This is a genomic window from Undibacterium paludis (genome assembly GCF_022568815.1).
GTDB lineage: Bacteria > Pseudomonadota > Gammaproteobacteria > Burkholderiales > Burkholderiaceae_D > Undibacterium.
In genome coordinates this window covers 114,005-229,347 of record NZ_JAKZHX010000002.1, presented here as the reverse complement: position 1 = coordinate 229,347, position 115,343 = coordinate 114,005, and the positions used below count along the sequence as shown (strand labels likewise).

Annotated in this window: 92 protein-coding genes, 1 tRNA gene and 2 pseudogenes (2 of these 95 running past the window's edge); 42 read left to right on the top strand and 53 right to left on the bottom strand. The window is 49.6% G+C overall.

All coding sequences use genetic code 11. The annotated features are described in order from the left end of the window. Positions 1 to 1,425: the 3' portion of an ABC-F family ATPase gene (locus LZ463_RS05605; protein ID WP_241454627.1), read on the top strand. Its footprint begins 177 nt before the window's first position; the window shows 1,425 of its 1,602 coding nt (coding positions 178-1,602); its start codon lies beyond the left edge, outside the window; its stop codon occupies positions 1,423 to 1,425. Between the two features lie 88 nt (positions 1,426 to 1,513). Here the strand turns inward: LZ463_RS05605 and LZ463_RS05600 are convergent, their stop codons facing one another. Next, positions 1,514 to 2,050 carry a hypothetical protein gene (locus LZ463_RS05600; RefSeq protein ID WP_241454626.1) on the bottom strand — a complete coding sequence of 179 codons (537 nt, stop codon included), beginning with the start codon at positions 2,048 to 2,050 and terminating at the stop codon, positions 1,514 to 1,516. Between the two features lie 57 nt (positions 2,051 to 2,107). On the opposite strand from LZ463_RS05600, the gene LZ463_RS05595 reads away from it, so the two are divergent. Next, the gene (locus tag LZ463_RS05595; protein ID WP_241454625.1) at positions 2,108 to 2,350 is read left to right on the top strand and encodes a hypothetical protein; all 243 of its coding nucleotides are present in this window, start codon (positions 2,108 to 2,110) and stop codon (positions 2,348 to 2,350) included. Positions 2,351 to 2,435: 85 nt separating this feature from the next. Here LZ463_RS05595 and feoB read toward each other — a convergent pair whose 3' ends face one another. Both feoB and LZ463_RS05585 read right to left on the bottom strand, forming a co-directional pair. Beyond that, positions 2,436 to 4,325, bottom strand: coding sequence for a ferrous iron transporter B (feoB, locus tag LZ463_RS05590; protein WP_241454623.1), 1,890 nt, complete (start codon positions 4,323 to 4,325; stop codon positions 2,436 to 2,438). After that, the gene (locus LZ463_RS05585; protein WP_241454621.1) at positions 4,325 to 4,624 is read right to left on the bottom strand and encodes a FeoA family protein; all 300 of its coding nucleotides are present in this window, start codon (positions 4,622 to 4,624) and stop codon (positions 4,325 to 4,327) included. The genes feoB and LZ463_RS05585 overlap by 1 nt, the downstream gene beginning before the upstream one ends. Positions 4,625 to 4,947: 323 nt before the next feature. On the opposite strand from LZ463_RS05585, the gene LZ463_RS05580 reads away from it, so the two are divergent. After that, complete coding sequence (locus tag LZ463_RS05580; RefSeq protein ID WP_241454619.1) at positions 4,948 to 5,553, top strand: hypothetical protein; 606 nt, start codon at positions 4,948 to 4,950, stop codon at positions 5,551 to 5,553. 60 nt (positions 5,554 to 5,613) lie between these two features. Here the strand turns inward: LZ463_RS05580 and LZ463_RS05575 are convergent, their stop codons facing one another. Beyond that, positions 5,614 to 6,228 carry a glutathione S-transferase family protein gene (locus LZ463_RS05575; protein WP_241454617.1) on the bottom strand — a complete coding sequence of 205 codons (615 nt, stop codon included), beginning with the start codon at positions 6,226 to 6,228 and terminating at the stop codon, positions 5,614 to 5,616. A gap of 26 nt (positions 6,229 to 6,254) precedes the next feature. Beyond that, positions 6,255 to 6,743, bottom strand: coding sequence for a DUF1579 domain-containing protein (locus LZ463_RS05570; RefSeq protein ID WP_241454615.1), 489 nt, complete (start codon positions 6,741 to 6,743; stop codon positions 6,255 to 6,257). A gap of 105 nt (positions 6,744 to 6,848) precedes the next feature. Between LZ463_RS05570 and LZ463_RS05565 the strand changes: the two genes are divergently transcribed. Next, a complete protein-coding gene (locus LZ463_RS05565) occupies positions 6,849 to 7,808 on the top strand; it encodes a helix-turn-helix transcriptional regulator (protein WP_241454613.1) in 960 nt (319 codons plus the stop codon). Positions 7,809 to 7,854: 46 nt separating this feature from the next. Here LZ463_RS05565 and LZ463_RS05560 read toward each other — a convergent pair whose 3' ends face one another. The 7 genes from LZ463_RS05560 to dapC all read right to left on the bottom strand — a co-directional run bounded on the left by LZ463_RS05560 (position 7,855) and on the right by dapC (position 15,746). Beyond that, a complete protein-coding gene (locus LZ463_RS05560; protein WP_241454611.1) occupies positions 7,855 to 9,840 on the bottom strand; it encodes an ATP-binding cassette domain-containing protein in 1,986 nt (661 codons plus the stop codon). 127 nt (positions 9,841 to 9,967) lie between these two features. Continuing rightward, on the bottom strand, positions 9,968 to 10,870 hold the full coding sequence (prmB, locus tag LZ463_RS05555; protein ID WP_241454609.1) for a 50S ribosomal protein L3 N(5)-glutamine methyltransferase: 903 nt from the start codon (positions 10,868 to 10,870) through the stop codon (positions 9,968 to 9,970). A 34-nt stretch (positions 10,871 to 10,904) separates the two neighbouring features. Further along, positions 10,905 to 12,032: a succinyl-diaminopimelate desuccinylase gene (gene dapE, locus LZ463_RS05550; protein WP_241454607.1), complete on the bottom strand. Its 1,128-nt coding sequence runs from the start codon at positions 12,030 to 12,032 to the stop codon at positions 10,905 to 10,907. A gap of 2 nt (positions 12,033 to 12,034) precedes the next feature. Next, positions 12,035 to 12,406: an ArsC family reductase gene (locus LZ463_RS05545; RefSeq protein ID WP_241454605.1), complete on the bottom strand. Its 372-nt coding sequence runs from the start codon at positions 12,404 to 12,406 to the stop codon at positions 12,035 to 12,037. 13 nt (positions 12,407 to 12,419) lie between these two features. Then, on the bottom strand, positions 12,420 to 13,562 hold the full coding sequence (locus tag LZ463_RS05540; protein ID WP_241454603.1) for a PilT/PilU family type 4a pilus ATPase: 1,143 nt from the start codon (positions 13,560 to 13,562) through the stop codon (positions 12,420 to 12,422). A gap of 51 nt (positions 13,563 to 13,613) precedes the next feature. Beyond that, the gene (gene dapD, locus LZ463_RS05535; RefSeq protein WP_241454601.1) at positions 13,614 to 14,441 is read right to left on the bottom strand and encodes a 2,3,4,5-tetrahydropyridine-2,6-dicarboxylate N-succinyltransferase; all 828 of its coding nucleotides are present in this window, start codon (positions 14,439 to 14,441) and stop codon (positions 13,614 to 13,616) included. Between the two features lie 78 nt (positions 14,442 to 14,519). After that, complete coding sequence (gene dapC / locus LZ463_RS05530; protein WP_241454600.1) at positions 14,520 to 15,746, bottom strand: succinyldiaminopimelate transaminase; 1,227 nt, start codon at positions 15,744 to 15,746, stop codon at positions 14,520 to 14,522. 334 nt (positions 15,747 to 16,080) lie between these two features. On the opposite strand from dapC, the gene smc reads away from it, so the two are divergent. From smc to def, 5 genes are all read left to right on the top strand, one after another. Beyond that, positions 16,081 to 19,605, top strand: a complete 3,525-nt coding sequence (gene smc / locus LZ463_RS05525; RefSeq protein WP_241454599.1) for a chromosome segregation protein SMC — start codon at positions 16,081 to 16,083, stop codon at positions 19,603 to 19,605. After that, positions 19,602 to 20,678: a cell division protein ZipA C-terminal FtsZ-binding domain-containing protein gene (locus LZ463_RS05520; protein ID WP_241454598.1), complete on the top strand. Its 1,077-nt coding sequence runs from the start codon at positions 19,602 to 19,604 to the stop codon at positions 20,676 to 20,678. The genes smc and LZ463_RS05520 overlap by 4 nt, the downstream gene beginning before the upstream one ends. An 18-nt stretch (positions 20,679 to 20,696) precedes the next feature. Next, complete coding sequence (ligA, locus tag LZ463_RS05515; protein WP_241454597.1) at positions 20,697 to 22,757, top strand: NAD-dependent DNA ligase LigA; 2,061 nt, start codon at positions 20,697 to 20,699, stop codon at positions 22,755 to 22,757. A 1-nt stretch (position 22,758) separates the two neighbouring features. Beyond that, on the top strand, positions 22,759 to 23,634 hold the full coding sequence (gene galU, locus LZ463_RS05510; RefSeq protein ID WP_241454596.1) for a UTP--glucose-1-phosphate uridylyltransferase GalU: 876 nt from the start codon (positions 22,759 to 22,761) through the stop codon (positions 23,632 to 23,634). A gap of 125 nt (positions 23,635 to 23,759) precedes the next feature. After that, positions 23,760 to 24,293 (top strand): peptide deformylase, encoded by a 534-nt coding sequence (gene def, locus LZ463_RS05505; RefSeq protein WP_277623947.1) that lies wholly within the window; start codon positions 23,760 to 23,762, stop codon positions 24,291 to 24,293. A 21-nt stretch (positions 24,294 to 24,314) separates the two neighbouring features. On the opposite strand, the gene LZ463_RS05500 is transcribed toward def, so the two are convergent. From LZ463_RS05500 to map (LZ463_RS05490), 3 genes are all read right to left on the bottom strand, one after another. Next, the gene (locus LZ463_RS05500) at positions 24,315 to 25,061 is read right to left on the bottom strand and encodes a pseudouridine synthase (protein WP_241454595.1); all 747 of its coding nucleotides are present in this window, start codon (positions 25,059 to 25,061) and stop codon (positions 24,315 to 24,317) included. A 91-nt stretch (positions 25,062 to 25,152) separates the two neighbouring features. Then, positions 25,153 to 27,705, bottom strand: a complete 2,553-nt coding sequence (locus LZ463_RS05495; RefSeq protein ID WP_241454593.1) for a [protein-PII] uridylyltransferase — start codon at positions 27,703 to 27,705, stop codon at positions 25,153 to 25,155. Between the two features lie 11 nt (positions 27,706 to 27,716). Beyond that, positions 27,717 to 28,529 (bottom strand): type I methionyl aminopeptidase, encoded by an 813-nt coding sequence (gene map / locus LZ463_RS05490; protein WP_241454591.1) that lies wholly within the window; start codon positions 28,527 to 28,529, stop codon positions 27,717 to 27,719. 397 nt (positions 28,530 to 28,926) lie between these two features. On the opposite strand from map (LZ463_RS05490), the gene rpsB reads away from it, so the two are divergent. The 18 genes from rpsB (at position 28,927) to LZ463_RS05400 (ending at position 47,961) form a co-directional block, all read left to right on the top strand. Beyond that, the gene (gene rpsB, locus LZ463_RS05485; protein WP_241454590.1) at positions 28,927 to 29,673 is read left to right on the top strand and encodes a 30S ribosomal protein S2; all 747 of its coding nucleotides are present in this window, start codon (positions 28,927 to 28,929) and stop codon (positions 29,671 to 29,673) included. A gap of 138 nt (positions 29,674 to 29,811) precedes the next feature. Further along, complete coding sequence (gene tsf / locus LZ463_RS05480) at positions 29,812 to 30,693, top strand: translation elongation factor Ts (RefSeq protein ID WP_241454589.1); 882 nt, start codon at positions 29,812 to 29,814, stop codon at positions 30,691 to 30,693. Positions 30,694 to 30,939: 246 nt separating this feature from the next. Further along, a complete protein-coding gene (gene pyrH / locus LZ463_RS05475; RefSeq protein ID WP_241454588.1) occupies positions 30,940 to 31,656 on the top strand; it encodes a UMP kinase in 717 nt (238 codons plus the stop codon). An 87-nt stretch (positions 31,657 to 31,743) separates the two neighbouring features. Then, complete coding sequence (frr, locus tag LZ463_RS05470) at positions 31,744 to 32,304, top strand: ribosome recycling factor (RefSeq protein ID WP_241454587.1); 561 nt, start codon at positions 31,744 to 31,746, stop codon at positions 32,302 to 32,304. 35 nt (positions 32,305 to 32,339) lie between these two features. Continuing rightward, positions 32,340 to 33,119, top strand: a complete 780-nt coding sequence (gene uppS / locus LZ463_RS05465; RefSeq protein WP_241454586.1) for an undecaprenyl pyrophosphate synthase — start codon at positions 32,340 to 32,342, stop codon at positions 33,117 to 33,119. Then, positions 33,119 to 33,937 carry a phosphatidate cytidylyltransferase gene (locus LZ463_RS05460; protein ID WP_241454585.1) on the top strand — a complete coding sequence of 273 codons (819 nt, stop codon included), beginning with the start codon at positions 33,119 to 33,121 and terminating at the stop codon, positions 33,935 to 33,937. Before uppS ends, LZ463_RS05460 begins: the two co-directional genes overlap by 1 nt. A 5-nt stretch (positions 33,938 to 33,942) precedes the next feature. Further along, complete coding sequence (gene ispC / locus LZ463_RS05455; protein ID WP_241454584.1) at positions 33,943 to 35,127, top strand: 1-deoxy-D-xylulose-5-phosphate reductoisomerase; 1,185 nt, start codon at positions 33,943 to 33,945, stop codon at positions 35,125 to 35,127. Beyond that, positions 35,124 to 36,497 carry an RIP metalloprotease RseP gene (gene rseP / locus LZ463_RS05450; protein WP_241454583.1) on the top strand — a complete coding sequence of 458 codons (1,374 nt, stop codon included), beginning with the start codon at positions 35,124 to 35,126 and terminating at the stop codon, positions 36,495 to 36,497. Before ispC ends, rseP begins: the two co-directional genes overlap by 4 nt. Before the next feature lie 69 nt (positions 36,498 to 36,566). Next, entirely contained in the window at positions 36,567 to 38,915 is a 2,349-nt protein-coding gene (bamA, locus tag LZ463_RS05445) for an outer membrane protein assembly factor BamA (RefSeq protein ID WP_241454582.1), read from the top strand. 91 nt (positions 38,916 to 39,006) lie between these two features. Continuing rightward, positions 39,007 to 39,483: an OmpH/Skp family outer membrane protein gene (locus tag LZ463_RS05440; protein ID WP_241454820.1), complete on the top strand. Its 477-nt coding sequence runs from the start codon at positions 39,007 to 39,009 to the stop codon at positions 39,481 to 39,483. 5 nt (positions 39,484 to 39,488) lie between these two features. After that, the gene (lpxD, locus tag LZ463_RS05435; RefSeq protein ID WP_241454581.1) at positions 39,489 to 40,550 is read left to right on the top strand and encodes a UDP-3-O-(3-hydroxymyristoyl)glucosamine N-acyltransferase; all 1,062 of its coding nucleotides are present in this window, start codon (positions 39,489 to 39,491) and stop codon (positions 40,548 to 40,550) included. Beyond that, complete coding sequence (fabZ, locus tag LZ463_RS05430; protein ID WP_241454580.1) at positions 40,543 to 40,995, top strand: 3-hydroxyacyl-ACP dehydratase FabZ; 453 nt, start codon at positions 40,543 to 40,545, stop codon at positions 40,993 to 40,995. The genes lpxD and fabZ overlap by 8 nt, the downstream gene beginning before the upstream one ends. Before the next feature lie 8 nt (positions 40,996 to 41,003). Next, complete coding sequence (gene lpxA / locus LZ463_RS05425) at positions 41,004 to 41,792, top strand: acyl-ACP--UDP-N-acetylglucosamine O-acyltransferase (RefSeq protein WP_241454579.1); 789 nt, start codon at positions 41,004 to 41,006, stop codon at positions 41,790 to 41,792. A gap of 9 nt (positions 41,793 to 41,801) precedes the next feature. Beyond that, positions 41,802 to 42,956 carry a lipid-A-disaccharide synthase gene (lpxB, locus tag LZ463_RS05420; RefSeq protein WP_347176242.1) on the top strand — a complete coding sequence of 385 codons (1,155 nt, stop codon included), beginning with the start codon at positions 41,802 to 41,804 and terminating at the stop codon, positions 42,954 to 42,956. A gap of 75 nt (positions 42,957 to 43,031) precedes the next feature. Continuing rightward, complete coding sequence (locus LZ463_RS05415) at positions 43,032 to 43,811, top strand: TatD family hydrolase (RefSeq protein ID WP_241454578.1); 780 nt, start codon at positions 43,032 to 43,034, stop codon at positions 43,809 to 43,811. 8 nt (positions 43,812 to 43,819) lie between these two features. Beyond that, entirely contained in the window at positions 43,820 to 44,488 is a 669-nt protein-coding gene (locus tag LZ463_RS05410; protein WP_241454576.1) for an ankyrin repeat domain-containing protein, read from the top strand. 373 nt (positions 44,489 to 44,861) lie between these two features. Continuing rightward, entirely contained in the window at positions 44,862 to 46,595 is a 1,734-nt protein-coding gene (locus LZ463_RS05405; protein ID WP_241454574.1) for an ABC transporter permease, read from the top strand. Positions 46,596 to 46,659: 64 nt separating this feature from the next. Beyond that, a complete protein-coding gene (locus tag LZ463_RS05400) occupies positions 46,660 to 47,961 on the top strand; it encodes an ABC transporter ATP-binding protein (RefSeq protein WP_241454572.1) in 1,302 nt (433 codons plus the stop codon). Positions 47,962 to 47,988: 27 nt separating this feature from the next. On the opposite strand, the gene LZ463_RS05395 is transcribed toward LZ463_RS05400, so the two are convergent. Genes LZ463_RS05395 through imuA form a run of 3 tightly spaced genes read right to left on the bottom strand, consistent with a single transcriptional unit; the run spans position 47,989 to position 53,364 of the window. Continuing rightward, positions 47,989 to 51,147: an error-prone DNA polymerase gene (locus LZ463_RS05395; protein ID WP_241454570.1), complete on the bottom strand. Its 3,159-nt coding sequence runs from the start codon at positions 51,145 to 51,147 to the stop codon at positions 47,989 to 47,991. Positions 51,148 to 51,158: 11 nt separating this feature from the next. After that, a complete protein-coding gene (locus LZ463_RS05390; protein WP_241454569.1) occupies positions 51,159 to 52,727 on the bottom strand; it encodes a Y-family DNA polymerase in 1,569 nt (522 codons plus the stop codon). Beyond that, complete coding sequence (imuA, locus tag LZ463_RS05385) at positions 52,627 to 53,364, bottom strand: translesion DNA synthesis-associated protein ImuA (protein ID WP_241454568.1); 738 nt, start codon at positions 53,362 to 53,364, stop codon at positions 52,627 to 52,629. The genes LZ463_RS05390 and imuA overlap by 101 nt, the downstream gene beginning before the upstream one ends. A gap of 205 nt (positions 53,365 to 53,569) precedes the next feature. On the opposite strand from imuA, the gene LZ463_RS05380 reads away from it, so the two are divergent. Continuing rightward, a complete protein-coding gene (locus LZ463_RS05380) occupies positions 53,570 to 53,797 on the top strand; it encodes a hypothetical protein (protein ID WP_241454567.1) in 228 nt (75 codons plus the stop codon). A 100-nt stretch (positions 53,798 to 53,897) separates the two neighbouring features. Here LZ463_RS05380 and LZ463_RS05375 read toward each other — a convergent pair whose 3' ends face one another. Continuing rightward, positions 53,898 to 54,386, bottom strand: coding sequence for a nuclear transport factor 2 family protein (locus LZ463_RS05375; RefSeq protein ID WP_241454566.1), 489 nt, complete (start codon positions 54,384 to 54,386; stop codon positions 53,898 to 53,900). A 65-nt stretch (positions 54,387 to 54,451) separates the two neighbouring features. On the opposite strand from LZ463_RS05375, the gene LZ463_RS05370 reads away from it, so the two are divergent. Then, the gene (locus tag LZ463_RS05370) at positions 54,452 to 54,970 is read left to right on the top strand and encodes a winged helix-turn-helix transcriptional regulator (protein WP_241454565.1); all 519 of its coding nucleotides are present in this window, start codon (positions 54,452 to 54,454) and stop codon (positions 54,968 to 54,970) included. Positions 54,971 to 55,073: 103 nt separating this feature from the next. Here LZ463_RS05370 and LZ463_RS05365 read toward each other — a convergent pair whose 3' ends face one another. Beyond that, complete coding sequence (locus tag LZ463_RS05365) at positions 55,074 to 59,117, bottom strand: Pls/PosA family non-ribosomal peptide synthetase (RefSeq protein WP_241454564.1); 4,044 nt, start codon at positions 59,115 to 59,117, stop codon at positions 55,074 to 55,076. A gap of 398 nt (positions 59,118 to 59,515) precedes the next feature. Here LZ463_RS05365 and LZ463_RS05360 point away from each other — a divergent pair. Then, a pseudogene (locus tag LZ463_RS05360) lies at positions 59,516 to 60,217 on the top strand (GNAT family N-acetyltransferase); the annotation flags it as partial. 144 nt (positions 60,218 to 60,361) lie between these two features. Here LZ463_RS05360 and LZ463_RS05355 read toward each other — a convergent pair. The 4 genes from LZ463_RS05355 to LZ463_RS05340 all read right to left on the bottom strand — a co-directional run bounded on the left by LZ463_RS05355 (position 60,362) and on the right by LZ463_RS05340 (position 63,466). Next, positions 60,362 to 61,129: a SprT-like domain-containing protein gene (locus tag LZ463_RS05355; protein WP_241454563.1), complete on the bottom strand. Its 768-nt coding sequence runs from the start codon at positions 61,127 to 61,129 to the stop codon at positions 60,362 to 60,364. Positions 61,130 to 61,308: 179 nt separating this feature from the next. Next, entirely contained in the window at positions 61,309 to 62,109 is an 801-nt protein-coding gene (map, locus tag LZ463_RS05350) for a type I methionyl aminopeptidase (RefSeq protein ID WP_241454562.1), read from the bottom strand. Positions 62,110 to 62,113: 4 nt separating this feature from the next. Continuing rightward, complete coding sequence (locus LZ463_RS05345) at positions 62,114 to 62,704, bottom strand: TetR/AcrR family transcriptional regulator (protein WP_241454561.1); 591 nt, start codon at positions 62,702 to 62,704, stop codon at positions 62,114 to 62,116. A 600-nt stretch (positions 62,705 to 63,304) separates the two neighbouring features. Beyond that, on the bottom strand, positions 63,305 to 63,466 hold the full coding sequence (locus LZ463_RS05340; RefSeq protein ID WP_241454560.1) for a hypothetical protein: 162 nt from the start codon (positions 63,464 to 63,466) through the stop codon (positions 63,305 to 63,307). A gap of 6 nt (positions 63,467 to 63,472) precedes the next feature. Here LZ463_RS05340 and LZ463_RS05335 point away from each other — a divergent pair. Further along, a pseudogene (locus LZ463_RS05335) lies at positions 63,473 to 63,691 on the top strand (IS3 family transposase); the annotation flags it as partial. Between the two features lie 229 nt (positions 63,692 to 63,920). Beyond that, the gene (locus LZ463_RS05330) at positions 63,921 to 64,106 is read left to right on the top strand and encodes a CopG family transcriptional regulator (protein WP_241454559.1); all 186 of its coding nucleotides are present in this window, start codon (positions 63,921 to 63,923) and stop codon (positions 64,104 to 64,106) included. Between the two features lie 127 nt (positions 64,107 to 64,233). On the opposite strand, the gene LZ463_RS05325 is transcribed toward LZ463_RS05330, so the two are convergent. The 3 genes from LZ463_RS05325 to LZ463_RS05315 all read right to left on the bottom strand — a co-directional run bounded on the left by LZ463_RS05325 (position 64,234) and on the right by LZ463_RS05315 (position 70,193). Then, a complete protein-coding gene (locus LZ463_RS05325; RefSeq protein WP_241454558.1) occupies positions 64,234 to 64,578 on the bottom strand; it encodes a zinc ribbon domain-containing protein YjdM in 345 nt (114 codons plus the stop codon). 888 nt (positions 64,579 to 65,466) lie between these two features. Then, positions 65,467 to 66,978: a tryptophan halogenase family protein gene (locus LZ463_RS05320; protein ID WP_241454557.1), complete on the bottom strand. Its 1,512-nt coding sequence runs from the start codon at positions 66,976 to 66,978 to the stop codon at positions 65,467 to 65,469. A gap of 92 nt (positions 66,979 to 67,070) precedes the next feature. Continuing rightward, a complete protein-coding gene (locus tag LZ463_RS05315) occupies positions 67,071 to 70,193 on the bottom strand; it encodes a TonB-dependent receptor (protein WP_241454555.1) in 3,123 nt (1,040 codons plus the stop codon). Between the two features lie 1,187 nt (positions 70,194 to 71,380). Here LZ463_RS05315 and LZ463_RS05310 point away from each other — a divergent pair. The 4 genes from LZ463_RS05310 to LZ463_RS05295 all read left to right on the top strand — a co-directional run bounded on the left by LZ463_RS05310 (position 71,381) and on the right by LZ463_RS05295 (position 78,734). Next, positions 71,381 to 73,264, top strand: a complete 1,884-nt coding sequence (locus LZ463_RS05310) for a beta-N-acetylhexosaminidase (protein WP_277623946.1) — start codon at positions 71,381 to 71,383, stop codon at positions 73,262 to 73,264. Positions 73,265 to 73,357: 93 nt separating this feature from the next. Next, a complete protein-coding gene (locus LZ463_RS05305; protein WP_241454552.1) occupies positions 73,358 to 76,039 on the top strand; it encodes a beta-mannosidase in 2,682 nt (893 codons plus the stop codon). Between the two features lie 12 nt (positions 76,040 to 76,051). Continuing rightward, complete coding sequence (locus LZ463_RS05300; protein WP_241454551.1) at positions 76,052 to 78,505, top strand: glycoside hydrolase family 31 protein; 2,454 nt, start codon at positions 76,052 to 76,054, stop codon at positions 78,503 to 78,505. A 64-nt stretch (positions 78,506 to 78,569) separates the two neighbouring features. Continuing rightward, positions 78,570 to 78,734, top strand: a complete 165-nt coding sequence (locus LZ463_RS05295) for a hypothetical protein (RefSeq protein ID WP_241454550.1) — start codon at positions 78,570 to 78,572, stop codon at positions 78,732 to 78,734. A gap of 108 nt (positions 78,735 to 78,842) precedes the next feature. On the opposite strand, the gene LZ463_RS05290 is transcribed toward LZ463_RS05295, so the two are convergent. From LZ463_RS05290 to LZ463_RS05265, 6 genes are all read right to left on the bottom strand, one after another. Further along, on the bottom strand, positions 78,843 to 81,284 hold the full coding sequence (locus LZ463_RS05290; RefSeq protein ID WP_241454549.1) for a GH92 family glycosyl hydrolase: 2,442 nt from the start codon (positions 81,282 to 81,284) through the stop codon (positions 78,843 to 78,845). A gap of 45 nt (positions 81,285 to 81,329) precedes the next feature. Then, positions 81,330 to 82,709: a glycoside hydrolase family 47 protein gene (locus LZ463_RS05285; RefSeq protein ID WP_241454548.1), complete on the bottom strand. Its 1,380-nt coding sequence runs from the start codon at positions 82,707 to 82,709 to the stop codon at positions 81,330 to 81,332. A 28-nt stretch (positions 82,710 to 82,737) separates the two neighbouring features. After that, positions 82,738 to 83,658 (bottom strand): carbohydrate kinase family protein, encoded by a 921-nt coding sequence (locus LZ463_RS05280; RefSeq protein ID WP_241454547.1) that lies wholly within the window; start codon positions 83,656 to 83,658, stop codon positions 82,738 to 82,740. Beyond that, positions 83,648 to 84,877 carry an AGE family epimerase/isomerase gene (locus LZ463_RS05275; RefSeq protein ID WP_241454545.1) on the bottom strand — a complete coding sequence of 410 codons (1,230 nt, stop codon included), beginning with the start codon at positions 84,875 to 84,877 and terminating at the stop codon, positions 83,648 to 83,650. The genes LZ463_RS05280 and LZ463_RS05275 overlap by 11 nt, the downstream gene beginning before the upstream one ends. A 53-nt stretch (positions 84,878 to 84,930) precedes the next feature. Next, positions 84,931 to 85,914 (bottom strand): LacI family DNA-binding transcriptional regulator, encoded by a 984-nt coding sequence (locus tag LZ463_RS05270; RefSeq protein WP_241454543.1) that lies wholly within the window; start codon positions 85,912 to 85,914, stop codon positions 84,931 to 84,933. 407 nt (positions 85,915 to 86,321) lie between these two features. Then, on the bottom strand, positions 86,322 to 87,758 hold the full coding sequence (locus LZ463_RS05265; protein WP_241454541.1) for an MFS transporter: 1,437 nt from the start codon (positions 87,756 to 87,758) through the stop codon (positions 86,322 to 86,324). A gap of 548 nt (positions 87,759 to 88,306) precedes the next feature. On the opposite strand from LZ463_RS05265, the gene LZ463_RS05260 reads away from it, so the two are divergent. Both LZ463_RS05260 and LZ463_RS05255 read left to right on the top strand, forming a co-directional pair. Beyond that, a complete protein-coding gene (locus tag LZ463_RS05260) occupies positions 88,307 to 88,618 on the top strand; it encodes a hypothetical protein (RefSeq protein WP_241454839.1) in 312 nt (103 codons plus the stop codon). Beyond that, positions 88,510 to 88,815: a PAS domain-containing protein gene (locus tag LZ463_RS05255; protein ID WP_241454539.1), complete on the top strand. Its 306-nt coding sequence runs from the start codon at positions 88,510 to 88,512 to the stop codon at positions 88,813 to 88,815. The genes LZ463_RS05260 and LZ463_RS05255 overlap by 109 nt, the downstream gene beginning before the upstream one ends. A 191-nt stretch (positions 88,816 to 89,006) precedes the next feature. Here the strand turns inward: LZ463_RS05255 and LZ463_RS05250 are convergent, their stop codons facing one another. The 13 genes from LZ463_RS05250 to LZ463_RS05190 form a co-directional block, all read right to left on the bottom strand. Next, the gene (locus tag LZ463_RS05250) at positions 89,007 to 89,627 is read right to left on the bottom strand and encodes a DUF2306 domain-containing protein (protein WP_241454538.1); all 621 of its coding nucleotides are present in this window, start codon (positions 89,625 to 89,627) and stop codon (positions 89,007 to 89,009) included. A 506-nt stretch (positions 89,628 to 90,133) separates the two neighbouring features. Beyond that, positions 90,134 to 90,328, bottom strand: a complete 195-nt coding sequence (locus tag LZ463_RS05245) for a hypothetical protein (RefSeq protein WP_241454537.1) — start codon at positions 90,326 to 90,328, stop codon at positions 90,134 to 90,136. Beyond that, positions 90,325 to 90,555 carry an SDR family NAD(P)-dependent oxidoreductase gene (locus tag LZ463_RS05240; protein WP_241454536.1) on the bottom strand — a complete coding sequence of 77 codons (231 nt, stop codon included), beginning with the start codon at positions 90,553 to 90,555 and terminating at the stop codon, positions 90,325 to 90,327. The genes LZ463_RS05245 and LZ463_RS05240 overlap by 4 nt, the downstream gene beginning before the upstream one ends. Positions 90,556 to 90,966: 411 nt before the next feature. Next, entirely contained in the window at positions 90,967 to 93,489 is a 2,523-nt protein-coding gene (locus tag LZ463_RS05235) for a response regulator (protein ID WP_241454535.1), read from the bottom strand. A gap of 8 nt (positions 93,490 to 93,497) precedes the next feature. Beyond that, positions 93,498 to 94,544 (bottom strand): ABC transporter substrate-binding protein, encoded by a 1,047-nt coding sequence (locus LZ463_RS05230; RefSeq protein WP_241454534.1) that lies wholly within the window; start codon positions 94,542 to 94,544, stop codon positions 93,498 to 93,500. A gap of 192 nt (positions 94,545 to 94,736) precedes the next feature. Continuing rightward, positions 94,737 to 95,552 (bottom strand): arginase family protein, encoded by an 816-nt coding sequence (locus LZ463_RS05225; RefSeq protein ID WP_241454533.1) that lies wholly within the window; start codon positions 95,550 to 95,552, stop codon positions 94,737 to 94,739. Further along, positions 95,549 to 96,784, bottom strand: a complete 1,236-nt coding sequence (locus LZ463_RS05220; protein ID WP_241454532.1) for a sulfotransferase — start codon at positions 96,782 to 96,784, stop codon at positions 95,549 to 95,551. Before LZ463_RS05220 ends, LZ463_RS05225 begins: the two co-directional genes overlap by 4 nt. An 11-nt stretch (positions 96,785 to 96,795) precedes the next feature. Continuing rightward, entirely contained in the window at positions 96,796 to 97,482 is a 687-nt protein-coding gene (locus LZ463_RS05215) for a methyltransferase (RefSeq protein ID WP_241454529.1), read from the bottom strand. 90 nt (positions 97,483 to 97,572) lie between these two features. Next, entirely contained in the window at positions 97,573 to 99,207 is a 1,635-nt protein-coding gene (locus LZ463_RS05210) for an ATP-binding response regulator (protein ID WP_241454528.1), read from the bottom strand. A 296-nt stretch (positions 99,208 to 99,503) separates the two neighbouring features. Further along, a complete protein-coding gene (locus tag LZ463_RS05205) occupies positions 99,504 to 100,064 on the bottom strand; it encodes an HNH endonuclease (RefSeq protein WP_241454527.1) in 561 nt (186 codons plus the stop codon). A 287-nt stretch (positions 100,065 to 100,351) separates the two neighbouring features. After that, positions 100,352 to 100,425 (bottom strand) — tRNA-Cys (locus LZ463_RS05200). 5 nt (positions 100,426 to 100,430) lie between these two features. After that, on the bottom strand, positions 100,431 to 100,583 hold the full coding sequence (locus tag LZ463_RS05195; protein ID WP_241454526.1) for a hypothetical protein: 153 nt from the start codon (positions 100,581 to 100,583) through the stop codon (positions 100,431 to 100,433). Between the two features lie 981 nt (positions 100,584 to 101,564). Beyond that, positions 101,565 to 102,311, bottom strand: coding sequence for a M90 family metallopeptidase (locus tag LZ463_RS05190; RefSeq protein WP_241454525.1), 747 nt, complete (start codon positions 102,309 to 102,311; stop codon positions 101,565 to 101,567). Positions 102,312 to 102,586: 275 nt separating this feature from the next. On the opposite strand from LZ463_RS05190, the gene LZ463_RS05185 reads away from it, so the two are divergent. The 3 genes from LZ463_RS05185 to LZ463_RS05175 all read left to right on the top strand — a co-directional run bounded on the left by LZ463_RS05185 (position 102,587) and on the right by LZ463_RS05175 (position 104,594). Continuing rightward, a complete protein-coding gene (locus LZ463_RS05185; protein WP_241454524.1) occupies positions 102,587 to 103,132 on the top strand; it encodes an NUDIX hydrolase in 546 nt (181 codons plus the stop codon). A 34-nt stretch (positions 103,133 to 103,166) separates the two neighbouring features. After that, complete coding sequence (locus LZ463_RS05180; protein ID WP_241454523.1) at positions 103,167 to 103,385, top strand: DUF6500 family protein; 219 nt, start codon at positions 103,167 to 103,169, stop codon at positions 103,383 to 103,385. Between the two features lie 93 nt (positions 103,386 to 103,478). After that, positions 103,479 to 104,594, top strand: coding sequence for an NADH:flavin oxidoreductase/NADH oxidase (locus LZ463_RS05175; protein WP_241454522.1), 1,116 nt, complete (start codon positions 103,479 to 103,481; stop codon positions 104,592 to 104,594). Positions 104,595 to 104,646: 52 nt separating this feature from the next. Here the strand turns inward: LZ463_RS05175 and LZ463_RS05170 are convergent, their stop codons facing one another. The 7 genes from LZ463_RS05170 to ppsA form a co-directional block, all read right to left on the bottom strand. Further along, entirely contained in the window at positions 104,647 to 105,117 is a 471-nt protein-coding gene (locus LZ463_RS05170) for an Aca2/YdiL-like domain-containing protein (protein WP_241454520.1), read from the bottom strand. A gap of 60 nt (positions 105,118 to 105,177) precedes the next feature. Then, positions 105,178 to 107,850, bottom strand: coding sequence for a polysaccharide deacetylase family protein (locus tag LZ463_RS05165; protein WP_241454518.1), 2,673 nt, complete (start codon positions 107,848 to 107,850; stop codon positions 105,178 to 105,180). A gap of 106 nt (positions 107,851 to 107,956) precedes the next feature. Beyond that, entirely contained in the window at positions 107,957 to 108,649 is a 693-nt protein-coding gene (locus tag LZ463_RS05160) for a DNA alkylation repair protein (RefSeq protein WP_241454517.1), read from the bottom strand. Between the two features lie 153 nt (positions 108,650 to 108,802). Next, positions 108,803 to 110,743: an SPFH domain-containing protein gene (locus tag LZ463_RS05155; RefSeq protein ID WP_241454516.1), complete on the bottom strand. Its 1,941-nt coding sequence runs from the start codon at positions 110,741 to 110,743 to the stop codon at positions 108,803 to 108,805. Positions 110,744 to 110,878: 135 nt separating this feature from the next. Further along, a complete protein-coding gene (locus tag LZ463_RS05150; RefSeq protein ID WP_241454515.1) occupies positions 110,879 to 111,829 on the bottom strand; it encodes an SPFH domain-containing protein in 951 nt (316 codons plus the stop codon). Positions 111,830 to 111,896: 67 nt separating this feature from the next. Further along, on the bottom strand, positions 111,897 to 112,331 hold the full coding sequence (locus tag LZ463_RS05145; protein WP_241454514.1) for an NfeD family protein: 435 nt from the start codon (positions 112,329 to 112,331) through the stop codon (positions 111,897 to 111,899). A 319-nt stretch (positions 112,332 to 112,650) separates the two neighbouring features. Continuing rightward, the gene (ppsA, locus tag LZ463_RS05140) at positions 112,651 to 115,068 is read right to left on the bottom strand and encodes a phosphoenolpyruvate synthase (protein ID WP_241454513.1); all 2,418 of its coding nucleotides are present in this window, start codon (positions 115,066 to 115,068) and stop codon (positions 112,651 to 112,653) included. A gap of 240 nt (positions 115,069 to 115,308) precedes the next feature. On the opposite strand from ppsA, the gene ppsR reads away from it, so the two are divergent. Continuing rightward, positions 115,309 to 115,343 carry the beginning of a posphoenolpyruvate synthetase regulatory kinase/phosphorylase PpsR gene (gene ppsR / locus LZ463_RS05135; protein WP_241454511.1) on the top strand. 814 nt of this gene lie beyond the right edge of the window, so only the first 35 of its 849 coding nucleotides appear in the window; its start codon is at positions 115,309 to 115,311; its stop codon lies beyond the right edge, outside the window.

Genomic DNA, 115,343 nt, shown 5'->3' with positions numbered 1-115,343 from the left:
CTGGACCAAAACGAGCGTTTGGGTAAATTGCGCCAGGACCAGTTTGCGTTTGAAGACATGCGGGTGCTGGACGTGGTCATGATGGGCCATACAGAGATGTGGGCCGCCATGTCTGAGCGAGACGCAATCTATGCCAACCCGGAGGCGACCGATGACGATTACATGAAGGCAGCCGACCTTGAGGCGAAATTTGCAGAATATGACGGCTATACCGCAGAGGCTCGCGCCGGTGAGTTGCTGCTTGGCGTAGGCATTCCTATCGAACAGCACCAGGGCGTCATGAGTGCCGTTGCCCCAGGCTGGAAGCTGCGTGTCTTGCTGGCCCAGGCTTTGTTCTCCAATCCAGATATCCTGCTGCTTGATGAGCCAACAAACAACCTGGACATCAATACCATTCGCTGGCTCGAAGATATACTGAATGAACGCAATTCGACCATGATCATCATCTCCCATGATCGCCATTTCCTGAATCAGGTATGTACGCATATGGCGGATATGGACTATGGCACCTTGAAGATTTACCCTGGCAACTATGATGACTATATGCTTGCATCTTCGCAGGCGCGTGCCCAGCAAATGGCCAATAACGCCAAGGCCAAGGAAAAAGTCGCAGAATTGCAAGACTTCGTCCGTCGTTTCTCTGCCAATAAGTCCAAGGCACGCCAGGCAACTTCGCGCGCCAAGCAAATCGACAAGATCAAGATTGAAGAATTCAAACCTTCCAGTCGTCAGAATCCTTTTGTACGTTTTGATGGTGAAAAGAAACTGCATCGCCTGGCCGTAGAAGTGCAAAGCCTGAGCAAGGCTTATGATCGTCCGCTGTTCAAGAACGTTGATCTGATGGTCGAAGCAGGGGAGAGAATTGCCATCATCGGTGCCAATGGCATCGGCAAAACTACGCTGTTGCGTTGCATAGGCGGTCCGGACATCACGAACCTACAGGCTGACTACGGTACAGTGAAGTGGGCAGAAAATGCCAATGTTGGCTACATGCCGCAAGATCCTACGGAAGAATTTGCATCTGATAAGAATCTGACAGACTGGATAGGTCAGTGGACGCAAGAAGGAGATGATGACCAGGCTGTACGATCCATTTTGGGGCGTCTGTTATTTGGTGGCGATGATGTTAAGAAATCGGTCAAAGTATTGTCCGGTGGTGAAAAAGGCCGCATGATGTACGGCAAACTGATGCTGGGTCGACACAACGTCCTGCTGATGGATGAGCCGACCAATCATATGGATATGGAATCCATTGAATCATTGAATATCGCCCTGGAAAAATATGCGGGCACATTGATTTTTGTATCGCATGACCGCGAATTTGTCTCGTCGCTGGCAAACCGGATACTCGAAATCAAAGAAAACGAAATCATCGATTTCCGTGGCAGCTATGAAGAATACCTGAGCAGCCAGGGTATCGAATAAATTTCAAAAGTCAGATGCATCAACAACAAAAAGCCAGGGCTCACCTGGCTTTTTTATTCTTAATCACTAATTGAACTACCTGATTGAATTAATTCAACAATTGGTCAAGACGGTCTCGCAAGCTACGGGCCATTTCAGGCCCCTTGGCTTTTTGGACGGCCTCAACATAGGCCTGGCGCAACGCACGAAAATCATCAATATTTGCAGCGCGCTCAACCTTGAGTTGCAAACCGTAACCACGCAAACCTATGGCACTTTTGATGGTTTCATTATAGAAGCTGTACAATGCCTGAAAGCGTTCGGCATCTGTCATTGATGATTCGACTTTGTCACCTTGGACTTCTGCACCGGTGTCAGGTACTGCCTCAGTCAGCATGGGGAGTGGTGCTGTTTCAGGAGTTGCAGAAGCGGTCTGAGCGATCACGGCGATAAGTTCCAGATCGAGCAATTCCTGCAGATTTTGCTCATTCAATCCCAGGCCGGTTACTTTCTTCATGATTTCGGCAGCAGACTGCTTGCCATCTATCATTACCAGTAAGGTACGCAACCTGGGATTGAGTTGATACTTCCTGGTGGCAATTTCTTCCCGGCCTTTTTCGGTCTTGTCGTAGATACTTGCAGTCATCTTGAGCTGCTGCCTTTAATTGTCTCAATTATCAGAAGCTATATTGATTCTGTTCACTTGAGCATACATCAATTAAGTCAGGCTGCCAATGACATACGTGTGTATGCGTTTGATTATCTGCTCGCAGGCATATTCCGGATCATTTTGACCGGCTTTGTCTCGGGAGATGAGCAGCTGCCACTCGATGGCGAGGATGAGCAACTGCCACAACCAGAACCGCAACCGGCTGTCTTGTCGGATATCTTGATGAGCAAGGGAGTCAAAGCAGGGTGGCGCCTTGCCAGGATTTCCCTGAACTGACCCTTGACTTTTGTGGGCATCCATTTCAGCAGCAAATACATCGCGGCAACAAACAACAACAGGACGGCAATCAAGTTTTGCATACTTATCCCTTCAACAGGTAAGTGGAAATGTGATACGTCAGAAACGAGGCGCAATAAGCAAGACCAAACAAATACGCCGCCATCATCAGCGGGTACCTTACTGTATTTGTCTCACGCCTGACCACGCTGAGGGTAGCGATACACTGTGGTGCAAAGACATACCAGGCCAGCAGGGACAACGCTGTTGGCAGACTCCAGGAATGCGCGATCAGAGGTTCCAGGGAGCGATTGAGTTCTTCACCGGATTGCGACAGAGCATACACAGTGCCAAGCGCCGCTACAGCGACCTCGCGCGCGGCCAGGCCCGGTACCAGCGCGATACAGATTTGCCAGTTAAAGCCTATAGGGGCAAATACAACTTCCAGCAGTCGGCCCAACTGCCCGGCAATACTGTAATAAATGGCTGGTTGCGTGGCATTAAGCGGTGCGCCAGGGAAACTGCTGAGGAACCATAGCAAGATCATCAACGCCAGGATGATGGTCCCGACGCGGGTCGTGAATATCTTGATTCTTTCCCACAAGCCCAATACCAGATTGCGCAGATTGGGCCAGCGATAATCAGGCAGTTCCAGCATCAGGGCCTGTTGCAGGTTTTTGCTGCCCCATTTTTTCTTGAAAAAATACGCTACCAGCATGGCGGAGACTATGCCTGCCAGATAAAGCGCAAACAATACCAGCCCCTGCAAACTCAACATGCCGTAGACGGTTTTCTCAGGGATGAAAGCCGCAATGATCAAGGCATAGACGGGCAAGCGCGCCGAACAGGTCATTAACGGGGCAATCATGATTGTTACCAGGCGGTCGCGCGAGTTTTGTATGGTTCGGGTGGCCATAATGCCGGGAATGGCACAGGCAAAACTGGACAGCAGAGGGATAAATGCGCGACCGGATAAACCTACCTTGCCCATGATACGGTCCAGCAGGAAAGCCGCCCGTGGCAAGTAACCCGAGTCTTCCATGATCAATATGAAGAAAAACAGGATGACGATTTGCGGCAGAAATACCAGAACGCTACCGGCGCCGCCTATTACTCCTTTGACCAGCAAGCCCTGGAGTATGCCAGGCTCCAGTGCGGATTCGACTGCGCCACCGGCACTGTCTACGGCTGCCTTGATCAAATCCATGGGGACTTGTGCCCAGGCAAACACTGCCTGAAAGACCAGGAACATCAGGGTCGCAAAAATCAATGGGCCGAAAACTGGGTGCAAAATCCAGCTGTCGAGCCGATAACTGAGACTGGCTGCACGATCGCTGCTGGCATCGGCAGTTTCGCTGACACAGGCCTGCAGAACTTGTTTGACTCGCTCTTGCAGGCTTTCGGGACTTTGCTCGGACAAGGCGTGTGGCTTGTTGTTGGCGTTGGGAGTTAACGTCTGCGCCAGAGTCTCAAGCTCCGTGAGCAGTGCATCTACTCCCTTGGGATCGACAGCGACTGTCTCGACGACTGGAATATTCAGAGTGCTGCTCAAGGCCGCTATATCGATATGGATATGCCGCTTTTTGGCGATATCCATCATATTGACGGCAAGGATCAAGGGCTGCCCCAGTGCCAGCAACTCAAACACAACACGCAAACCGCGCCGCAAATTGGTCGCATCGACTACGCATACCACTGCATCTGGCATACTTTCATCACTGCGCTGTCCGGTGACGACTTCCTGGGTGATTTTTTCATCGGGAGTGATGGCATGCAGGCTGTAAGTCCCGGGCAAGTCAAGCACATTCCAGGATCTGCCAACCTCAGAACGGAACTTGCCTTCTTTCCGTTCTATCGTTACACCAGCATAATTGGCTACTTTTTGCCGCGCACCTGTCAAACGATTGAAAAGCGCAGTTTTTCCGCAGTTGGGGTTGCCTACCAGTGCGATACGCGGAGAAAACAATTCTTTCACTATGTTCCTACTTTTTCTGAGTGGATAACGCCAATGAGCGCAGCTTCAAAATTTCTCAAGGCAAAGGTCGACTGGCCTATTCTGACAGCCAAGGGTTCGCCACCAAAATAACCTTTGTGCAATACCTTGACGGACTCTCCCTTGATAAAGCCCAGCTCTTTCAAGCGACGGGTAATGTTGAATAAATTCTCATTGCTGGCGTCACCAGAATTTTCAATATCCGCAACTATTCCTGAATCGCCAACTTTCATTAGATTCAAGGTAGTGGATATCGCTTGCGTGTTTGGCAAACTGCTCATGAAAATATTCCCGAATTGCTATCTATGCTAACTCTAAATGATAATGAGAATATATATCAATACGAGTGAGGTTTCAATCGCCACCGACACTGCAAAGCTCGAATTTGCGCTTTCTCAAATTAAAATCGCTGGTGAACGCCAATTCACTTCGTTTGCGTCATCATTTTTGCCAAAATGGCTGCTGAAATCTTGGACATCTGTGTACATCCCAAGCTGAATGTGACCTGCAATTCAAGTGTGAATTTTTGAAAAATTGGCGAGGCATTGTCTTACAGACGTTTCAGTCCATCTCTGATAGCTGGGATGTCAGTGTATGACTATGCTTGAATACAGGCACTTCATCATTTCGGACTGCGAGCGCGATAGTTCATCAGTGGAGTATCGCGTTGATACCGGTTTTTGTAGCAATATTTCTATCTTGCCGATCAAGAATTCTATCTTTAAAAATAGAGCATTTGATTTCGGAGGCAGCCATGATTGACAAGAAAATCACACTATCCATGGTGCTATGGATGATTTTTCTTTTGGCTAAAGCGGAAGAGGCGGTAGTTTTAACGAAAAAGCCAGATGTGACTGCAGATGCCGAGACCAGGCTGGCGGTGATGTCTGGCGATAAAAATGATACGAGAACTGTCAATGAACCAGTCAAGCCTGAATCTGCCCCCGCAAATGAGGCCAGATCCGCAGACACTCTGGCAGTACAAAGCCATGATGGCGTACTGACACGCGTTAACAGGGAATACCAGCAAGGCTTATTGGGCTCTTCCAGAAATAAGAATCACCCTGATCCAGGCACATCCGGTTTTGGTTTTCGTTATAGTCCGGAAAACAATCAGGCATGGCTGGAATACAGGATGAGTGAGAGAAGCGCCTTACGCCTGCGGGGCGCCAGTAGGGGATTTAAAGTTGTTGCGGCATGGCAGTTCTAAGCCTGTGCTTTGCTCTACCCGTGAGGTCGACCAGATCATGAAACCCCATTTTCAAAGCAGTTATAGGCCAACGGTGTGTAATGCCACATCCGGATGAGTCCAGCACGGAAGGCTGCGTAAGCGTGCCAGCCAGCGTTGAAGATGTGGAAAATCGCCTTCGTCAACAGCAACCTGATCCAACCAGTACAGGTAAGCGGAGCAGCTCAGATCAGCAATGCTTGGTCCGGATGGAAGCAGAAACTCACTGCTACTCAACGCATTATCAAGCGTCTGCAGATCAAGCATCCCACGGTCACGCAAAAAACTCAAGACTTCGCCTGGTTGAGGTGCCCAGCGCAGGGCGTAACGCAGGTTGGGAACGCTGAATCCTATGCGATTGGTTTCCCAACTCAGCCACTCCAGTATGGTTTGCCATTCCTGGTTGCTGCTCCCGCAAAAGCGTTGATATTTTTGCGCCAGGTAAATCAATATTGCATTTGACTGACATAAGGCTTGTCCCTCATCAAGCAAAACCGGTACCTCGCCGAATCTGCTGACCGCGACAAATTCTGCAGGCCTGTCCTTTCTCGCCTGGGCAAGATCTATCCATTGATAGTCATGTGGTATTTTTGCCAGTAAGAGAAAAGACCGGACTTTGAAGCTATGCCCTGAATCACTACTTCCAAATAATCGCATAAGATAATCCTGTATTAAGTCTGATGTCAGACAGTCGCACGTTGAAAATCCATGATCCAGTTGGTTTCCCAGGTTTCTCCGCCATCGACAGAAAAAGCCTGTTCCCAACGTGGTCGATCATGTTGACCCGGTGTCCATAAAAACCGCACCCGTATTGGCCGGCCCGCAAAAACATCATCAGCAAAAAAATGGCCCACGCCGTCTTCAAAATGCCCGCGCATAGGTGTGTCGAGCTGTGTAGGGTAACGGCCATCCAGCCACCAGATAGACCAGATGCCTGATTGTGCATCAAAAGTACGAAAGGTGGCGGCGCGGTAAGTTGCTTCAGGCAATTCCAGGACATTGTCGTCCATATTGCCTTGTCCTCCCAATATTTTGATAACGGAAGAGCTGCCTGAAAATTCCTGCCACTCGTTGCAGTTATTAAGTCGCTCTTTCAGGCGGGTATGTCTGACTTTCCAAGTACCAATAAAAAAGTCAAAGTCGTTTGCTGATGATGTGGAAATTGTGCTCATATCTGTCCTTTTGGTAGGTTCGTACGTCTGGTTCTTGACAACAGATATAAGCTTAAAGTTAATATAGGACATAATTAATCCTAATAATAAGTAATACTTGGATTTATGTCACAAACTTATCATCCAACTACACGTGTACTGGCCTTGCTTGAGTTATTGCAGACGCATGGGCGACTTGGCGGTGCGGAGCTTACCAGCATGCTGGAAATAGACAGGCGCAGCCTGCGGCGTTATATCGTCAACCTGGAAGAGATGGGTATTCCCATCATGACAGAGCGAGGGCGGTATGGTGGCTATGCCTTGATTCCCGGCTTCAAACTGCCCCCTCTGATGTTCAATGAAGATGAGGCATTTGCGCTGACGATAGGTTTGCTGGCAGCCGGAAAACTGAAACTTGTGGATATTGCACCGGCAGTTGCCAGCGCCAATGCCAAGCTGCAGCGTATATTGCCTGACAAGCTGAAGCAAAGGCTTAGTGCTACCGGCAACGTATTGGAACTGGATTTGAAACAGGCAGCCCTGCCCGCCGATAAAGAGATGCTGGCAATCTTCAGCGAATGCCGGAACAGGCAGCAAAGGGTGCATCTTCACTATGCAAGGCCAGATGGGAAAAGCAGCGAGAGGGATTTTGATATCTATGGTCTGGCATTTCATGCTGGCTACTGGTACCTGGCAGGCATGTGTCATCTACGGCGGGATGTGCGGAGTTTTCGTCTAGACCGCGTCGTCAGGGTGGAAGTGCTGCCACAGACCTACACTTGTCCACCGGATTTTGATGTACTCCATTATCTACGCAAGGCAAACGCAGTCATTCCAAGAACCCACAGCGTAGAGGTGATGTTAAAAACGGATATGGCAAACGCATTGTCTTATGTTTCTGATGCGATTGCCGTACTTGAACAAACGGATGGCGGGGTTATGCTCTACAACCAGTCAGAAGACCTGGACTGGTTTGCCCGCATACTGGCTGGCTTGCCGTTTGAGTTTGAGATACGCAAACCAGTTCAATTACGCGATGAACTGGCCAAACTGGCCGGGCGACTCTTGCAAGCCACCAGCCATTGATGCATACAAAGGGAATGGAGTGGCGCCGTGTTCACTCCATTCCACATTAGCCCACTGCTTCCAGAAATTCCTGCTGCTCGAGCCAGTCAGCCTCAATTTGCTCCAGTTCCTTGACGATATAAGCCTGATCCAGCAATAGCGCTTTCAGCTTTTCTTTGTTGACATCACTATAGATGTCGCCACCCTCCAGTTGTGCATCAACCTCTTTTTTCTTCAGGTTGAGCTTTGCCATTTGCTCCTCCAGGCGCTTGATGCGGGTTTCTATGGGTTTGCGCTGATTGGCGATACGCTGGCGTTCTTCGGCGTCGCGCTTGCGTTGTTCCTTGTCATCGATTTTTGTTGTCGGCACCGGTTTGGCTTGCGGCAAGGCTGCTTCCTGTGCCTTGGTTTTTTCGGGCAGGGCAGGCGAGGCTTTTTCCAACTTGTTCTTGAACAGCCAATCTTTGTAGTCATCAAGATCGCCATCGAAAGGCATCAATTTCCCGTCTGCAACGATGATGAACTGGTCAGTGGTCGCGCGTAGTAAATGCCTGTCATGGGATACCACGACCAGGGTGCCTTCAAATTGAGCCAGTGCGTCGGTCAGTGCTTCGCGGGTTTCCAGGTCCAGATGGTTGGTAGGTTCATCCAGCAGCAAGAGGTTGGGGCGCTGCCAGACTATCATCGCCAGAGCCAGCCGGGCTTTTTCACCACCTGAGAACGGTTTGATCGGGCTGGTTACCATGGTGCCGGGGAAGTTGAAGCCACCGAGGAAATTGCGCAATTCCTGTTCGCGAACATCAGGCGCTATATGTGCCAGATGCCAGAGCGGTGATTCGTCATGACGCAACATTTCAACCTGGTGCTGAGCAAAGTAACCGATGGACAGGCCCTTGCCGGTCTGCATGGTGCCGGTCAGCGGACTTATGTCACCTACGATGGTCTTGATCAGTGTCGACTTACCTGCGCCATTGACACCGAGCAGACCGATACGCTGACCAATTTGCAGTGTGAATTTGACGTCGCCAACGATCTTTTTTTCGGTGAAACTATGATCTGTTTCAGACTCTGTACGATAGCCGCAATCTACATCTTCCATTACCAGCATGGGGTTGGGTGCGCTCAATGGTTCACGGAATTCAAATGAGAATTCGGCGGCAGCACGTAAGGGCGCCATTTCTTCCATACGGGCCAGGGCTTTGATACGGCTCTGTGCCTGCTTGGCTTTGGATGCCTTGGCCTTAAAGCGGTCAATAAATGATTGCAGATGGGCACGTTTGCGGTTCTGCTTCTCTATCATTCCCTGAGCTAATTCCAATTGCGCAGCACGCTGGCGCTCGAAACTGGAATAGTTGCCACCGTAACGCTTGAGCTTGCGCTCATCAATATGGACAATGACATTGACGACACCGTCAAGGAAGTCGCGATCATGTGAAATGATAATGAGAGTGCCTTCATAGCGCTTGAGCCAGTCCTCCAGCCAGATGATGGCATCCAGATCCAGATGGTTGGTCGGTTCATCAAGCAGTAGCAAATCAGATTTGCACATCAGTGCCTGGGCCAGGTTCAAGCGCATGCGCCAGCCGCCAGAGAAACTGGCCACCGGCTGCTCCAGTTCTTCCATCTTGAAACCGAGGCCCAGCAGTAGCTGTTCTGCGCGCGGGCGTACGGTATAAGCATCTGCATCAGCCAGGGCGCCATACATGTTGCCGATAGCAATACCGTTTTCATGGCTTTCTGGTTGTGCTTCGAGTTCGGCCAGTTCTGCTTCAAGTTTACGCAAGGCGACATCGCCGTCTATGGCATAGTCGATTGCACTGCGTTCCAGCGGTGGTGTTTCTTGTGCGACGTGGGCAAGCTGCCATTTGGCCGGAAATTCTATACTGCCCTGATCAGGGTGCAATTCACCGCGCAACATGGCAAACAGGCTGGATTTACCTGCACCGTTGGAGCCGATCAAGCCTATCTTGTCGCCGGGATTGAGCGTCACATCGACGCTGTCAAATAAAGGTTTGATGCCGCGCGCCAGGACGACTTGTTGAAGACGTATCATATAAACTTAAATAATTGGAGTATTGCTTATGGAAATGCTGCTTTTTTAGATGCCAATCTAATGCTGCAAAAAATAGAAAACGGGCAAAACTGCTTTGCCCGCTTCATATTGTCGAAGGTTGGTGGCTTCAGGCAGTGAAATCCGCCAATTGGCTGGCTTCGATCAAAAACACCATGTCGTCACCAGCACTGGTACTTAACCAGGTAAGGTTAAGTTCAGGGAAGGTAGCTTCGGCAAAGGCACGTTCATTGCCAATTTCCACCATCAATAAACCGTCTTCTGTCAGGCGCTGCGCTGCGCCGGCAACGATTTTTCGCACCAGGTCCATGCCGTCATCACCACCTGCAAGGGCGATTTGTGGCTCATGGGTGTACTCTTTGGGTAACTTGGCCATGGAACCAGAATTGACATAGGGTGGATTGGTGATGATCAGGTCGTATTTCTTGTCAGGCACATTGCTGTAGAGGTCGGACTCGATCAGCGTAATGCGGTCCTGTAACTCATAGGTTGCCACATTGCGTCTGGCCACTTCCAGTGCATCACTGGAAATATCAACGGCATCGACATGCGCCTCAGAGAACATGTCCGCCAGCATGATGGACAGGCAGCCGGATCCTGTGCACAATTCGAGGATATTGCTGATGGCATCCGGGTCTGTTACCCAGGGTGAAAAATGCTCAGGGATCAATTCTGCGATGAAAGATCGTGGCACGATGACGCGTTCATCTACATAGAAATTGTACGTGCCCAGCCAGGCCTCGTTGGTGATGTAGGAAGCTGGCACGCGGTCTACCGCACGGCGGTCAATCACACGCAAGACGGCATCTATTTCTGAAGGCAACAAATGTGCATCGAGAAATGGCTCTATCTTGTCCAGTGGCAGGTGCAGGGTATGCAGCAATAAATAAGCCGCTTCATCGAGTGCATTGGCGCTGCCATGACCAAAGAACAGTTTTTCTTTGTTGAAGCGGGTGACGGCATAGCGCAATAAGTCACGCAATGTCAAAAAGGTGGTGGCAGGTGTAGTCATATTGTTTCCATATCGGCTGGTGGTCCGCTGAGACTCAGGTCAGCAGGTTTTCCAGGGTACGTCGATAGATATTCTTGAGCGGGTCTATGTATTGCAGCTCTATGTGTTCGTCGATTTTATGGATACTGGCATTTGGAGGACCAAATTCGACGACTTGCGGACAGATTTTCGCAATGAAGCGGCCATCCGACGTACCGCCAGTGGTGGACAATTCAGTTTCTATACCGGTTTCAGTACGGATCGCATCACCCAGAGCATCGCTGAGGCTGCCTTTGGGGGTCAGGAAGGGGTGACCACCTACGGTCCATTTCAGTTCATATTCCAGGCCATGTTTGTCCAGGATTGCATGGACGCGCTGCTGCAAGCCTTCTGCGGTACTGGCGGTGGAAAAACGAAAGTTGAAATCAATGACAGCTTCGCCGGGTATGACATTGGATGCACCAGTACCAGCATGAATATTCGACATTTGCCATGAGGTCGGCAGGTAATATTCATTGCCCTCATCCCAGACTTCGGCAACCAGTTCTGCCATGGCCGGCGCTGCCAGATGAATGGGATTTCTTGCCAATTGCGGGTAGGCAATGTGGCCTTGCACGCCTTTGACTGTCAATTTGCCCGACATGGTGCCACGACGACCATTTTTGATAGTGTCCCCGAGTTTATCGACAGAAGTTGGTTCGCCGACTATGCAATAGTCAAGCTGCTCGCCACGTGCCTTGAGTTTTTCACAAACAACAACGGTGCCGTCAGTGGCCGGGCCTTCTTCATCGCTGGTGATCAAGAAACCGATCGAACCCTTGTGGTCAGGGTGTGCCTCCACGAATTCTTCGGTAGCAACGACAAAAGCCGCTATAGATGTCTTCATGTCCGCTGCGCCACGGCCATACAATTTACCGTTTCTGTGGGTCGGCGTGAACGGGGCAGACTGCCATTGCGCAACCGGGCCAGTCGGCACTACGTCAGTATGGCCGGCAAATACCAGCAAGGGCTGCGCAGTGCCACGCCGTGCCCAGAGGTTGGTGACATCACCTGACTGTATGGTTTCACATGTGAAACCCAAAGGCTCCAGCAAGGCGATCAAAGTACGTTGACAACCTTTATCTTCAGGAGTGACGGAATCCAGTGCGATTAACTGTTCGGTCAGTGCGAGGGTTTTACTCATGTTTATTTATTGAAAATGGACTGATATTGCGCCGACGAGAAGCCTACGTTAACCTGGGTGTTGCCATTATTGGTTTGCAACAAGACGGGCCGCTTGATGACTGAAGGCTTTTCCAGCATCAGGGCTATGGCTTGCTCCTGGTTTTCTGCAGAAGCTTTTTCTTCGTCACTGAGTGCGCGCCATGTCGTGCCTTTACGGTTGATCAGTACATCCAGTCCCTGGTGCTGCAACCAGGTTTCTACAGTGGCACGATTCAATCCCTGCTTCTTGAAGTCATGAAATTCGAAAGCTACTTCTTGTTCTTGTAGCCATACACGGGCTTTTTTAACCGTGTCACAGTTTGGGATGCCAAACAGGGTAATGCTCTTCGTCATACGCTGATGTGATTTATACGTTTAAGGTGAATTCTGTGAACGATGCTTCGTCCTTGGTTTCCGGTTCGGGCTCTGGCTGTGGCGCCAGGCTGCTGGAGGCTTCGTTATTCAGCAGCCACAACAGATTATTGGCTGAGTCGGCATTGGCCAGACCTTCTTCCTGGGTTATCAGACCTTCCTTGATCAAATGCATCAGTGCACGTTCAAAAGTTTGCGAACCTGGTGACAAGCTCTTTTCGATCGCCTCCTTGATCTGGAAGATGTCGCCTTGTTCTATCAATTCGGCTACATAACGGGTATTGAGCATGATCTCGACTGCAGGCGCGCGACCGCCATCTTTGGCGCGTATCAGGCGTTGTGAAATGATGGCACGTATGGATGAAGACAAATCGAGCAACAAGGCACTACGGGTCTCCATGGGGAAGAAGCTGATGATACGATTCAACGCCTGATAACTGTTATTCGCATGCAAAGTTGCCAGAACCAGGTGACCTGATTGCGCATAAGCAATTGCCGCCATCATGGTTTCCAGATCGCGAATTTCGCCAATCAAGATACAGTCTGGCGCCTGGCGCAGGGAGTTTTTCAGGGCTGTTTTCAGGCTTTCCGAGTCGCTGCCTATTTCACGCTGGTTGACGATCGACTTTTTACTGCGGAACAAAAATTCGATAGGATCTTCCAGTGTCAGGATATGGCCGGTCTTTACTTCATTCCTGTAATCAAGCATCGATGCGATGGTGGTCGACTTGCCGGAGCCTGTAGAGCCTACCAGCAGGATCAGGCCACGCTTTTCCATGATCAGCTCAGACAATACTGGTGGCAAATGCAGGGTATCAAGCTTGGGGATATCACCTGGTACATAACGGAATACGGCTGAAATTGAGCCGCGCTGACGGAATGCGGAAAGGCGGAAACGGCCGATACCGGCAGCGCCGATACCGATATTGAGCTCATTTTCCTCTTCCAATTGCTCCATGTGCTCCGGCTCTACAACCTCACTCAACAGCGACAGAATATTGGCCTGATCCATCTTTTGCTGATTGATGGGAAGCAAATTGCCATTGATCTTCAGATGTATGGGCGAGTTCATCGCAAAAAACATGTCGGATGCATGTTTTTCTTTCATCAATTGAAATAAGCGTTCCATCGCTGCCATGATGTCTCCCTAAGCTATATCTATGTATCTGATGTTTGAATAAAGGCGCGATCAGGCGCCGCGCAGCAATTCATTGATACTGGTTTTGGAACGTGTCTGTGCATCAACACGTTTCACGATGACCGCGCAATACAGGCTGTATTTACCATCAGCGGACGGCAAGTTGCCAGATACCACGACAGAACCTGCCGGTACGCGACCATAGCTGACTTCGCCCGTGGCGCGATCATAGATCTTGGTCGATTGGCCGATGTAGACGCCCATGGAAATCACGGAATTCTCTTCAACAATGACGCCTTCCACGATTTCAGAACGGGCGCCGATAAAGCAGTTGTCTTCAATGATGGTTGGATTGGCTTGCATGGGTTCCAGCACGCCACCTATGCCGACACCGCCAGACAAATGAACATTTTTACCAATTTGTGCGCAAGAACCGACTGTCGCCCAAGTATCAACCATCGCACCTTCATCAACATAAGCGCCGATATTGACATAAGAAGGCATCAAAACGACGTTTTTGGCGATGAAGCTGCCACGACGTGCGACCGCAGGCGGTACGACGCGGAAACCGCCTTTGACGAAATCTTCGGCCGTGTAATTGGCAAATTTGGTCGGCACCTTGTCAAAGAACTGCATATGCTCGCCTGATGGCATGCATATATTATCTTCCAGACGGAAAGACAGGAGGACTGCCTTTTTAACCCATTGATTGACTTGCCAGTTACCATCTACTTTTTGTGCGACGCGCAAGCTGCCAGCGTCAAGCTCACTCAAAACATGAGCAACTGCCTCACGAATTTCTGCAGGAGCGGATTTAGGTGAAAAGCTGGTGCGATCTTCCCAGGCCTGATCAATGATTTGCTGTAATTGTTGAGTCATGTTGAGCTTCTTTGCTTGAAAATTAAATAAACGACTTAATGCTAAATAATAGTAAATAGTGTTGACGGAAGGTACGTATCAGCCTGCCTTGAAATTTTTACAAAAACTGACTATTCTCTGTGCTGCTTCCAGGCACTCTTCCGGCTCGGCAACCAGGGCCATGCGTATGCGGTTCTGGCCGGGATTGATGCCATGTGCCTCGCGCGCCAGATAACTGCCAGGCAAAACTGTTACATTATATTCTGCGTACAGGCGACGGGCGAATTCTGTATCAGATAGTCCCATTGCGTCGGGAATTTTCGCCCACAGGTAGAACGCAGCATCCGGCAAGCTGACTTCGAGCACCTCTTGCAGGATAGGCGTGATCTGGGCAAATTTGCGCACATATTTGTCGCGATTCTCTTGCACGTGCACTTCATCATTCCAGGCGATGGCTGATGCCGCCTGTATGCTTGGACTCATTGCGCTGCCGTGATAAGTGCGATAGAGGAGGAACTTCTTGATGATTTCAGCATCTCCGGCAACAAAGCCGGAGCGCATGCCGGGTACATTGGAACGTTTGGACAGACTGGAGAGTGTAATCAGGCGCTGGTAGTCATTTCTGCCCAGGGCGCGAGCAGCCTGCAAGCTGCCCAGAGGAGCCTCTGCCTTGAAATAAATTTCTGAGTAGCATTCATCCGCAGCAATGACAAAACCGTAGCGGTCCGACAGGGCAAACAATTCTGTCCAGTCATCCATGTTCAGGACTGCACCGGTAGGGTTACCCGGTGAGCAGATATACAGCAATTGCACACGCTGCCAGACCGATTCCGGGATGCTCTTGTAATCCGGGGCAAAATTGCGGGCCGGATCAGCATTGGCGAAATAAGGCTCGGCTCCTGCCAAATAGGCTGCACCTTCGTAAATCTGATAAAACGGATTGGGGCACAATACCAGCGGCAAACCATCCTTGCAGGCGCTGGGATCTATAATGGTTTGCGCCAGGGCGAACAAGGCTTCTCGCGAACCATTCACTGGCAAAATCTGTTTTGCTGCATCCAGTGCGGGTATATTGTAACGTCGCCCCAACCATGCCGAAATCGCATTGCGCAGAGCATCTGATCCGGCAGTCGAGGGGTAACTGGCCAAGCCCGCCATATTGTCGGCAATGGCATCCTTGATCAGGGCCGGGGTCGGATGTTTGGGCTCGCCTATGCCAAGGCTGATGGCAGAAAAGTCAGCCTTGGGTGCAACATCGGCAAACAGGCGCTTGAGCTTTTCAAATGGATACGGCTGCAACTTACTGAGGTGGGGATTGAAGGTCATTTTTCGAATTCTGATCGATGCTAAACAGGCTTTTATCGCAATTTATCCGGTCTGTTTATCGTATTTCGGCATTTTATTTGGCGTATGTAACTTCAGTTCAATCCGTATTATAGCCTCCCCATCATTCTATGGAGAAAGGCTTTCATTATCTGCTTGCCCGAATACGCGAATAATTGAAGATTCGTAACTATTTGTGCAATGCGCTTGAAAACGAAAAATTTTGCGTTTCAGATGGTATGATGCAGCGATACTGGTGAGAGGCCTGAAACATTGGCTTTCGGAAACATATGATGCGCGGTAGATTTGACTGCAAAAGATAATAAAATTATATAAAGTGCGATTAACTTCTATTAAATTGTCGGGATTTAAATCCTTTGTAGATCCCACCCATTTTCAGGTTCCTGGCCAGCTGGTTGGTGTTGTCGGCCCTAATGGTTGCGGCAAATCCAATATTATTGATGCTGTCCGTTGGGTTTTGGGTGAATCCAAAGCATCTGAACTGCGCGGTGAATCCATGCAGGACGTCATTTTCAATGGTTCTACCCACCGCAAACCCGCAGGGCGCTCATCGGTGGAACTGGTATTTGATAACAGCATGGGCAAGGCCGCAGGTCAATGGAGTCAATATGGCGAGATCGCTGTAAAACGCACCTTGACCAGGGATGGTACATCCACTTATTACATCAATGGTCAACCAGTACGCCGTCGCGATATCCAGGATATTTTCCTGGGCACAGGCCTGGGTCCGCGTGCTTACGCGATTATCGGCCAGGGCATGATTTCGCGCATTATTGAGGCACGTCCGGAAGAGCTCAGGATTTTTCTTGAAGAAGCTGCGGGTGTATCACGCTATAAAGAGCGACGCCGTGAGACGGAGAACCGCATCCATGACACCCATGAAAATTTGGTGCGCGTTGAAGATATCCTGCGTGAACTGAATAACAACCTCGAAAGATTGGGTGCGCAAGCTGTTGTCGCAAACAAATTTAAGGAATTGCAGACCGACCAGGAAGAAAAACAGAAATTGCTGTGGTTGCTGCGCAAAAAAGAAGCTGAAAACGAGCAAAAGAAGCATTTTGCCGACATAGAAAAAACCACGCTGGACCTTGAAGAGCAAACCGCCAAACTTCGGCATGTAGAACTGGAACTTGACCAGATGCGGCAGGCTCACTATGCCGTGGGCGATCGCATGCATCAGGCGCAAGGTCATTTGTACCAGACCAATGCCGAGATCGGCAGCCTTGAGGCGCAAATCAAGTTTGTGATTGAGTCGCGCAGTCGTTTGCAATCGCAATTGCATTCCCTGACTGCCCAGCGTGATCAATGGCAAAATCAAAGCAGGCAGCTTCAGGACGATTTGTCTGATGCCGAAATCCATGTTGAAGAACTGGCCATGCGTGCCGAGCAGGCTCTGGAAGTCAGCCAGCAGCAGCAGGATAAATTGCCTGCCATGGAGCAGGTCTGGCGCGAATCGCAGTTAAAAACTACGGAATCACGCGCAAAAATCATGCAGATGCAGCAGCAGATCGAGCTTGAATCTGCCCATCAGCGCAATGCATCGAATATCCTGAACACTCTGGCCAGCAGGCGTGAACGCCTGATGCAGGAAAAACAAGGTCTGGTGTTGCCTGATACGACGCACATAGACAATCTCTCCATGCAACTGGAAGAGAAAAAACAGGTGCTCGAAGAACTGAGCATGCAACTGGAAGAGGCGCAAGAACGTCTGCCAGCGCTGGAGGATGAACGTAAACAAGCGCAACAGCAGGTCAATCAGGATGCTGCTGAATATGCACAGCTGGAAGCACGTTTACTGGCGCTGAAGCAATTGCAGGAGAAAGTACAAAGTCAGGGCAAGGTACAACCCTGGCTGGAAAAGCATGAATTGAGCAGCCTGCCAAAGATCTGGCAAAAGCTGCACATAGAAGCTGGCTGGGAAACGGCGCTGGAATCAATACTGCGTGAACGTACTGCAGCATTGGAAATGTCCAACCTTGATTGGGCCAAGGCTTTCTTTAGCGATGCACCACCGGCCAAACTGGCTGTTTGCGCTCCGAGTGTATCTGGCGATGCAGCAACGCCTTTGGCCGGATTCAAACCCTTTATCGATTTGTTGCAATTGAACGACGCCGCTGTGCGTGGTTTGATGCAGGATTGGTTGCATCAGGTCTATGTTGCCGACGATGTGACGTCAGCTTTCATGGACAGGGCAAAACTGCCGGCCGGTGCCTGCTTCATTACCAGGCAAGGGCATGTCATTGCCCGCTCCAGTGTGCGGTTTTACGCTTCCGACTCAGAGCAGGATGGTGTTCTGGCACGCCAGCAGGAAATCGAAAACATTACCAAGCAATGCCGTGCCAAGCATATGCTGGCTGATGAATCCAAGACCCGCGCCGTCCGAGCCGAGGCAGCTTATACCCAGGCTACTCAGCAATTGCAGGATTTGCGCCAGCGCGTCGCCAGTTTGACGCAGACCACCCATAGTCTGCAAATCGAATTCATGAAATTGTCTGAAGTGCAGGAGCGCTTTAACCAGCGTAGCACGCAGATAGGCAATGACCTGGCAGAGATTGCTGCGCAGGAGAGCGAGCAAACCCAGATTCGCGCCGAATCCGAACAAAAATTTGAGCAACTGGACATGGATCTCGCTGAATTGCAGGAGAGTCATGAAGAAGGGCAGACCGCTTACCTGGAAAAAGAACAGCAGTTAAATGACGCAAGGCAGCGTCTGCGTGACTTGGAACTGGCTGCCCAGGAAGCTGCTTTCGCAGAAAAATCCCATCGCAGCAAGATGGAAGAACTGCGCCGGAATATAGCGACAGCACTGGAGCAGGCAGCACAACTGTTCGCCAGCATGCAGCAAGGCCAGCTGGAACTGGAGTCCATGGATGACCAGACTGCCCAGGCTGGTCTGCAGGATTTGCTCGACAGACGTAGCGAGCAGGAGAGGGCGCTGGCTAATGCACGCCATGAACTTGACCAACTGACCCAGCAATTGCGTCAACATGAAGATTCCAAGATGCAGGTGGAGCGTAGTCTGCAGCCGCAACGTGACCGTATCGTCGAACTGCAATTGAAAGAACAAGCAGCAAGACTGAGTCAGGAACAATATGCCGAGCAGTTGCGCAATTTTGAAGTTGATGAAGAGGCTCTGTCACAAAAACTGCATGACGATCTCAAGCCATCTTATCTGCAAGGTGAGGTAACCCGTCTGACCAATGCGATTGCGGCCCTGGGGGCCGTCAATATGGCCGCACTGGATGAACTGGCACAGGCAACTGAGCGCAAAACCTTCCTGGATGCACAACATGCCGACCTGACGGAGGCAATTACGACTCTGCAGGACGCAATCCAGAAAATCGACATGGAAACCAGGGACTTGCTGCAAGACACTTTTGATAAGGTCAATCACCACTTTGCCGAGCTATTCCCGGTCTTGTTTGGTGGTGGTCAGGCCAAGCTGATCATGACGGGGGATGAAATCCTTGATTCTGGTGTGCAGGTCATGGCACAGCCGCCGGGCAAGAAAAATGCGACCATTCATTTGCTGTCCGGCGGTGAAAAAGCACTGACGGCAACGGCATTGGTATTCTCCATGTTCCAGTTGAATCCGGCGCCATTCTGCCTGCTTGATGAGGTGGATGCACCACTTGATGACTCCAATACCGAGCGCTTCTGCAATATGGTCAAGCGCATGTCATCAAATACACAATTTTTATTTATCTCCCACAACAAGATTGCAATGGAAATGGCCCAGCAACTGATTGGTGTCACCATGCAAGAACAGGGGGTTTCTCGAATCGTGGCGGTAGATATGGAATCTGCCGTCAATTTTGCTACTGAGGTTCAAGCAGCATGACAGATCTACAAATCAGTTTATTGGCAATAGGTGGAACGCTGGTAGCCGGTGTCCTCATTTTTAATAAATGGCAGGAATACAAAGCAAAGAAAACAGTTGAAAATGCTTTTGGCGAAGGACATGACGATGTGCTCATGAATCCGGATGCACCAGTCAATACCATTGCACGTCATGAACCCAGCCTTGATGGCGAAGTCAAACAGGATGCTCAACCTGTATCGCACCAGGAGCCGGTACACGGCGAGGATGTGACAGATGCCCAGGCGCCTGTGCAAGAAAAGGAATTACCTGTCGACGAACTGATCGATTGCATCATTCCCCTGGAGTTTGAAACGCCGGTACGTGGTGAAAAAATTCTGGCTGAAATCGCCGATCTTAAATATGTGGGCAAGAAACCGGTTCATTTTATCGGTCAAAGCCACAGCGGTGATAGGGACGTGATTGCGGTTGGCGGCGCTTATACCTGCCTGTTTGCCGGTGTGCAAATGGTCAGTCGTAACGGCCCCCTGAATGAACTGGAATATTCCGAATTCATCATGAAATTGCGCGCCATCGCCGACAACTTGAGCGCCCACCCGGACATTCCTGACATGAACAAGGTCATGGTCAATGCCCGCGAATTGCACCAGTTTGTTGCCGAGCATGATGCTCAGTTGAGTGTTAACGTCGCAGCCAATGGCGCGCCCTGGGCGCTCAACACCTTGCTGGCAGCACTGGAGAAAATGGGATTCGATCAACGTCCTGATGGCCGGCTGATGATGCCAGACGGCGAAGGTGGCAGCTTGTTTACCCTGTCGACCAATGTCAGTGTCAGTGAAACCATGACATCCAGACTGACCTTGCTACTGGACGTGCCTTGCGTGGCGCCGTCACGCGATGCCTTTGGCGCTATGGCTGCCTGTGCACGCTCATTGGCCACCCGACTTGGCGGTACGGTTGTTGATGATGGCAATCAACCAATTTCCAAGCTTGCCCTTGATGAAATATCCGGCCAGGTCAATGAGTTTTATGCTGCGATGGCCGAGGCGCAGATACCGGCTGGCTCCATGCGTGCACAAAGACTGTTTAGCTGAATAAAATAATTTCCAAACATGCAGAATGATTTTTTGAGCGGCATAGCACCAGCAGGTGTCAATGCCGTGGACTCCGTTAAGCGCGCAGAAGCACTGCGCGCAGAGCTAAACAGGCATGCGCATGCCTATTATGTGCTTGATACGCCCACCATACCTGATGCTGAATATGACAGATTGTTTTCTGAATTGCAGCAGCTGGAAGAAACACATCCAGAACTGAAAACGCCAGATTCACCGACCAATCGTGTTGGTGGTGAGCCATTGCCAGAATTTGGCCAGGTTCAGCACGCTGTTCCCATGCTTTCTCTGAACAATGGTTTTGAAGATGAAGATATCATCAATTTTGACCGTCGTGCACGCGAAGGTCTTGATGCAAAAAATGAGATTGAATATGCAATAGACCTGAAATTTGATGGACTGGCAATCAATCTGCGCTATGTCGACGGCCTGTTCACACAGGCTGCGACACGTGGCGACGGTTTTACCGGGGAAGACGTGACGGAAAATATTCGTACCATACGCAGCATACCGCTGCGTTTGCGCGTAGATAATCCCCCCAAAGTGCTGGATGTACGCGGCGAAGTGTTGATGTTCAAACGTGATTTTGAAAAACTCAACCAGCGTCAGCGCGATGCCGGCGGCAAAGAGTTTGCCAATCCACGCAATGCAGCAGCAGGCAGCTTGCGGCAACTCGATTCGAAAATAACTGCCCAGCGCAGCCTGCGCTTTTTTGCCTATGGCATAGGCCTGGTTGAAGGGATGGAAATACCAGGATCGCATCGCGCCTTGCTCGACTGGTACCGGCAGGCGGGCATCCCTGTCTGCGAAGAGAATGCTGTTGTGCTTGGCGCAGCAGGCCTGCTGGAATTTTACCAGGCCATCCAGAAAAAGCGCGAAGCACTGGACTATGAAATAGATGGTGTGGTCTACAAAGTCAATGATTTTGCCGCTCAGCAGTCATTGGGTTTTGTGTCACGTGCACCGCGCTTTGCCATTGCACATAAATTCCCGGCGCAAGAAGCATTAACAACCGTGCTTGATATTGAAGTACAGGTTGGTCGGACTGGTGCGATAACCCCGGTCGCCAGGTTGGCCCCGGTGTTTGTTGGTGGCGTCACGGTAACCAATGCCACCTTGCACAATGAAGAAGAAATTCAACGCAAGGATATACGCATAGGCGATACAGTTTCTGTACGTCGCGCCGGTGACGTGATACCCGAAGTAGTCGCCAGCATCCTGGAAAAACGACCTGCAGAAACGCAGCAATTCATCATGCCGACGGTATGCCCGATTTGTGGTTCTGCCATACAAAAACCGGAAGACGAAGCAATTGCGCGCTGCTCCGGTGGCGCCATCAAATGCTCGGCACAGCGCAAAGGTGCACTGTCCCACTTTGCTTCACGCAAGGCGATGAATATTGATGGCGTAGGTGAGCAACTGATAGATCAATTGGTGGACAAGAATGTCGTCACTACGGCAGCCGACCTGTACAAACTGGGCTTGCGTGCCCTGGTTGAGCTTGATCGCATGGCAGAGAAGTCGGCACAAAATGTCCTGAATGCACTGGAAATGTCGAAACTGACCAGCCTGCCCAGATTCATTTATGCGCTGGGTATTCGACATGTCGGCGAGTCAACTGCAAAAGACCTGGCCACACATTTTGGCGATATGACGGCCTTGCTGTCGGCAACGGAAGAGCAATTACTGACGGTTCCGGATGTGGGCCCGGTTGTTGCCAAATCTGTGCTTGCTTACTTTTCCGACCCGTTGAATGTGGAACTGGTGGAGCAATTGCTGGCATCCGGGATACACTGGCCGGTGATCGAGGTCAAAGAAAAGGGCGAACAGGTATTGGCCGGCAAGACACTGGTGTTGACGGGCACTTTGCCTACCATGAGTCGGGATCAGGCCACAGCGTTGATAGAGGCGGCTGGCGGCAAAGTGTCTGGCTCGGTATCGAAGAAAACCAGCCATGTAGTGGCCGGTGATGATGCGGGCAGTAAGCTGGTGAAAGCGCAAGAATTGGGTATTAGTATTTTGACCGAAGCAGAATTGCTTCAACTTTGTTCCAGGAGCTGATATGAGAAAAATTAGAAAAGCCGTATTCCCTGTGGCTGGTTTGGGTAGCCGTTTCTTGCCCGCCACCAAGGCCCAACCCAAAGAGATGCTCCCTATCGTTGATAAACCGCTCATACAATATGCCGTTGAGGAGGCGGTAGAGGCAGGTATTACCGAGATGGTGTTTATCACTGGCAGAAATAAAAGAGCGATTGAAGATCACTTTGATAAGGCCTATGAGCTGGAAAGCGAGCTTGAAGCAGCCGGCAAAGAAGCCCTGTTGGACCTGGTGCGCAATGTCATCCCAAAAAACATCAATTGCATCTACATTCGCCAGACAGCAGCTTTGGGCCTGGGGCATGCAGTCTTGTGCGCCCGACCAGTGATTGGCGATGATCCTTTTGCCGTATTGCTGGCGGATGACCTGATGGATGCCGATGTGGGGCAGCCATCAGTCATGGCGCAAATGGCGCGTCAATACGAAGCAGAGGGTGGCAGCGTGATTGCAGTACAAAACGTGCCACGTGAATTTACCCGTCAATACGGTATTGTCAGTGGTACGCCTTACACCGAGCATCTGGAAAGGGTGCAAGGCATCGTCGAGAAGCCCATGCCTGATGTAGCTCCATCGACGCTGGCTGTTGTCGGCCGTTACATTTTGTCTGGACGCATTTTCTCTTATCTGGAAACCCTGGGCAAAGGTTCTGGTGGCGAAATCCAGTTGACTGACGGTATTGCTGCCATGCTCAAGGATTTTCCCGTCTATGCTTTCCGTCCACAAGCTACCCGTTATGATTGCGGATCCAAGCTCGGTTATCTGAAAGCCAGCGTTGCCCTGGGTTTGAAGCATAAAGAGACCAGTGCAGAATTCAGTGAATTTTTGCAATCACTGAAGTAATATCCCCTCATGGCAGCCAGACCTGTGCTGGTGTGGCTGCCAGATTTTCATTTGCTCACTTCACTGGCCGGCCTGCTTGTCTGTCAGTAAATTGATCAACGGCTTACATAAGAGACTGGCGCATCATGATTTTTCCTATCCTGAAAATGGGCGATGCCCGCCTGCTGAGAGTTGCGGAGCAGGTCACTGCGTTTGGTACGCCAGAACTGCACGAACTCATCAAGGATATGTTTGCAACCATGGTTGCTGCCAATGGCGCAGGCCTCGCAGCACCGCAGATAGGGGTGAACTTGCAATTGGTGATTTTTGGTTTCAAGAGCAATCCTCGTTACCCCGATGCACCGGTTGTCCCAGAGACTGTGTTGATCAACCCGGTGTTGACCCCGCTAACAGAGCAAACTGACGATGCCTGGGAAGGCTGTCTGTCAGTGCCGGGGATGCGCGGCCTGGTGCCCCGCTGGAGCGCCTTGCGCTATGAAGGTTTCGACCAGTTCGGCAAGCGCATTTCCAGGGATGTTAATGGTTTTCATGCGCGTGTTGTACAGCATGAATGTGACCACCTCAATGGCATTCTGTACCCCATGCGCATACGCGATCTGACGCAGTTCGGTTTTACTGAAGTCCTGTTCCCTGAGATGGACCCAAATCAGGATGATTGACTACAACCACCCCTGCCTGACTCAGAATTGCTCATCTTCGCGCAAATAGCGCCATTGACCTTCCGGTAATTTACCAAGCTTGACCTTGCCTATGCGGACGCGTTTCAGGCCTATCACTTTCAAGCCCACCATGTCGCACATGCGGCGAATCTGGCGTTTCTTGCCTTCACGCAAGATAAAGTTCAATTGATCTTCATTTTGCCAGGTAACCTTGGCAGGCAATAATTTCTTTCCATCCAGCGACAACCCATGATTCAGGCGACGCAGGTCGGCATCGGGCAGCCTGCCAGGCTTGCTGTATTGCACGCGTACCAGGTATTCTTTTTCGACTACCGTGTTTTCGCCGATCAAATGCTTGGCGATACGACCATCCTGAGTCAGGACCAGCAAGCCGACAGAATCAATATCAAGACGGCCGGCAGGCACCAGGCTGCGTGACTGGGTGGGGTGGAATTGGGTGTCAACCGTGTCCTCCGCCCAGCGGTTTTCCGGTTTGAACAGGGCAATCGCAGGCGTATAGCCGTCTTCCGCCTGGCCACTGACATAACCAACTGGTTTGTTGATCAGTACGGTAACGCGTTTGGATTGCTCGGCGGCGGCCTGCCTTTCCACAGTTACTTTTTGATGTGGCAGCACTTTGCTGCCAAGCTCGGAAACCACTTTGCCGTCGACTCTAACCCAGCCACGAGCTATCCATTCATCGGCTTCGCGTCTGGAGCACAGGCCAAGTTCGGACATGCGTTTGGAGAGTCTTACAAGTTCAGTCATGATGCTATAGAGGTAATTGCCTTGCCTGGATTGGTCTGAAAGTCAGGCAAGCATGGTGGATTATTCGGATCAGCTTGTCAGCCAGTTGGTGTTAAATTCTTAGTGCGTCCAGCAAATCTGTTTCAAACTGTATCTGGCTACGTGCACCTTGCAGGGCCTGTCCATCAACAATAAAAACGTCTTCAACCCGTTCACCCAGAGTCATGATCTTGGCTGTGTGCAGATTGATTTTATACTTTGTCAGTATGTTTGCCACTGCGTACAGTAAACCGTTCCTGTCATTCGCTGAAATGGACAACAGGTAATACTGTCCACGGTCATCAGGGCGCAAATCCACCGTAGGGACGATGGGGAAGGTGCGTGACAGGCGCGACAGCCGTCCACGGTTTGGCGGCGACAAGGGAGTCTGGCGCGTCAGTATCTCGCAGAGTTCATGTTCGATCAGATTGATGATGTCGCGGTAATTATTGGCAAATGCCGGTTCAATAACCAGGAAGGTGTCGAGTGCGTAGCCTTTTTTGCTTGTGTGGATTTTGGCGTCGAGAATGCCAAAATTCTTGCCGTCAAAATAGTTGCAGATGCGAGCAAACAAATCAGGCTGGTCTTTAACATAAACGGTGACCTGCAAGCCTTCACCGATGGGCGAGAGGCGACATTTGACCACCGGTACCTGACTGTCTATGCGATCATGCAGGGCCCTGGTCTGCCAGGCAATATCGGAAGCGTCATGACGTAAAAAATAGGCAACGTCGAGTTGCTGCCATAATTTTTCATGCGCATCGGGTGCCAGGCCGTACAGGCGCAGGGCTTTCAACGCATCTTCCTGGCGATTTTTTAATTCCCGGTCTTTGCTAGGAGTTTCGCCACCCAGTACACGCAAAGCCATGCGGTACAAGTCTTCCAGCAACTTGCCTTTCCAGGCATTCCATACCTTGGGGCTGGTTCCGCGTATATCAGAGACTGTCAGCAAGTACAGCGCAGTCAGGTGGCGTTCATCCTTGACCAGGTTGGCGAAATTCTGCACCACATCCGGGTCGGACAAATCCTGCTTTTGCGCTACATGCGACATGGTCAGATGATTTTGCACCAGGAAAATGATCAATTCTGTGTTTGCGCGGCTCAAGCCGTGGTCATAACAGAATTTTTTTGCATCTGCCATGCCCAACAGGGAGTGGTCACCGCCACGTCCTTTGGCAATGTCATGGAACAGGGCAGCGATATACAAAACCCAGGGCTCATTGAAATTGGCCATCAGCTGGCTGCAGAATGGGTATTCGTGTGCATGTTCGGGCATGGTGAAGCGGCGCAAATTGCGCACTACCATGAGAATATGCTGATCGACGGTATAGGCATGAAACAAATCATGCTGCATTTGTCCGACAATGCGACGAAAATTCGGAAGATAACGCCCCAGTATGCTCATCTGGTTCATCCGGCGTAGCGCATGGGTGATTCCCTGCGGTGACTGCAAAATCTGCAAAAACAGGGCGCGATTGAAGATGTTGTGACGAAATTCCGCATCAATCAACAGGCGAGCATGCCAGAGTGCCCGCAAAGTTCGTGCTGTCATGCCCTTCAGCTCGGCATGTTTGGCCAGAGCCAGGAACACTTCAAGTATGGTTGACGGCGTTGCCTCAAAAGTATCATCGCGAGCAATATCAATAAAGCCATTCACCTCATTGAAATGTTCGTTGATAGGGCGCGGTACCGAAGGTTGCGGGAATAGCACAGCCTCGATATTTTGCAGCAAGACTATATTGAGCTGGGTAACTGCTTTGGCCGCCCAGTAATAACGTTGCATCAGGTATTCGCTGGCACGTCTGGATTCTGTGGTCTTGAAGCCAAAGGTTTCAGCGATAGGTGTCTGCACATCAAAGATCAGGCGATCTTCGCGACGGCCGGAATAAATGTGCAGGCGTATGCGTATATCCTTGAAGGCCCGCTCATTGCGCTTCAGTTGACGCGCTTCAACATCGGTGATCAGGCCGCGTTCCGCCAGCTCGCGCCAGGAGTCGCCCAGATTGGCAGCTTTGGCAACCCACAGAATGACTTGCAAGTCACGCAAACCTCCCGGACTTTCCTTGCAGTTTGGTTCCAGGCTGTAGGGTGTGTCTTCGTATTTGACGTGACGCTGCTGTAATTCCAGCAGTTTTTCCTGGAAGAATTTCTGCGGGTTCATTGCTTCCGCATATTTTTCCTGCATCTCGCGGAAAAGTTTACGGCTGCCTGTGACCAGGCGAGCCTCCAGCAGGCTGGTTTGTACAGTGATATCTGCAGCGGATTCTTGCAGGCATTCGTCAACGGTACGTATGCTGTGGCCGATGTCCAGACCGATGTCCCAGAACAGCTGCACCAGTTTTTCCAGCTTGTCACGCAAGGCGACATCGGGTCGTTGCTGCAAAAGTATCAGGACATCAACGTCAGAATAGGGGAATAGCTCACCACGACCATAGCCCCCTACAGCTACCAGCGCCGCCTCTTTGGGGAATTCAAAATGGCGCCAGATTTTACTTAACAGCTGATCGACATTCCGGCACAAATCATGAAGCAACTGTTCCGCCTTGTGATTTTCCTTGAATGAATTAATGACAATCAGCTGTGCTGATTTTAATTCTTCCTTGAAAGAGAGCGCCGGTATCTGCATCTGCCACTACCTTATGCTGCTTTGGTGATGAAATCGGGGATGGGCGGATAACCATCGGACAAGGTCAGCACTTCGTAGCCGGTTTCGGTTACCAGGACAGTATGTTCCCATTGGGCAGACAGGCTGCGGTCCTTGGTCTTGATGGTCCAGCCATCGGGCATCTCCTTGATTTCACGACGGCCGGCGTTGATCATCGGCTCTATTGTGAAAATCATGCCGGCAGCAAGTTTTTCCATGGTTCCTGGTTTGCCATAGTGCATGACTTGCGGCGCCTCATGGAAAATCTTGCCTATGCCATGACCGCAGAACTCGCGGACTACGCTGTAGCCGGCTTTTTCTGCATGTTGCTGTATCACATGACCGATATCACCCAGGTAGGCACCCGGCCTGACCTTGGCTATACCCAGCCACATGCATTCATAGGTAATAGCGTTGAGGCGCTTGGACAGGATGGAGGGCTCACCAAGAAGGAACATACGACTGGTATCACCGTGATAGCCATTCTTGATCACGGTGATATCCAGGTTGACAGAATCACCGTCTTTCAAGACCTTGTCGCCCGGTATGCCATGGCAGATCACGTCATTGACAGAGGTGCATATTGCCTTGGGATAAGGTGTGTAACCAGGCGGACAATAGTTCAATGGCGCCGGTATGGTGCCTTGCACATTGACCATGTATTCATGACAGAGGCGGTCCAGCTCACCAGTCGTGACGCCTATCTTGACGAAAGGTGTGATGTAGTCAAGCACTTCGGACGCCAGTTTGCCGGCGATGCGCATGCCGGCGATATCTTCCGGCGTTTTGATAGAGATGGCTTCCATATTTTTTCTTGTCATTTGCCCCGGCGACCGACCGACATTCATATTGCCCGGCTACGTCCCAAGAGCATTCCTGCTAACTTGGACGGGCGTTGTAATGCCGGATAAGCGTGGGGCGGAGTAAAATTGCGAAAGTGTTGCAGAACCGGAATTATAGTCTATCGGAAGCAGGGGTGCATTCCACAATATCAAGCGGGGCTTGAGGAGAAAGCGGTTTTCATAGTAGAATAGATGGTTAGCTTGTAGATGTGTGGAAATGCAGTACCTGCTAATTAATTTTTTATTAATCGAATCCGGTCGAAAAGGGTGTCTTGCAGTGGGCTTAATTTGCTGGTAGTTGCGTGGCTTTTAAGTTTGCTCAGATCACTGGCTGGATTCAAGACCTAACCCTGGAGTTATTATGTCTGTAACAATGCGTGAAATGCTGGAAGCTGGTGTGCACTTTGGTCACCAAACCCGTTTTTGGAATCCAAAAATGGCACCGTACATCTTCGGCCATCGCAACAAAATTCATATCGTCAACCTGGAAAAAACCCTGGCCATGTACCAGGAGGCAATGAAGTACATTCGTCAATTGTCCTCCAATCGCGGCACAGTGTTGATGGTTGGTACCAAGCGTCAATCCCGTGACATCATCGCAGCAGAAGCACAACGTGCCGGTATGCCTTTCGTTGATCAACGCTGGTTGGGTGGTATGTTGACTAACTTCAAAACAGTCAAGACATCGATCAAACGCCTGAAAGACATGGAAGCTGCTATCGAAGACGGTTCCGTTGAAAAACTGTCCAAAAAAGAAGCGCTGATGTTCCAACGCGAAATGATCAAGCTGCAAAAATCCATCGGCGGTATCAAGGATATGGGCGGTGTTCCTGATGCAATTTTCGTGGTTGACGTTGGTTACCACAAAGGCGCGATCACTGAAGCTGCCAAGCTGGGCATCCCGGTTATCGGCGTTGTCGATACCAACCACTCCCCTGAAGGTGTTGCCTACATCATTCCAGGCAATGATGACTCTTCGAAAGCGATTGCTTTGTATGCTCGTGGTGTTGCTGACTCCATCCTGGAAGGCCGTGCCAATGCAGTAAACGAAGTTCTGGAAGCTGTTAAGCCAGGCTCTGATGAGTTCGTAGAAGTAGAACAAGCTTAATTGCCTGTTCTGGCACATGGTTTCAAACTGCCTCTGGCAGTTTGAAACAAAAAATGGGGCAACAGAGGTTCGCCCTTTTTTTTAAACAAAATTTGATGATCAGTGCTTTCTTGAGCACTATTGAACTAGGAGAATGACATGGCGGCGATTACAGCAGCTTTGGTAGGTGCACTGCGCGCAAAGACAGATGCGCCAATGATGGAATGTAAAAAAGCCCTGACAGAAGCAGAAGGCGATATGGACCGTGCGGAAGAGATTCTGCGCGTAAAACTGGGTAGCAAAGCCTCCAAGGCATCTTCCCGCATTACCGCAGAAGGCGTTGTTGCTTCCTATATCTCCGGCAATATTGGCGCCCTGATTGAAGTTAACTGCGAAACAGACTTCGTGACCAAGAACGACGACTTCCTGGCAATGGCAAATGCCTGTGCAAAGCTGATCGCCGAACACAATCCAGCAGACATCGCTGCTTTGGGCGCTTTGCCCATGGATGGCAAGACAGTCGAAGAAGTGCGCGCAGCATTGGTTGGCAAAATTGGTGAAAACATGTCTTTCCGTCGCTTCGTCCGCTTCGACACGACTGCCAAGCTGGTTTCTTACCTGCATGGCACACGTATCGGTGTGGTTGTTGAGTTCGACGGTGCAGACGAGCAGGTTGGTAAAGACGTAGCGATGCACATTGCTGCGATGAAGCCAGTATCCCTGTCCTCTGATCAGGTTCCTGCTGATCTGATCGAAAAAGAGCGTTCTGTTGCAGCACAAAAGGCAGCGGAATCCGGCAAGCCAGCAGACATCGTTGCAAAAATGGTTGAAGGTTCCGTACAGAAATTCCTGAAGGAAGTTTCCTTGCTGGATCAGGCATTTGTCAAGAATGACAAGCAAACCGTTGAGCAAATGTTGAAATCTGTTAATACAACAGTAAAAGCATTCACCATGTTTGTTGTTGGTGAAGGTATAGAGAAGAAGCAGGACGACTTTGCCGCTGAGGTGGCTGCGCAAGTGGCTGCAGCAAAACAAGCGTAATTGGCGAAATAAAAAAACGGGCCGAAAGGCCCGTTTTTTTAAACCTTGCGATTGTAAGTATTTGTGTCTGCGTATTTAATTTGTGTGTTCAAGTGTGAATATTAGGGTTCAGCGCTCTATTTGCTTTGTGAATTGTCTGAGCGACTTAGTTTGCAAATCAAATGGAAATTGGCCAGCCTCATCCGGACGGCCTCATCCAGCATGCATTTCTTATAGACTATTTAACTTACCAGAAGGAGTCCTATCATGACAAAACCTGCTTACAAGCGCGTGCTCTTGAAGCTCTCTGGCGAAGCCCTGATGGGCGATGATCCGTTTGGCATTAACCGTGCGACCATAGAACGCATGGTCGCCGATGTGGCAGAAGTATCGAGAATGGGTGTCGAGCTGGCCATCGTGATTGGCGGCGGCAATATTTTCCGTGGCGTGGCACCCGGTGCGCAAGGCATGGACCGTGCGACCGCTGACTACATGGGTATGTTGGCGACAGTCATGAATGCATTGGCATTATCAGACGCCATGCGTCAGGTTGGCCTGACGTCACGCGTTATGTCAGCCATTGCCATTGACCAGGTGGTTGAGCCCTATGTGCGCCCCAAGGCTCTCCAGTATCTGGAAGAGGGCAAGGTTATTGTGTTTGCCGCAGGTACTGGCAACCCTTTCTTTACAACTGACACCGCAGCCGCCTTGCGCGGTTCTGAAATTGGTGCGGAGATCGTCCTGAAAGCGACCAAAGTTGACGGTGTATATACAGCTGATCCTAAAAAGGACGCCAGTGCTACCCGTTACACCACCATTTCTTTTGATGAGGCAATTGCCCGTCACTTGCAAGTCATGGATGCGACCGCATTTGCCTTGTGCCGCGACCAGAAGTTGCCGATCAAGGTATTTTCCATTATCAAGCCTGGGGCGTTGAAGAATGTCATTTTAGGGGCAGACGAAGGCACATTAGTGCACGTATAATCCTGCACTTTGGTTTGTTTTATATTAATTCGGCGAGCAGCACGGCATGTGGTCTGCTGAACTTGCCAAGATGTACAGGAGAGCGCCATGAGCGTAGCAGATATTAAAAAGAGTTCTGACCAGCGTATGCAAAAGTCGATCGAGACTTTGAAGTCAGATTTGTCCAAGGTGCGTACAGGTCGTGCCCATACTGGCATTCTTGACCACGTGCAGGTTGACTATTACGGCACACCTACACATATCACCCAGGTAGCCAATGTAACACTGATTGATGCGCGCACGATCGGTGTTCAGCCTTGGGAAAAGAAAATGCTGAACGCGATTGAAAAGGCCATCCGTGATGCAGACCTGGGCCTGAATCCGTCTTCCCAGGGCGAAATGATCCGCGTACCAACCCCACCGTTGACAGAAGAACGTCGCAAAGAAATGGTAAAGCTGGTGAAAACCGAAGGCGAGAGCGCTAAAATCGCTATCCGCAATATTCGTCGTGACTCCAATGAGTCACTGAAGAAGATGCTCAAGGAAAAAGAATGCTCTGAAGATGAAGAGCGTCGCGCACAGGACGACATCCAGAAATTGACTGACAAATTTGTTGCTGAAGTGGACAAATTGCTGGCTGAGAAAGAAAAAGAAGTGTTGACAGTTTAAGTTGCCTCTCGCGTATCAACACATTCTGGATTTACATGACTCATACCAGTTCTACCAAGGAAATTCCGGCAGTTGGCGCGATTCCTAAACATATTGCAATCATCATGGATGGCAACGGACGCTGGGCGACCAAGCGTTTTTTGCCACGTGTGGCCGGACATGTGAAAGGTGTCGAAGCGGTTCGTGGCATCGTTGAAGCATGTGCCAGGCGCGGAGTTTCTTATCTGACTCTATTTGCGTTCAGTTCAGAGAACTGGCGCCGGCCAGCTGACGAAGTGTCTTTGCTGATGCGCCTGTTTGTCACTGCCCTTGAGAAGGAAGTGGCAAAAATGCATGCCAATGACATCCGGCTCAAGGTCGTTGGCGATTTGACGCGTTTTGATGCGCAGTTGCAAAAAATGATAGCAGCTGCCGAAGAGAAGACCGCGGCCAATAAGGGGCTTACTGTTACTGTGTGTGCCAATTATGGTGGCCGCTGGGACATCGTCCAGGCCATGAATAAGCTGCTAAAGGACCGTGAAGCTAGTCCGGTCAGCACGCCCCAGGTGACAGAAGATGAACTGGGCACCTACCTGTCCATGGCCTATGCACCTGAACCTGATCTGTTCATACGGACAGGAGGGGAAACCCGTATCTCCAATTTTTTGCTCTGGCAACTGGCGTACAGTGAATTCTATTTCACGGATACCTTCTGGCCGGATTTTGATGCTGCTGCCCTGGACTTGTCGATACAATCCTACCAGAATCGTGAGCGTCGCTTTGGCCGTACCAGTGCCCAGGTCACTGAACAATCATCCCCCAAAGAAAGCAATTAATGCTGAAAACCCGTGTCATCACTGCTCTGGTTCTATTGGCCATCCTGTTGCCGGTTTTTTATTCGGCTTCATTTATTGCTTTTGCAGTATTGTCGCTAGCCTTTTTTGCGGCGGCAATGTGGGAGTGTCAACGCTTGTTCAAAAAGCCTGGTCCTATCGTGATGGCCGCTTTGTGGACAGGTGTGCTTGCCTATTGTTATTACAATCTTGATGGCTTTTCGCAAGTTCTGTTATTTGCCTTGAGTACGGCATTTTGGGCGCTCAGACTGGTGCCAACTCTGGCCAAAGGTTTGCCAGCGGCGCATAATTTTTCCAGCGGCCTGCTTAGCACATTATATGGCATCAGCATTTTTGCCTGCTTTGTGGCGCTTGCGGTGTTTTTTCGCGGATCCCCACAGTATTTGTTTTCCATTATGGCGATTGTCTGGATTGCCGATATTGCGGCCTATTTTTCCGGAAAGGCTTTTGGAAAACACAAACTTGCGCCAACTATTTCCCCCGGCAAATCCTGGGAAGGGGCAATCGGTGGCTGGATTTGTGTGCTAATACTTGCTACTGCCACCAATTATATTCCGGCCTTGCAGGGAACCTTCACGGCACAATTGCTGGCAAGAAAAGGCTGGTTGATTTTTATTGCAGCCATGACTTTGCTGACTGCCGCCAGTGTCGTTGGCGATTTGTTTGAATCATCACTAAAAAGACGTGTGGGTATGAAAGACAGCAGTTCATTACTGCCTGGTCATGGCGGTGTTCTTGATCGTATTGATGCTTTGATTCCAGTACTTCCTCTGGCGGCATTGCTGGACTTGTGGCGATAAATTACATGCAAAAAAAACAGCAACTTTGCATACTTGGTGCAACTGGTTCTATTGGCGTTTCCACCCTGGATGTTGTTGCCCGACACCCCGATCGATACGGCGTTTTTGCGCTGACTGCGCATAGTCAGGTCAAAAAACTTGCCGAGCAATGCGCGCTATTCTTGCCCAAGGTGGCTGTGGTAGGTACTGCAAAAGCAGCGAATGAATTAGCCGCTTTACTCAAAGAAATGCAGTTGTCTCACATTGACATTTTGTTCGGACCAGAAGCCTTGTGCCAAGTAGCCAGTGCAAACGAATGCGATAGCGTGATGGCAGCTATTGTTGGAGCGGCAGGTCTGCCGGCATCGCTGGCGGCAGCCAGGGCAGGCAAGAAGGTCTTACTTGCCAATAAAGAAGCCTTGGTCATGTCCGGTCAAATATTCATCGATACAATCAGGGAAAGTGGTGCCGCCATATTACCCATAGACAGCGAGCACAATGCCATCTTCCAGTGCCTGCCAGATCACTATAATCGTGTGCCTGGCCAACATGGTATTCATAAAATACTGTTGACGGCTTCAGGTGGGCCTTTTTTGCACAGGGATGTGGCAACGCTTGATGACGTGACGCCTGAACAGGCAATAGCACATCCTAACTGGGTGATGGGTAGAAAAATTTCTGTTGACTCAGCAACAATGATGAACAAGGGTCTGGAAGTCATTGAAGCGCACTGGCTCTTCGCCGCACCTGCTGATCAGATTGAAGTTCTTATTCATCCTCAGAGCGTTGTTCACTCCATGGTCTCCTATGTGGATGGTTCGGTAATGGCGCAAATGGGGAATCCCGACATGCGTACGCCCATCGCCTATGGTCTGGCTTATCCTGAGCGTATGGACTCAGGTGTTGCTCCATTGGATTTTTTGAAATTGAAAGGTTTGCATTTTGAAGCTCCCGATTTTCAGCGCTTCCCCTGCCTGAAACTGGCCTATGATGCATTACGTGCAGGCAAATCCGCTGCAACCATATTGAACGCAAGTAATGAAGTTGCTGTCCAAGCATTTTTGGATAAAAGAATTGGCTTTCGCATGATCAACCAGATCATACAACGCACTTTGGAGAAAATGCCTGCCGTGCACACCCTGGACCTGGAAACCATACTGGCCTGTGATGTTGAAGCGCGCTCTATTGCTGAGGCTATGATCTCATCATGATCTGGCTACAAAATGCCCTGGCTTTCCTGGTGACACTGGGCATACTGGTCACCATCCATGAGTACGGTCACTACATTGTCGCCCGCTGGTGTGGTGTCAAGGTGTTGCGTTTTTCATTGGGTATGGGCAAGGTTATTTACTCAAAGCGCCTGGGCAAGGATCAGACTGAATGGGCGATCTCCCTGTTGCCATTGGGCGGTTACGTCAAAATGCTGGATGCTCGCGAGCAAGGGGCCGATAGCATCAAACCAGAAGAACTTCCACGTGAATTTGGCCAACAGTCCGTGTGGAAGCGTATCGCCATTGTGGCTGCCGGACCTGTAGCCAATTTTTTGCTGGCCATCTTTTTATATACAGTCCTTTTTGTACATGGCGTTCCCGAGCCGATGGCAAAAATACGGGTTGCCTCAGACACGACAGTCGCTTACCAGGCTGGCTTGCGTTACGGTGATGAAATCACGAGTGTCAACGACACCCTTGTCCAGTCCTGGTCTGAATTCCGCTGGAAAATGATGCAGGCAAGCATGGCTGGCAAAGATGCAGTGCTGACCGTGCAGCGTAAGATGCCTGGGCAGACTGCTGGTTTGAAACGGTTCACAGTAGTGCTGTCAACTGCACATTTGAATACCAAAGAACTGGAAGGCGACTTCCTGAATCAGCTTGGCCTGAACCTTGCCGGCAGCCCTGAAGTCGTACTGGAAGAATTTTTACCCGATAGCCCTGCATTGAAAGCCGGCTTGCAGGTTGGCGACCGTGTTCTGGAAGTCAACCAAAAACCCTTGCTAGATGTGATCGATTTCAGGCAGGCAGTCAACGCGAACGCAGATAAAGCGTTGAAACTGTTGGTTCAAAGGGGGCAAGAGAAACTTGAAGTACAAGTTATCCCTGTAAGTCAGGAAGTGAATGGCAAGACTCAAGGGATGTTGAAGGTAAAGCTGCGTCCCATGAGCCCAGAAATGACAGTCATTCAGGCTTCTGTTTTGCAGGCATTGTACAAATCGGTGGAGAAAACCTGGGATACCAGTATCTTCAGCCTGAAGATGATGGGCAAAATGTTGACCGGAAGTGTTTCCCTGAAGAACATAACTGGTCCCTTGACTATTGCTGATTATGCCGGCCAGACATCAAGAACCAGTGCAATAAGCTATCTTGCCTTCATCGCAGTAATCAGTATTAGCCTTGGGGTGATGAATTTGCTACCAATACCGGTTTTGGATGGGGGGCATTTGTTGTATTATTCGCTGGAAGTTTTGACAGGGAAACCTTTGCAAGACCGTTATGTCGAAATGGGACAACGTGCAGGAGTTTTTTTGCTATTGACCATGATGGCAATAGCTTTTTTTAATGATATCGCCCGTCTGGTGTCATAATAGTCGGCTTGATGCCAGAAACTCATTTCAGATAGCAATATTGAGAGTATTGAAAGAACTTTATACCCAATGAAATTACATATCGAGCAGTTCACTTTAGCCCATTTTCGTCGCCGTGCTTTATCCCTGGCAGCATTTGCTCTTTGCACCGGAAATGCACTTGCGATTGAACCCTTCACCGTCAAGGATATACGTGTAGAAGGATTGCAACGGACAGAGGCCGGTACTGTATTTAGCTATTTACCAGTAAAAGTGGGCGAACAGTTTGATGATGCAAAAAGTACCACAGCGATCAAATCCCTGTATGCGACGGGCTTCTTTAAAGATGTGCAGATAGAAGTACAAGACGGCGTGTTGATCGTCTTGCTCGAAGAACGCCCGACTATTGCCGGTGTTGAATTTACTGGCACCAAAGAATTTGAGAAAGATGCGCTGGTTAAAGCACTGAAAGACATAGGCGTAGGTGAATCACGCATTTTTGACAAGGCTACAGTCGACAGGGCAGAGCAGGAGTTGAAGCGTCAATACCTGTCCAAAGGTTTGTATGGCATGCAAATCACCACAACAATTACGCCTATAGAACGCAACCGTGTCAATGTGACTTTCGCAGTGGAAGAAGGCGATGTTGCCAAGATTGCACAAATCAATATCATCGGTAACAAAGCTTTTTCTGATGGCGAAATTCGTGAGTTGCTGACATTGACCACGCCAGGCTGGTTTACCTGGTACACCAAGGCAGATCAATATTCCAAACAAAAATTGTCTGGTGACATAGAAACCTTGCGTTCGTTCTATCAGAATCGTGGTTATCTGGAGATGCAGATCCTGTCCACCCAGATTTCCATTACTCCTGACAAAAAAGATATCTATATAACAATCAACCTTGACGAGGGTGATAAATATACTGTTTCTGATATCAAGCTCGAAGGTGATACCTTGGGCCGTGAAGAGGAGCTTGCGTCCCTGCTATTGCTCAGAAAAGGCAATATTTACAATGCGGCACGACTGACTGAAAGTACCAAGCGCATTTCTGAGCGCATGGGTAATTTTGGTTATGCGTTTGCCAATGTCAATGCCAATCCGGTTCTTGATAAAGAAAAGAAAGAAGTTGCTTTCACCATTTTTGTTGACCCGGGCAAGCGCGTGTATGTACGCCGCATCAACCTGGCTGGTAATACTCGTACCCGTGACGAAGTGATACGTCGTGAGTTCCGCCAGTTTGAAAGCTCATGGTATGACGGTGAAAAAATCAAAACGTCGCGTGACCGTGTTGAACGCCTCAGTTACTTTAAAGACGTCACAATAGAAACACCAGAGGTGCCGACCAGTGTTGATCAGGTTGATGTCAATCTGACCGTCACGGAAAAACCGACAGGCAACCTGCTGTTCGGCGCCGGTTACTCCAGTGCTGAAAAACTGACCTTGACCGGCTCCATCCAGCAGGCCAATGCATTCGGTAGTGGTGACACGATCGGCCTTGATATCAATACCAGCCGTCAAAACCGTACGATCGCCATCGCTCACACCGACCCGTACTTCACTGATGACGGCATCAGCCGCAACATAGAAATGTACTTGCGTACTACCCGGCCTATCATAGGCAGCGTAGGTGATTACAAGATTCAGACTACAGGCGGCGCCTTGCGCTTTGGTGTGCCATTCTCTGAAGTTGATACCGTATTCTTTGGCCTGGGTTTTGAACGCACCAGGGTTGAGACATATGCCTTCAGCCCGCCACGTTATCTGAAGTATGTTGCAGACTATGGCAATGGTGAAAAAGACATAACCAGTGCTCTCTATGGTATAGGTGAAGCGACCACCAATTCTTTCCCGCTGACCGCTGCATGGCAAAGGGATAGTCGTGATAGCGTCATGACGCCAACTATAGGTCGCTACCAGCGCGCCAACCTGGAGCTCGCCGCCGTTGGTAACTTCAAATATTATCGTGCGATCTATAATGCACAGTTGTTCCAGCCCATTTACCGTTCTGTTGTTCTGGCGCTCAATGGTGAATTTGACTATGGTCATGGCCTGGGCGGCAAACCTTATCCTTTGTTTAAGAACTTCTATGCAGGTGGTATTGGTTCGGTACGTGGCTATGAGCCGTCTTCTTTGGGCACCAGGGACCCGAATGGTGATGCATTGGGTGGTTCAACCAGGGTTCTGGGTAATGTAGAATTACAAATCCCATTCCCTGGAGCAGACAAGTCCTTGCGCTGGTTTACTTTCGTCGATGGCGGCAATGTATTTGATGAAGGGCAAAAAGTCAGATGGAAAGACTTACGCTTTTCTGCTGGTATAGGTATAAGCTGGATATCGCCGGTTGGCCCATTGAAATTGAGCTTCGGCAAGGCCTTGAATGCCAAGCCGGAAGATAAGAAACAAACCTTCCAGTTCCAGATGGGAACAGGCTTCTGATCGCTCAGTATCGGCCATATTTGTTTTAGTACGTGTTACGGAGATTATTTTGAGTCAACATATTACCCCGACCAAATTGTTGCAACGCTTGATGGTTTGTGCGGCTTGTATTCTTAGCGTTGCTCAAGTACAAGCTCAGGATTCCAGGATAGCCATTTTTGACTCTCAAAGGGTGATGCGTGAATCTGTACCAGCAAAAGCTGCTGAAGCCAAGTTGAAAGTTGAATTTCAGAAGCGTGGCGAAGAATTGGAAGGCCTTGCCAAAAAATTCAAGGCAGCTGCTGAAAAATACGAAAAAGATGCACCGATATTATCAGAGTCAGACAGGATCTCACGTCAGCGCGAAATCACGGAACTGGATCAGGCATTCAAGCGTAAGCAAAGAACCTACAACGAAGACCTGAACCAGCGTCAGAACGAAGAAATTGCATCTCTGGTAGAGCGTGCGCAGAAAGTGATCAAGCAGATTGCCGAAGCGGAAAAGATTGATCTGGTTCTGCAGGACTCCGTCTACCATAGTGCCCGCATCGATATCACTGATAAAGTACTTAAAGCACTGTCTAAATAATTCCTATGACCGCGAGCATTCGGCTGGGTGACTTGGTCGATCGCTTCGGTGGTCAGTTGACCGGTTCTCCTGAAATTAGTATCACTGGCATTGCTCCCCTGGGGGAAGCCGGTGATTCGCACATCACCTTCTTGTCCAATCCCAAATTGCGTCAACAGGCAGCGGCTACACGTTCAGCTGCGCTGATTTTGACACAGTCCGATTTTGAACAGATTGGCAAGGACTATGCAGGCGTATGCCTGATCGTCCCTAATCCTTACGTTTATTTTGCCCGTGCTGCCCAGTACTTCGCGTCCTTGAATGCCATTCCGGCCGATGTGGGTGTACATCCGGCTGCGTGGGTTAGCCCTCAGGCTGTTATCGCCAACACTGCCAGCATAGGCCCGAATGTCAGCATTGATGCCGAGGCTGTCATTGGTGAGCATGTGGTGATCAAGGCCGGTGCCGTGATAGGCCGGGGTGTCAGCATAGGCGATCATAGCCTGATCCACGCCAATGTCAGCATCTATGATTACTGCATGCTTGGGCAACGTTGCATTATTCATTCAGGCGCAGTGATAGGCGCCGATGGCTTTGGCTTTGCTAATGAAAAAGGTCAATGGATCAAGATTCCGCAAACTGGTCGCGTCCTGATTGGCGATGATGTGGAAATTGGCGCCAACACCAGCATAGATCGTGGAGCCCTGGCTGACACCATCATAGAAGAGGGTGTCAAGCTGGATAACCAGATACAAATCGGTCACAACTGCCATATAGGTGCACATACTGCCATGGCCGGTTGCGTCGGGGTCGCAGGCAGCGCAAAAATAGGCAAATACTGTACCTTTGGCGGCGCAGCCATGGTACTTGGGCATTTGACGATAGTTGATCATGTCCATATCTCATCAGCCAGCATGGTATCGCGCTCCATTCTTGAGCCCGGACAATATACCGGTTTTTATCCTCTGGCAAAAAATGCCGAATGGGAGAAAACTGCTGCTATCGTACGCAATTTATCGGGTATGCGTGAAAAAATGCGCTACCTGGAAAAAACCATCAAAACACTGACAGAAAAAGATCATGAATAGTCTGGACATCAATCAAATCAAAGAATACCTGCCACATCGTTACCCCATGTTGCTGGTCGATCGCGTGCTGAGCTGGGAAAATGGTAAAACCATCACCGCAATCAAGAATGTGACTGCGAACGAAGAGTTCTTCAACGGACATTTCCCAAACAAGCCAGTCATGCCTGGTGTGCTGATGATAGAAGCAATGGCGCAAACAGCAGCTTTACTATCCTTTTTGACCATGGGGCAGAAACCTGATGAAAATACCATTGTATATTTTCTCGGTATTGACGGCGCGCGTTTCAAGCGTCCGGTTGAGCCCGGCGATCAGTTGAAGATGGAAGTGGAAATCCTCAAGGTTGCCCGTGGTATCTGGAAATACAAAGCCCGGGCAACGGTTGACGGGCAACTGGCCGTAGAAGGCGAGTTGATGTGCACCATGCGAACGAAAGATGAAGCATAGGAGAGGTAATGCATATCCATCCAACAGCGCTGATCGATCCCAAAGCCAAACTCGATAGTACGGTTGAGGTTGGCGCCTATTCGATCATCGGCCCCGATGTGTCGATAGCAGCAGGAACAAAGATTGGCCCGCATGTCATCATACAAGGTCATACGACGATAGGTCGTGACAATGATTTTCATGCATTCTCGTCGATAGGTGGCCCGCCGCAGGACAAGAAATACGGTGGTGAAGTCACTTACCTTGAAATCGGTGACCGCAATTTAGTTCGTGAATTCTGCACTTTCAATTGCGGTACGGTGCAGGACCGTGGCATCACCAAAATAGGCAGCGATAACTGGTTTCTGGCTTACGTGCATGTTGCCCATGATTGTACGGTGGGTAATCACACGGTTTTTTCCAACAATGCCGCGCTGGCAGGTCATGTGGAAGTAGGGGACTGGGTGATCATGAGCGGCTTCTCTGCGGTTCATCAATTTTGCAAGATAGGCCCGCATGCCTTTGTTGGCATGAACACCAGCCTGACTCAGGATGTGCCTCCGTTTGTGCTGGTATCAGGCAATCCGGCCCAGGCTCACGGTGCGAATCTGGAAGGATTGAAACGCCGTGGTTTCAGCCGTGAACAGTTGAATGCCATCCGCCAGTCTTACAAATTGATTTACAAGTCTGGTTTGACCCTGGACGAAGCCAAGACGGCCCTGGATCAGCATGCAGCAGAGCTCGATGCTGATGCTGCTGCCCAAGTCAGGCTGATGCGTAATTTCCTCGATACTTCTGCACGCGGCATTGCCCGCTAAGGACAGCGCGTGACAGCTAATCGCCCCATCATCTCCATGGTCGCCGGTGAAACTTCCGGCGACATGCTGGCCGCGCGCATGCTGTCCGGCTTGCGCCCCCGTCTGCCAGATGCGCTGATGCATGGCATAGGTGGTCCACGCATGGCTGAGCACGGCTTTGTCAACGACTGGCCCATGGACAAGCTGTCTGTCCGTGGCTTGTTTGAAGTGCTTGCGCATTATCGTGAAATCAGCGGCATACGCAACAAGCTGAAGCAACATCTGCTCAATGAACGTCCCGATGTTTTCATCGGCGTGGATGCTCCTGACTTCAATCTTGACCTGGAAATCCAGCTCAAGCAGGCGGGTATTCCCACTATGCATTACATCAGCCCCTCCATTTGGGCCTGGCGTCGCGGCCGCATCAAGAAAATTGCCGAGGCAGTATCGCACATGCTGGTGGTCTTTCCATTTGAAGAAGAAATTTACCGGCAGGCAGGCATACCCGTCACTTATGTAGGCCACCCATTGGCGCAAGTCATCCCTATGGAACCGGACATGGCAGCGGCCAGAGATGAATTAGGTCTCGATAAATCGTCGCGGGTAGTGACCATACTGCCGGGCAGCCGTCTGTCTGAAATCAAATACAACACTGAAGCCTTTATCCAGACTGCAAAAATCCTGTGTCAGCGTGATCCGCAATTGCAGATCGTGGTACCCATGGCCGGCGACAAGCAGCGCAGTTACTATATCAAGCTGGTGGTCGATGCAAAGCTTGATAATGTGCCAGTATTGCTGATAGACGGGCGCTCGCATACGGCGATAGCTGCAGCGGACACCGTACTGGTCGCATCGGGCACGGCATCACTGGAAGTCGCCCTGTTCAAGAAGCCCATGGTCATTGCCTACAAGATGATGGAAGCCTCGTGGCAAATATTACGCCATATGGGCTACCAGCCCTGGATAGGCTTGCCAAATATCCTTGCGCGTGAGTTTCTGGTGCCTGAATTTTTGCAATCGGCAGCCAAACCTGGAGTGATGGCCGATGTGATCTGGCAGCAGTTGAATGACAGCACCTTGCAAAACAGTCTGAAGCAACGCTTTGTCGACATGCATCATTCGCTGTTGCGTGACACTGCCAACGTCTCGGCGCAAGCCGTATTACAATTGATTTCAGCATCCTGAACTGAAAACTGTCCCTGTCTTTATCCATTCGTCTTTGTTGGCAAAAGACCGTTTACCTCGAAAAGTAGTGCAAGCATGTACGTTGATTCTCATTGCCATATTAATTTCCCGGAGCTGGCTGAGCGCATGCCGGATATTCTTGCCAAGATGGAAGAAAACGGTGTAACGCATGCTCTGTGCGTATCCGTTGACCTGCCTGATTTCCCCCAGGTGCTGGCCCTGGCTGAACAATATCCGCATATCTATGCCTCTGTCGGCGTGCATCCGGATTATGCCGATACACCAGAACCTACAGCGGAACAATTGGTCGCATTGGCAGATCATGACAAAATTATTGCCATTGGTGAAACCGGCCTTGATTATTTCCGTCTCAAAGGTGACCTGGAATGGCAGCGTGAGCGCTTCAGACAGCATATCCGCGCATCACGCCTGTGCCGCAAACCTCTGATCATTCATACCAGGGCTGCTGCAGAAGACACGATAAGGATTTTGCAGGAAGAGGGGGCAGGTATACAGCAAGGCGGTGTTGCCGGTGTCATGCACTGCTTTACCGAATCACTGGAAGTGGCACAAGCGGCGGTAGAGCTGGGGTTCTATATTTCCTTCTCAGGCATACTGACTTTTAAAAGCGCCAAAGAATTGCAGGCAGTAGCCAAAGCCCTGCCTCTGGAACGCATACTGATAGAAACTGATTCCCCTTACCTGGCGCCTTCACCGCATCGCGGCAAAACCAATGAGCCTGGTTTTGTCAGGCATGTCGGCGAATTTCTGGCTGATCTGAAAGGCATATCCGTCAAGGAAGTACAGGAAAAAACGACAGAAAATTTCTTTACGCTGTTCAAATTTGCCCATTGAGCTATCCAATGCCATCAGTCAGGTCTTACACATTGTTCATTTCGCGCTGTATGGCTTGTCTGCTACTTTGGCTTGCGTCTTCACATGCCTTTGCTGATGATCAGGAAGACTTGCTGTTTGCCGTGCGCTTTGATCAGGTCAGTGACGTACAGAATTTTCTGAAACGCGGCATGAACGTGAACGCCGTTGAGGCAACCCGTGGAGAAACCCTGTTGATGGTAGCCTTGCGTGAAGACTCAAAAAAAGTATTCCCTGTCCTGTTGGCGCACAAGGACATTGCACTCGAAGCCAGGGCTGCAAATGGCGACACCATACTGATGCTGGCCAGTTATCTTGGCAACTTACCCATGGTTAAGACCTTGATAGAACATGGAGCAGAAGTCAATCAGCCTGGCTGGACTGCATTGCATTATGCGGCGGCGGGTGGCCATAAGGAAATCGTCGCTTTGTTGCTGGAAAACTTTGCTTATATTGATGCCGAGTCGCCCAATCAGACAACACCGCTGATGATGGCCGCGCGTTCAGGCAAGCTTGATATTGTGAGCCTGTTGATTAGCGAGGGTGCTGACCCCGGTTTAAAAAATGCACTCGGGTTTACTGCACTGGATTTTGCCATGCAGGTTGAGCAAAGAGAAATAGCAGCATATTTGAAAGAACGCATGCAGGATAAAAAATAATCTTGCTTTTTGCGATGCAACATCTTGCTTACAAAAGCGAGTCCATGTTAAAGTTCGCGCATCTCAATTTCGGAGCACTATCTGTGGACAGTTATAGTTGTCGATCTTCATACAACATGGCAATGTAAGCACAGATTTTCTCTTGCTACCTTGCCATACCGGCGGGTAGTAGTCTCTCGCAGCCTTGCAGCTGCATCTTCTACTCATACAATCATTTAGTACGCATAAACACTATTGTTGCTGACTGGCGTATGCCTGTCCTTGTGCGATTGTGTTCATCCGTACCTGAAATTTGTTCGTGCATCATGTGCATGTGACAGGAGGAGTGGTATGTCCGTACATATTCTTTTTAACTGTACAGGAGTGGACATTCATGTTTGAGTTGTTCCATTTCCAAACCCGCGACACCATCAGTGAGAGCAAAGGACCCAATCGCTGGGACTGGGCCTTGTTGCCCCTGGCGCTGGCTCTGCTTGGTATCTTCGCATTTGCCGCGATGCAGATGAGCCGACCATTTGCAGTTGGTCAGGCTTTGGAGATCAGCCTTGATCCCCTGTACTTGCCTTATTATTTGCTGCGCACGATTTTACGTATGTTCACGGCCCTGGGATTTTCCCTGGTCTTCAGCCTGGTGTTTGCTGCCATTGCCGCCAAATATGCTGCGGCTGAAAAAGTCATGATACCGGCGCTCGATATTCTGCAATCTGTACCGATTCTTGGTTTCCAGGCGATTGCCATTGCGCCGTTCATCGCTTTGTTCCCTGGCAATTTGCTGGGAGTGGAGTGTGCTGCTGTTTTTGCGATTTTTACATCGCAGGCATGGAATATGGCATTCAGTCTGTATCAGTCCATACGTAATGTGCCCGCTGAATTGAAAGAGGCAGCGCAGATATTCCGGCTCTCTGGCTGGCAACGTTTCTGGCGTCTTGAGTTACCATTCGCCATGCCAGGTTTGTTATGGAATATGATGATGTCCATGTCGGGTGGCTGGTTTTTCCTGGTGGCGGCTGAAGCGATTTCTGTTGCCGGACAAGACATCAAATTGCCCGGCATAGGCTCATATATTGCCGTGGCAATTGAAGCCAGGGATGGCATGGCCATTACCTGGGCTATTGCGGCCATGCTGATCGGTATTTTGTTGTACGACCAATTGTTTTTCCGCCCCTTGCTGGCCTGGGCAGACAAGTTTCGCTTCGAAGAGTCTCAGGGTGAGACAGCACAGCAATCCTGGCTGTTGGACTGGATGCGCAACAGCCGCCTGTTCCGCTCATGGATTGCCAGGTTCTGGCGTTTCACCGGACGTGGTCTTGCATGGTTCAGTATCAAACCAGGTGAAGTTTCCATACAGGGCAATGGCCGCTTCCGGCATCCGGCATGGACAAAAGTCTGGGACGCCATACTGCTGCTCAGTTCAGTGTATGCCGTGTATCGCTTATTGATCTTCATCCATAGTGATGTTGGCTGGAGTGAGGTGGCTCATGTACTTGGCTTGGGTATGCTGACCTTGCTGCGGGTGCTGTTGCTGATTGCACTTGCGTCCTTGTTCTGGGTGCCAGTGGCTGTATGGATAGGCTTGCGTCCTCAGTATTCACAAAAAGTACAGGCCATGGCGCAATTCCTGGCAGCTTTCCCGGTCAATCTGATGTTCCCGCTGGTGGTGTTTGCCATGGTGACTTTTCAGTTGACACCAAATATCTGGCTCAGTCCCTTAATGGTATTTGGTACACAATGGTATATCTTGTTCAATGTGGTTGCCGGTGCCGCCACCATACCGAATGAGTTGCGCCTGGCAGCAGACAATCTGGGTTTGAAGGGATGGCTGAAGTGGAAGCGGGTTTATCTGCCTGCGGTTTTCCCCAGCTATATCACCGGCGCCATCACGGCCAGTGGCGGTTCATGGAATGCCAGCATTGTTGCCGAATATGTGACCTGGGGTAAGACCACATTGGTAGCCGATGGCCTGGGCAGTTATATCAAGCAAATGACAGAGAGCGGTGATTTTCACCGTATCGCCCTTGGTATAGGCGTAATGTGTGTTTTTGTGATGCTGTTGAATCGATTCTTCTGGCGCAAGCTGTACTTGCTGGCCGAAGATCATCTGCGCTAATAGTGCTGCAGCATATCGAAATCAAAGCTTCATCAGATGATTTGTCACTGTAACGGAATTCAAGATGACACAAAATTTACTACTGGACCTGAATCAGGTCGCCAAATCCTTCAAGGCTGCTGATGGTAAGTCGCGCCTTATTCTCGACAAAGTCGATTTCCAGTTGAAAGACGGCGAGATTGTTGCATTGCTCGGCAAATCCGGCTCAGGCAAATCGACACTATTACGTATCATGGCCGGCTTGATACCTGCTGATACGGGCATGGCGAGCTATCGTGATAAAAAAATTACTGGCCCGGTTGCAGGTATTGCCATGGTGTTCCAGTCTTTTGCCTTGTTCCCCTGGCTGACTGTGCAACAGAATGTGGAACTGGGTCTGGAAGCCCAGGGGGTGCCTGCGGCTGAGCGTGAAGAAAGAGCGGACGCCGTATTGGAATTGATCGGTCTGGCGGGTTTCGGCGGTGCCTTGCCACGTGAATTGTCAGGTGGCATGAAGCAGCGTGTTGGCATTGCCAGGGCACTGGTCACCAATCCTGATGTCTTGTTGATGGACGAAGCGTTTTCTGCCCTTGATGTACTGACGGGTGAAACCCTCCGCAATGACATGCTGGAATTGTGGGAGGAAGATCGCATTTCAACCAAGGGCATCCTGATCGTATCGCATAATATCGAAGAAGCCGTCATGATGGCTGATCGCATCATTATCCTGTCCAGTGATCCTGGTTGTGTCAGATGTGAAGTCAAGATTGATTTGCCAAGGCCACGTGATGTGGATTCGCTGGAAGTCCGAGCCCTGATTGATGAAGTGTATGGCTTGATGACTATGCGCGCCACTCATGGAGCAGCAAGTGATACCCCGAGCGGCCATCACCTTGGTTACCGTCTGCCAGAAACCGATGTCAGCCGTATCGAGGGTGTCCTCGACCTGCTGGCTGAAGCACCGTTCAACGGCCGCGCTGACCTGCCACAATTGGCAGAAGAAGCAGAACTGTCTGATGAAGAGCTGTTCCCTACTTATGAGGCATTGAGTCTGCTTGGTTTCGCTATCCTGGAGAAGGGTGACATCATGCTGACACCGTTGGGTAAGAAATATGTTGAAGTCGAGCAGGCGCATAAGCAGGAACTGTTTGGCCAGCAATTATTAACTCATGTACCACTGGCTGCTCATATCAGGCGTAATCTTGAGGCAGAAGCAAGCGGCAGCCTGCCGGAACAGCCGCTGATCGATTTGCTGGAAGAGTTCCTCAAAGCTGATGAAGCCAAGCGTGTACTGGAAGTGGCTATTGAATGGGGCCGTTATGGTGAAGTCTATGAATATGACTACCATACCGGTCGCCTGACCTTGCCAGAAACCAACGACGAGTGATGCAACAAGAGGGCTCAGTAGCAGGTTTCAGCAAAAATCCCTGCTGCTGATTTCGAGTTGCCCCAATAAATGGGACATATCGACCAGACGTTTGGCAACCAGATGACGAACTTCGGCTTCGCATTGCCAGATGCCATAAACCCCAAGCAAAGGAGCACTGAGGACTTCGCTACGCTGTTTTTCCAGCAAAGAAGGCCAGATGATCACATTCACTGGCCCGGTCTCATCCTCTATGGTGATAAAGACGACACCATTTGCCGTTTGCGGCCGTTGCCTGACCGTGACGATGCCGCAACCGCGGGCAAACTGCCCTTGCTGGAAGGTATTGAGCATTTCTGCCGGCAAAAATCGCCTGGCCAGTAACTGCGGACGTAGCAATGCCACCGGATGGCGTTGCAAGGTGAAACCAGTAGCTCGAAAATCACTGAAGATTTCCTGCGCCTCTGTTGGTGTTTTCAATACGGGTATTTGCTCCTGTATGCTGGTGGATTTTAATAAATCCTTATCCGGCAAGGCGCCAACGGCTTGCCACAATGCCTGCCTTCTGTGCCCGGCCAAGGAAGCCAGGGCATTTCCCGCTGCCAGCACCTGCAGATCATGCTGGCTCAGTTGTGCTCGTTTTGCCAGGTCATGTACATCGGCAAACGCATGTACGTTGCGGGCTGCAGTAATGCGCAGGGCGGCGTCTTCTGACATGCCATGCAATAAGGACATGCCCATACGTACGACAGACTGGGCCGTGCCAGTGAAGCTGTTATAGCAGGTTTCCGCTTCCAGCGATGAGTCCCAGTCACTATGAGTAACATCGATGGCCCTGATCTGCACATCATGACGACGTGCATCCTGTATCAACTGCGATGGTGAGTAAAAGCCCAGGGGTTGGGAATTCAGCAGGGAGCACAGGAATACCGCAGGCTCATGGCGCTTGATCCAACTGCTGAAGTAAGCCAGGATGGCAAAGCTGGCTGAATGGCTTTCAGGGAAACCATAGTCACCAAAGCCTTTCATCTGTTCAAAAATGGCAAGCGCAAATTCTTCCTTGTAACCGTTCTTGAGCATGCCATTGACTATTTTGTCTTTGTAGCCTTCCAGCCCACCTTTCCGCTTCCAGGCGGCCATTGCCCTGCGCAGACCATCTGCTTCTCCTGCGGTGAAATCAGCCGCATGCATGGCGATCTGCATGACCTGTTCCTGGAAAATCGGTATTCCCAATGTACGATCAAGTGCCGCCCGCATGCCAGGATGTTCGTGTTTCTCAGGTTTTTGTATACCTTGACGTCTTTGTAGATAAGGGTGAACCATGCCGCCCTGTATCGGACCTGGACGGACGATGGCAATTTGTACCACCAGATCATAAAACTCGCGCGGTCTTAAACGTGGCAACATGCTCATTTGTGCCCGCGACTCGATCTGGAATACCCCTATGGTATCAGCCTTGCACAACATGTCATAAGTAACAGGGTCTTCCCTGGGGACTTCCTGCATGCACTTCGGCTTGCCAGGCAGGTTGCGCATCAGATCGAAAGCCCGTCTCAATGCTGACAGCATGCCCAGGGCCAGTACATCGACTTTCAGCAGGCCTAATGATTCCAGGTCATCCTTATCCCATTGAATCACGCTGCGATCCTTCATCGCCGCATTTTCTATGGGCACCAATCGCGACAATTTGCCACGCGAAATCACAAAACCACCGCTATGCTGGGATAAATGACGTGGAAAGCGTAATAACTTTCGTGTCAGTGAATCCCATTGCTGCGCGAGCACAGATTCGGTTTCCAGCCCGCATTCACTGAAGCGCTTCAGCAATTCTTGTTTATCGTCAAACCAGCGATGAGATTTTGCAACGGCATCAACAATTTCCAGGTCAACACCTAAGGCTTTGCCGACGTCACGCAAGGCGCCCCGCGGATGGTAGGTGTGGACGGCTGCAGCCAGCGCAGCACGGTCACGACCATACTTGCCATAGATGTACTGCATGACTTCTTCCCTGCGCTGATGCTCAAAGTCGACGTCAATATCCGGTGGCTCACCTCTTTCTTTTGACAGGAAGCGCTCAAACAGCAAGGGATGCTTTTCCGGGTTGACTTCCGTAATATGCAGACAATAACAGACAACAGAATTGGCGGCAGAACCGCGCCCCTGGCAAAGTATGTTCTCGCCCCTGGCGAAGGTGACAATGTCGTATACAGTCAGGAAATAAGGCTCATAAGCCAGTTCATTGATCAAGCCCAGTTCATGCTCTATCGTGTGTTTGACGTGCAAGGGCAAGCCTTGCGGATAGCGTTTTTCTGCTCCCTTATAAACTTCCAGTTTTAAATAGCTGGCTGGCGTTTCCCCCTTAGGTACAAGTTCATCGGGGTATTCATAACGTAACTCTTCAAGAGAAAATGTGCACAAACTGGCAATGCGCAGGGTTTCTGACAGTGCAGGGAGAGGGTAGATATTTGCCAGGCGCAAGCGTGATCGCAGATGCTGCTCTGCATTCAAATTCAGTTCGTAACCACATTCTGTAACCGGTTTGCCTATGCGTATGGCGGTCATGGTGTCTTGCAAAGGCTTGCGTGAGCGTACATGCATGGTGACCTGACCTATGGCGACCACGGGTAATTGCAGCATTTGTGCGGTCTGATAAATTTGCTGCTGCTGATATTCATCAGCTATCTGTGTTAGCAAATTCAAACCCAGCCAGGCGCGCCCAGGAAAAGTCTGCGCAAGCCAGGTGGACTGCCTGTGCAACACGTCTGGTACAACCGGGTAAGACGGAACAAGAATGAGCAGGCAGTCTGGTAAGCCAGCCAAATGTACCAAATCTTTGTCGGGGCTGGCAAAATCATTGGTCGTCAGCAGATAACTGCCCTTGGCGCTGCGTCCGCGACCAAGGGTGATCATTTCTGACAGATTGCCGTAGCCTTCGCGGTTTTGCGCCAGGGCGATCAACTGAACAGCAGCTTCAGACCCGTCATCAAGCTTGAAGTGCGCGCCTATGATCAGTTGCAAATCAGTTTTTTTTGCCGCTGCATGCGCCCTTGCTACGCCAGCCAGGGAGCACTCATCGGTAATGGCCAGGGCGCGATAGCCAAGGGTGATGGCGCGCGCCACCAGTTCTTCCGCATGTGAGGCGCCATGTAGAAAGCTGAAATTACTCATGCAAAACAGTTCTGCATAGTCGGGCAAAAAAAGGCTCATGCTGATCACCTTTATCCAAATATCCCATGCAGGAACCAGACAGGATCGTCACTATCGGGGTCAGTTGCCCGTTCGCGGTAAACCCAGTAGCGTACATGCTTGTCATCAATGGCAATAAAATAGTCGCGTGCCTGCAATTGTGTGTCCCACCAGCCGGCTTCTATACGTTCTGCCGGTGAAATCAGCTTAAGCTCGGAGCCATAATAAGGACGGTGTTGCCTTACCTCCAAAGCCAGGGTCTGGGCTAATAGCCAGTATGGTCGCAAGACATTTGCCTGACATGCTTGCTCAGTCGTCTGTTCAGTTGCCTGGGGCGGGCGTTTTTTCAGGACTGAAATCCATCTGTTCGCCACGTCGGCCCTGTAGTCCGCTTGTGGCGCTGGCTGCAAGACATGGTCCTCACCAAGACGTGCTACCAACAACTCCAGCAGACGCTTATGCTCATCCGCCTGCCCGCCAGGTTCGGGGAACAGGGCATAACTTTGTGCATGGCGAGCCATGGTTTGTTTGACTTCCAGCAGCATCCCTATAACGGCAGAATGCAATGTAAGCTGCGTCAGCTTTTCTTTGAAAAGACTGAGTAAATGCGACTCTTGCCAGCAGGCTTGCGCCAGTTGCAGATCAAACAGGGTGGGGGGAATGGCCTGCCGTCCTCGTTCATGGAATAGCTCCATATGAATATGCGTGACCGCCAATTGCTGTGCAGTCAGCCAGCCCAGTAACTGTGCCAGCAGGCTGCGCGCAAACACAAGCAGCGATTCTGCTTGCTCTATGCGGTCTGGCAATTCCACCTTAACCTTGAATTCCGGTGCTGCCACATGCCATTGATGTACCTCAGCCTGTTCACCATAGACTTGATCCAGTTCCTTGAGCAAATCTTTACCACAGCGTCTTTGCAAGCCGGGCCGCGGCAATTGGCGTAAATCTGCCAGACGATAGCAGGCTATGCCCTGCAATAACTCAACCAGGGGCCGGGCAGCGACAAGCAGGCCGACAGGCAGCGCATCCAGATGCTGTGACAGTCTTTTCATGCTCAAGACATGGAGCCCCCATCGTCTTTTTCGTGCTGCTTGCCTGGCAAGCAGGCGGGCGGCCCCGGGGATGGGGGCTATTCCTGTCGTCGCAGTAAAACCCAGGATACGCATGCTGTCACGAATACGTCTGAGCAATGCACGGATACCATCAAACAAGACCAGGCTGGCGGTGATATCCATCAATATGCAATTATTTTCTGCCAATGTGACCTGTGGAGAATACTGTAGCATGGCCGTTGCCACTGCCTGCAAGGCCAATACCTCTTTTCCCTGATCACGTTGATAGCATTGTGCTTGCGGCAGCAGCATTTGCACGCCACCTGCACGCATCCCTGTGCGTACTCCAGCATGGTAAGCACAGGCAGACATGGCTGTAACTCGTCCCTGGTATAACACAACATCAGGGATAGCTTCTTCATGATGCAGCAGAGTGCTGACAAACACTTCAAGCTGAAGTAAAGGCAGGTGTATGGCGATCCACAGTGGCGGACGGTCTGCCTGCGCTGTAAACGGGTGCCTTAATGTTTTCTTTACCTGGGTAAGCATAGGAATACAGATAGGGGTGCATAGGAAGGCGCAGTTCAAGCGGCGAATCGCGCAGGCTACCTCGACGTTTGACCATGCTGACGGCCAGCCCAGTTGAGCTGGTTTGCACGCTAAGTCTGAGCGGGGCAGGTGAGGCCTGCTGCATCGCCTGCATGCTGCGCATTAAAAAAAATAAGGTTTCAGAACTTTGCGCAGCCAAGTGCAGACGGCGCAAAGTTTCACTGCGAATGGTCGATGCCCAGAATAACAGGGCGCCGCAACTGCCATTGCGTAATATCTGTTCAGCGGCCCATAAGGCATCAACATGCTTATGACAACGTATCCATATCAACTGGGATATTTTCAAGCCTGTAGCAGAAAATGCCAAAGCATGCGGTATATGGGGCGGTGTCAGCAAAACCAGTGGCTTGCCATCCAGTTGCTTCAACGCCGGCATCAGCAGACTCAATTCGGCTATGCCTGCCTGTGGCAGCAGGAGTTCTGTTAATTGCCCCAGAGGCCAGCCGTCACCTGGTAACTCAGTTTTTAATTCTGCATACCCGCTGGGAACATAGGCACCATGTCCACGCGCCAGTTGCGATGCCTTCCACAACGCGGGATGTATGCATTCAGGAGGGATGGAGGAAAGTTGAGCCATGATACATATACTGATTAAATACACAGTATATGTAAATCATAAGCAGACTTCAAAATATATTTTTACAAGAGGGAAGAAAACCACAGTGTTACATTTAACTGATTGTTTATACAGTATTTTATGTTAAAGTGCGTTCATGGACAAGCGAACTGATTCAAATATGGCTGTCCTTCTACTGCATGCAATTCATACGGAGATTGAAATTATGGCAAACCTTGACCAGTCTTTTGATACACGCTTCAGCCTGCAATTCGCCCCGACCTCATTCTTGGTGCGCCTCGGTCGTCGTGAGATATTTGTTTGTCGTGACTTCCGCCAGCGTGCTTACTATGTCAATCCCATACTCGATTGCAGTACTGGGGTACAAGCCGGTCATCTTGAAGTTTTATTCCTGCGCAAATGGCTGATCATTCTGTCCAAAGCTAATTGGTAATAGATGTTGCTGTATCCAGATGTGCTTTGGGCTTGTTCGAGTGTCAAAGACCAGGATATCTGCCGTGTAGCCTGGGCTTCATTTGCTAAATGCTTGAGCATCAGCCATGCAGAAAAGGTCCTGCCTCTGGCCAAAGTTTGTCTGTAATCGGGCCAGCCAACGCTTCTTCACATCCTTGTGATGCGCTCCAGGCCAGGTAACGGGCACAGCGTTGTGTATCTTCCAGCGTATGGATATATGAAATTTTGCCCCATTGCATACGCATGAACTGCATCACAATATTCCGGTAAGGCCCATCTGGTTCATGTGGCACGATAAAGTCCATCATCACATGGATACGAGTATTCCAGGGCGGACCTTGCACCGCAACCTCCCTGACCACAAAGCGCAAACCCGGGAAAAGCCGATATAAGCGCTGCCACCATAAAGCCATCGAGGTCTGTGAATTGCGCAAACCAGAAATTGGCGAATCCCCTTCAAAACGGTAAACGAAGGTGGCAGCAAGGCTGTTCAGCATGGGCAGGGCATTACCTTCGCTGATGGCGGCAAAGACCTTGCGCAATTTTCTCTCTACGATATAAGCATACATGGCTGACTTTCACTGGCATAATGCAAGTAATATAAACAATTTACTTGCATCAAGCAAGACAAATTATGGAGCGTAGTTCCTTTGCCGATTTTTCATGTTCCATTTCACGCACGTTGGAGGTTGTCGGCGAGTGGTGGACACTGCTGATTTTGCGTGACCTGTTCCTGGGATTTGAGCGTTTTGATGAAATCCAGCGTAACCTCGGCCTGGCGTCGAACGTCTTGACAGCCCGTCTCAAGCGTCTGCTGGAGCAGGGCATCGTAGAACGGCATACCGATTTGCAGGACAAACGGGTCTGGCGCTACACCCTGACTGAGCAGGGTAGGGACCTATACCCGGTATTACTGGCATTGACGGCCTGGGGGGATAAATGGCGTGCGCCAGGAGGATTAAAACCTTTACATATACGTCATGCAAGTTGCCAGCATGTGAGCAATGCAGTACCGCACTGTGCAATATGTGGCGAAAAAATGCGGCTTGACAATATCTCGTTTGAAGCAGGGCCAGGCGGGCGGGAAGCACCTGGCACTGCACTGATAGGACAAGTACTCAGACAGCACAAGCCAGGTAAGCCAGAAAAGTGAAGAACTTGGGTCTGCTGGCTGTCAGATTTGGCAAGGACATTTACGTATCTGTCCGGGCCTTGTTTTCAATAACCGGGCAGAAAATCCTGTCACTTATCAAGCTTCAGGCATTTGTCATGGCAGCCGGGCAACCCCGCCAGCTGGAGTTGACAGGGATATATTCCCCTTTCATGACCAATGTCATCGCTCCCAGGCTGGCATCATCAGCCACAACTGCACTATACAAGACCGAACTGCGTGGCCCCATATACACACGCTCACCGATACTGACATGGTCGATTTTCATGACCCTGTCCTCAAACAGATGTGTCTGCGGACAAGCCAGGGCATTGATTTCGCTATAGTCGCCGATACTGACGCAATCAAATTCAGTGATATCTGTGGTATCCATGTAAACGCCTCGGCCTATCCTGGTACCAAGCAGGTTGAATACCAAAGGTAGCCAGGGTGTGCCACGTAAATAGCGCATGAAATTGGGGACGGCTATCCCTTCATACAAATTGGTAATGCCTTCTGATATCCAGACAAACGGCGTCCACATGGGTACACTGCTTTTTTTGTAACGGAAAATCAACAGCCATTTCAATGCCAGCACAAAGGCAAAACTACCAATGCCATACAACAAACCGGCCACTACCAGATAGTACAAGACCTCGCCCCAACGATCATCGCCGGCCAGCGGTATCAAATCCAGGACGATGGTATAACCGACGGCAATCACCATCGCATGCGGCGCAATGATGCGGAAAGCCTCGATCAATCCACGTCCCAACCTGCGTATTGGCGATGGGCTGAAAGTCAGGTTTTCCGGGAAGCCTTTGACCTCTTCACGGGCAGGCAAATTGATTGCCGGTGAGCCAAGCCATGTATCGCCTTCGCGCATTTGATGATTATCAGGCACGCTCGTATGCACGCCTATCAGTACATTCTCAGGCAAAATCGTGCCATCCGGTACATAGGCACCGTTGCCGACAAAACTGCGGCGCGAAATCACTGTCGGATGCATCGTCATCCAGCCGCAATCAATTTGTTCGTCACCAAGCAAGACTGCATCAGCGATAAACGTCTCATCACCCAGGGTCAGCATATCTGGCACCACGCCAAGTGCTGTTGAAATTTCAGCGCCGCGTCCGACTTTGGCGCCCAGCAGGCGATACCAGAATGGCGCATACACGGTGGCATAGACGCCATGCAAGACATTCAGGCTGGATTCCTGGATTTGATTGACCAGCCATTTGCCGCAATAAGTATTGCCATGTACAGGGTATTGACCCGGTTTCAAGGTTGGCAAAACACTCCAGCGTATGCCGGCAGACAACAGGGCGGTACACACAATCAGCACAGCCGTCGCAGGAAATGCCAGCAAAAAGTACTTGGCCAGCTGAAAAATGACAGAATTGCTCTGTAAGGCAGGGAAAAGCTCAGAATTATCAAACCAGTCTATCGTCACAAAACTGGGGAAGACCGGCATGAAAAACAAGGCGCTGATCAGCAAGGAGCCAAATATAAAGAACACCAATTCACCAAGCAGACGCAAGCGTGAAACCTCCGGCCTAGGTGGAAAGAGTGACGGATCAAACGAGCCTGCATCCCTGGCCGGGGAGCCTTTCCATATTCTCGATGATGGAATGCGCTGTCCGTCACTCAAGGCAGACTGGCCTTCCAGGTGGCCGCCAGCTTCTATATGCACATTGCCTTCCAGTACAGAATATGAGCCCACATAAGCCTCATCGTTCAGCGTTATCACGCCAAGCAAGAGTTCTCCATTTTGTACACGCGCATTTTCAAAATTACAGGCATTACCGATATTACAGCGATCACCAATATTTAATAAATCAGGCGCGCGCAGTGTCATTGAACCTATGATGACATCACTGCCTATTTTGGCACCGAGCGCACGCAACCATAAAGAATACAAAGACGAGCCGCTGAGCATATAGGCCGGTGCTGCCTCCACCAGCCTGTCAGCCAGCCACCAGCGATAATAAGTCCAACCCCACAAAGGATAGCGACCAGGTTTCAAACGACCGGCGATCAGCCATTTGCCTAAAATGGCAAAAGCGAACTCAAGCAAAGTCAACAGCAGGAAAACACCGACCGACAGTAAAACTGCCCTGGCAATCGAATCTTCGGGATCACCAGTCAGAAAGTGATAGGCAAAAAAGGGCGCCAGCCACTGCACCATACGCATGGCCACCAGCCATGGGATGGCAAAAGCCTGGCCCAGGCCACAGAGCCAGCGCTTCCACTCCGGCGTTTGTACACGCACGGTCTTGCTTTCAGCACTCGCAGCATCCTGTGCCTGGCCGGTCGATTCCAGCACAGCAGTCAGGTTGACAACACTACGCTGCGTGTAAACATCACTGATCCTGAAATAGGCAAAACGCGGATGCTTGCGTAACAGCGAAACCAGTTTTGCAGCCATCAGCGAATGGCCACCAAGATCTGCAAAAAAATCTGATGTTCTTTGTATCGGCTGCCCTGGGAAAAGGCTGGCCAGAGCAGCAAACAAAATTTCTTCCGTTTGGTTTTCAGCAGTATCAGATGCCGTATTGGGCGCCTGCTTGAGCAATTCGACTTTCTTGAGTGTATTACGGTCTATTTTTCCCGATGTCAGTCTTGGCATCTCAGATAAATACTCGAACCTGGCAGGTACCATGTACACAGGCAATACCTTGGACAAGGCAGCGCGCAACTCTGTTGCGTGCTTCGCAAAAGCAGTTACACCGCTGTCGGCCGGTAACGCATCATTGACGACAAAGGCAATGATCTGGTCGATATCATCATCTTTACGCAGCACCACGGCAACTGCACCGACGCCACTCTGTTTTGCCAGTACCGATTCAATTTCCCCAAGCTCAACCCTGAAACCACGTATCTTGACCTGGTCATCGGCACGTCCCAGGCACTGCACCGTACCATCAGCATTGAAACAGGCCAGGTCGCCAGTACGATACAGGCGTTGCTCAAATTCATTACGAGCCCAAGGATTAGTCAGGAATTTTTCAGCAGTCAGGTCCGGCCGCCCCAGATAGCCGATAGCTACACCAGGCCCGGAAATACACAACTCGCCCGTTTCACCTGCTGGCAACAGACGCAAGCCGTTTTCAACATCAGTAGCAATCACCAGCAGAGAGTAATTTGGCAAAGGCCGGCCTATGTTCACTGCCTTATCCGGCTGGAGTTGCGCCAGGCTGGCAGATACACTGGCTTCGGTCGGACCATAGGTGTTGAACATTTGCCGTCCGGGACGCGACCAGCGCTTGACCAGCACTTCAGGACACATTTCCCCCCCAAGATTGATCAACCTCAGGCTATCCACTTCGTGACTGAACAAGGCGAGCAGGGTGGGTACCGCATGCAAGACGCTAATATTGTTTTCATTCAAAGCAACAGGCAAAGCATCGGGGTCAGCAGTAATTTCCCTGGGGGCCAGCCATAGGGTGGCGCCAACCAGATAGCTAATCCAGATTTCTTCAAAGGACATATCAAACGCCAGTGAAAAACCCTGATAAACGCGATCTTCATGACGTATGCCTAGTACGTGATTTTCACTGCGCAAGAAATGACAGATGCTGGCCTGATTCACCAGAATGCCTTTGGGCTTGCCGGTAGAGCCAGATGTATAAATCACGTAAGCCGGGTCCGTGCCTTTAACTGCGCTACGACGCATCAGCACTTGTTCAGTCTGGGCAAGCGCATCTTCGGCCAGCCATTTCTGGCAACTCAACTCATCCAATGAAGTTTTAAGTGCCCTGCAGCTCAATATGCCGATCGCATTGGCATCATTGAGACAAACAGCAATGCGATCTATGGGAGTATCAGCATCAAATGGCAACCAGGCAGCACCAGATTTGGCGATAGCCGCCTGCATGATCAATAAATTGATGCCGCGCGGCAGCCATAAACCAACAATTTTTCCCGGGCCTGCGCCGGCGGCAATCAATATTGACGCCACCCGGTCTGCATTGTCGTTTAACTGGCGATAACTCAGTGATTGTTCCGCATAAATAAGTGCAGTCTTGTCTGGATAAGCCAATGCGCTGGCTTCCAGTAAATCTGCCAATACTTCTTCGCGTAAAAAATCAGGTTTTTGCTCGCCGTATAAAATATCTGAACTTGCTATGGTGCTGCTAAACGAATGCATAAAAAATCTAAAAGAGAAAGGTCACTAAATATAGGCTAAATCTGGCGCAATATTGCCAAATACTTCCTCGTGTTGAGAAATCACAACTAAAGAAACCAGTTTACCATTTTGATAAATTCAAAATTGAGGAATAAATTTTTTTTTGCAAATTCATACATTGAACAACAATTCCGGTTGCTTTTGCATTTGAGAATTTTTTACGACTTTCAGCAATACGATTTTGCTACCGATATCCCACCTGTGAAGATTATCTGAACCTATTCACACTTTGCTTTAACACGTTAAAGATTTGGCATTCTGAAATATCATGAATTTGGCACTTTAAATATCGGTAGAGCCCACTTACCATATATGCAGGAATCAGCATTTTGCTGACTACATGGCGATAAAGGCAAGACATGACGACTAGATTGAATGAATATCAACAACCCATCGGCACTCCCGTACCCGACTGGGTAGCCCGGCCACGTCCACAGCACGTCGTCATGGAAGGGCGCTATTGTCGCCTTGAACCGCTGGATGCAGCGCGCCATACAAAGGATCTGTATGCCGCATACAGCAAAGCAGTTGACGATCGTGACTGGACATACCTGTTCGTCGGGCCGTTCACCGATGAAGAGAATTACCGGGCATTCGCAGAAAATGCAGCGGCAAGTGCCGATCCCCTTCATTTTGCTGTCATAGACCTGAAGACCGGACATGCCGTCGGCACCATGGCATTGATGCGTATTGATCCTGCCCACGGCGTTATTGAGGTCGGTAGTGTCGCATTTTCTCCCGACTTGAAACGCACCCCAGTTTCTACCGAGGCGCAATACCTGCTCATGAAATACGCATTCGAAGACCTGGGGTATCGGCGCTATGAATGGAAATGTGACAGCCTCAACGAGCCATCACGCAAGTCTGCTGCACGTCTTGGTTTTCAGTATGAGGGGATATTTCGTCAGGCCATCGTCTATAAGGGCCGTAGTCGGGATACAGCATGGTTTTCTGTCATAGACACTGAGTGGCCAGCTTTGGATCGGGCGTTTACAGCGTGGTTAAATCCGGAAAACTTTGACGAACATGGTGTGCAGCGCAACACCTTGTCTGCCATGCGCAGGCTATTGATACAGAAGTAAATGCCGGACAACTACAAAGTCATTGATGACAGACCAACTTGCTTGTTCAGCGACACTATTAAGCCATGATTTTTTCGCATAGTGACTATCAGAGTCAGAATGATCAGTTATGATGACCTGACTCTATTCAGTCAAAAAAAGCATGTCACAATCTTCGCATCGCACACGAAGATCGGGCTTACCCCAGAGGTTGGCCAAACAGCCGGGACACGAGTATTTTGTTTTTGACCTGGCTTTTTGCCAATCTGTATCTTGCACCTGATGCTGAAAATTAGGGATGAGCTGCGCCATCGGGGCATTCAATAATTTTTCTGCGCTTGAGATGGGCAGTATCAATTCCGGCGCATCCTGCGCCACCGACAGTTCCGAATTCACGATTTGCTCTTGCTTGGCAACCCAGCGATCCACCCATTTGAAGTGGTAACCAGAAGCGACCAGGGCTAGCGCAGCCTGTTTGAACAAGCCATCTTCGATGACATAATCCGACATCTTTTGCCCCACCCTGTCACCACCAGCCTGGCCGGTAGAGCTTGGCATCAAGCCTATGGCCTCCATTTTCTCTGACCATTCCCAATTATGGTAGCCAGTCCGGCTGGGAGATCCAAATTCATGTTGCCAGAGATGGCATTGCTCGTGCACCAGGGTCTGGAATACTTCCATCAACTTGCGATTTGCAAAATAACCGGGGTTCAGCGCGATCTCATGCACATCATTATTGCCGTCAGTACTCCAGCGTACCGCCGAAAAATAGCCCATGGTGTTCTTTTCACGCTGGACGGTAATCAGGCAGTGGGGCAGGGCACTGTTGAAGAGCATAGCATTGAAATGCTCATAGGCATGCTGTAAGCGGCCATAAAACTCAGCAGTAGGTTTGATTTTGTTTATTTTCATTTAAAGAATGTATCGTACGATACATATAATATCAAAAACAATATCAAAAAAAACGAAAGGCACGACCTATCGCCTGTATAAATTGCAGATCAGGGAAAATGACAGGGAAGAGGGGGCAGGTGCATTATCAAGCCCTGGCTTGGCGATCCATGTGGACAGCCAGGTCGTGCTTTACAAAATCAAGCCTGACGCTCCAGTGCTGACGACGTAAAAATTTCAACGCCGGTTTCGGTAACACCAACAGAATGTTCAAACTGTGCCGACAAGGAGTGGTCTTTGGTAATGGTAGTCCAATTGTCGCCCAAAGTCTTCACATCTCTTTTACCAGCGTTGAGCATGGGTTCAATGGTAAAAATCATCCCCGGCTCGAGAACTACGCCAGTACCAGCTTTTCCAAAATGCAGCACCTGCGGTGCGTCATGAAATACACGGCCGACACCATGCCCGCAAAAATCCCGCACTGAAGTGTAGCGGGCAGCGCGCGCGACAGCTTCGATCGCAGCGCCCACATCACCCAGAGTCGCGCCCGGACGAACTGTGCGTACTCCCACCATCATTGCTTCATATGCCGTTTTGACCAGACGTCCAGCCAGAACAGAAACTGCGCCCACTTCAAAAGTGCGACTGCTGTCTCCATGCCAGCCATTAAATAAAGGGGTTACATCAATATTGACGATATCACCTTCACGCAAAATTTTGTTTGCAGATGGGACACCGTGCGTCACCACATGATTGACCGAGATACAGCTCGCATGCTGATAACCGTGATAGCCTATCGTCGCCGGCACACTGCCAGCAGCACGCATAAACTCTTCACATAACGCGTCCAGTGCTGCAGTCGACACGCCAGGCTTGACGTGAGGCGTAATGAAATCCAGGGTATCAGCAGCAATCCTGCCGGCTGCACGCATGGCAATGAATCCATCCTCATCATGCAAAGGGATGGGCTTGCCGTAATCAGTTTGAGTGGAGTAGCGCATTATCTTAATTGATGGATGTCATGTTCAAAGCACATACGGCGTCATGTGAAGCTCGTAGAATGGTTTCGACATTGACAGGGATTTCCTGATTTTGAGACAGATAGGGTTTAACGATCGCAATTGGTGCGTCAATCAGCGCAAAGCGTAAATGATGTCTGGTGATTTCAGTATCGCATTCAAATATGCCAGCACAGCGTTCAAAGCAAACATCCAGTTCAGCTTGTTCGGCTTCAAGTTGTGCCTTCAATTCAGCAGGCAGTGCCCCGCCAAAGTCAGGGAAGTCTTCAAATTGCAGCAAAAACCTGGCATAGGCAGGTTTGTTGCGACACCAGTTTAATAACGCAAGAACAGCAGGCCAAGTATTGCCCTGTTCCCAGAATTGAGCGACTTCCCGTCTGAAATCAGACTTCACTTTTAACCAGGCTCGCGCCAGTATCGCACTACGCGAATCAAAGCGATGATATACAGAGCCTATAGGCGCCCCCACCTTGACTGCAATAGCCGACATGGAAACGGAGGCGACACCACATTGCGCAGCAATGTCGATAGCACTGTCAATAAAATTGTTTTCTGTATATTTTGCGAGTCTGACCATGCAAATAGAATATAAATTCTATTTGAAATTATCAACATGAATTATCAAGACAGGCAAAATCACATCATAGATCGTGTTGAATTCAAGGATTAAAATTTCAATAATTCAATTAATTATCATCCATAGTTAATGTAAAGTATTCTATAACGAAGCCCCCAAAAAAAATCATGCAACCAGCATCTGGGCTTCGTATAAAGCGTTGTTCTCATTTTGTCCGAGTTGCCGACCGACAACTTGCTGACAGATTGTGTACACCGTGGCCAGTGATGATTCCATATACCGTTCGTTTGCACAAAGTTGTTCCCAAAAGCGGATCACTACAAGTTGATGTCATTTGTGACAGAAATCCGTTCTGAGGGGGGAGTGATTGAATTGAAATATTCAACAAGGGTCAAGAAAACTGCTGGAAAGCTGCTTGTTTTGTGGACGCTATAATTTCTAGCAATTTGCAGCGCCATGCGCGTAGTTTATTTTACATAATATAAATTATGCGTAATTATATGCCTTATGAAATTACGTAAATTTGTTAATTTTATATCGTGGGCTGGATAACATTTCCAGCCCACTTTTTATTGTCTGAAACGGCTCAAAATTAACTGATTACATGATCTGTGTCTTGTCCGGGACTTTCAGTCTGAACCGGGCTGCATAGTCCGGGTCCGGCTGAGTGTCGACGACAAAACCTGTCGGTACCAGTACTACTGCCTGTTCATGGAAATAATCCACATCCCGTAACACCGGGCGCGTATTGGGCCGGCTCACCAACTACGATGTACCATCAGCCGCAAAGGAAATGGCTGGGATAATGCGCCCACCGAGAGCTGGTTTAATAGTTTCAAGAATGAGCGTTACCATGGAATTCGTTACGCAACCCATGACGCACTGAAGGCAGCAAGCTTTGAATATATTGAAGTGTTTTATAATCGAACCCGCCAGCACTCAACATTAGGTTACCGCTCGCTGGTTCAACTGAGCTTCCCTCGGTAATTAGTTCACCATCATTTCAGGGGAAGCTCAATCTCTCCTTTTGCAAGGACCAACTGTCAGGTCAAATCGAAACTAATACTCCTAAAGAGCCCCAAAAAATGATGCGTTGTACGTTGCAATAAGTACAAATTTTCTGGTCAATTGAGTTTTATTGAATTCGTATTAAAAAAAACTCAAAAATCATTATAATTAAATTATAATACATCGTTACTAAAGATATAGGTTATTTATGGAAAATAAGACAGCCAGGCTCACAGTGTTGGTCGACCCAGTAAAGAAAAAAGCTTTCGAAAATTTATGCGCAAGCCAAGATTTGACGCCATCACAAGTAATTCGACAATTAATGCGTGAATACATGGAGCGCAATGGCGTTGAATACAGCACAAAAACCAAAGTCGGTGGGTTAAAGAAGTAATTTTGCGCGCCACTTCCAGCATTGGATCGCCCCATTTTCTGGTTACTGAAATTTTAATTTATTTGAAGCGAATAAACACATGATCCAGAATGGGTACAATAGCAAGTATCAGCAATATTACAGAATATCAAACCTTTTTCACAAACTCTGACTTCAAACTCATCGCACCAAAACCGTCAATCTTGCAATCAATATCGTGATCACTATCGACAAGGCGAATGTTTTTTACTTTTGTACCCATCTTCACAACTCCGCCCGCACCTTTTAATTTTAAGTCCTTTATGACTGTCACAGTATCTCCATCCTGGAGAATGTTGCCAGCTGAATCGCGATAAATCCTGGTGCTTTCCGCCATCGACTCGGCTGCCACCTGTTTGCTCCATTCGTAAGCGCATTCGGGACAGATAAATTGATCTCCATCCTCGTATGTGAATTCAGAATGACATTTGGGGCATGAAGGCAGAGCGCTCATAATATTGTCCAATACAGTAAAACGATCATTAAAAAAAACAAACAGTATCTTGCAAGGAACAGACACGGATTGCTAACCGCACTACACACGCGATTTAACTGCGTCAATACAGGAACATGTTATGCGCAGCATTAATCATTAGATATGACTCCAGAACTGTGTCCGTCATCGAGCAAGGTTGTATGTAGTTACAATTTCATTATAATACGATTAGCATCATTTGTAGAGAGTAAGAAAACAAAAACAGTCGCGCCAAGCCATCATCTAAACCAAGCCCCCTTGACGTACAGTTTTTCAACCTCCGTGGTCATCCCGTCTATGGTCTGAAACCGGCACTATCGCACAGCAGCGTAAGCGTCCAAACCGTCCCATATATGAATTGATACTTAGTTTGACGATACTTCAGTTTTTTTAAGCTGAGAAAATCAGAAAGACACGAGAAGAGCACAGAGCCTACTCATTGGTCGCTAGTACCCTGAGTTAGAAATTCGTTGAATTAATTTCTGGTTCAGTTGTCCGATACATATAAGTTTTCACAACGAGAACGACATGGCTGGCAGACCGGAAGCGGAGTTGGTGTTGGGCGCAGAAGAACAAGAACAATTGCATGCCTGGGCACGACGGTGCAAGACTGCGCAGGTGTTCGTTTGCTAGCTGAATTGACAGTGGACAGCTAATGGGTGCCCCTGCCGCAAGGTGTTGACAGCACGCTTCTCAGCATGATCGATGAGGCGGCCGGACGATATTTTACGGTAGCTGGCAAGAAACCACCCCACTCCACTTCATAATGCCTAACGGCCGATTGGTACCCTAACGACGGCTTTGGGAAAGGGAAGCCAATCACTCGAGGCCAAAAGGAAGTTGATCTCTGCGCGCCGGCTCTAGGTCTTATGCTTTCCAGTACCTCTCTATCCACTGCTGGTGCGTAGGCATAACGGCTGCAGCGTGCTCCAGTGTCGTGCGCATACCTTCCACAAATTCAACCAGTCTGCTTTCAGGCATCTCGTCGACGATCGGATGGTAAGCTTGTGGTACGATACGCTGCCCCAGCATTACCTGAACCCAGCTAGGTAACGCAAAAAAATCTTCACCGTTACGAAAATAGCGCCCGTCGTAACGGAATAGTTCGATGGCTTCCCTCAAGCTGTCCGGGACAGGCATCGTGCGACAATCGTTCCAGAATGGCGTGTCGTTGCGTTCTGTCGCGTGGTAGTGCAAGATCAGAAAATCACGGATCCGCTCGTACTCAATCATGGATTCACGATTATATCGTTCAGCCAACAGCGGATTGAAATCACATTTGGGAAACAGACTCAGCAAGCGAGTGATACCGGACTGCGCCAGGTAAATGCTGGTCGACTCCAGTGGCTCGAGAAAGCCGCTGGCCAGTCCCAATGCCACCACATTCTTCTTCCAGAATTTCTTGCGCATGCCGGCAGTGAAGCGCAACTGGCGTGGATCGGCCAGTGTTTTGCCATCCAGGTTAGCCAGCAGTGTCACAGCAGCTTCCTCATCCCCGATGTGCTTGCTTGAATACACGTAGCCATTGCCGACACGCTGCTGCAGCGGAATACGCCACTGCCAGCCGGCCGCGCATGCAGTGGCGCGAGTATAGGGTGGAATCGGTTCAACATTTTCACTGGGTACTGCCAGAGCACGGTCACACGGCAACCAATGTGTCCAATCAATGTAGCCAGTCTTCAGTGTTTGCTCTATCAGCAGTCCGCGAAAACCGGAACAATCGATGAACAATTCGCCATCGACAACTATGCCGTTTTCCATCGTCACCGACTCGACAAAGCCGTCACCGGTGCGCTGCTTCACACCGACAATCTTGCCTTCGATGCGCTGGACACCACGGTTTTCTGCCAGTTCACGCAAATAGTGTGCGTACAGAGTGGCGTCAAAATGATAGGCATAGGCGATGTCGGCCAGCGGTGAATTGGGTGCCGCATTCTGGTCGCCTGGCGCGAACTTGCCGCGAGGCGCCATCACTGTTTGCGGTGAATAATCACCAATCGGCATGGCACGCCCGGACAGGAACAGTTTCAACCAGAACTGGTGAAACGGCAACGGCCCCAGTGAACGACCGATTGCACCAAAGCCGTGAATATAGCTGTCGCCTATGCGCGCCCAGTCATTGAACTGAATACCAAGTTTGACTGTAGCTTGGGTGTGTTTGACAAACTCGGTTTCGTCTATGCCCAGCCATTGTCCGTTGAACAACCTGATATGCGGAACACTGGCCTCACCTACGCCAACGATGCCAATCTCCTCAGACTCGATCAGACGAATTGCAGCCCCCTTGCCCAGGTAGGTGGCCAATGCGGTTGCAGCCATCCATCCCGCGCTGCCGCCACCGATAATTGTGATATTACTGATCCTGTTGTTCGTAGTCATTGCGACATCCAGAAAAGATGGCGGCAGCCGCAGAGTTGGCGGCTGCCGGTAATGACACCTCCCCTACCTCGCGGCACGGGGAGGCAGCGCACTCAGAACTTGTAGTTCAGACCGACGTACACAACCCGACCAGCGTAACCACTAGAGTAAAAACGGTCCTTGGTGTCGTTGCCGAGATGAGAACTTGACTCTTCCTGGGTCAGGTTAAGCACCGAAGCGGTCAGACTCAGTTGTTTGTTAACGTTGTAGGCCGCATTCAGATCCAGTTGACTATACGGTTCCTGATACACATTCAAACCATTGACCAGACCACCAACCACTTCGCCACGCCGGTTGTACGATGCTCGTACCAGATATTGATCATTGCTGTAAAAGACAGTGAGGTTGGTTTGATTCTTGGCGCTACCAACTAGCGGTGACTTGCCAATTTCCTTGCCATTCGAAAGTGTGATTGCAGCCTGGTTAGTATTATTGTACGTATAGTTGAACTGAAAACCTATGCCGGAACTGAACGTATGCTGTGCATACAACTCGATACCTTGCGATACTGCGTCCCGACCGCCAGCGCTGGTGGAATAATTCTGTACCGTCACGGTATTACCACCCACAATCATCGGCATGCTCAGCACGACTGGTACTGCAAAGTTGCTGACGTTTTTACGGAACAGACCTGCACCTAATACTGAACCGCGATGAAAGTACCATTCCAAACCCAGGTCGAACTGTGTGGCCTTGTATGGTTCCAACGCCTTGTTACTACCCTGGCCGAACCAGCCTTGCTGGTCGCCACCGCCAATCAAGCGACGGTCATTGACATACTCCTGGCTATAATAATTCAGGCTGCCGGGCGAAGCGATATCACCATAGCCGGGCCGCGCTACTACCTTGGAGGCTGCTGCCCGCAGCAACAGTTTGTCGCTGAGGTCATAGGCCAGGTTAAAGCTCGGCAATATATCTGTATAGCTACGATCAAGCGAACTGACCACAAACGACGAACTGCGCGCGATACTATCTGGCAGCGTCGTATAGCCACTCACACAACCTGAACCCGCTGGGGCGCCGTTGGCTGGCAAGCCACCCGCACGACATGGTGCCGGCGTGCCGTTGGTACCATTGAAAAAATAATCGTTATAATAGTCAACCTGATCAGTCGAATCAGCATGTTGCTTGGTCTGCACCAGTCGCATGCCTACATTTCCGCGCAGACGCTCAGTCTTGATATTGGCTTGTAAATAAGCAGCAGTAATCTTCTCGCTGACGTTATACACAAAGTTGTCTTCGTTACGAGTCTGCATCTGCCCGTAGGTCTGATTCAGGTATGCGATATAAGCCGGGAAATTAATCGCGGGGAATGCACTGGCACTGAAGCCACCCACTATATTGTTCAGCGACGTGGGGTACAGAAAGCCAGGCTGGAACCTGGAGGCGCTGGCATCGCAGCCAGCCTGGTAACGATTGTCGTAGTTGCTTGCATCGGTGCCTTTACAAGCCCAGTAATTGTTTCCTGTACTACGGTGAGTGCCACCATCACGGTATTTGACGCCAAACTGCAAGGAATCAAGCCAGTTGCCGTCGGCATACCAGGTCAAATCGGCCTGCGCGTACTTTTGTTCGGTACTGTTCTTGGTCCATGACGATGAGGTTGAGCCCAGATCGATTTCCCCGATTCCTTTTTGCAGGTTCGCCATGAGTTGAGGTGAGAATGTCATGGTTGGAGTCCCAACCGTACTCCAGGAGCTGGCATAGTTACCCAACGTATAGCTGCTGTCGGCGTTTTGCAGGCGCGGTTTGATTGGCATGGTGAACTGCATCTCCGGGCCGCCGCTGGCCCAGGTACGACCGCCCTTGAAGCTTGCGTCCAGCGATTTGCCACGCCACTCCGCTTCAAAATCTGCAGTCTGCGACAGCGAACGTTCGCGATTATAACTACCAGTGATCTGTGGTGTCGGGATGGTGCAGTCATCCGGACCAAAACCACCGGTATTCTTGATACCACCTGCCGCCGCCGCATTGCCACTACAGTAGTAAGTCTTACCTGCGTGTGCGCTGTATTGGGCCCCGGTGACGATCGTGCCACTACGGTCGAAGGTCAGGCCGTCGAGCATGCGACCTCCGGGCCAGTTGCCGTCGCCGTCATAGCGCGCCAGGTTCCATTCCGGTATTTTCAGCGTGTTGGTTTGCGAGTTCTGCGACAGATCAAAACGGAAGTAGTTGGCAGTCAACGTCAGGTTACGCTCTGGTTTGAATTGCAGCGTCAGTTGTCCACCCTTGCGTTCGCGATCTTCGTTCTTGACGTCAAGATTGACTGACGTCGGCATCATGAAATTACTGTAGTACTTGCCGTTCTGATCGTAAAAGCCAGACTGCCCCCACCAGCGCGAATTCAGGCCAGATGGCGCACCATTGACATCCACTGCTGGGTGGGCTTTATAATCATCAGCATACCACTGCCAGTTTTCTGTACTGGCGCCCATGGTGCGGGTGGTTCGCTTCTGCTGGGTATAGCCGACCAGCACACCCAGACGATTGTCTTCATCATGCCACGCATACTGACCTGAGAACTGACCATCAACCTTTTTGCTGGTGTCAGCCCAGGTTCCTTCTGCCGAGACAAAGCCGCTGTTGGACTTCACTTCCAGCGGGCGACGCGTACGCAGGATCACGGTGCCACCAATACCTCCTTCGTCGAGGCGCGCTTCTGGTGTCTTGAACAGCTCGGCGGTCGACAGCATATTCGACGGCATCAGCATATAATTGAAGGACCGCGTAGGATCACCGTTGGATTCAGCTGTCGCAATGTAATTGCCATTCAATTGTGTCAGCGTCAATTCTGACGACAGGCCGCGTACGCTGACATTCTTGCCTTCGCCGCCGCTGCGGTTAACGACTACACCTGGCACACGCTGCAACGCGTCGGCCACATTCTTGTCGGGAAATTTGCCGACATCTTCGGCTGTGACCACTTCAACAATCGCGTTGGCAGCACGCTTTTGATCAAGGCTTTGCTCAATCGAATAGCGATAGCCGGTCACGACCACAGAAGCTGGTTGATTTGTTTCCACCGGCTTCTCTGTTGGTTTTTCGACTGCTTTTTTAACCGGTTCAGTTTGCGCGTGTGCTGTAGAAAAGGCCAACAATGCGGTACCCACCGCCATGGCGATAGGTGTTGCGCGACAACGGTGCTGATGTGAAGCGAAACGGGTTCTGAAGCTCATGTATGTCTCCTGGTTATGCCCAACGGCGGGCTTATTATCTGGCGATGGCAGGTTTCTCTTCACTCCTGGAACAGGCGATGGCCCTCCGCATCTGTTCGTTTTCCCAATTTGCATACAGCGCAAATTAGTGAGAGTTCCGACGATTTACTAAACGACACAGCCACCATCTGCATGTCGTTGGGCATCGCATTACACCCAGAGATGTTTATACAAAAAAAAATTCAGCGATCCAATAAAATTTGAAAGTTAAGATGAAGTTTAGCTTGATTAGTAAACAAAAGTGAGATTGGCGGTGTGGTGATTTTGCCGCATTATTTCGCTGACGATAGTTTGAAAAGGAAGTCTTTGCGCTTTGACATGGCATGAATCGATATGCTTAATTTTTCAGGACACATTTTCCATTCGTTTTTGGTCCTGGCTTACATCCATTGACGTCTGGCTTGCTCGTTAAAATGTCTGTACCTGAGTGAATGGTGCAAGTGCGGTGTACATCATCAACCTACTCCTCGATCAGGCAATCGCTGTTCTTCTTTAATCACAGATTGAAAAAATCCCTCCCCCAAATACAAATACCCAATTGGCGCAACTAACACCCGGATAAGGGGCAGCATTGATGTCAAAGGACGTGGAAATATCAAGTACACGTGATCAGTAAGAGCGAAATCTCCACCTGCCATATGTGTGTTTCGGCCTGAAATAACAGCTCCTTTGTTTAGTGAACGTTATAAACAAGCAGTCATTTTTTTGATTCGATTGAAGTAAGCATGTTGACGCGATATAAATCTCATCAAGAAAAAGCCTTGCACAAGTGCAAAAAATGACAAAAACAAAAAATACTTGCGTTTATTAAACCATGCCATTGAGACAATAATGACCCATCAACAGCGCCTTGTATCTCTTCCATTTTTTTGTACACAAGAACACTCAGCATCGCTGAATCATATGGACAACAAATTACCCTTGTACTTGGAGAGCAAGGATTCGCATGAACCACAACTGTCCTGGGTAGACTCAAAAGACCAGTCACATATCTGGCAGCAAAATAATGGACATCTCCTTCCTGATGCAGTCAAAGAAGTTTGAGCGTGATTACTTGATGTAAATTCATCAATAAAGATGGCCAATCTTTCAGCCATCGCACCAGATCTGTTCTGGCGTTTCCATTTCAGTTTGATTGGAGTTCCACTATGTCTTACCAGGTTTTGGCAGTTCTCACGCTATGCGGCGCCCTATGTACAAATTTAATTGCAAAACCACTGGAAAAGCGAATTGAGAAACCGGCAAGGCTAACACTTATTCCTCAACCGTTTCATCAACAGTTGGGGCGCGGTCAGTTTCGCTTGTCTGACAAGACCCGCCTGTTCGTCAGTGATGCAGTTGCTTTGACGAACGCTGGTTTATTCAACGACAGACTGGAGCAGGTTCTGGGTTTCAGACTGGCTGTCATACAAAAATTACCTGACAAGACTGAAAGTAATTATGTGCTTTTCAGGACAGAACAGGATGAAGCGGGTAAGCAAAATCAGGCTGAAGCCTATGCACTGACAATTCAGCCACATTCCATCGAATTGAAAGGGGCCGCGGCCGGGCAGTTCTATGGAACGCAAACCTTGTTGCAAATGATACCAGTCAAGGCAAACTCCATTGCGCACTTGCAAGCTGTCAGCATTGTCGACAGCCCGCGCTTCTCTTGGCGCGGCATGCACCTGGATGTTGGGAGACACATGGTGAGCATGGAATTTATCAAGAAATTTCTCGACCAGATGGCTTTCTACAAGATGAATACCTTCCACTGGCATCTGACCGAAGACCAGGGGTGGCGAATTGAAATAAAAGCCTATCCAAAACTGACTGATGTCGGCGCCTGGCGCAAAGAAAGCACGCTTGGACGGCATGTAAAGCCTTACCTGGGAGACGGCAAACCATATGGTGGATTTTATACTCAGGAGCAGATCAAGGAAGTGGTTGCCTACGCAGCCACCCGCCATATCACGGTAGTACCAGAAATAGAACTACCAGGTCATGCACAGGCTGCTTTGGCGGCCTACCCTGAACTCGCTTGCACACCTGGACCATTTGATGTGGCAACCAACTGGGGAATATTTGAAGATATTTATTGCCCCAGCGAGGCCAGCTTCGTGTTTCTGGAAAAGGTGCTGACCGAAGTCATGTCCTTGTTCCCAGGCCAGTACCTGCATATTGGTGGCGATGAGGTTCCCAAAACACGCTGGAAGAATAGCGCGTTGGCGCAAGACATCATGCGACGCGAAAGCCTCAAGAATGAAGAAGAATTGCAGAGCTGGTTTATCCGCCGCATAGAAAAATTCATCAACAGCAAAGGCAGGCGCCTGATAGGCTGGGATGAAATTCTGGAAGGCGGTCTGGCGCCCAACGCCACCGTCATGTCCTGGCGTGGAGAAGATGGCGGTATTGCGGCAGCCAGACAAGGCCATGATGTCATCATGAGCCCGACCAGTCATTGCTATTTTGATGCTGGCCAAGGCCCTGGCGAACAGGAATCATGGGGGCTTGGGGGCGAATTATCCATCGAGAAAGTATATGCCTACAATCCCGTACCTGGCATTCTCAATGATGTAGAACAAGATCATATCAAAGGAGTGCAAGCCAATATCTGGACTGAATACCTGAACAAGCCAGAGATGATTGAATACATGACCTACCCTCGCCTGCTCGCCATGGCAGAAGTGGCATGGACAGCACCGGCAAGAAAGGATTACTCCGGCTTCCAACAAAGGCTGGTCAGTCATTACCCCAGGTTGCAGCAAGCAGGATTGGCATATCGTATTCCCAGACCTGGTGGCATGCCAGCGCAAATCAATGCGAAAGACCAAACCTATACACTGGCACTATTCCCCCCTGTAAAGGGCAGCAAGATGTATTACACCCTTGACGGGACCGCACCCGATACCAGCTCACACCAGTATTTTCACCCATTGCAGATTGCGGCCCCACCTGGACAGGAAAGAGTTTTACAGGTACTGACGGTTACCCCCGAGGGCAGGCGCAGCGCCATACAGCGTAGCGTTATCCGCAATACCTTGCAGAAATAAACTGCCTGTCATCCATTTCCAGCTACATATGGACCTTGTCGTGCGCTTGCTTATTTGAAATACCCATGCTCTTTCTTTATGCAGAGATTCAACATGACCACCTTCCGGTATTCTCCCGCATCTCTCAGGCGTTGCCTGCGCAATACCTGCCTAGCCTTTCTGGCTGCCTCCTCCGGTCTGTTAACACACATACCTGCCGCAGCAACCACCACCCATGAACAGGATTTATCCAGCAACTGGGCATTTCGCTTGCTACCCGACGACCCAGCCTCAACCAAATATGTCAAAGCTGCACAGTGGCATGCCGCACAAGTACCTGGTCATGTCCACACTGATTTGCTGGCGCATCGCTTGATTGCCGATCCTTATGCCGGCGATGCCGAAGCTGGCTTGCAATGGATAGGCAATGCAGCATGGGAATATAAACTGGAATTTGATCTTGACGAAAAAAACCTCAACGCCAGACATCAGGATCTGGTTTTTGAAGGTATAGATACTTTTGCAGACATCTATTTGAATGGCAAGAAAATTGCCACAACGGACAATGCCTTCCGCCGTTGGGTCATTCCTGCAAAAACACTGTTAAAAAAACGTCAAAATGAAATCAAGCTCATTTTACATTCACCCATACAAAGGCTGCTACCACAAGTGCAAGCCATGCCCATCAAGTTGGCGGGCAACTATCCATCGCCATTTGGTGATGAGCCACGTGATGCCATGACCGGGAATTTTGCCCGCAAGCCTGGTTATCACTATGGCTGGGACTGGGGGCCCAGGTATGTCACCGCCGGTATCTGGCGCGCAGTAAAAATTACCAGCTACGACGATATATTGCTGCAGGATTTTCATATACAGCAAGACAAGCTCAATGCAGAAGCGGCAGACTTACAAGCCAGGTTAGCGATACAGTCAGATCAAGATACTACAGTTGAACTGGAAGTGCATATCAGTGATCCGGATGGCAAACAAATTATGTCCAGAAGCATGCGTACCGGTGTAAAAAAGGGGTACAACCAACTGTCACTACCAATAAAACTCGACAATCCACGCCGCTGGTATCCGCATGGCATGGGTGAGCAAGCCTTGTATGGTTTTGACCTCAGCCTAAAAAGGAATAAGCAACTGATCAGCAGAGTCAAAAAACGCACTGGCTTGCGCCAGGTCGAACTGCGCCACGACAAAGATCAATGGGGACAGTCGTTTGGCTTTGTCATCAATGGCGTACCTGTATTTGCCAAAGGTGCTAATTTAATCCCTTTTGATATGTTCCCCAACCGCGTCAAGCCTGAGCAAATGCGCGCGATTTTGCAGTCAGCCAGGGATGCCAACATGAATATGTTACGGCTATGGGGTGGCGGCTACTACGAAAGTGATGCCTTTTACGACATGGCAGATGAGCTCGGTTTGATGCTCTGGCAGGATTTCATGTTCGGTGGTGGCGTAGTCCCTGGCTATGATAAAAAATTCCGCGAGAATGTCGTCGCCGAAGCAAAGGATCAGTTGCTGCGCTTGCGCACCCACCCCAGTATCGTACTCTGGTGTGGCAACAATGAAGAAGAAACAGCCTGGAAGGATTGGGGAATAGGAAAAAAACTCACTGAAGAAAACCCGATTTTCGCAGAACATGTGTGGACTGGCTATGTGGCCTTGTTTGGCAAGGATTTACGTGAACAGGTTGCTCGTTATGGTGCGGGTGTACCTTATTGGTCCAGTTCGCCGAGCAATGATCTCGCTGGCAAGGCCAATGATAGTAACAGCGGTGACAAACATTACTGGGATGTATGGGCCGGTTCGCAAGCAGTCGAATCGTATTTATCAGAGACACCCAGGTTCATGTCGGAATTCGGTTTGCAAGCCTGGCCGGTACAACGCACAGTCGATGCGTTTGCAGCCCGTAGTGAACAAAAGATAGATGGTCCGCTGATTCGCGCCCACCAGAAGTTCCTGGCCGGTGAAGGCAACCAACGTTTGCTGCTCTACATACGCGCCAATTACCATGAACCAAAAACCTTTGCGGACTTTATTTATCTGAGCCAGTTGATGCAGGCTGAAGGTATAGAGATGGCATCCCTGCACCACCGCAGCAGCATGCCACGCACCATGGGTTCGCTGTACTGGCAACTCAATGACGTGTGGCCCGGTGCCTCCTGGTCCAGCGTCGATTATTTTGGTCACTGGAAGGCTTTGCATTTTCATGCCAGGCGATTCTTCGCGCCACTGACAGTCGCAGCCTTGCATGACAAGGGTGTCACCCGGTTAAGTGCACTATCCGATTTGCAGCAAGAGCAAAACCTGCAATGGCGGCTGCGCATCATGGATGTAAATGGCAAAGTCTTGCGTGATGAAACCTTACCCCTGAGACTGCCTGCAAACAGCACCAAGGAACTGGCACAAATCAAGGATACAGATTTGCCACCGCAGACAGATACCAAAACCACCTATGTCGTGGCAGAGTTGATCAGGGAAGGTAAAAGCATAGCACGCAGCATTGCCTATCTGCAGCCATCCAAGTTCATGCAATTGCCCGACCCCGGGCTGGAAGTGACGATTGTGGCAGAGGCTGACCATTATCGTCTGGATTTGCACGCAAAAAGATTAGCGCGTGCAGTCTGGCTGGATTTTGGCGAGCATCAACATGACTTATCGGACAATGCCCTGACCTTGCTCCCCGGCGAGCACATTTCTCTGCGTCTGGATAGTACGCAAAACCTGACTACCTTACGCGATAGCTTGCACATACGTCACCTGGCAGAGCTGCAATCGACGCAACCTTAGAAAGGAAATCAAGTGTCAAGAAAATTTCTTCTATTACCAAATTTCACAAAAGCCCTGCCAGTCCTGCTCTGTAGCGCCGGTCTGCTACTGGTGACAAATCAAGGCTTTGCCCAACCCGTTATGCAGGCCGGTAAGCTGACATCGCTTGTACGCACGGCTGATGGCATCGCTATAGAGACTGAACATGCCCATGTGGCGCTCACGGTATTTTCACCTGGTGTCATACGGGTACGTATGGATAAAAAAGCTTTGGGAGCCGATTTTTCTTATGCAGTCATCGCCAAGCCCGGCAAGACAGATTTCCAGCTCAATGAGCTTGAAGACATACTGGTTTTGAAAACTGCCGCCTTGCAGGTAAAAATACAGAAGCGACCATTTTCTGTACGTTTTGAAACGCCAGATGGCATACTCATCAACCAGGATGAACCCGGTTTGTCGAATGCATGGATAGGCGATGAAGTCAGCAGCTACAAGACCTTGCAAGAGGGTGAGCGCTTTATCGGCCTGGGAGAAAAAACCGGCAATCTCGACAGACGTGGCAGTGCCTACACTAACTGGAATACTGATGCGTTTCGTTATAGCGGAGAAACTGATCCCCTATACGCCAGTATTCCTTTTTACATAGGTATCCATCATGGCATGAGTTATGGAATCTTCTTTGATAACAGCTACCAGACTGACTTCAACTTTGGCGCCAGCAACAAGCGTTTTTCCTCGTTCTCTGCTCAGGGCGGTGAGCTTGACTACTACTTCATCTTCCAGCCCCGCGTGGCAGATATTATCCACACCTATACCGAGCTGACCGGGCGTATGCCTCTGCCACCTTTATGGAGCCTTGGCTACCAACAAAACCGTTGGTCTTATTATCCTGAAGCAGAAGTGATGCGCATAGCCCATACCTTGCGCGAAAAGAAAATCCCGGCAGATGGTATCACCCTGGACATTCACTACATGGACGGCTACCGGGTTTTCACCTGGGACAAGCAGGCTTTTTCCAATCCCAGGGGCATGGTCGATAAACTGGCTGATCTGGGTTTCAAAACCACTGTGATTGTTGATCCTGGCATCAAGATAGACCCTGACTATGCCACCTATGTGCGGGGCATGCAGCAAAATGTGTTCCTTCGTTATGCCGATGGCACGCCCTATTCTGGCGAAGTATGGCCAGGCTGGGTGCATTTCCCTGACTTTACCCGTGCTGCAACCCGTGCCTGGTGGCAGGCTGAAGTCGCCAGTTATGCAAAACAGGGCGTTGCTGGTTTATGGAATGACATGAATGAGATATCCACCTGGGGCCAGAAAACGCCCAACAATATCCTCTTCGATTATGATGGACACATCACTACCCACAAGCAGGGCCGCAATGTCTATGCCTTGCAAATGGCCAGAGCCAGTCATGAGGGGATGAAGCAGGCCACGGGAGAGCGCCCCTTCATCCTGTCACGCTCAGGTTATGCTGGCTTGCAGCGCTACGCAGCGATCTGGACTGGCGACAATACAGCTGATGAAGAGCATATGTTGCTTGGCATACGCCTGCTTAACAGCCTGGGCCTGAGTGGCATGCCGTTTACCGGTATGGATATCGGTGGATTCACAGGCACGCCCACGCCTGGACTATATGCGCGCTGGATGCAGATTGGTGCGTTCACTCCTTATTTCCGCAACCACGCCGCCAGTGACAGTCGCTCTTCCGAACCATGGACTTATGGCGAAGACGTGCTCAATATCAGTCGCAATTATATTAATTTGCGCTATCAGCTAATACCTTATCTGTATTCCTGTTTTTACCAGGCCGCGACCTCCGGCATGCCCATCATGCGCTCACTGGCGATAGATTACACCCATGATGAGCAGATATATAGCAGGTACTACCAAAATCAGTATATGTTTGGCGACGCCTTCCTGGTCGCACCTTTCGCCAGCAGCAAGGAATTTGGCCGTCTCTACCTTCCTCAGGGTGACTGGTATGACTTGTACAGTGACCAACTGGAGCATGGCAGGCAAGCCAAAGCACTGGAGCTGCACCTGGAGCGATTGCCGGTCTACGTCAAGGCTGGCAGCATCGTTACCACGCAGTCACTGATACAAAGTACGGCACAGCAACCAGACGATACTTTGTTCATCCATATATATCATGGGCCACAAGGCAGCAGCGTCAGCTATTACGAAGATGACGGAAAATCCTATGACTACCAGAATGGGCAGTACTACAAGCGTCAGATCAATTTCATACCAGAGCACAGGGAAATACAATTCGGTGCCGTCGAAGGGAAACATACGTCCAAATTCCACAAACTGAAAATCCTCCTGCACGGCTTTCATGATGTCGGCAGTGTAGAACTGGATGACAAAACGCTCCCTGTGTCGATGCATCGTGCAGGTTTTCTTGGCAAGGGGGATAAAGAGTTGAATTTACCTGGTGTCACGATCGCCAACAGTGCTGGAAAAATTACTCTCAAGTATTGACGTGAAATTGACGTGACTAATCTGTTATCAGGCAGATTGGCATATGCAAGCTGGAGACTAACCGATGGCAGACATCCTGTTGGTTTTCTCTACCGAGGCCGAGCGTGAAGTCATGCTCTATGACATAGTCATGGCCAGTGCAGGCATCAGACTGGACAATCTGACTGCACTGGTTGCAGAAAGCGGTGTCACAGAGGTGCCTGCTTTGCACCAGCAGCCCAAATTTTAGGGCGGTACATCACAACAATGTACCTTGGGCAGTTAAAAAAACAAAAAGCAGGACCATGATCGGCCCTGCTTTTAAATTTACTGCTTCAAAAAATTTGAACTATTCTAACTACTTATCCAAAGCACCGGGTGGCAGAGCCTGCAAGCTACTACCCCAGGACTTGGCCCTGTCATCACTACTTAAATCCAGACTAAGTTTGCCACCACCCTGTATCTGTTCCCAGGATAGCCATACCCGTGTCAGCGGCTTGCCCTGCCACTGCGCCTGGTGGATATACCGGATGGGCGTACGTGCTGCTGCCTTACTTTCTATACTGAGCGTCTTGCCATTTCCCAGATCAAGATCGACCCTGGAAAATTTGGGTGCATGCAGCAAAAACTGGCCACTGCCCGGCATCCAGGGATAGATACCCAGGCTACTGAAGATATACCAGGCGGACATGGTGCCGAGATCGTCATTACCTGTCACGCCATTGGGGGCATTGCTGAACAGGGTTTCTGCGGCACGCAAGACTGTCGTGGTTTTCCAGGGCTGGCCTGCCAATGTATACATCCAGGGGGCATGCAAATCCGGTTCATTATTGGGATTGTAACGGTACTGATTATAGTAGCTGTATGGCCCGACGACCCAATCCTTGCGTACTGCCTGGTAATCGTTTTTCTCGATTTCGTCGAAGGCAAAGAAGGCATCCAGTCGCTTGGTTGCTGACTCGCGACCGCCCATTGCGGCAAACAGAGCTTGTGTATCCTGGGGGACCAGCCATTGATACTGCCATGCCGTACCTTCATGAAAACCTTGTTCGGCACGCGGATTGTAATGTCCCTGCAGCTCTGTGTACCAGGCTCCATTTTCCAGACGGGGGCGGGGAAAACCTTTGAATCCCAGTTCTTTATCAATTGCGTCCTTGTCCCACAACTTGCGCCAGTTCTGTGCACGCTGACGCAACAAGGTAGCATCACCCCTTTCACCCAGCGCCTCTGCCATGTAGGAAAGTGCACCATCGGCTACAGCGTATTCCAGGGTTGCCGAACCCCCATGATGGGGATCGACGTCCATACCCTTTGCCCTGAAGCCTTTGTCATATTGCACAAAACCGTCGCGCAAGTATTGTGGATTGCCAGCACGCCCCTCTGATCGCAATTTGAAGCTGGGTACGTCAAAGGCATTCTGACGCAGTGCTGCATAAGCGGCTTTTTCTTTGCCGGCCAGAGCACCGTAGCGCCACAGGTCAACCAGGAAAGGTGTCACTGGGTCACCAGTCATGACATTCGATTCAAAATTCGCATAACCCCAGCGCGGCAACCAGCCGGCCTGTTCTTGTATTTTCAAGATTGAATCGGCAATATCGCGTGCCCTGGTTGGGCGCAGCAATGCGATGAGCTGATTCTGCGCACGGTAAGTGTCCCATAGTGAAAAGAACTCATAGTAATTAGCTGCTTTGTCCACTTTGTGGATGACATCGTCATAGCCACGGTAACGTCCATCCGTGTCATTGCCTGTCAGCGGCTGCAACAATGCATGGTAAAGCGCTGTATAGAAAACGATGCGATCATCAGGATTGGCGCCTTCTATCCTGACACTGGACAATTCCTTGTTCCAGTCATCCTGTGCCTGTTTGCGCATGTTGTCAAAGCTGCGTAGCTTGCCATTGAGCTTGCCTTCTGCACGCAAATTTTGTCGTGCACCTTCAGCATCAACATGTGAAATGGCACTGATGGCGGTGACAGCTTTGTCAGACTTCAGATCGAAACTGAACCAGGCGCCATGGGGTTTGCTGTCGCCCTGCTGGCTCAATTGCATGCTGGCTTCCGTTCCGCCGCTTTCATTCCAGATGCCATGCGTACGGAAAGCGTGATCAAATTCCATCCTGAACCAGGTCGTGTATTGGGCACCGCCACAGAAACTGCGAGTAACTATCTTGCCTTCTACCGTGTGATCATCTATGACTTGCAGATGGCTGCCTACTACCGAATGACGTTCATTTGCCTGGCCAATATTGACCAGGACATGGCCTGTTTCTGTACTCTCATGAAAGGTATAGCGCTCTGCGCCGGCTCTGGTGAGCGCCGTAGTCTCAGCAGTAATGCCGCCATAATCAGTAAGTCTGACTTTGAAGTAACCAGCCTGCCCCACTTCACCATCGTGCGAGTAGTTGGAACCATAAACTTTCTGGTCAAAACTGCCGGCCTTACTGGTATCAAAATTACCGCCAGACTTGATGCTTCCTGTCACGGGCAGGACAGAGAGTTGCCCCCCCTGCTCCCAGCATCCTGCACCCGACAGGAAGGAATGACCAAAGCCACGAATTTTAGGGTCTGTATAACGCCAGCCAGAGTAGTGTTCACCTATGGGGCTGAGCTGTATCATGCCAAAGGGCGCAACAGCCCCAGGAAAAGTGTTGCCGTCATCCTGGGTACCGATAAAAGTATTAACAGGGAAATTCTTGTCTCTCGCTGTATCTGCATATGCAATGCCGGTCACGCTGGTGCTGGTCAGCATCACCATCACGCCGACGACAGTCGCATGTCTCAAGGTTGATCGTATATTCAATTTGTCTCCTGCCTTTGTCATGCTGCCGCCAGGGAAGCGGTCAGTTTATTTTGTTTGTTGTACTTGCTTGAATGGATGCGCTTCAGTGTTGAAGGTGACAGCATCAAAATTGATGGTCGCCTTGGGTGCAAATAACAGGTAAAAGTATTTGAAGGTCTCTGCAAACACAAAGCTTTCCATCGAATCTTCCCTGCTGCCATTACGCACATCCTTGAGCGCGGTAAAGCCGACCTCACTACGGCAGCGTTTGACAAAATCACGGAAGAACTCCTTGCCCATTGCACGGTACTTGTTGTCCCCTGTGTAGTGATACAGGTAATAGGCAGACTCAATGATTTCGGGACGTAGTGCATATTCTGGCGATGTGGCTTGCATGGTTTGGTAGTTCAGTGCTTCCGGTTCCGTGCCATGCAGGCGCCACATTTTCAAATTGGATTCCTGCAGTCGTTTTGCGCGATCGACATCTCCCCCCAATGCCAGTAACGCCGGCATGAAGGCATCAAGGGCGCCATACTGACTGGCCTTACGGCTACCGGTCTCCATGTCGGCATGTCCATACCACAACTCGCCGCGCACCTCGTCGCCCAAATACTGGTTGACACCCGGAATACTGCTGTCCCACATGTTTTTACAATCCTGGTCGCCGAACAATTTCCAGCATTTGTAGAGATATTCATAGTAAGAATCAATACCACCGCCTATGTGGGCATCTTTGTTAATCCATGTGCCAGTCTCAACGTCAATGGCCGAGCCAACCAGGCCCAGTTTGGAACGATGCTCATAGGTAGCGACCAATGCCCGTTTGGCCTTGTCATAATAAACAGGATTACCAGTCAGTTTGCTCAGCATGCCAAACTCCAGCAGCAAGGTGCCCGTTTCAGCCGGATTGCTGACTTTGCCACTCACCTTGCCAGTACGCAGATTGACGTGGGTATATGGCATGCCTGTGGGTGATTCAAACACTGGCAGCAAGCGCTGACCAAGATCCTTTGCCAGACTGAGCAATCTCGGGTCCTGGGTCATCTGGTAGGATGACAGCAAGCCACCCAGCAGGCGTATGGTGATTTCAAAGTTCTGGACTTCCATATCCTGGTCAAAAGAGAGCTTGCTGGCAATCAGCTCTCGTGCTTCGTCCGCCTCATTCTTCAGACCCATCAGCAACAAGGTATCGAGTGCATCCACCGGTGTCATCAACAATGACCTGGCATACCAGTCATGTGCGGACTTGCTCAGAGGTTTCAGTGCATCATGCCCCCAGGCATGGCGTTTGTAAGATTGCCAGGCATGCCTGGTTTCGTTTTTTACTTGCTGCGCCAGTTGTGCTGCTTCTTTTTCTGTGACTACCTCCTGTGTGGACGCATGACTCAGCTTGCTGATACCCAAGGTGGCCGCCAGCAGTATGCGGGGCAATAGTTTAATAAGCAATTTGTTCTCCTCTATCACTAATATGGCTCTATTTTTTGTCCGGGCCATTAAATAAGGCCTCTATTTGTTCCAGACCTGGCGCTTGCGCTCCTGCGGCCAGACAGGCAGCTGCACCGGCAGCCAGGGCAAAGCGCAGGTGACTTGCTGGCTCTCTTTCCGGGTACATATATGAACTGTAGATAAAACCGGCAATGCTGGCGTCGCCTGCACCTATGGTGTCAACAACCGGCACTTTCAGTGCCTCTGCCTGCCATGCCAGGCCATCTGCATGCAGTGAAGCTCCCGCCTCACCGCGAGTGTATAAAACCTTGGCGGCAGGGTTAATGGCGCGCAATTGCGTGAATGCATAGTCTGCGTCCTGGCAACGGAACAGGCCTCGCAGATCATCGTCAGAAACCTTGATCAAATCTGCCAGTTGGGCCATTTCACGCAGGACGGCGTCATAGTCTGCATTCATATTGTTACGGAAATTCGGGTCATAACTAATGCATACACCCTGCGCCTTCAATTGACGGGCCAGGCCCAGGAGTTTGCCTGCCAGCGGTTGGCGAGCCAGACTGATGCCACCAAAATGCGCCCATTGCAAGCGTGAACTCCAGCCCGTCGGCAACTGTTCAGGAGAAAAATGCAAATCGGCGCTGTCACTGCCTATGAAGAAATAGTTTGGCGGCGTACTCTCACCGACGATAGCCAGCAACGGAGGACGATCATACTGCTGCAGCAAACGCAAATCCAGTCCGGCGTCAGTACTGGCTCGCACCAGTTCCTGTCCGAACAAATCCTGGCTGACTGCCCCGGCGAAGCCGGTTGCCAGGCCCAGTTTGGCCAGACTGCGAGCAACATTCCAGGTCGAGCCACCGACAACGCTGCGCCATTGGCCTGGACCGCAGGCAATCATGTCAGTCAGTGCCTCCCCGGCACTGAGCATGACGGGAAAATCAGCCGACATGCTGCTCCTCCTTTAAGACGCGCAGGATTTCATAGCAGGCACCCATGGTGTGATAATCTACTTTGCCAGCCGGACTCTTTTCATCGCTGAGTTTGTGATTCTGTCGCGACAGAATCCTGTACCAGGCACCAAACTCATGGTCTATCATGTGTTGCCAGCTGTATTGCCACAAGTGTTCGTAACTATCCCAATAGCTTTGCTTGCCTGTGCGTTTGGCCAGCAAAGCCGCCGCGGCCATGGATTCGGCCTGTACCCAGAAATACTTGTCGCCATCACATATGCTGCCATCGGGTGCAAAACCATAGCAGATGCCACCGTATTGCTCATCCCAGGCAAATTGCAGGGCTTTCTGGAATAAAGCTTCAGCAGTTGGCAATAACCATTCCTTGTCATGTTGCAGATGCTGAGAATGACTTTCCAGTTGCAGCAATAGCTTGGCCCACTCGGTAAAATGGCCTGGTTGAAAACCCCAGGGGCGGAACAAGTTGGCTTTGTCATCCAGGTTGTAGTTCCAGTCTATGTTCCAGTTGACATCGTAGTGCTCCCAGATACGTCCATCTGCCAGCGCGGCCTGGCGCAACGTGATATTGCGCGCCACTGTCTCGGCCCTATGTAGAAAATGCAGGTCATGAGTCGCCTCGTAAGCAGCGAGCAAAGCTTCGCATGCATGCATATTGGCATTCTGCCCACGATAGTTGTCCAGATACTGCCAGTCGGCGCTGGCCTGGTCGGCATACAGACCATGTTGCGGCTCCCAGAATCGGCGTTCCATCAATTCCATGGTTTCGTCGAGATAATCGCGTGCTTCTACAACACCAGCCATCAGGGCATGGGCATAAGCCAGCATCACGAAGGCCAGACCGTAGCAGTGATTGTCACCATCAGTGACTGTCTTGCTTGCATTCTCCCAATGTAGTTGCCAGGCATACCCTCCGGTTACCGTGTCCCGGTGTACTTGCCGCAAGAAATTCACACCGTGTCGTACCTGCTCCAGGTAGACAGAATTTTTAAAATGGCGATAGGCCATGGCATACACAAAGACAAAGCGGGTACTGCTGACCAGATGGCGACTGTGCCTGTCGTAAATACTGCCATCATCCTTGAAGTAGTGATAGAAGCCGCCACTGGCATCAACGCTGCGCGGATAGTAAAAACTCAGCGTGTCACTGATATGGTCAGTCAGGACTGAAATGGATTTGAAGTCAGGAAAAGAATGCATACAGGTTAATGTGATGGTAATGGGAGTATCAACTCAGAGTAACAATCCATGTTTTAATCGTCACAGCTGCTTTCGCGTACGATCAATTCAACGGCCAGGGTTTTTTCTACAATTTCGTCAGTTTGTTTGCGCATCAATAGTTCTACGCCGGTAGCACCAAGTGCTTCTTTGTTCACCCTGATACTGCTCAGGGGAGGAATAGACTTGGCAGCAGCGCTGATATCATCAAAGCCTACTATGGCGATGTCATGCGGCACCTTCATGCCCAGGTCCAGGCAGTAATGCAACGCTGTCAGGGCTGCGCTATCGTTGTAGCAAAATACAGCGTCAGGCGGACGAGTCAGGCTCAGCAGTTCACGCATGGCTTCGCGCACGCCATTTTCAATGTCACTGGGATCAGGAATACTGAGTTCCAGGCTGGGATCAGCCAAGGTCTTGGATTCATACAACGCCTGGCGAAAACCACGTGCCCGCTCCTGGATACTGAAATGCGCCATCGATCCGGAGATCATGGCGATGCGCTTGCGGCCTGACTGAATCAGATGGCGAGTAGCGAGGTACCCACCCAACCGATTGTCCGGATTGATCGATGTATAACCACGCAAGCGCATATCTACCAGCACAATAGGTTTGCTGGTATGCAGCAGCGCTTGTAGCAACTCCGGCTCGAAAAAGCCGGCACACAAGATCGCATCTGGCTGGTGCAGGCGTATCTGCTCCATGACAGGTTCCGAAGGGCCTATCGCTACGAAAGAAAGTGCAATTCCCTCTCTGCGGCAAGCCTCTTCGGCGCCATGCAATACGGGAGAGAAAAAAGGGCTGCTTGACAAAGTATTGTGCTGACGATGCAAGAGGAAAACGATACGCCTGATCCTGCCCTGCTTGAGATTACCAAAGTCATAGCCCAGCTCGCGCGCGACTTTACTGACACGTACGCGCGTTTCTTCTGTCAAGCCCCCCTGGTTCTTTAATGCGCGTGATACCGTACCAATCGACAGTCCGGTAGCCTGTGCAATATCACGTATGGTCACACTCATGGGGTGAACTCCTTGCTGTTCATGTCAGTTTCTTTATCTTGAAAGCGGGTATTCATCTTCTATATTGCTATTTCATTTTTTGTGTTTATCAACACCACTCAATCTTCAGCATTTGCCTGCGGATCTACATCCTTGAAAGAAGGTTTAATAAACGGATCAGCTTTTTTTGACAGCCTCCAAATCGCCAGGAAATGCTGCGTCTTTCAGAGTATCTCTTTTATACAGGCGCCAAAAATGAGGGTCAATCAGCGGCTGGAAATTTGCCTCAGTTTATTAATTTTAGTAAACAAGATGGCATAAGTTGCTCTGACAATAGACTAATCCTGCGCCAGCCCTGCACATCAAGCAAATAGAATAAAAAAAAGGCGCCCCGGATACGGTGCGCCATGCTTGTTCAAAAAATAATCCTAATGTGCGGCTGCGCCAGTTTTGCCAAGCTTGATTCCCTGAGCACGCAAGATACCCTGCACCCTCCAGGCATAAAAGGCGAGGTAGGCAAAGCAAACCACTCCCACCAGGTAACTCATCTGTATACCTATTTTGTCAGCCACCAATCCCTGTAGCCAGCTGACTATGCCGCCTCCCATAATCATCATGATCAGATAATTGCTCCCTTGCCCCGTGTGCTTGCCCAGGCCGCTGATTGCCAGAGTAAAAATGCAAGGCCACAAGGTGCTGCAGAACAGGCCTATACTGGTAAAGGCATAGACACTGACCATGCCTGTGGAACTCATACCTGTGAGCAAGCCAGCAACCCCCAATACAGAGAAAATACCCAGCATTTTGGCTGGATTGCCCTGGCTAAGCATGTCGGCAGCGATCAGTATCAACACAATGGCAGCATAAACATAAAATTGACTGAGCTCATGCTGGGCAATTGCATTAACGATGAGAAATACGCTGAAAGCCAGATAGGGTGCCAGGAATTTGAAAAATTTGCCCAAGCCAGCCTGTACATCAAAAGCTTCAACCGCCCCGGTCCAGCGTCCTATCATCAGGCTCGCCCAGTAGAGAGAAATAAATGGTGCAACATCCTTGGTCTGCAAGCCCAGTTTGCTTTCCATATAGGCAGGCAGATTACTGGCAGTAGACACTTCCACACCCACATAGACAAAAATGGCCAGCATGCCCATGACGAGCTGCGGGAATTGCAGTGCCGATTGCTTGCCCGAGGCATGCCCCGCGCCTTCATTAGCCGGTATGGCCGGGCGGTCTGGCAAAGACGAAAACTTCAACATGATGGCGACCAGCAGAAAGGCTGCGCCCAGCATCAGATAGGGGAATTTGACACTCTCTATACTAAGCTCACGATTCATGCTGGTAGGTGCACCAAATATGGCAAAACTGACGATGAGTGGACCTATCGTAGTGCCAAAATTGTTTACACCGCCGGCCAGAGTCAGCCTTTGCGAACCAGTCTCGGATGAGCCCAGAGCTATCGCCAGAGGGTTGGCGGCAGTCTGCTGCAGCGAAAATCCCAGTCCGACAATAAACAAGCCGGACAACATCAATGAGAAAGAACCAGTATTAGCTGCGGGCAAGAACAACAGTGTACCTGCGGCAGAAATCAGCAATCCGAGCGCCAGGCCATTTTTATAGCCGAGTTTATTGACCAGATCAACACCAATAAAGTGCGAAACCAGTAAATAGATGAGCGAGCCCACGGTATAGGCCACATAGAAAGCCAGGGACACGAGTTGACTTTGTTCCTGACTAAGATGGAAGGCTTGTTTAAAGACAGGGATGAGAATGTCATTGCTGGCGGCAACGAAACCCCAGAAGAAAAACACTGTCACCAGTGGTAAAAATTGTCCCCATTGTGTTTTTGTATTAGTCGCATGCATAGTGATATAAGTAGTTTAGGTTTGACTGCACATGTTGCACTTGCCAGGTGTTATTTATCCTTCTTTGATTTGGTGGCTTTATCCGAGCACGATGATAGAAGTCAATCTCACCTGTACCTTGATTAGGAAACTGCAGTTTCTATATATACCGCTCTATGGACTGGCATGCAATTCCAGTTTCATATTTGCATGATGTTTATAGTTTTTACTAAACACAAATGATAGAAATATGTAATTTTTTGCAATACAATGCAATTGAGTCCTTTCAACATGGTTTCGCAGCTTTTCAGTGATTTCAATGAACAAGAAGCGGATGGCACTATGCATGTCGTCGTACAAACCTTCGCGTCCGCCCGATACCACAAGACCAGGTGCTTGATACCTTGGCGCTCACAAAGACGTAGCATGGATTCACATAATGAACAGAATATCAATGGCTTGCTTTAGGTCATATAGATATTTAAAGTCATTTCTTCGTCATGAGGCGTTCATTATGGGGAGTCAGGTATATTGCCCCCATCGTCCTTGAACAATGCACTCTCTCTGGCATGAGGAACCTGCTATTGGCCTTTGGCTATGCCCTGTTTGGACGTATTGCCTTATTATTGGCGATCCCTCCCGGCCATGCCATTACCGTCTTTCCACCGGCAGGCATTTCCGTGATTGCCATATTGACAGGCGATTATCGTCTGTTGCCTGGTACGGCACTGGGCTCATGTATTTTCAATCTGTGGATAGGCTACGAGCCGTCATGGACTGTACGGCGTCCGCAGTCTGCCTGCGCGATAAACATGGAAATTATCTCTACGCAAACAAGGAATATGAAAGGCTTTTTAAACCAGCGAACATTACCAGGCTGATCGGTACAAGTGTGTGTTATCTCTTTCCATGGGATAAGGCGGAAGAACATATGCGCCTGTCTGACGACGTGATACGACAAGGAACAACACATCGCACAGAGGTCGCTGTCACGGCAGCCGGCATCAACACTACCCATATCCTCATGCTTACCCCGTTGCGCAACGAGTCTGGTGAAATCCCAGACTATCTCTTCTGATTTCAATAAAAAAAGCGGTACATGCCTGGGCCTGAGTATGTCAAAAGCTATCATTGAACATCATGGCGGGCAAATAGATTTCACCAGTCTCATAGGCCAGGCCAGCGATTTTTTTCACTCTGCCAGTGGATGTTTAAGTCAAGAATTCAAAAGAAAATAATCAAGTCTGAAACAGTCCAGTTCCATGGCCATCATCCTTCCCATGCCATGGTATGCTTCCTGACAGCGATCAAGTCTGCACATATCCATACCAGAATGCTGGATGAAACAGTCAGGCCAGCATTACCACCCAAAGCCTGGCTAAAATGCATGCCCAGCACATCTACAAAAAATCGTGTCAAAACAAAAGTACAAGTCAGTGCATAGCTGCGCAATATCCAGATGCGATGGCGATCAAATTGCGAATGTATCGCGGTGACCACGGCTGCGATAGTGGCATAGAGCCAAAGACTTGCTTGTGCACAGGCAGTCCATTTTTCTGCTGAAGATAGAGACATGATTGCTATCCAGAATGCCAGTGGGGCAGCAATGCAGATCGATGCAGCATAGATACGCCCCAGCTTGCGGTGCAGTCGCGGGTGCATGCTGCGCAAATCGAACAAGAACTGCAATGGAGCGATGAACAGGGCCATGCTACCGGCAAACGCATGGATATGAAGTATCCAGCGATATGCTTCAATTTTTCTTTCCCAATTCTCGTCCTGGCCAAAAAGCAAGGGAAGCTCGACCTTCGCCATCACCAGAAGCGTCAAGATACCCAAGACAAAGAAGAACAGGGACTTGAGGCTCAGCGATAATTTAATATGTGGCATGACATGCTCCTGACAGAATGGCGATATAGCCATTACAATTGAAAAAGCCCCACATAAAAAAACGAAAAGTACAAAGTGTGAGTAAACGTAATACTTGCCAATACCAGGTTTTTTGCTGGTTTTTGTCTTGTACCAAAATCCCGCAGTGCTACGCAAGACTGCAGAAATGCAGTTGTGCTTCAAGATTTAATACTTAATGCATCAACCTGCGCCCTGCCATTACTCAATCTCAATCGCCATATAACAGCACCGAATATTCACTGCTCTTACAAATGTCTTACATCTTGCGGCGCTTTGATACATTCCACATGCATCAATCACGTCCGAATTGGCGACAGTGAGAAACGCGCAACCAATAGTGACACTCACAAGGCGGCATGATCCACACCTGCCACCAACTTGCCCCGCTGCCAGTCACAACAACATGGCAAGGATGGCAGATTTTTCAAACAGCCCCTCCTCTTGCATAAGACCCAAAGATTTACCCAAGTTCGATCAGGTAGAAATCATCTGATAGGATTCATGGTGGTAAAGGTAGCGTCGTAGCAACCATCACGCTCGGCCCAACGCCTGGCCCTGTCCCGCTCGACCAGTACTTCCCCGCGAAGGCAATCCCCCGACTCCAGCAACAGCATGACCTCTGTCACATACTCGGCAAGTGGCATTGCGCGCAGATCAGTTGCCTGCTGGTCGCCAGTCAACTCTGTCTGTAGTAAGGCGGAGCAAGTTCGAGCACTTTGACGGGGACATGGCATAGTTGATGGTGCAAAGACTGCAGCCAGGAATGCAGGAGCGCCTTGCTGGCGTAATAAGTCGGAAAATCGGGGCGAGGCACGAAGGCGAGATTGGAAGTGGTCACCATGATCGTTGCATTCGGACGCCCTTTTAGTATCGGCAATAATGCCGCCGTCACACGCAGCACGCCCATGATGTTTGTCTCTACGATGGACGTGAATTGGGGAAACTACCGTAAGAAATGCAAAAACCAGGTCAGCAGATTTTACAAACGTGGATATGCCGAATGGGGGGGAATGTACGGGAATAGAAAAAAGATGGGGGAAATAATGACATGCCAAAGCTCCTTTATGCGCCGAGACACTCCCTGCTGGGATCCTCTCGACAAAGGATGCGTTGGATGAAGGTAAAGTCTACGACAGCGCCACATGGGCAACTGCGGGACTGATTATAACGAGACGCTATGCCAGCGCCAATATTGCGAGACAGAGAAAGCGCCGTCCGGTTTTTCAAGGACTACACAAAGACTGTCTTGCCATAAACGCTTTTTCATTTGAATTTCCCCTGCTTACTGGGTTTGCCTGATAAAAAAGCAAAGAGGCAACTATAATATTTTTCGCAAGGCTTCACGCAATTCCGACAATTTTGGCGGCTTGCTCAGCACGCAATCAACATGGGACGGGGTTTCACCATCATCCACCAGTCTTTGTCCCCAGCCTGTCAGCATGATGATAGGTGTGCTTGGTGACAACTGCTTGATCGAGTTGGCAAGTCTGCGTCCATCAACGTAAGGCATGCCCAAATCCGTAATGACAACAGAAAACGGCTCTTCACTACCGTGAGCATCGTTGAAGGAATCTATGCCGGCCTGGCCACCGTCAGCCGAAATGACGCTGTGACCATCAATTTCCAGAATGTCGCGCAATGATTTCAACACCATGGGATCGTCATCAACAACCAATATGCGTCTGTGGGTAGGAATACCCACTGTTAACGGCGTCTTGACCACATCATTCATAACGGTGGGCACCAGGAAGCTCAGGCGCATGGTCGTACCCTGGTTGATTTCAGTCAGTATCTCTATGTTGGCGCTATGACGCTCTATCATGCCATAGACCATGGCCAGGCCCAGGCCAGTTCCCCGTTCGCCTTTGGTGGTGAAGAATGGCTCCAGACAGCGACGGCGTATGTCTTCAGACATACCTACCCCCGTATCGCTGACCTCGATATGAACCTGCTTGAGGATGATTTCTTTGGTTGATTCGAGCAGATTTTCAGCAACGCGTGTGCGTAGCGTCAGGATGCCACCTTCAGGCATGGCGTCAACGGCATTAAAGATCAGATTGGTCAGTGCCTCCCTGATCTCGCCGTGTACCCCCATGATTTCTGGCAGGTCAGGCATCAGTTCAGTTTGTACGGTAATCACGATGCCACGTTGCTGCGGCATGTCACTCCATCTAGCCCTGGTCAGGTCGATGACTTGCTGCACCAGGTTATTGACGTTGACTGGTGTCAAGGTCAGTTGCGGCGCACGCTGGCGATAAAATTCACGCATGCGCGCAACGGTAGCTGCCACATCATCAATCGCACGAGCGATCACCTGCAGATAGTTTCGTCCTTTTACACTGATGTTTTTTTCTGTCTCAAGTAGGGATTCCGTATATAGGGCTACCGGCGAAATGGCGTTATTTATATCATGAGCAATACCACTGGCCATCTGCCCCAATGCGCGTAATCGTTCTTGCTGCATGACGGATTGCTGGGTCTGGCGCAAGTCGTCATACGCCTGTTGCAAGGCTCCATATAACTGCGCCTGATTGGACGCAAGCGCCACATGTTCACTCAATTGTCTTAAAAATTCGCACTCACCACTGTTAAAACAATGTGCGTCCCGCTTGGCGACCACCAGCACACCAAAGATAGTGGCTTCAGCCCTCAGTGGCGCCAGGACCAGTCCCCGCAACCCGCCATTTGCCAATCTGCGGGGGAAGGGATAATTAACGCCACTGATATCCGCTTCATACACCAGGTGTCCACGCACACAACGGGACAGTCCGTTTTCATCGATATCAATATGAGTGCCCTGGGTCATGCCCAATTCCTGTGCCAGTGATTCGCTGTGCAAACCGACACTGGTCACCACCAGCTGGTTTTGCGTCTGGTTGTAAAGGCATACGCAACTGAAATCGACCGGCAGGTGGTCTTCAAGACTACGGATAACAACCTGGAAAATACTGCGCAAGTCCTGACGCTCGCCGATTGATCGCGTAATCTGATGCAGCAAATTTAAGCGCGCCAGTTGTGCTTGGGCTTTTTTCTCAATTTGCTGACGCTCTATGATTTCGACCTGCAAGGCTTCATTGATATCGACCAGCGCATCACGCGATACGGTGGTTAACTTCAATTTTTCAGTCATGCTATCAAAGGCACGGGCAAGATCGCCAATCTCATCCTGTGCCTTGAATCCAAGCGTAAAGTTAAGGTTACCAGCACCAACTTTGGCTATTCCTTCTCGCAGTTTTTCCAGAGGACGCGTGACGCTTCTCAGCGTGACGTAGATCGTTGCCGTAACAACCAACACGACAATACCGCCAAAAAGTATCACTGCATTGAAAGCACTCTGCTGAGCATTCAAAGCCCCCACCCTGCTCTGTTCGGACAAACTCAAGGTGTCAGATATCATTGCCTGAGTCTTGTTGGTGATTTGCCCCAACAACCGGGTTTCAAGCTCTTCCAGTATTTCTGCCTTGTCCTGCTCACGCAACAATTCCTGATGGTTGCTGACCAACAAGGAAAATAGTTTTTCTATGTTGCCATTGGTGCGTTTTAACTCTGTCAGCACCACTTTGTCTGTGGATTTGGTGAATTCTTCCGTACTGTCAAGTAACTTGGATAAGGATGTACTACGCAACTGCCACTGTGCCCGGGTACGTTCGTCATGGCGCAATGCATACTCAAGTGTCAGGTAACGCAAAGAAGTAACAGCCTGGAAGAGTTCGTCAGCAGCCTCGTTTTTGGCAATTTCCTGCTTCATTTGCAAGGTGGTTGAGAGCAGAATAACGGCAATAACCACCACAATGGATAGCGAAATGATCTCCGCGAGTTTCAAGCGAGTGGAAATTTTCACTTTTTATCTCAATGAATGATGGTAACTGCAGCAGGCTTGACGGATTCCATACCATCAAGATAAATGTAATCAAGGTAGTTCGGCACTACGGTTTTATTGGTCAACTTGTTTTTGATCGCCCATCTTGCCTGATCCTCCAATGCAAGCAGCAGGCCTTGATCGAGGCCGACCTCAAAACGGTATGATGCCCATGAGCCATCAGCACTTTTGGCGTCTGTTTTTTTGACCGCACTCATCAGTTGCCTGGCTACTTCTGGTTTTTCATTGCAAAAACGACTGCCGAGATCCAGAGCGCGCAATAATTTTTTGACGATATCAGGGTGCGCCGCTATATAGCTGCGCATGGCAACGACGTTATACAGACTTTCGTAAACATCCTTGCCATAAAAGGCAACGCCGTTACTACCGAGCCGCCCCATCATGGTATTGAGAAAAGGCTCCCAGGAAGCCACAGCATCTACGTCACCACGAACCAGTGCATCAGCAAATTCTTCGGGTTTGTAGTTAACCATCGTAACATCCTTGGCTGACAGCTTCTGCCGGTTGAGGAAGGCACTCAGGGTGAAATGCCCTGAAGTACTTAAGGTAACGCCGATGCGCTTACCCTTGAGGCTGGCAGGCTCAAGTATTCCCCTGTCCTTGCGCCCGACGATGCCGTGATCCTTTTCTGTCTTGAAAATGGTGGCAAGAACCGAGACCGGTTTTTGGTCAAAACCGGCAAACATGACAGGTATATCAGCCACGGTTCCCACGTTGGCACGCCCTTGCAATACCGCTTCCATTGCTGCTTTGCCGCTGGAATGAGATTGAATAAGGACGAGTATGCCTTCACGGGCAAAATAGCCTTGCTCTCTTGCGGCGACTATGGAGCAGGTACCCACGTATTCCGTATTGGTGGCAATGACAATTTGTTCAAGAGGTGATTTTGCAACCGAAGGGCTTGATTGCATGAGCCAGATATAGAAAGCGGCGATCAATGTCACGGTTACCAGCAGACCCGCAAGCCAGTACAGACCGACTGTGCGTGTGGATAGTCCGAACTTTACAGCCGTCATGCCGGATCTCCTTCTACGTTTTCAAACGTACCAGCTGCTTACGACAGATACTGTGTCAAACACTACAAAGAACAAATTGACGAAACCTGGATGTTGTTTTTTTGCTGGCAATGACTCAAGCAATTTGATCAACAAATCACATACAACACCCAGATAGAAAAACAAACATAAGGAATGCTGAAATATTGCATTTTATTCTAGTTCTTTTAGCAAATTTAAGCAAGCAATCGCTGTTTTATTGTCCAGATCTTCTTCTTCATGCCAGGCTGAAACTGATATAGCTATAATATTGCACAAACGCAATGACTTGAACAGCACTGAAATATCTTCTTTTGTCGGACCGGCCCGGACATGGTATTTGAGGGCGGGCATATCTTGCCGGGCATCAATGATATCGGTATCAAAATGGACGTAAAGATTTTCGTCCGGTGACAGGTATTGCCTAATATCTTCTATTTTACAAATTCGGATATTGGAATTCTGTAACGCTTCTTTCTCACCTGGATCAAGGTCACGTGCATCCGACAGGATGATCTTCTCCTCGGGAAAGGGTGTAACGCCCAGAGTTTCAACCAAAGCCCCAATGGAGTCACGCTTTTTTCGGCGTCTGTCCTGACGTCCGGCCAAAATAGCAAGAGGCATCCCCCCAAGGTACTTGGTCTGCGTAGTTTCCCAAGTGTGAAAATCGCCATGGGCATCCAGCCACAATATGCGGTCAGGCTGTTTCCCTGCTTTTTGCAAACCAGCCAGCATCCCCAGACTGGAAAAGCAATCGCCGGCAATGCACACAGGCCTGTCGCCACGCAGGACCACCTGCCTGACGTTTTCAGCCATCAGCGCATAGATATGTCCCATCCTGCGTAATTTTTCGTTGGCATCACTGATGGCCACCTCCTCAAAATCCGGAATATCCAACAGCTCCCAAGGATGTGTGCTGACATCATTGACGCGGCCAAGGCCATCCCTTCTTTGCCCAGTCAAATAGGGGATAATGAGATATCTTTTCATAACCAGGTTTGAGGATCCATTTGATAATCAAGCTCATCCATCATGGTCTTTACTTCTTCTCTTTCACCCAGGTCAAGCAGGCAATCCCTGCGTTTTTCCCATCGCCTTATTTTTGGCGCCTCTGTTGCCATCGTCACCGGAAATACGGGCAATGCGCCTATATCCTTTAAATTCAGGTAATCAGTAATCTCTTTGATGACATTGCCAGGATGGGATATAAATGCCTCAAAGGAGACGCGCAGCGTTTTCACCTGGCCATCGAATATTGCCTGATGTGCTGACAGCCATTGATTCAGGCAAACATCTTCCAGGCTGGCATTGATAAATTGTCGCCAGTTTGGCGGCAAATCAAATTTCCACCAACGTTTCCCAAAATCGACACGATCAGAATAACCTCTGATATTCAGGCTAATCCCAACCTTGCTCATGTCGCGAGAAAAAAAAGCCACGGGTGACAACCATCCGTCGATCAAACCATTTACTGATTGCGCATAGCCCCTGGTCAGGTGCAGGTACTTGATTGTGGCATTAGGAAATAATTGCTCATACAAACCCATTCTGTAAACATCTGGCGGTGTTTTGAAAAGCAAAATCTTATCTGTCAGGTCACTTGCCGTGACTTTACGCCGATGCTGACGCGGCATGACAAAAGGAGGTTCTTCAAGCTTGATGGCTTCATCAAAACAATGGGTGCACATGGATTTTTTTTTACCATCGTAGTAATCAAGCCTCCATATTTCATTTTTGAATATTTTCGCAAGTATGCTGTCCTGCAGGCCGTTCTCTGTCTGCTGATGTAGTTCATCCGTATGGGCAAAAAACTCACTCAAATCCTCCTGCAATTGCTGATATGCAGGCTGCTGGGAAAACAAGGCAGGGAATTGCAAAAGCAGGCGTTTCTCCCAACGACTCCTTAGTAAGTCGTAATCAGTTTCATCTTCTGCAACCATAGTCATATCATCAAAAATATTATCTATCAGGGCAGATTTATTCCTTAACTGGGTAAACGCATCACTGTCGGCACTACTAGAAAATCCATTCCCGGTCAGCGTCAGGAATGGTTCCATTTCACCATCAAGAGACGCAATATCTGGATGGGTCGCCAGGACACTTTTTAAAAGACTGGAGCCAGAGCGTGGTGACGTCAAAATCACAGCCACGTTTCTGACCTGCGCAGCAAGATCTGTATGAGCGACGCTGCGTAAATCGTTTACTGTATCAATGATATCCATCGCTTCCAGGCTTACAGCTTACGTTTTATCAGGAAGGCATAGAATTTTTTTGTCTCGGCCTTGTCCGCTGCAGCACTGGCCATGGCTCTGACAGAAAATCCGGCAGCTTTGGCCAGGGCCTTGATTTCCTTGATCGCACCAAAATTGGATTGCGCAAAATAAATGCGTCCACCTGGCTTCAGGTGATTACCGACTTCTGCAAAAAACCGGGTATTGGTCTTGAAGTCAGTATCCCATTGTGAACTGGCAACGACGTCGGGTGCTTCCTTATTGCGAAATGGCAGATTGGCCGTGATAACGTCAAACTGCTCACCTTTCAGGGCTTCAAAAAGATTGGATTTTTTGACAGACATGATTTTGTCGAAACCATGCAATCTGGCATTGTGCTTTGCACTTTTGATGGCCGACGGATTGATGTCAACAGCCGTAACTTTGCTTGCTCCCCCGTAACAGGCAAATACAGCAATGACGCCTGAACCAGTCCCGACATCAAGCACACTTTCGCCAGCATTAATCTTGAAACTTTTAACCAAAGGCTGGCTGTCCGTAAACGGCCAGAAGGTATTCGGATACACGAGGAATTCCTTGCCCAGATATTTGACAGCCTTACCATCTGGATCTATCGCCTTGAATGCTTTTTGTCGATTTTTTTGCCAGCGATCTATCTGTTTAAGATCAGTTGCAATTATCGGTTCCATGGCGATCCCTTTCAAGAAAAAGATGAGAACAAGACGAAAATGCTGGCAATACCTGGTAATGCAAATTCAAGATGGCATTCAAGGCTAGCATCAATTCAGCTTTTGATCTGCCGCAAACTGCAAGGCGTCATCAATTACAGTGTTGAATTGAACAATGTCTATTGGTTTTGTCAGATAGTGAAAAAAACCAGCCTTGGCCCCTTTTTCCAAATCATCCGGCATGGCATTTGCTGTCAATGCAATGACGGGTATATGGGAAGTTTTGGGATCGTCTCTCAAGAATCTGCGTGTCTCTATGCCATCAATACCGGGCAAATTGATATCCATCAATATCACGTCCGGCATGTGCAGCCTCGCCTGTTCGATGCCAAGCAAGCCATCCGCTGCCGTCAGCAAACTAAGATCAGAACGCAAGCGTATCAGCTCGGCAACCAGTCTTAAATTGGTTGGATTGTCCTCGACGTAAAGCAATGACTTTTGTATCTCATTTTCTCTCTTTTCCGGCCTGTCACGCATCTCGCTATCAGCAGTAACGGCAGATACGGATGGTACGGCGCCACTTTTGGCAAACTTTATCCAGAACGTACTACCTATACCAACCTGACTATTGATACCGATGCTGCCCTTCATAGCCTCTACCAGGTGCTTGACCAGTGAGAGCCCTATCCCGGTACCTTCTTCATTGAACACTTCTCGTCCCAGGCGATTGAATGGCTGGAAGATGGTTTGCAATTGAATCCCACTCAAGCCTACGCCGGTATCTTCGACTCTGATACAAAGGTCATCGCCCTCAATAGCGCAATGGATACTGACCGTTCCCCGGTCACGATTATATTTGATGGCGTTCGACAGCAGATTGATCAAGACCTGTTTCAGCCGTATGCGGTCAGCATACACAGTCAGTCCGGTGTTCTCTGCAAATTTGACCATGATGCCGCGTTTGAGCGCAAGTGGCTCTATCATGGTTTTGCATTCCGCCAGCACGTCGTCAATGGCGATCTCTTCAAGCGCAAGCTTCATCGCACCCGACTCCACCTTTGCCAGATCCAGTATTTCATTGATGAGCGTCAGCAAGTGGCTACCGGCTTCTTCAATGTGGCGTGAGAACTCCTTCTTCTCTTCCAGTGACGTAGTCAATGTATCGGACGCCAGTATCTGGGCGAAGCCAAGTATGGCATTCAAAGGCGTGCGTAACTCATGGCTCATGTTCGACAAGAAAGTAGATTTTGCACGATTGGCAACTTCGGCCTGCGTACGTGCTTGCTCCAAATCCTTGTTAAGCGCAACCAGCTCTATCGTGTGAGCGCGTAACTGGTGCTCAAGTTTGGCGTTCATGATTCTGAGCTGGCGGGTTTCCATCGCACGCACCAGGACAGGTAGTATGGATGAGATCTTGAAGGGCTTGATGATGTAATCCAGTGCACCAACCTTCATTGCTTTCACTGCTGAAGTGATACTGCCCTCTCCGGTCATCACGATACAGGCAAGATCTGGGTCAATACTGCGGGCTGATTCAACCATGGCTATACCGTCCAGGTCCGGCATCATCAGGTCTGTCAGGAGTAAATCGAATGTATTGGAACGTAAAGTGGCGATTGCGTCAGTGCCATTGGAAAAGCCGGTTGTTTCGTAATTGTGGTCACGCAAAAGCTCGCAGAGCGCCTGCAAATGTGCCGTCTCATCGTCAACAATCAAAATGCGGGGTTGCATTTGTGATGATGTCATTTGAACTCCTGGCAAAAGCAAATCGCTCAATTTCATACACTGATCTGGCATGAACCCAATTTACAGATATGTGTAAATTGTTTCCCAGTATCATCAGTCAATCATTGCAAAAGGATGTCACTTTTCAGCACATACATAGTAGCATTTTTTTAAAATGGTAATAAAACAATTAACAATTTGTTTCTATTGATCTGATTGACAAGATGGATGCATGGAATCAGAGTTCATCAAAAAAAAGAGGCTCCGATTGAGCCTCTTTTTTTGATAGATATCATACTGATATGAATCATGCACATTTATAGCAAGCGACTGTGTCGTGGCAATTTTGCTGACAAATAATCAAGCTGATCAGCGATTACATTTCTTCCGCTCAAGATGAAGTGTTCAAAACGACATGGCGCATAAGGGACATAAATCAAAGGCTTGAAATCATGGACAAGTTTATTGCCTTTGGCATGATTGCAGGTACGACAGGCAGTGACACAGTTTTCCCACACGTCTTTGCCCCCACGAGAAGTAGCCAGTACATGATCACGTGACAGTTCGTGATAAGCAAATTGCTCCCCACAATACGCACAGATATATTTATCACGCGCATACAGCAGGCGGTTACCATCCCCCAAAGGGATATGGTGACGCTTATTTTTTGCCAATCCATCATTACTACGAATGGAGATAATGGGGCGAATAGCAATTTTCGATTGCTCGCCATTTTTGTTGTATCCGCCGCGCAGCAAGAATACCTGGTCCCCCAGTTCCCACGCTACCTTGTTTGCGGCGTAGTGACTGGCAGCGTCATTCTGGCTTATCCAGTCATAGGGTATTCCTGCGATATCCAATACCAATATTTGTTGCATACATCACCTGTTTTGATGGGATGTTTTTCAATTTGGGAAGAATGAGCTGTATAAGCATATCAAATAGAACTATTTGAATATACTCTGATTATCCATTGAAGTGGGGCACTGGAATCAGCATCAATGCATGTTGCATACCGACCACTCGCCAAGGCTGTCACGCTCTGCAATTGCCAAAAGACACGGTACGAACCCCACTCTGCAAGAGCACACAAGTCTTGTGATTTTTTCATGCTGTACTGCCGCAAATTAGCATTTCATGCAAGCGCGCACTGAATGCAGGCAAGAACCTGGTGCCGGATTCGAACCGACGAACAACAGTTTTGCAGACTGCGCCTTTAGACCACTCAGGCAACCAGGTATTGATCAACGTCGTTTTTTCCATGCATATCCGGGCGCAACATCTGCCACACCCGCATGGCCTACTGAATTCGGGTTTTCACATGCCATCGTTATATGGCTCAATGCCTGACCCTGACGTTGCTGCGCACGCAAGGATTCGGCAAATTGCAAAGCCATGGTCATGTCTTCTTGAGCAAACTCTTTGAGACAAGCCTGCTTTTGTCCATCAATACAGATAGACCAATAAATCATAAACATCTTTTTTTACTTTTTTGCTATTGTTTTTATCATTTCAGGGAGCAGAAATCAATCTGCGTCCAAGGCAACCATATTATTCTTTCAGAATAGTGAAATCGCAATATATAACCTCCTACAAATGAAGCATTACTGATGATTGCCAGGCAAACACAGCAACAGACTCTTCATTTCAAAAGAAAACTGAAATCAGCAGTCTTTTGAAATGCCGCGAATAATCACATAGGCATTTGTGTGAGTTGATCAGACTTTCTCTTTATTCAACCCATTTGAAATGGAATGAATAAAGAGCTCGTCATCGTTCTTCCCAAATTGTTAAAGAATCCCGTGTTATCCGGTGTTTCCCGGCACGACCGCCTCATGGCGGGTTTCACTGCTGGGTTTCCAAAACCTGGTTTTGAAAACCTCATAAAAAAAGCCCGGAGCTTTACAGGCATCCGGGCTTTACAACTTTCATTGTGGAAGCACTGGCAGTGCTTCCACAGTGTCAGGGGTTAGCCCCTCGGATGTCGACTATTTTTGTCCAATAAAATGCATGGCCCAGATTTCCAGTTTCACAAACATCCGCGCCTTGTGCCCGGAAGCATGCGGGCTCCGCTATGACCATACCAGGGGGCGCCACCCCGCCACTATCCAAGACAGTCACATGATTACGGATAAATTCAGCCACAGACGTCAATATTGACGTCATCAGACGCAAACTTTGTTGAGCAATTGTTTTGTCAGTGTGTTTCACGATACGGTATTCTCATCAACTAAATCAGTCAGATTATCTTGACACAAATTTTTATATATAACAAGTAATTAATGACAAATATAAGCATCAAATGAATAAATTTGTTTTTTTATGACATATTTTATCGTTCAATTTCAAACCCATCAGAGTAATTTTTACGATCTCAGCTAAACCCAATCTCTTGGGTCTACACAGTAAAAGCCTCTCAACTGCTCAAATAGTGCAGGATGCGCGCAGGCCAACTCTGTACTCTTTTTGAAAAACGCTTCTGTTGTAACGGCAAAAAATTCTGCAGGACTGGTAGCTCCATATGGATCGATAACAGTTGGAGCGCCGTGCTCGGTCGCCAGTTGCAGTTGCTCAAACTCCTGCCCCATCACTTGTGACCAAACGCGATAAGAAGCTGCATTCTTCAATGCTGGTGCACCATTGACGGAACCAGTTTCACTATCAAGTTGATGAGCAAACTCATGCAATACAACATCTTGCCCAAGGGCCTCTGTCTTAGGGTTATTTGCAGACTGATCCCATGCCAGTATCACGCGACCATCACTCCATGATTCCCCGCTCAGGCCCTGATTGGTATGTGTAACCACACCACCGGCATTCATCTGCTGCCTAGGTGCGACAAATGCAGATGGGTATACCAATACATGCGTCAACTGGGGGAAAACATCAGAATTGCGATTCAATAGCAACAAACAAGCCTTACCGGCTATGGTCACCCTGATCTCGTCAGTAATGACCAGGCCACCACACCCTACAAAAGTCTTTTGATAGAGAAATTGACGTATGCGGCGTTTTAATTGCATCTGCAAATCAGTCGGCATGCGAGAGTAAGCCGGCAGGTTTTTTCGCAATATCTTTGAATAATTTAAAGGGAAGGCCTGGGCAAGCACATGCCGCAAGCGCATTTTGGGTATAAGAAAAATGCCGAAGACAAAAACAGCTACAAAAAGTAAAAGCCAAGTCATTGTAGAATCTCACAGAAATTATCTGCATAAGCAAAAAAGTGAAGTATTCTTTGCCACATTGCCCAAGCGTGATGAGCAAGCAACTGCCAGGAAGCTGGCATGTCGTTACCAAGCTCGCTGGATATGAAGCAAATGGGCCCATGTCTGCCAAAGTCAATGGCACTGTATAAAATCATACGCTCTAAATCGATCATGGCTTGTTGCCGCAAATACGAATGGATAACTGGAAAATCATTAAATCCTCCATCTTGATCACCGACCAATGGCTAAAACTGCGTGCGGACCAATGCCAACTCTCAAATGGTCAAATGATTGATCCTTACTACGTTATAGATGAACCTGACAACGTACATATCTTTGCCGTCAACGAGCAAAGCCAGGTATTGACAGTCACCCAGTATCGTCACGGGGTTGGGCGGACATGCCTGGAATTACCGGGAGGAGCCCTGAATCATGGCGAAACACCGCTTGCTGCTGCGCAAAGAGAATTAAGAGAAGAAACCTCTTACATTGCCAATAAATGGACGACTATTGGACGTATGTTCACAAATCCGGCACGACAAACAAGCACAATCCATGTTTTTCTGGCTGAAGAAATAAGTTCTGCAGGAAGTCAAAATCTGGATGTATCCGAAGACATTCAATTTAATTTCCTGCCAATTGCCGATGTTGGAAAAAAAATCCAAGAGGGCCAATTTTCTCAGGCATTGCATATAGCCTCTTACTATCGTTGTCTGCATTATTTGCGGATGAAAGAATGAGTCAATTCACATTAGATCAAGGTAATACCCAAGAATGCAAAGTGTCTTAAAAAATAAGATCATCGAAATCTGCGATCAAAAAATCAGACAAAAGGGTGAAAACGTCGGCTTGTCGTTTTACGCTTTCTTTGCCAATAAAAACGATGATCCTGAATTGTTGATGGAAGCGGCTACATGGTGGATCATGGAAAACAAACTGGACCATTTTGAAAAAGCCACCAAAATCAAGGCGCTAGTACAAGAGATTGAATGAACTGTAGCCTGCTCATACCGTAGCCTGCAGTAATTCGATCGTACAGGCATAATGATTGACAGGTTTTTCGTTAGCCACACAGCCAGGAATTTTATGAGCGCCCTATTCTCGCCACTCCAACTTGGACCACTGAAGTTAAAAAACCGCATCATCATCGCACCCATGTGCCAATACTCTGCTGTTGATGGCAATGCCACAGACTGGCATCTGATACATTTGGGTCAGCTTGCCCTGTCTGGTGCCGGCATGCTGATACTGGAAGCGACGGCGGTTGAATCCATAGGTCGCATTTCTCCAGGCGACCTTGGCTTGTGGTCAGATGAAAATGAGGCTGCATTGGCGACAGTCATCACCGCCGTACGAAGGCATTCGACCATGCCCCTTGTCATACAACTGGGTCATGCCGGTCGCAAGGCATCCAGCCAGGCGCCATGGGATGGTGGTCAGTTGATCGCCATCGAAAATGGCGGCTGGCAGATGGCCGCGCCTTCCGCCCTGCCCCATGCCCAGGGTGAGCGCGCACCACTGGCATTGGATGAAGCCGGCTTGATGCGTATCAAACAGGCCTTTGTCGATGCCGCCATACGTGCAGAACGCCTTGGCCTGGATGCGATAGAGTTACATGCAGCCCACGGCTATTTATTGCATCAATTCCTGTCGCCGATATCGAATCAACGCACTGACGCCTACGGCGGGCCGCTGGAAAATCGCTTGCGCTTCCCGCTTGAAGTGTTTGACGCAGTTCGTGCTGCCGTTTCCCATAAAAAGATGACAGTTGGCGTACGTATTTCGGCCACCGACTGGGTAGAAGGCGGCTGGGATGTCGCACAAAGCAGGCAATTCGCAAAAAATTTGCAGGAGCGTGGTTGCGACTTTATTCACGTATCAAGCGGCGGCGTTTCACCGGCACAGAAAATCCCTGTAGGACCCGGTTATCAAGTCCATCTGGCAGAAGCAATCAAACGAGATGTCGACATACCCGTGATTGCTGTTGGTATGATTACCGATGCACAACAGGCTGAAGAAATTATCTCAGCCGGACAGGCTGATGCAATAGGTATCGCCCGGGGAATTCTATATGATCCGCACTGGCCCTGGCATGCCGCTGCAGCACTGGGAGCGTCGGTGGATGCGCCGCGTCAGTACTGGCGCTCACAGCCACGCGATCTTAAAAACTTGTTTGGTGAAACCAGCATAGGGCAAAGGTAGGCAACACCAGCGTTAAGTAAAAGTCGCGACTGCCCTGCCATAATCTCAGTGATCAGGCAGGCACCTGTTCATCCGCCCATTGATTGCGCATGGAATCACTGTCTGCGCGTCGCCCCAGCCAGTTGCCATAGGCATTGGCATCAAACTGTATGACACTGCAGTTTTCTATCGAAATCAGATGTGCCACTACAGATTGCTGGGGTCGCCACATAATCGATTCACGATAAGGCAAGGTGCACCAATCTTCAAAACTATCATACCAGACCAGCGCGATCGGTTTTTTACTTACGCCTGCCGGCATTTGCTGGTAATGGGTTTTTATCGCTGCCTGTGTGTCGGCAATTGCCTTTTTGCGACAACTCAACAAATAATTGACCATTGATATCACATCTTGCGGAATCTTTTGCTCTCCGGCTTCCCAGCTGCTCCAGCTACGTTGCGAGACACCACCGATTAGCTCGGCAGCCTCATGCTGACTAAAATGCAGCAAGCTGCGGATTGCTTTCAATGTTACGCCATTCATTCTTATTCCTGAATTATTCCTGATTTATAGCTGTCTTGATTTTCTATTTTTTCAACTGTCTCAATTCAATTTTTTTAAAGCTTCCTTGACATAGTTGGCATTTGGGCTGTTTGGCGATAACTCAAGGAAACTGGTATAGGCTTTCTTCGCCTTTTCATTTTCATTTTGCAGCGCCCTGGCGTCACCCAGGTTCAGGTAAGCAATCGCACGCGAGGGATCTATTTGCAGCGTATTCTCAAACCAGCGCGCAGCTTCTGCATATTTCTGCTGCTTGAAATAGACAAAACCCAGATTGTTGGCCGCCAGGCCAAAGTCGGGCCTGTGCTTGAGAGCTTCAGTGAAGGCTGCTTCCGCCTGCGCATATTGTTTTTCTTTATAAAGCTGAAGACCATGCTCATTGGCGCGCTGGGCCAATTGGCGGGAAGAGGCATCAACCATTTTTGGCGCTGCGATTTTCTGATCTCCACCGTTGAGGTTTTTGATCACGATAGGTGCATCCCCGCCAGCCTTGGCGGTTGCACCGTCAAGTTTGTTATTGAGGGCGATGGCTTCGGCAGATAACTGATTGGTCTTGGCGCTCAGAAACTCACCTTCACTATGCATTTCAAATACAAACTCACCACCTTCAGAGCCAGGCAGGCTGCCAAATGCCGGAGTCTGTTGCGACACACTCGATACTGCCGGCGCTATATAGGCAGCCAGTTCGGTGGCCGTGATCATGCCGTCACCATTCATGTCTGCCTTGCCGCTCAAGGCTTGCAACAAGGTCCAGGTAAAGACGGAGTGACCATTTGGACCGCCATCAGCCACCAGTTGGTCAGCGCCACCTGCTGTCAGCATCTGCCTGCCCAGGCGCTTGGAATTCTCACGCAGGAAGGCGCTGGTACCGCCACCGCGCGTCAATCCAAGGCCGCTATAACAGGCATCCATCACGAACAGGATGTGCTTGGCATTGAGGCTTTCAGCAATATTCTGCAAATCTGTCATGGGGATGGCATCGATGGACACTTGTTCCGGGTCTGAATCGACCGGGATGATATAACCAAGATTGCGGCCGGAGCTCAGTTTTCTGGTTGCGCCATGACCGGCGAAAAATACAAATACCCTGTCATCTTTCTTGAGCTGGCCATGTCCGAGTTTTTCATGGAATAGCGCCAGAATGTTATTCCGGGTCGCGTCAGCATTGGTCAACGTCAATACCTTGTCACCAGAAAACCCCATGCGAGTGATCAGGGTTTCGCGAATCGCATTGGCATCCTGCACGGCGTATTGCAGCTTGGGCCATTTGACATAGTCGTTTATACCGATCACGATGGCCCAGCTGTTCTGATAGTCTGTAGTAATGCTGACCTTTTCTGGTGTAGCTTTGCCAGCCTTGGCAATTTTGAAGTCACTGCCATCCCAGGAAGCAAAGCTGTAACCATCGGCAATCAGTTTGTCGAGTACCAGAGGCAGGGCTTTGACGGTACGTTCATGGATGTCATGGAAAAGTATGATGCCACGTTGCTCCTTTTCCAGGGTGCCTAGTACGCGACCAGCGATGGAATTGGGAACAGGATCGGCCCAGTCCAGGGAATCAATATTCCACATGACAGAGCGCAGACCAAGCTTGCTCAGGATTTGCATGCCCTCCTTGTTCTTTGCCCCATAAGGGAAGCGGAACAAGGCTGAACGAGCGGGGTCAATGGCTTTGAGCAATTTATCCGTCTGTTCAATTTCCGCATTCAGGTTGTCGCCGCTCTCTTTGGACAGCAGGGCATGGCTAAAGCTGTGATTGGCCAATACATGACCTGCATTCAAGAGTTTTTTACTGGTCTCTGCATTTTTATTGAGTAGTTCCTTACCCTGTGCGTTGATGCTGCCCACATTCTTGCCTACCTGGAAAAACACGCCAGGCACATTATATTGCTTGAGTATGGCGGCAATTTCATCGGTATAGGTGGCATGTGGGCCGTCATCAAAGGTCAGCACTACTGTTTTAGGTGGCAAGCCCTGACCAAAGATTTCTTTTTCCTTGTCGTCGGTTTTACCAGGTTTTTCCGGATAAGGCAGGATAAAACCGTAGTCTTTCAATATCTGCTCACGGTTATACAGCTTGCGTAGTTTGGCGATGTAATCGTCCCAGCGCTCACGTTTCAATTCTATGGAACGTGACTCAAAACGGGAAAAAATCTCTTTCAGTTCTTTGTCATATTCTTTTTCAATTTCACCCAGTGCGTTCAGATCGTCACTGACACGCTTGTGCAGTTTAATCGAAGGCAAGGTCTGTTCAGTGGCGATGAGTTTTTGCATTTTCACCAGCACCTCCCTGAAGGCCAGGCGATCAGCGTCGTAAAGATCTTCTCCAGACTCTATATAACTCAGGATATTGTCAAACGCAGCTTCACGCTGACTTGCGTGAGCAGCCTTTGCCTTGTCAAAGTAGGTGTCAAGATTATTGAGCCTGACCAGGTTCTCATGAAACAGGGCCTGCCCCACCCTGTTTGCCTCTTCATGCTCCTTGCTTGTCAGCTTTTTCTCATCTGCCAGCAAGACGATGATTTTGCGATAGCCAACCAGTAAGGAATTCAAATCATCTGGCAGTTTGGCAGAATCAAAGTCATTTCTCCCAGTAGATTGCACTGAAGCAGATTGCGTATTCGCTTGCGAACCTGTTTTTTGACTGACGAAATAAGCACCAGTAGCCAGGCCAGTAACAGCAAGAATGGAAAGAATAAGTTTATGGAGTTTCATTGGGCAAATGCAAACAACTACAGTATCAGGGACGACCCGATATCATATTGCAAATTCCCGCCCTGTTGTTTGTCGCCTGTGGTTTTTCTCGACGTTTATTTGAAAGTTAAGACCCCAACCTGGTCAGGTTTTTACTGGCTTCTCGGTAAGTCAATGCAGATAGCCTGTCTTTATGTTCATTTAAAAAAACGCGGATTCTGGTCGGATCGTGCCAGGCGTAATCACGCAAAGCCCAACCTGATGCTTTCCTGATGAAAAATTCTTTCTCATCAGCCAAAGCAAGTGAGTAACGAAATAACCTGTCAACATCAGTCAACTCACGCCACCCCAATTGATGCAAGATGGCTATGCGTCTCACCCAAAAATCCGGGTGTAGCAAGGCAGCGTCCATGGCTTGCTGTACTCGCTGCCCCTCACTCAGATGCTGACGCAAAAGGTCTCCGATGACACCGGCAAGGCCGTCCACGGTATCCCACCATGATTTTTTTTGCACCAGTTGCAGCAAAGCAGGCAGGTCATCAAAGCGCAGCTTACGATAATGCTTTGCCAGGATATCGACAGCCAGGTACTGGTATTCACGCTCCTTGCTGGCCCACAGGCTGTTTGCCAGCGCGATCAATTCATCAGCACTGGCTGTTTTCAGTTTTTTGATACCATCAGCACAAACCTTACGTCTGTCAGGCGCTGGTATGCCTAGAAAATCAAAGTGATTCTTCATATAGGCACGCATGGCTATAGCACGCTCACCATCCGCTATCTGCAGCAGCTTATTCTTGAAATCGTCGATTAATTCGGTCATGTCAACACCATTTCTGGAATCGGAAAGAGGTAAAGTACGTACCAGCCATTATTCCATCAAATTGAAAACTTCACTTTTGCCAGTGATACACTCACATGAAATGAAAAACTCATTCCAGGAATCTCTCCTGGAATGAGTTTCTCCCGGCCTCTATCAGTTTGTACTGACAGTTGTTACCTGATTGCCTTTATTGAGCAAATCTTTTGCAGCGAGAGCCAGAAAGGCGTCAACTGCTGAACTTGCTGCACCCCCACCCGTCTGTATGCTGGGCACCATGGCGATATGTCCCTTCTCTATCGCCTCAGCAAAACGGAGCAAGACAGTTTGCTGGAATTGCAATTCAGGGCCGCCATAGGCTTCGACATTCAATTGTGTTGCCTTGGCCTGAGCCTCACCAATTTGCTGGATCTGGAAGGCTTCGGCATTGGCCAATGTCCGTTTGGCGTCGGCTGCACCAGAGGCCACCTGACGGGCCTCTTCCGCCGCCTTGATGGCTTTTTGTACAGCGGCGCTACCCTGGTTCTCGGCAATTTTCACAGCCAGTTCCGATTCGGTGATCGATGTCTGCTGCTTGGCCCTGGCTTCAGCTTCACGCAGGATACGTTCCTGCACGGCTGCTGTTTCCTTGGTTTTGTAAGTTTCCAGTTGTTCTCTCGATACCTGGCGCTCACGCAATTGCTTGAGGATGACTTCGATCTGGGTATCACCGGTCTTTGCCCTGGGTGTACCAATCAGCACTTCATTGAGTGTCAGGTTATAGCCCTCAAAGTTCTTCCGCATCTCGGCTTTGGCGCGCTCCTGGATATCCGACCTCTCCTGCAACAGTTCGATCAAGGTTTTGCCCTGGCCGATATTCTTGAAATACGCAGCCACCATAGGATCCAGTGTCTGTTCTACCAGCTTCTGGATATCGCCAAATCGTTGTATCACCAGCGGCGCCATTTTATAGTCTATATTGACGACTACCGACAAAGGCAGGTCAGGCTCGAAAGCATCCTTGGTGATCAGTGAGACTTCGCTCAGGTGCTTGTCCAGCTCATGTGAACCAACCTGGCCAGACTGCCACTTCAGGATAAAGTTGGTGGTTGGCACATCAATCACCCGTTTCGCATACGGGTTCAATGCGTATTTACCGGGTAACAGCGGTGTTACCTGCACACCTTTTTCGTCACTACCGACCAGTTCGCCATGACGGTAAGAGTCACCGGTCACGTCATTACCTGCCTTGCCCGTATATGAGACCACTACACCGACATAACCGACCGGCACTACCCGCTTTTCAACGATCTCGAATGTGGCAAAGCGTGCATTCAGATAATAAGTACCCTCCACCAGTACCTGCAACTGGCGCCCCTTGTAACCACCTGCCTCGATAAAGACTTCAGGGTTCTGGAAATCATGATGATAGCTGCGGTTTTCATGCGGATCAGCGCCAACAACAGGGGCGACGATGGTACCTTCAGGCAAAGACTGCCCTTCATGTGTCGTAATAACGGCTAGTTTATCGTCACGTATCACCAATGGCAAAAAGCCATTGCGCAGGCGTAATTCATCAAGCATTTCTGCCAACTGACCAACGACCACGCCCTCACGATTGACATTGCCATCGCCTGGCAGGGGCAAGGCATATACGCGCTCAGCAGTCAGCACAACGAATTGTGCGAGATTGATGGCATAAGTACCTTCACGCAGGATTTTACGCTGCAAACCTTTTTGACCGCCGCCCGTCAGAAAGGCACGAACGTCGGTAAAGTCGTTGGCGGTTTTGTTGCAGGCCAGGTTTTGCGTCGGCGCCATGGCCTGGCCATCACGCGCAAATACATAGGCGAGCGTGCCCTGCTGTATTGTCACCAGGTCATGCCTGTGGATGGCGTACTGGAAGGGAAAGAATAAATGAAAGCCACCACGCAAGACTTCCGGCTGGAAGCCAGCTTCACCATTGAGCGCAATGAAACCATGCTCGACAGAACCGCTCGCAGACCATTTTTTTTCAACGATACCTATTTTTTCATTCGAGATATAGACCAGCACATTACTGGTGTACAACAACAGAATAATGACGAGTACGACAACTGCCAGAATAACGGGAAACATATAAAGCCTCTTCTTGAGTTAAATCCGATGTTTTCGGAAATGCGGCGGCTCAGCCGGCATCTGGTGGATGCCGGCACTGCTGCCTTGATTCATTCAGGGAGTAGCGAAGGGTCTGTCACACCCTTTTCGCTCAGATCAGACGGGTCGTCGTGGAGACTCAGTGACGGCAGGTTTTTGAGATTTGACAACTTGCATGGCAGTGGCAATCAGACCGCTCATGTCACCAAGATTAGCAGGAACAATAATTGAGTTATTGGTTTTGGCAAGATTGCCAAATGCCCCCACATATTGCTCAGCAACCTTCAGGTTGACCGCATCAGCGCCGCCTGGCGACTGAATCGCGGCAGCAGTTTTGCGTATTGCTTCTGCACTGGCTTCGGCGATCGCCAGGATGGCAGCCGCCTGACCTTGCGCACGATTGATTGATGCCTGTTTTTCACCTTCCGATTTGGCAATTGAGGCTTCACGCTCACCGGTCGCGATATTGATCTGCTCCTGCTTACGACCTTCAGATGCTGCAATCAGGGCGCGCTTTTCACGCTCAGCAGTAATCTGTGCCTGCATGGCATGCAAGATCTCTTTTGGTGGTGTCAGATCCTTGATTTCATAACGCAACACCTTGACACCCCAGTTGGCTGCCGATTCATCAATCGCATTGACGATGGCGGTATTGATGTGATCACGCTCTTCAAATGTCTTGTCGAGCTCCATCTTGCCGATGACTGAACGCAAGGTTGTTTGTGCCAACTGAGTAATCGCAGAGATGTAGTTAGATGAGCCATAAGAAGCGCGCATTGCATCGGTAATCTGGAAATACAGGATACCATCCACCTGCAATTGCGTATTATCCTTGGTGATGCATACCTGTGGCGGCACATCCAGCGGAATTTCTTTCAGGATGTGCTTGTAGGCGATGCGATCAACGAAGGGCACCACGATATTCAAACCCGGCCCCAGCGTGGCATGATATTTACCCAAACGCTCGACCACCCAGGCATGCTGCTGCGGCACGACATTGATAGTCTTGAAGATAAACACGATACCCAGCACGAGTAACACCAGGGCGACTGTACCTAAGCTTTCCATATTTTTACCTTTATTGTTATTCAGATCGTTTTATATTGACGTCAATCAACTGACTTTTATTTCTCTTTTAAGACGGCTTCACAATCAAGCGGCTACCTTGTATTTCTTCAATCACATAAGCACCGGGATAGCCAGCCGAGTGCTGTAACTCTACGTCCCACATGGCGCCGCGATACATGGCGCGCGCACCATACTTGCCATTCCCCAGATCCTTCCATTCATCAACCTGCAAACTTTGCCCTATATCCATATTGACATTAGGGTCACGTGAGGCATCCTTGCGATGCAAAGTGCCATACTTGCTTTTCCGGAGTGCAATTGCCGCTATTGACCCGACCAAAGAAGCAACAATCGCCTGCGCCACGCCACCAAACTGAAGAAAAGCGGCAATTGCGCCAGCCATCAGTCCAAGAGCGACCATCAACAAGTAAAACGTACCTGTAAACAATTCCAGTATCACAACGACACCTGCCAACACTGACCACATCATCCATCCGTTCATTTTCTTATTCTCCTTATTAGTTTTGTCTCTATTCACTGTACTACTGCTGCATTCTCTATGACATATTTGTTTTTTTCATCGGTAATCGTCACAAAAATTTACTCACAAAAAAGCCCTCTTTACCTGTCCGGTAAAGAGGGCTTTTTCAGGAATTTTGTTGAAGTATTGATTTTCTTTTTCTTAAGTTTCGACACCCGTAGTCTAGTCCGATTTTTAGAAAAAACAAGGGCAAAAACTGATTTATGTTGCGGCGCACCAACAAGAAAAAACGGGAATCGCTTTATGAGCAGATTCCCGTTTTTCGGCAAAGACAAACTATTTATTTACCAGCAGCCGCCAGTTTCTGCCAGGTATCAATGACTGAATCTGGGTTCAGTGAAATGGATTCTATTCCTTCCTTCATCAGCCATTCGGCGAAGTCCGGATGATCAGATGGCCCCTGACCACAAATGCCAACATACTTGTTAAGTTTGCGACAGGCAGCAATAGCCCGAGAAAGCAAGGCACGAACCGCCGGATCACGCTCATCAAAATCAGCGGCCAGCAACTCCATGCCGGAATCCCTGTCCAGGCCCAGAGTCAACTGCGTCAGATCATTCGAACCAATAGAGAAACCATCAAAGAATTGCAGGAACTCTTCTGCCAGAATGGCATTGGAAGGCACTTCACACATCATGATCAGGCGCAGGCCGTTCTCACCACGCTTCAAGCCATTTTTTGCCAACAGATTGACGACTTTTTCAGCCTGTCCCAGCGTGCGTACAAAAGGAACCATGATTTCAACATTGGTCAAACCCATGTCATTGCGCACGCGCTTCATTGCCTGGCATTCCATTTCGAAAGACTCGGCAAAGTCTGGCGCCAGATAGCGGGCAGCGCCTCGGAAACCCAGCATAGGATTCTCTTCATCGGGCTCGTAACGGGAGCCGCCTATGAGCTTCTTATATTCATTTGACTTGAAGTCAGACAGACGAACAATAACCTTCTTGGGCCAGAATGCAGCAGCAATGGTGGCAACGCCTTCCGCCAGCTTGTCAACATAGAATGCCCTGGGCGAAGCGTGTCCGCGGGCAACGGATTCCACTGCTTTTTTCAGGTCAGCGTCAATATTCGGGTATTCCAGAATCGCTTTCGGGTGTACACCAATATTGTTATTGATGATGAATTCCAGACGTGCCAGACCCACACCTTCGTTGGGTACCGACTGGAAGTCAAATGCCAGTTGTGGATTACCTACGTTCAACATGATCTTCAAAGGCAGCTTGGGCAACTCGCCACGTACTTCTTCGGTCACTTCTGTTTCAAGCAAGCCATCGTAAATCTTGCCTTCATCGCCTTCAGCACAAGACACTGTGACCAGAGTGCCGTCTTTCAGCACATCAGTTGCATCTTCACAACCGACCACAGCAGGCACGCCAAGTTCACGGGCAATAATCGCTGCGTGGCAAGTACGGCCACCACGGTTGGTGACGATAGCGGCAGCGCGCTTCATCACTGGTTCCCAGTTAGGATCAGTCATGTCGGCTACCAGAACGTCGCCTGGCTGCACTCTTTCCATCTCGGAAGGATCGTGAATGACACGCACGCGGCCTGCGCCAATTTTCTGGCCAATCGCACGGCCAGACACCAGTACGGTGCCACTGCCCTTGAGTTTGAAACGCTGCTGTGCATCAGTATGTTTTTGCTGGGACTTGACTGTTTCCGGGCGTGCTTGCAGGATGTACAGCTTGCCGTCACGGCCATCCTTGCCCCATTCGATGTCCATTGGACGTCCGTAATGTTTCTCGATAATGGTCGCGTATTTAGCCAACTCCACGACTTCAGTATCATTAAGGGAATAACGGTTACGCAATTCCACTGGCACATCGACAGTCTTAACCGAACGACCAGCCTTGGCCTCACCGGTAAATTCCATCTTGATGAGCTTGGAGCCAATATTGCGGCGTATGACCGGCAATTTGCCCTGCTCCAGCATAGGCTTGTGGACATAGAATTCATCAGGATTAACAGCCCCCTGCACCACGGTTTCGCCCAGGCCATAGCTTGAAGTAATGAAAACTACGTCCTTGAAACCAGACTCTGTATCTATCGTGAACATGACTCCTGCAGCCCCAAGGTCAGAACGCACCATGCGCTGCACACCGGCAGACAGTGCCACTTCAGCATGGGTAAAGCCTTTATGGACACGGTAGGAAATCGCCCGGTCGTTATACAGTGAGGCAAATACGTGTTTCATTGCTTCCAGAATATTGTCAATTCCGACAACATTCAAGAAAGTCTCTTGCTGGCCTGCAAACGAGGCATCAGGCAAATCTTCGGCTGTAGCAGAAGAGCGCACAGCAAATGACATCTCGGCAGTGGAATCAGCGACCAGCTTGTTGTAGAACTCCTCTATTTCCTTTAGCAGGCGCGGCTGAAAAGGCGTATCTATGATCCATTGACGGATTTCAGCACCGGCTTTTGCCAGCTCTTTGACATCGTCAATATTCAGATGTTCGAGACGATCGGCAATGCGTGTTTCCAGTGGCAGGCCGCCATCAATACTATGTGTCAGGAAATCACGGAAAGCCTGTGCCGTAGTGGCAAAGCCACCTGGCACACGTACGCCGGCGGTTGCCAGCTGGCTGATCATTTCACCTAAGGATGCATTTTTTCCGCCGACGGACTCAACATCCGTCATGCGTAAATGCTCAAACGAGGCAACATAAGTTGCTTCGGTATTTGCTGCGTTGGACATAACAACCTCTTTTTGATGGTAAGAAATCTTTGCTGTTTAATGTCGTCTTGCTTCGTATCTCACTGTTTTTTTGTTATTCTTGAGGCGAGCTACGTATGACATGCTGTTGCAGCATTTTACATTGTGTCCTGCAAGATTTATCCAACCAGAACAAGAATTTGCAGTCTTTTTTGTTGCCAAGAGTATCAGTCTGTCTTGAATATGGCGCAAAGAATCATTTAACAATCATATAAATTTATCATGTCAGATACCCCCCTACATGCCCGCCCTGCAGC

What these genes read in the sequence shown, in the direction of transcription:
- rpsB (WP_241454590.1), top strand. Translation starts at nt 28,927, where the DNA reads ATGTCTGTAACAATGCGTGAAATGCTGGAAGCTGGTGTGCACTTTGGT.
- rseP (WP_241454583.1), top strand. Translation starts at nt 35,124, where the DNA reads ATGATCTGGCTACAAAATGCCCTGGCTTTCCTGGTGACACTGGGCATA.
- LZ463_RS05255 (WP_241454539.1), top strand. Translation starts at nt 88,510, where the DNA reads ATGGACTGTACGGCGTCCGCAGTCTGCCTGCGCGATAAACATGGAAAT.
- dapD (WP_241454601.1), bottom strand. Translation starts at nt 14,441, where the DNA reads ATGACTCAACAATTACAGCAAATCATTGATCAGGCCTGGGAAGATCGC.
- ligA (WP_241454597.1), top strand. Translation starts at nt 20,697, where the DNA reads ATGCAGAATGATTTTTTGAGCGGCATAGCACCAGCAGGTGTCAATGCC.
- LZ463_RS05520 (WP_241454598.1), top strand. Translation starts at nt 19,602, where the DNA reads ATGACAGATCTACAAATCAGTTTATTGGCAATAGGTGGAACGCTGGTA.
- LZ463_RS05220 (WP_241454532.1), bottom strand. Translation starts at nt 96,784, where the DNA reads ATGGATATCATTGATACAGTAAACGATTTACGCAGCGTCGCTCATACA.
- dapE (WP_241454607.1), bottom strand. Translation starts at nt 12,032, where the DNA reads ATGAGTAAAACCCTCGCACTGACCGAACAGTTAATCGCACTGGATTCC.
- LZ463_RS05170 (WP_241454520.1), bottom strand. Translation starts at nt 105,117, where the DNA reads ATGAATGGCGTAACATTGAAAGCAATCCGCAGCTTGCTGCATTTTAGT.
- LZ463_RS05565 (WP_241454613.1), top strand. Translation starts at nt 6,849, where the DNA reads ATGTCACAAACTTATCATCCAACTACACGTGTACTGGCCTTGCTTGAG.
- LZ463_RS05365 (WP_241454564.1), bottom strand. Translation starts at nt 59,117, where the DNA reads ATGCATTCGTTTAGCAGCACCATAGCAAGTTCAGATATTTTATACGGC.
- imuA (WP_241454568.1), bottom strand. Translation starts at nt 53,364, where the DNA reads ATGGCTCAACTTTCCTCCATCCCTCCTGAATGCATACATCCCGCGTTG.
- map (WP_241454591.1), bottom strand. Translation starts at nt 28,529, where the DNA reads ATGGAAGCCATCTCTATCAAAACGCCGGAAGATATCGCCGGCATGCGC.
- galU (WP_241454596.1), top strand. Translation starts at nt 22,759, where the DNA reads ATGAGAAAAATTAGAAAAGCCGTATTCCCTGTGGCTGGTTTGGGTAGC.
- LZ463_RS05575 (WP_241454617.1), bottom strand. Translation starts at nt 6,228, where the DNA reads ATGCGATTATTTGGAAGTAGTGATTCAGGGCATAGCTTCAAAGTCCGG.
- LZ463_RS05310 (WP_277623946.1), top strand. Translation starts at nt 71,381, where the DNA reads ATGTCTTACCAGGTTTTGGCAGTTCTCACGCTATGCGGCGCCCTATGT.
- LZ463_RS05375 (WP_241454566.1), bottom strand. Translation starts at nt 54,386, where the DNA reads ATGTATGCTTATATCGTAGAGAGAAAATTGCGCAAGGTCTTTGCCGCC.
- LZ463_RS05305 (WP_241454552.1), top strand. Translation starts at nt 73,358, where the DNA reads ATGACCACCTTCCGGTATTCTCCCGCATCTCTCAGGCGTTGCCTGCGC.
- LZ463_RS05380 (WP_241454567.1), top strand. Translation starts at nt 53,570, where the DNA reads ATGGCAAACCTTGACCAGTCTTTTGATACACGCTTCAGCCTGCAATTC.
- LZ463_RS05560 (WP_241454611.1), bottom strand. Translation starts at nt 9,840, where the DNA reads ATGATACGTCTTCAACAAGTCGTCCTGGCGCGCGGCATCAAACCTTTA.
- LZ463_RS05205 (WP_241454527.1), bottom strand. Translation starts at nt 100,064, where the DNA reads ATGCAACAAATATTGGTATTGGATATCGCAGGAATACCCTATGACTGG.
- LZ463_RS05600 (WP_241454626.1), bottom strand. Translation starts at nt 2,050, where the DNA reads ATGACTGCAAGTATCTACGACAAGACCGAAAAAGGCCGGGAAGAAATT.
- LZ463_RS05160 (WP_241454517.1), bottom strand. Translation starts at nt 108,649, where the DNA reads ATGACCGAATTAATCGACGATTTCAAGAATAAGCTGCTGCAGATAGCG.
- LZ463_RS05320 (WP_241454557.1), bottom strand. Translation starts at nt 66,978, where the DNA reads ATGACTACGAACAACAGGATCAGTAATATCACAATTATCGGTGGCGGC.
- LZ463_RS05570 (WP_241454615.1), bottom strand. Translation starts at nt 6,743, where the DNA reads ATGAGCACAATTTCCACATCATCAGCAAACGACTTTGACTTTTTTATT.
- LZ463_RS05180 (WP_241454523.1), top strand. Translation starts at nt 103,167, where the DNA reads ATGCAAAGTGTCTTAAAAAATAAGATCATCGAAATCTGCGATCAAAAA.
- uppS (WP_241454586.1), top strand. Translation starts at nt 32,340, where the DNA reads ATGACTCATACCAGTTCTACCAAGGAAATTCCGGCAGTTGGCGCGATT.
- LZ463_RS05165 (WP_241454518.1), bottom strand. Translation starts at nt 107,850, where the DNA reads ATGAAACTCCATAAACTTATTCTTTCCATTCTTGCTGTTACTGGCCTG.
- map (WP_241454562.1), bottom strand. Translation starts at nt 62,109, where the DNA reads ATGCGCTACTCCACTCAAACTGATTACGGCAAGCCCATCCCTTTGCAT.
- LZ463_RS05215 (WP_241454529.1), bottom strand. Translation starts at nt 97,482, where the DNA reads ATGGAACCGATAATTGCAACTGATCTTAAACAGATAGATCGCTGGCAA.
- LZ463_RS05540 (WP_241454603.1), bottom strand. Translation starts at nt 13,562, where the DNA reads ATGGCAGCGATGGAACGCTTATTTCAATTGATGAAAGAAAAACATGCA.
- LZ463_RS05585 (WP_241454621.1), bottom strand. Translation starts at nt 4,624, where the DNA reads ATGAGCAGTTTGCCAAACACGCAAGCGATATCCACTACCTTGAATCTA.
- LZ463_RS05355 (WP_241454563.1), bottom strand. Translation starts at nt 61,129, where the DNA reads ATGAAAATAAACAAAATCAAACCTACTGCTGAGTTTTATGGCCGCTTA.
- LZ463_RS05195 (WP_241454526.1), bottom strand. Translation starts at nt 100,583, where the DNA reads ATGGCTTTGCAATTTGCCGAATCCTTGCGTGCGCAGCAACGTCAGGGT.
- LZ463_RS05440 (WP_241454820.1), top strand. Translation starts at nt 39,007, where the DNA reads ATGGTTTGTGCGGCTTGTATTCTTAGCGTTGCTCAAGTACAAGCTCAG.
- fabZ (WP_241454580.1), top strand. Translation starts at nt 40,543, where the DNA reads ATGAATAGTCTGGACATCAATCAAATCAAAGAATACCTGCCACATCGT.
- LZ463_RS05415 (WP_241454578.1), top strand. Translation starts at nt 43,032, where the DNA reads ATGTACGTTGATTCTCATTGCCATATTAATTTCCCGGAGCTGGCTGAG.
- LZ463_RS05150 (WP_241454515.1), bottom strand. Translation starts at nt 111,829, where the DNA reads ATGGAAAGCTTAGGTACAGTCGCCCTGGTGTTACTCGTGCTGGGTATC.
- frr (WP_241454587.1), top strand. Translation starts at nt 31,744, where the DNA reads ATGAGCGTAGCAGATATTAAAAAGAGTTCTGACCAGCGTATGCAAAAG.
- LZ463_RS05225 (WP_241454533.1), bottom strand. Translation starts at nt 95,552, where the DNA reads ATGAAAAGATATCTCATTATCCCCTATTTGACTGGGCAAAGAAGGGAT.
- ispC (WP_241454584.1), top strand. Translation starts at nt 33,943, where the DNA reads ATGCAAAAAAAACAGCAACTTTGCATACTTGGTGCAACTGGTTCTATT.
- LZ463_RS05330 (WP_241454559.1), top strand. Translation starts at nt 63,921, where the DNA reads ATGGAAAATAAGACAGCCAGGCTCACAGTGTTGGTCGACCCAGTAAAG.
- LZ463_RS05315 (WP_241454555.1), bottom strand. Translation starts at nt 70,193, where the DNA reads ATGAGCTTCAGAACCCGTTTCGCTTCACATCAGCACCGTTGTCGCGCA.
- dapC (WP_241454600.1), bottom strand. Translation starts at nt 15,746, where the DNA reads ATGACCTTCAATCCCCACCTCAGTAAGTTGCAGCCGTATCCATTTGAA.
- LZ463_RS05275 (WP_241454545.1), bottom strand. Translation starts at nt 84,877, where the DNA reads ATGCATTCTTTTCCTGACTTCAAATCCATTTCAGTCCTGACTGACCAT.
- LZ463_RS05230 (WP_241454534.1), bottom strand. Translation starts at nt 94,544, where the DNA reads ATGACGGCTGTAAAGTTCGGACTATCCACACGCACAGTCGGTCTGTAC.
- LZ463_RS05185 (WP_241454524.1), top strand. Translation starts at nt 102,587, where the DNA reads ATGGATAACTGGAAAATCATTAAATCCTCCATCTTGATCACCGACCAA.
- LZ463_RS05175 (WP_241454522.1), top strand. Translation starts at nt 103,479, where the DNA reads ATGAGCGCCCTATTCTCGCCACTCCAACTTGGACCACTGAAGTTAAAA.
- bamA (WP_241454582.1), top strand. Translation starts at nt 36,567, where the DNA reads ATGAAATTACATATCGAGCAGTTCACTTTAGCCCATTTTCGTCGCCGT.
- LZ463_RS05460 (WP_241454585.1), top strand. Translation starts at nt 33,119, where the DNA reads ATGCTGAAAACCCGTGTCATCACTGCTCTGGTTCTATTGGCCATCCTG.
- LZ463_RS05155 (WP_241454516.1), bottom strand. Translation starts at nt 110,743, where the DNA reads ATGTTTCCCGTTATTCTGGCAGTTGTCGTACTCGTCATTATTCTGTTG.
- LZ463_RS05190 (WP_241454525.1), bottom strand. Translation starts at nt 102,311, where the DNA reads ATGCGCTTGCGGCATGTGCTTGCCCAGGCCTTCCCTTTAAATTATTCA.
- tsf (WP_241454589.1), top strand. Translation starts at nt 29,812, where the DNA reads ATGGCGGCGATTACAGCAGCTTTGGTAGGTGCACTGCGCGCAAAGACA.
- LZ463_RS05395 (WP_241454570.1), bottom strand. Translation starts at nt 51,147, where the DNA reads ATGAGCCTTTTTTTGCCCGACTATGCAGAACTGTTTTGCATGAGTAAT.
- LZ463_RS05410 (WP_241454576.1), top strand. Translation starts at nt 43,820, where the DNA reads ATGCCATCAGTCAGGTCTTACACATTGTTCATTTCGCGCTGTATGGCT.
- LZ463_RS05145 (WP_241454514.1), bottom strand. Translation starts at nt 112,331, where the DNA reads ATGAACGGATGGATGATGTGGTCAGTGTTGGCAGGTGTCGTTGTGATA.
- LZ463_RS05345 (WP_241454561.1), bottom strand. Translation starts at nt 62,704, where the DNA reads ATGGTCAGACTCGCAAAATATACAGAAAACAATTTTATTGACAGTGCT.
- LZ463_RS05405 (WP_241454574.1), top strand. Translation starts at nt 44,862, where the DNA reads ATGTTTGAGTTGTTCCATTTCCAAACCCGCGACACCATCAGTGAGAGC.
- pyrH (WP_241454588.1), top strand. Translation starts at nt 30,940, where the DNA reads ATGACAAAACCTGCTTACAAGCGCGTGCTCTTGAAGCTCTCTGGCGAA.
- LZ463_RS05240 (WP_241454536.1), bottom strand. Translation starts at nt 90,555, where the DNA reads ATGGGCGTGCTGCGTGTGACGGCGGCATTATTGCCGATACTAAAAGGG.
- LZ463_RS05265 (WP_241454541.1), bottom strand. Translation starts at nt 87,758, where the DNA reads ATGCATGCGACTAATACAAAAACACAATGGGGACAATTTTTACCACTG.
- LZ463_RS05500 (WP_241454595.1), bottom strand. Translation starts at nt 25,061, where the DNA reads ATGACTGAACTTGTAAGACTCTCCAAACGCATGTCCGAACTTGGCCTG.
- LZ463_RS05280 (WP_241454547.1), bottom strand. Translation starts at nt 83,658, where the DNA reads ATGTCGGCTGATTTTCCCGTCATGCTCAGTGCCGGGGAGGCACTGACT.
- LZ463_RS05260 (WP_241454839.1), top strand. Translation starts at nt 88,307, where the DNA reads ATGAGGAACCTGCTATTGGCCTTTGGCTATGCCCTGTTTGGACGTATT.
- LZ463_RS05400 (WP_241454572.1), top strand. Translation starts at nt 46,660, where the DNA reads ATGACACAAAATTTACTACTGGACCTGAATCAGGTCGCCAAATCCTTC.
- prmB (WP_241454609.1), bottom strand. Translation starts at nt 10,870, where the DNA reads ATGACTACACCTGCCACCACCTTTTTGACATTGCGTGACTTATTGCGC.
- LZ463_RS05495 (WP_241454593.1), bottom strand. Translation starts at nt 27,705, where the DNA reads ATGCAGATACCGGCGCTCTCTTTCAAGGAAGAATTAAAATCAGCACAG.
- lpxA (WP_241454579.1), top strand. Translation starts at nt 41,004, where the DNA reads ATGCATATCCATCCAACAGCGCTGATCGATCCCAAAGCCAAACTCGAT.
- LZ463_RS05390 (WP_241454569.1), bottom strand. Translation starts at nt 52,727, where the DNA reads ATGCTTACCCAGGTAAAGAAAACATTAAGGCACCCGTTTACAGCGCAG.
- LZ463_RS05325 (WP_241454558.1), bottom strand. Translation starts at nt 64,578, where the DNA reads ATGAGCGCTCTGCCTTCATGCCCCAAATGTCATTCTGAATTCACATAC.
- ppsA (WP_241454513.1), bottom strand. Translation starts at nt 115,068, where the DNA reads ATGTCCAACGCAGCAAATACCGAAGCAACTTATGTTGCCTCGTTTGAG.
- LZ463_RS05210 (WP_241454528.1), bottom strand. Translation starts at nt 99,207, where the DNA reads ATGACATCATCACAAATGCAACCCCGCATTTTGATTGTTGACGATGAG.
- LZ463_RS05250 (WP_241454538.1), bottom strand. Translation starts at nt 89,627, where the DNA reads ATGCCACATATTAAATTATCGCTGAGCCTCAAGTCCCTGTTCTTCTTT.
- def (WP_277623947.1), top strand. Translation starts at nt 23,760, where the DNA reads ATGATTTTTCCTATCCTGAAAATGGGCGATGCCCGCCTGCTGAGAGTT.
- LZ463_RS05295 (WP_241454550.1), top strand. Translation starts at nt 78,570, where the DNA reads ATGGCAGACATCCTGTTGGTTTTCTCTACCGAGGCCGAGCGTGAAGTC.
- LZ463_RS05545 (WP_241454605.1), bottom strand. Translation starts at nt 12,406, where the DNA reads ATGACGAAGAGCATTACCCTGTTTGGCATCCCAAACTGTGACACGGTT.
- LZ463_RS05270 (WP_241454543.1), bottom strand. Translation starts at nt 85,914, where the DNA reads ATGAGTGTGACCATACGTGATATTGCACAGGCTACCGGACTGTCGATT.
- lpxD (WP_241454581.1), top strand. Translation starts at nt 39,489, where the DNA reads ATGACCGCGAGCATTCGGCTGGGTGACTTGGTCGATCGCTTCGGTGGT.
- LZ463_RS05370 (WP_241454565.1), top strand. Translation starts at nt 54,452, where the DNA reads ATGGAGCGTAGTTCCTTTGCCGATTTTTCATGTTCCATTTCACGCACG.